Genomic DNA, 82,632 nt, shown 5'->3' on the forward strand with positions numbered 1-82,632 from the left:
ATAGCTGCCGCTCGCCCATCTCGGGCTTGCTGGGGTGATTGGGGGCCTTGAGGGTTTCCTCGTGACCTTCCGGCAGGTTTTCAATCACCAGCCGCACCGGGCGCAGCACCGCCATGGCGCGGGGAGCGTTGTCATTGAGATCGTCGCGAATACAGGCTTCCAGCATGCCCATTTCCACTGTGTTGTCCTGCTTGGTCACGCCGATGCGGCGGCAGAACTCGCGAATGGCCGCCGGCGTATAGCCACGGCGGCGCAGGCCGGAGATGGTCGGCATGCGCGGATCGTTCCAGCCTTCCACGTGGCCGTCGGTCACCAGCTGGTTGAGCTTGCGCTTGGACATGACGGTGTATTCCAGGTTGAGCCGGGAAAACTCGTACTGGCGCGGGTGACACTCAATGCTGATGTTGTCCAGCACCCAGTCGTAGAGGCGGCGGTTGTCCTGAAACTCCAGGGTACACAGGGAGTGGGTAATGCCTTCCAGCGCATCGGAAATGCAGTGGGTGAAGTCGTACATGGGGTAGATGCACCACTTGTCACCGGTCTGGTGATGGTGGGCAAAACGCACCCGGTAGATGACGGGATCACGCATCACCATAAAGGACGACGCCATGTCGATCTTGGCGCGCAGACAGGCGGTGCCTTCGGCAAACTCGCCGTTGCGCATGCGGGTGAACAACTCGAGATTTTCTTCCACCGGACGATCCCGGTAAGGGCTGTTGCGGCCGGGGCTGGTCAGGGTGCCGCGGTATTCGCGAATTTGCTCCGGGGTGAGCTCGTCCACATAGGCCAGGCCCTTTTCAATCAGCTCAACGGCGTAGCCATAGAGCTTTTCAAAATAGTCGGATGAATAATGAATGTCGCCGCTCCACTCAAAGCCCAGCCATTGTACGTCGCGCTTGATGGATTCAACGTATTCCACACTTTCCTTTTCGGGGTTGGTGTCGTCAAAACGCAGGTTGCATTTGCCCTGATAGTCTTCGGCAATGCCAAAGTTCAGGCAGATGGATTTGGCGTGGCCAATGTGCAGGTAGCCGTTCGGCTCCGGAGGAAAGCGGGTCTGCACCGACTGATGCTTGCCGCTGGCCAGATCTTCATCAATGATCTGACGAATGAAATTGCTGGGACTGTGGTCCGCCTGACTCATTCAATGCACCTCGAAACTGGAAAATGGTGTGATGGGATCAAACGACCATGATCCATGATTCCGGCGCGGGGCTCAATAGGCCCGCCATGATAAAGCCACCAAAAGCGGAAAAGCCGCCCAAAGGCGGCTTAATATTACTCTTCCACGGGCAGAGTCTGCTGCACATAGCGGCCCGGGGCCGGCATCAGGCCCGGACATTCCTCGTTGCCAATGGCGCGGGCGGCAACGGACTTGCCCAGGTGCGGTGTCACCCACTGCTGCCAGTGCGGCCACCAGGAGCCGGCTTCGCGCCTGGCCGAGGCCAGCCACTGCTCGGGCGACTCAAAGCCTTGTTCACTCAGCCAGTAACCGTACTTGTTTTTGCCCGGAGGGTTGACCACACCGGCCACATGACCTGACTCCCCCAGCACCAGGGTGGTATCACCGCCCAGCAGTTTTGAGCCGTTGAAGGTGGCGTCCCAGAGGGCGATATGATCGTCCTTGGTCGACAGAAAATAGCTCGGCGTCTGCACCTTGGACAGATCCACACCAAAGTTGCCCACCTTGACTTCGCCCTTGCTCAGCTTGTTGTCGAGATACAGATCCCGCAGCAGGAAGCTGGCACAGGTGGCGCTCAGGTTGGTGCTGTCGCTGTTCCAGTAGAGAATGTCGAAATCTGCCGGCTCTTCGCCCTTGAGGTAGTTGTTGATGTAATAGTTCCAGTACAGGCTGTTTTCCCGCAGCAGACTGAAGGTCACCGCCATCTGGCGGCCATCAAAATACCCCTGTTCGTCGTTCATTCGCTCCATGGCGCTGACCACGGGGTCATTGATAAAGACACCCACTTCTCCGGGCTGAGTAAAATCCAGCAGGGTAGTCAGGAAGGTGGCGCTTTTCACCCTTGGCTTCATACGGCGGGCCGCATACAGCGCCATGGTGCTGGCCAGCAGGGTACCGCCGATGCAGTAACCGATGGCGTTGACTTCCTTCTCGCTGGTGATGCGCTCTATCACCCGAATGGCTTCCATGGTGCCGGCGTTGATCAGATCCTGAAAACCGATGCTGGCCTGCTCCTTGCCCGGATTGCGCCAGGACATCAGGAACACGGTGTGGCCCTGATCCCTGAGCCAGCGCACCAGAGAGTTCTGCTCACGCAGATCCAGAATATAGAACTTGTTGATAAAGGGCGGAATCACCAGCAGCGGCGTCTGATGCACCTTGTCGGTGCTGGCGCCGTACTGGATCAGCTCGAAAATATCGTTGCGGAACACCACCTCACCCGGGGTGGTGGCCAGATCCTTGCCCAGCTCAAAGGCAGACTGGCGGGTCATGCGAATTTTCAGCAGGTTGGCGCTGTTGGCCAGATCTTCCTGAAACAGATTGATGCCCTTGACCAGGTTCGCCCCCTTTTCTTCCAGAGTACGGTGCAACAGCTCAGGGTTACTCCAGATAAAGTTGCTGGGCGACAGCGCATTGATGGTCTGACGGAAAAAGAAAATAAGCCGCTGACGCGCCGGCTCCGGCAGCCCTTCCACCACTTCCAGGGTCTGCATCAGGGAATTGGCAAAGTGCAGGTAAGACTGGCGCAGAAAGTCGAAATTAGGATCGTCCTTCCAGGCCTTGTACTGAAAACGCCGGTCGCCGGGCGGATCGGCGATCACGCTCTCGGCACTGGTGTCGAGCGCCCTGACCATGCTGTTCTGACAGATGGCCAGCTGCCCCTGCCACCATTGCATCTGCATTTCCAGCAAACGCACCGGATTGGCGGCCACGGCATCGTAAAAGGTTTTGAGATCTTCGGCATTCACCCGGGACAATGCCTCGGTGACCGGGTTGTCGCCCAGACGGCTTCGCTGAATGTCGGCCCAGACGTTTTCATTCCAATGAAAAAACTGACGAATGGGATCGCCGCCCTGAAAAGTATTCTGCTCCATTATGTCCCTCCCTGCATGAAAAGGTGACCCCCGGGCACAGGTACAGGTTGCCCGGCAAACAGAAAGGGGCCGACGGGCCCCTTTCCTTCATAGCTAACGACCGGAAAGGCAGCGCCGGCTTACTGTTTGGCCGCCTCGGCAGCCAGACCGTCGAGACCGGCCTTGAATTCCTGGGCCAGCTCCGCCAGCTTTTTGCCATCTTCAATCATCTGCTGGCTGATGCGGGTCATGGTTTCCAGCTGCTTGGCGCCGCTGGTGACCAGCCCTTGTACATCACGTACCTGGCTGTTGGCCTGCAGCTGAGCCAGACCGATGTCGGCATACTGACGGGCGGCCTCAAGCTGCAGGTTGGTCAGGGCGGTAAAGTTTTTTGCGACCAGCTGATTGTACTGATACAGGGGGCCAAAGGCTTTTTCGGTCTGATCGTTAAAGGTTTTGAAAATATCCGTGTACATGAGAAGATCCTTAAACTGAGATTCAGTAACAAGGCGGCGCCGGTGCGCCGCCATTCAGATTACACCCGCTTGAGAATAACAGCGGTGCCCATGCCGCCACCCACACACAGGGAGGCCAGACCCAGGCTGGTATTGCTGCGCTGCAGCTCATACAGCAGGGTAACCATAATACGGTTACCGGAGGCTCCCAGGGGGTGACCCAGGGCAATGGCGCCGCCGTTTTTGTTGGTCTTTTCCAGCACCGCCTGTTCGGCCACATCGTGCTCACGGGACAGCTGGCGCACTACGCCCAGAGCCTGACCGGCAAAGGCCTCGTTCAGCTCAAAACGCTCGATATCAGCCAGGTTCAGACCGGCCTTGTTCAGCGCCTGGCCAATGGCCGGCACCGGGCCCAGGCCCATGATTTCAGGGTCGATACCGCCCTGACCATAGCTCACCACCTCGGCCAGCGGAGTCAGGCCCAGGCGCTCAACGGCAGACTTGCTGGCCACGATGATGGCGCTGCCACCGTCGTTGATGCCAGAGGCGTTGCCCGCGGTCACAGAGCCGCCGTCACGCTTGAATGCCGGGCGCAGCTTGGCCAGACCGTCGGTGGTGGTGCCGGCCTTGGGGTACTCATCGGTATCGATGGTCAGCACTTCCTTGCGGGTTTTCACTTCCACCGGCACGATTTCGTCCTTGAAGAAGCCCGCTTCAATGGCGGCTACCGCCTTGGACTGACTGGCCACGGCCAGCGCATCCTGCTCTTCACGGCTGATGTTTTCCTGAGCCACCACGTTTTCGGCGGTCACGCCCATGTGGTACTGGTTGAACACGTCGGTCAGACCGTCGCTGATCAGCAGATCGGACAGGGTCATGTCGCCCATTTTCTGGCCATTGCGCAGATCGCCTTTCACCACATGAGGAATTTGCGACATGTTTTCGCAACCCGCGGCCACTACAACTTCGGCGTCACCGGCCTTGATATGGGCGCAGGCGTCCATCAGGGTTTTCATGCCGCTGCCACAAACCATGTTAAGGGTATAGGCGGGAATGCCGGCGGGAATACCGGCAGCCAGGGCGGCCTGGCGACCAATGCCCATGCCCTGGCCGGCGCTGACCACGTTACCCACGATCACTTCATTAATATCGTTGCCGGACAGCTTGGCCTGTTCCAGTGCGCCTTTAATGGCGGCGGCGGCCAGTTCGGCAGGAGAAACCGTTTTCAGCGAGCCCAGAAAGGCGCCGATGGGGGTGCGTTTAGCCGCAACAATGTATACAGGTTCAGACATAATTGTTTTTCACTCCGTAAAATAAAAGCCGCAAGACTTATTGCATGTAAAGGCCGCCGTTAACGGACAGGGTTTCACCGGTCACGTAACCACCGTGTTCGCCCGCCAGATAAAGTACCGCACCGGCGACTTCTTCGGTGCTCGCCAGACGCTTGAGCGGAATAGTTGACTTGATGGAATCAAGTACATCTTCACGAATGGCAGTCACCATGGGCGTGGCGGTATAGCCAGGGGCCACGGCATTGACAGTCACGCCGAAACGGGCGCCTTCAGCAGCCAGCGCCTTGGTAAAGCCAATCATGCCGGCCTTGGCGGCAGAATAGTTGGCCTGGCCAAACTGGCCCTTAAGACCATTTACGGAGGAGATATTGATAATACGGCCGCTGCCCAGCTCGCACATCTTGTTGAAAATAGGTTGTGTTACACTGAACAGACTGTTCAGGTTAGTGTCCATTACTTCTTTCCACTGATCCCAGGACATCTTTTTAAAGGTCGCGTCACGGGTAATGCCGGCGTTGTTAACCAGCACATCAATGCGGCCCAGCTCCCGCAGGGTATTGCCCAGAACCTCACCAATCGCTTCATGATCAGACACATCCAGAGCAAGCAGCTGTACATCCTTGCCGGCCAGGCCTTCTTCCTGCAGCCAGTTGGCAGCCTGCTGCTCTTTGCCGGGACGATGGGTAGCCAGTACCTTGTAGCCGTTGTTTACAAACAAACGGCAAACTTCTGTACCAATTCCACCTGCTGCACCGGTTACCAAAGCGATTTTTTTGTCGGTCATGAACACTTTACTCCATGTATATACAATATAAAGAAAGCCAAACTTATTTTTGTGCACACTGCCAACAGCCATTGTTGACAATGACAACAACACATTCGATTTCTATAGTACCGCACCTGAACGTACTCCCTGCTCAGGCCCGAATACTATAACGCCAAATTTATGACAATTGCATTAAAATAAATGCTTTGTCACAAAATAAATTTCAGTGACGATTGAAACTATTAAGATAAGAAGGGGGAGCAAGACGAGTAAAGATAAAATGACACCTAGAAGAAAAAATCAAAAAAAACATATCAAACAGAATTTTACGACACCTCTTCACCGCGAAGCAGGAAGCTCTTTCAATACTGGCGGATGATACTGGTTTTATTTTTCAGCACCTGACATGAAATGATTTTTAACTTATAAAAACAAAATCGAAAAATTAACAATAATTTCACAAAGTCAATATTCTTGCTCTACTGTCGGGATCAGGTTTATTTATGACCCGACAGTCAAAAAACACCTCCACCCTCTGTCTTTGCTGCCCCCTTTCCGGCAAGCAATCCGGCTTTAACCAGGGAGCGGATTCAGGCCCGTTTTTCCCGGCCAAAGGGGTAAGGGCTCATATGATTTCGAACCCCGTCCGGGCTCTACCACACCAAGCGGATGTGTCAGCGCTCGCCCGCTTCAGTCCTCTGCTCTGCTTCTAACTTTCACCCTGCATCTGCGCACCTGTTCATCTTTCCCCCATTCTGGTGAGGTTTTCGCCCCAACCGAACACTATTGCATCAAACAGTCTGATTTTACAGGGAAAGACATTTTCAGTGTTGACAGCTCCCGGGGCAGCCTTTAACATGCGCCACGCATTCAAGCGATGCCTCTTCCCCCTTAGTTCAGTCGGTAGAACGGCGGACTGTTAATCCGTATGTCGCTGGTTCAAGTCCAGCAGGGGGAGCCAAGTTTAAAAAAGTTGTTCCCCCTTAGTTCAGTCGGTAGAACGGCGGACTGTTAATCCGTATGTCGCTGGTTCAAGTCCAGCAGGGGGAGCCAAGTTTAAAAAGTTGTTCCCCCTTAGTTCAGTCGGTAGAACGGCGGACTGTTAATCCGTATGTCGCTGGTTCAAGTCCAGCAGGGGGAGCCAGTTTAAAAAGTTGTTCCCCCTTAGTTCAGTCGGTAGAACGGCGGACTGTTAATCCGTATGTCGCTGGTTCAAGTCCAGCAGGGGGAGCCACCTTTCTGAAAGCCGGCTTCATGCCGGCTTTTTTATTGCTTGACACCAGCCAGGTGTCGTGATCCAGCTCAAACGTTGCCGCAATACCCTTGTCATTCCTGCCTGCTTGGATCATGATGAGCATCAAGTGAGTAGCGTTTTTTGCCCTGCTTCTGTTTCCATGCGGCCTGTGTACTATGCACCCCCGGCAGACAGTGGCATTATTCTTCTGTCATTTATCCCGTCATTACAAGGATGCCAATTATGCGGGAATCCCGTTTTTTTAATCTGTCCCTGCTGCTGGCCGTTGTACTCGTCCTGTTGAGCCTGCTGTTACCCTGGTGGTCGGCCCAGCGAACTCTGAGCCACTGGCAGCAGCAAATCCATCAACAGCTTCCTTCCCTGCTCAGTCAGGCAACGGATCCTTTACCGTCCTTGCCCGGGCTGACCGTTTTGACACAAGGCCAGCCACCTGCAGATCAAAGCCATGCCTGGTGGTTTGGCAAACTGAGCGAAATACAACAGCTTAACCTGGAGCCCACTCCGGCCTTTTATGTACTGGATACCCAGGCAGCCACCGAACAGTGGCTGTCCGTTTCCTTGCCTTTGGGTATTGCCAGCCTGCTGTTGTGTGGAGGAATGTATTACCGCATCCGCACACAAACCCGGGCCAGACAGAAGTACCTCATCAACCTCCTGAACAATCCGGATAAGAACGGGGTCGCTCAGGGAGACACGCTGGCTCAGGCCATTATCGAGCAGCTTCAGCACCATCGCCAACGCCAGGACAACCTTCAGCGGGAGCTGGATGAAGCATTGCAGCAAAGTCAGCGAGACAACCTCACTACCCTTGGCAACCGCTATGCCTTTCGCCGGGATCTGACCCTGCTGCTGGCCAATGAGAACCGCCTGGCCACCGCCACCCTGATGCTGCTGCGTGCCAGCGCCTTGCAGGACATCAATAACCGCCATGGTTTTCAGGCCGGTGACCAGTATCTGCAGGACATCTCAAGGCTCATCCGCAAAGCCATTCAATCCAGAATGGGGGCTCATGCCTACCGCATTAACGGCAGCGATATTGCCGTGCTTATGCCTGGTCAGTGCGAACCCCATGCCAAGAGCCTGGGTGCCGAGCTGCAGCAGGAGCTTTATCACTATCAGGATGTACACGAGCTGGATTGCGCCGCCTATATCGGTTTTACCCAGTTGCTTCCGGGCCAGTCTCCGGAAAGTATTCTGATACGCGCCGATTCCGCCCTGGCCCAGGCTCAGAGCGGTGAGCCCAACGGCTGGCGCATGGTACTGAAAAACAGCGACGATGAAGATTTGGGCGAAAACCAGTGGCGTCAGCGGTTGCAGAGCATGCTCGACGACGACCGCATACGTCTGGTCGTTCAACCGGCCAGGCTGCTGAAACCTTCCCTGCCCGGTTATAACGAGATCTTTACTCATTTTCCCAATGACAACGGTGGCGTCTATCCCGCCTCTACCGTGTTTGCCATGCTGCAACGACTGGGTATGTCCATGCTGTTCGAGCAGAAAATCATTGAAATGATTTTACGCAAGATTGCCGTCAACGAGCTGCCGGCCCAGCGCTGGGCGATAAACCTGACCCCGGCCAGTCTGCAGCAAAGCTCCTTCCTGATCTGGCTGGAACGGGTGTTATTGCGCAACCCCAACGTCACCGCCAGCCTGGTCTTTGAACTTGACGAGCATGTTCTGGAGCATCAGCTTACCAATGGCAAGCGGCTGTTTGATATGATCCGGCGTACCGGCGCCCGCTCGGCCATCAGCAAGTTCGGCCATGGCTATGGATCCTTCCGTCTGCTCAAGGACATCAAACCCGACTACGTCAAGCTGGATCCGGAGCTGGTGCGTCACCTGCTGGACGACAGTGCCAATCAGCAGTTTGTGCGCATGATCATCGATCTGGCCCAGCGTCTGGGCTGCCATGTGGTGGCGGAAGGCGTGGAAACCGACGAGCAGAAGCGACTGCTGGAAACCATGTATATCGATGGCATACAGGGCTACCTGATCAGCAAACCGGTGCCCCTGGCCGACTTTAAAGGGCTGACGCTGACTTCAGCTTCAACAGGTAGTTGATAAGCTCCCCCAGGTGGCGGTAACGGGCAAGCTCCTCCGGACTGTAACGGGTCGACATGGTGGACGGATTTTTACGGTGTTTAAGGTAACGCATGATCTGCAGGCGGTTAAAACCGCCAACCTTGTACACCAGCTGCAGCAGGTTCTGCACCTGCTCTTCATCAAGCCCGCACAGTCCGGCATAGCCTTCATCAAGAGGGCTGTAAATGTCCACCGCCACTTCGGTCAGCCTGTGCTGCTCCTGCAGGTAATCCAGCCACTGCTCTACATCCATGGGCTTGGCTCCTGCAAGCAGTCCGAAGTGCCCCCGGCCGCTGCGGCACCCTGACAGCAGAGTGACCGCCAGGGCATCGCTGTTGGCGCTGAACTCAACCTCACCCTGCTCGCTCCAGTCCAGTGCCTGAATACGAATTTGTGCCTGACCACCCTCGCCGTCCCTGACTCTGAAAATAAACACGCCGTCTCCGCCGGTTGCCATAAAGCAATAATCTTGGCGTAATAGCCGGTGTGAGTCAAAGCCGGACTTCACAGCCTATCGCCTTGGGTGTAAGGTTCGCCGCTCAAACTTGTTTTTCAGCTGTAGCAGGAGTTGTCATGATGCCCAATAAGGAAGTCACCTATACCATATCCGAGTTGGCCGACGAGTTTGATATCACCCCCCGTACCCTGCGTCACTACGAAGAGCTGGGGCTTATCACTCCCAAGCGCAAGGGCAACAGCCGCATATACAGCCACAAGGACCGTATTCGCCTGACCCTGATCCTGCGGGGCAAGCGGCTCGGTTTCAGCCTGGCGGAAATGCGCGAGCTGTTTGAACTCTATGATGCCGAACACAGCACCCGCCCCCAGCTGCACTCCATGGTGGCCATGATCGCGGAAAAGCGCATCGTGCTGCAGCAACAGCTGGATGATATTGAAAAAGTACTGGCCGAGCTGGACGCCGCCGATATCAAGGCACGGGAAGCACTGGAGAGAATGAAACACCATTAAAAGACAGCTGTAAGCTTTAAGCTATAAGCCATCAGTGGTGTGGTTTGAAGAGTGAGCCGTATTTGCAGATAACACTTCGCGCATGCAGGCAACGCAGAACAACTTACCGCTGACAGCTTATGGCTTACAGCTCAAAAAAGCCCCGCTTTTGCGGGGCGTTTTGATCAGTGGCTGATGCTGGCCAGCTTGTCGAAGTAGTCCGGGAAGGTCTTGGAGGTGCAGCCCGGATCCAGGATCACCACCGGGGTATCGCTGAGCGCCACCAGAGAGAAGCACATGGCGATGCGGTGATCGTTGTAGGTGGCGATCTCCGCCTCCTGCAGCACGGTTGCCGGGGTCACCACCAGGTAGTCTTCCCCCTCTTCCACCTCGACCCCCAGCTTTTTCAGCTCGGTGGCCATGGCGTACAGCCGGTCGGTTTCCTTCACCCGCCAGTTGTAAATATTGCTGATGCGGGTGGTGCCCTCGGCAAACAGGGCCGTGGTGGCAATGGTCATGGCCGCATCGGGAATGTGGTTCATGTCCATGTCCACCGCCTTCAGCGGTCCCACGTGCTCAGCTTCGATAAAGTCGTCACCCCAGGTGATCCTGGCACCCATGGCCTCCAGCACATCGGCAAAGCGAATGTCACCCTGAATGCTGTCCCGGCCAATGCCGGTGACCCGCACCTTGCCCTTGATGGCGCCGGCGGCAAGGAAATAGGAGGCCGACGAGGCGTCCCCTTCCACCAGAAAGGCACCCGGTGACACGTAAGTCTGGTTGCCGGTAATATAAAAGGTCTGGTAATCGTCATGCTCAACCACCACCCCGAACTGCTTCATGATATGCAGGGTAATATCGATATAGGGCTTGGAGACCAGCTCACCCTTGATATGAATACGGGTGTCACCAGAGGCCATGGGCGCCGCCATCAGGAAAGCGGTAAGGAACTGGCTGGAAACGGAGCCATCAATGTGAACGTCGCCGCCCCACAGCCCTTTGCCATTGATAAACACCGGCGGATAGCCATCGGTCTTGAGGTAGCTGATATCGGCACCGGCTTCCCGCAGGGCATCCACCAGGTGACCGATAGGCCGCTCCCACATTCGCGGCTCACCGGTCAGGGTAAACTCGCCGGTACCCAGACACAGGGCTGCACACAGCGGGCGCATGGCGGTGCCGGCATTGCCCAGAAACAGCGACACCGGCTCGTTGACACTGAAGGCCCGTCCCAGACCGTGCACCACGCACTCGGTCTTGTCGTCCGACAGCTCATACTGCACTCCCAGCTGTTTGAGCGCATCCAGCATATGGCGAATGTCGTCGCTGTCGAGCAGGTTGGTCAGGCGAGTGGTGCCCTGGGCCAGAGCAGCCAGCAGCAGTGCCCGGTTGGACACCGACTTGGAGCCGGGCAGGTTGACCGTGCCCTCCACCCGGGCAATGGGAGATAGTTTGAGACTTTCCATAATCTTCCTGGAGATGGGGATAAATCGTTTGAAGCTACCCTGACGTTATCAGGGCAGCGGCATCAGAGCAAGCCACTTGCCCTGATGTCATGAAGAGTGAGCGACAAGGCAAGGGCTCAGCCGAGCACCTTTTTCAGCGCTTCAATACAGCGCCGGTTTTCGGCTTCAAGACCAATGCTGATACGCAGGCAGGTGGGCAGGCCGTAGCCGGCAATGGGTCTTACTATCACCCCTTCCCGCAGCAGCGCCTCGTATACCGGGCCGGCGTTCCGCTCCAGATCCAGGGTAATAAAGTTGCCCTTTGACGGTATGTACTTCAGCCCCTGCTCCTTGAAGAAGGTTTCATACATGGCCATGCCCTGATTGTTCAGCGCCACCGCTTCGGTCAGGTAGGCATCGTCGTTCAGCGCCGCTTCCGCCGCCGCCAGCGCCAGGCTGTTGCAGTTAAAGGGCTCACGCACCCGGTTCAGCACCGCCACCAGCTCGGGGTGGCACACCATGTAACCCACCCGCAGGCCGGCCAGACCGTAAGCCTTGGAGAAGGTACGGGACACAATCAGGTTGGGATATTCGTTCAGCCAGTCGATGGAGGGCAGGCGCTCGTCTTCACCCACGTACTCGGTATAGGCCTCATCCAGCACCACCAGCACGTTGGCCGGCACACGGTCCATAAAGGCCTTGACCTCGCCCTTGGTGAGGAAGGTACCGGTGGGGTTATTGGGGTTGGTGATGCACACCAGCCGGGTAGACGGAGTAATGGCCGCGGCCATGGCGTCGAGATCGTGGCCACAGTCCACCGCCGGCACTTCCACCGCTTGGGCGCCATGGGCCTGAGTGGCCAGGGCGTAAACGATAAAGGTGTACTGGGAATAGACCACTTCCTGCTGCGGGCCCACAAAGGTGTGGAACAGCAGATCGATCAGCTCGTTGGAGCCGTTGCCCAAGATCAGCTGATCGGTGTTCACCTTCAGCTTGCCGGCCAGGGCCGTTTTCAGGCCAAAGCCGTTGGCGTCCGGGTAGCGGGCCAGCTCCGGCAGCGCCTTCTGAATGGCGGCAATGGCCTTGGGGCCCGGGCCCAATGGGTTTTCGTTCGAGGCCAGCTTGACGCTGTGGCTGATGCCGAGCTCACGCTCCAGCTCTTCCACCGGCTTGCCCGGCTGATAAGGATGCAGACCCGGTACCCCCGGGTTGGCCAGGGCCAGAAAATCAATACTCACAATGGCTCCTTAATACTGTTTTGAGTAATGCCTAAAACACGAAGCCAGCCTGAAGCTGGTTGTTGTCAGTTACTCCGCAATGCGAAGCAGCAGCGCGGTTGCGCTCCGCCGACACGCTTCGGGCCCGTCCATGGGACGCTCGGCAAATGCCATCCCTGGCATTTGACGGTCGGCTACGGCAATCCCCGCTGCTGCTTCGTGATACGCCGATATTGCCTGCAAGTTGCTTCTGACAACCCGGTGATTACCGAGGAGGCCAAAGGGCGTCTGCTTCGCCGCGCCCTCTGCGCCATGGCCGAAAATTGCTCCTGCATTTTCGGCATTCCCGCCATCCCTGGCGGTCAGATGCGTAGCGGAGCCTACATGGGGCGAGCTTGCTCGCCATGACGAGATGTTTCAAGCCGACCGAACATTTAGTATGTTCGCAGCGGCTTGAAACATTGAGTGTCATTTCCCACGGCGTACCGGCGAAGCAGTGCGCTTTGGCAGACGACAGTGCACGGCCTGACAGGCAACAGGCTTTGGGGCTTACAAACAACTCATAAGATCATGGCTTCACACTTCAGCTCAGCTGTTACGCTTGGCGAAGTCGTCCATAAAGTCGACCAGGGCCTGTACGCCTTCAATGGGCATGGCGTTGTATACGCTGGCACGCATGCCGCCCACGATGCGGTGACCCTTGAGCGCCAGCAAGCCGGCTTCTTTTGACTCTTTCAGGAAGGCCTCGTTGAGAGACTCGTCCTTCAGCTGGAACGGAATGTTCATCCAGGAGCGGGCGCTGGGGTGAACCCGGTTCTCGTAAAAGTCGCTGGCATCCACATAGCTGTACAGCAGTTCGGCCTTGGCCTGATTCTGCTTGCCGATGGCTGCCACGCCGCCTTTTTCCTTCAGCCACTGGAACACCAGACCGGCCAGGTACCAGGCATAGGTAGGCGGGGTGTTGAGCATGGAGTCGGCCTTGGCCATGGCGGCATAGTCCATGATAGCCGGGGTATTCGGGCAGGCCTGGTCGAGCAGATCGTCACGCACGATCACCACCGCCAGACCGGAGGGGCCGATGTTCTTCTGGGCACCGGCATAGATGATGCCGAATTTGCTCACGTCCACCGGACGGGAAAGAATGGTGGACGACATGTCCGCCACCAGGGGCACATCGCCGGTGTCGGGAATAAAGTCGTACTCAATGCCTTCCACGGTTTCGTTCGGGCAGTAGTGCACATAGGCAGCGGTGGGGTCCAGATCCCAGCTTCTGGCCAGTTTGCGCGGCTCCTCGCCGGCTTCAAAGCCGTCCAGCACCCGCACCGTACCCACCTTCTCCGCCTCGGCCACTGCGGCGCGGGACCACTGACCGGTGACGATGTAATCGGCCTTGGCATTCTTGCCCATCAGGTTCAGCGCCACGGCGGCAAACTGGCCGCGACCGCCGCCCTGCAGGAACAGCACTCTGTAGTTGTCGGGGATGTGCATCAGCTCGCGCAGATCCCGCTCGGCCTGGGCCGCCACCGCCATATAATCGGCGCCACGATGGCTGAGCTCCATCACCGACACGCCCAGTCCGTTAAAATCGCGAAACTCGGCCTGCGCCCGCTGCATGACCTCAACCGGCAGCATGGCCGGACCTGCGCTGAAGTTGTAAACCATTTTCTCCATTTTCCCTGAGTTAACCTGCTAATGTTGAACGCCGCAACGCCGGCGCTTTCTCGTTTTACAGGGCGCTCACGCGCCAAGTCAAAGCAAAAAGAGGCCCGCAGGCCTCTTTTTTTATTACTCGTCGGTGGCCGGTGCAGACGTATCCTTCACGTCCCCGGACTCCTGACCTTCCTCGCCCTCGATGGGCTCGTCGTCTTCCGGCTCTTCGATGCGCTGCAAGCCCACCACCTGCTCGTCTTCTCCGGTACGGATCAAACGCACGCCGGCGGTGTTACGGCTGATCAGGCTCACTTCCGACACCCGGGTACGCACCAGGGTGCCGCCGTTGGTGATCAGCATGATCTCGTTGGTTTCGTCCACCTGAATGGCCCCCACCACGGCGCCGTTGCGATCGCTCACCTTGATGGACACCACGCCCAGGGTCGCCCGGCTCTTGGTCGGGTACTCCTCAAGGGCGGTGCGTTTGCCGTAGCCGTTGGCGGTGGCGGTGAGAATGGCACCCTCGCCTCTGGGCACGATCAGCGACACCACATTGTCGTTGTCGCCCAGGCGAATGCCGCGCACCCCGGTGGCGGTCCGGCCCATGGCGCGCACCTGATCCTCGTGGAAACGCACCACCTTGCCGGCATCGGAGAACAGCATGATCTCGTTGTCGCCGTCGGTAATGTCCACCCCGATCAGCTCGTCGCCTTCCACCAGGTTGATGGCGCGAATACCCGAGGCCAGCGGCCGGCTGAAGGCGGTCAGTTCGGTTTTCTTTACCGTGCCGTGACGGGTAGCGAAGAACACCGCCTTGTCGTCGGCGTATTCCTTCACCGGCAGAATGGCGGTAATACGCTCATGCTCGTCCAGCGGCAACAGGTTGACGATGGGACGGCCACGGGCGGTGCGGCTGGCTTCCGGCAGCTGATACACCTTGAGCCAGTACACCTTGCCGGCGGTAGAGAAGCACAGAATGGTGTCGTGGGTGTTGGCCACCAGCAGCCGCTCAACGAAGTCTTCTTCCTTCATGCGGGTGGCGGACTTGCCCCGGCCGCCGCGGCGCTGGGCCTCGTAGTCGGTGAGCGGCTGGTACTTGACGTAACCCTGGTGGGACAGGGTCACCACCACGTCTTCCTGGGTGATCAGATCTTCCAGATTGATCTCGGCGCTGGAGGTGGTGATCTCGGTGCGGCGCTGATCGCCAAACTGCTCCTTGAGCGCTTCCAGCTCTTCACGGATCACTTCCATCAGCCGGGCGCTGCTGTTGAGAATGTGCAGCAGCTCGGCAATCTGCTCCAGCAGACCCTTGTATTCTTCCAGGATCTTTTCGTGCTCAAGGCCGGTCAGCCGGTGCAGACGCAGCTCCAGAATGGCCTGGGCCTGTTGCTCGGTCAGATAATAGTGGCCGTCGCGAATGCCGTATTCCGGCTCCAGCCACTCCGGACGGGCGGCGTCGTCACCGGCCCGCTCCAGCATGCTGGCCACGTTGCCCAGCTCCCAGCCCTGCGCCAGCAGGCCGGCCTTGGCGTCTGCCGGGGTCGGCGAGCGACGGATCAGCTCAATCACCGGATCGATATTGGCCAGGGCAATGGCCAGGCCTTCCAGTATATGGGCCCGGTCCCGCGCCTTGCGCAGTTCAAACACGGTGCGGCGGGTCACCACTTCCCGGCGATGCTGAATAAAGCACTCCAGCATGTCCTTCAGGTTGAAGGTGCGCGGCTGGTTGTTGTCCAGCGCCACCATGTTGATGCCGAACACGGTCTGCATCTGGGTCTGGGCGTACAGGTTGTTGAGGATCACCTCCCCTACCTCGCCCCGGCGCACCTCGATCACAATGCGCATGCCGTCCTTGTCGGACTCGTCGCGCAGGGCGGAAATGCCCTCGATACGTTTTTCCTTGACCAGCTCGGCGATTTTTTCAATCAGCCGGGCCTTGTTTACCTGATAGGGCAGCTCGGAGACGATAATGGTCTCGCGGCCGGTTTTCTCGTCGGTTTCAATCTCCGCCAGGGCGCGCACGTAAATCTTGCCGCGACCGGTGCGGTAGGCGTCGAGAATGCCCGACTTGCCGTTGATGATGCCGCCGGTGGGAAAGTCCGGGCCGGGGATCAGCTCAATCAGCTGATCGATGCTGATATGCTCGTCGTCGATCAGCGCCAGGCAGCCGTCCACCACCTCGTTAAGGTTGTGGGGCGGAATATTGGTGGCCATGCCCACGGCAATACCGGAAGAGCCGTTCACCAACAGGTTGGGCACCCGGGTGGGCATCACTGCCGGGATCAGTTCGGTGCCATCGTAGTTGGGCACCCAGTCGACGGTTTCCTTGTCGAGGTCTGCCAGCAGCTCGTGGGCAATTTTATCCATACGCACTTCGGTATAACGCATGGCGGCGGCGGAGTCGCCGTCTACCGAGCCGAAGTTGCCCTGGCCGTCGACCAGGGTGTAGCGCATGGAAAAGTCCTGTGCCATGCGCACTATGGTGTCGTATACCGCGCTGTCGCCGTGGGGGTGATATTTACCTATTACGTCGCCCACCACACGGGCCGACTTTTTATAGGGTTTGTTCCAGTCGTTGCCGAGCTCGTTCATGGCGAACAGCACGCGGCGATGCACCGGCTTCAGGCCGTCTCTAACATCGGGCAGCGCGCGCCCCACGATCACGCTCATGGCGTAATCGAGGTAGGAGCGTTTCAGCTCTTCCTCAATGTTGATCGGCATGATTTCTCGGGCCAAATCGGTCATAGCAAGCCTTGTCCCCAGGTTATTGATTATATGGCTTTAAAAAGCGGGTCATTCTAGCACAGTTCCGGTCCGACGGGAGCAGTGAAGCTGGCAGGGTATTATGGCTTGGTTATAATGGTTGTCCCATTCTTCCAGGCACAAGACAGTTTCATGAACGTAGATCAACAGGAAATCGACAAATTCGAGGCCATGGCTTCACGCTGGTGGGATCTGGATGGCGACTTCAAGCCCCTGCACAATATCAACCCGCTGCGCCTTGGCTGGATTGCCGACAAGGCCGACGGCCTGTTTGGCAAACAGATCATCGACATCGGCTGCGGTGGCGGCATTCTCAGCGAAAGCCTGGCCCGGGAAGGGGCTGAAGTGACCGGCGTCGACATGGGCCAGGAACCCCTGGCGGTGGCCCGGCTGCACGCGCTGGAAAGCGGTGTCAGCGTTAACTACCGCCAGGCCACCGCCGAGCAGATGGCTGCAGAGCAACCCGGTCAGTTTGACGTGGTCACCTGCATGGAAATGCTGGAGCACGTGCCCGAGCCTGCTTCCGTGGTGGCGGCCTGTGCACAACTGGCCAAACCCGGTGCCACCCTGGTGTTTTCTACCATCAACCGCAATCCCAAGGCCTGGTTGCTGATGATCGGCGCCGCCGAACACCTGCTGAAAATGGTGCCCAAAGGCACCCACGATCACCGCAAGTTTATTCGTCCCGCCGAACTGTGCCGCTTTATCGAGGCTGCCGGTCTGGTGGTGAAAGACATTCAGGGCGTGGTCTACCGGCCACTGCACGGTGACTTCAAACTCAGCCCCGATGCCGATGTCAACTACATGGTTCACGCCATCAAACCGGAGTAAACAGCATGTTCAAGGCGGTATTGTTCGATCTCGACGGCACCCTGCTCGACACCGCAGGTGACATGGGCGCGGCGGCCAATCATGTGATCACCGGCCTGGGCCTCAAGGCCCTGTCCGACGAAGTGCTGGCCTGCACCACTTCCGACGGCTCCTATGCCCTGCTGAAAGCCGGCATTCCCCCTGAGGTGATTGAACAGCACGGCCTGGAAGCATTACGGGAACGCATGCTCGGCTTTTACCGCCAGAACCTGTGCCACCATACTCAGCCCTACGCGGGTGTACCCGAGCTGGTGGGCTGGCTTCACCAGCACAGCATTCCCTGGGGCGTGGTCACCAACAAACCCCAGGCGCTGACCGAGCCGCTGCTGGCCGGCTTGCCGCTGTTTGAACGCTGTGGCATTACCGTCAGTGCCGACACTCTGCCCTGGAAAAAACCGCACCCGGCCCCCCTGCTGCATGCGGCGGAGCGGCTGGGCGTGGCCGCCGGTCATTGCGTTTATGTGGGCGATCACCGCCGCGATATCGAAGCGGGGCTGGCCGCCGGCATGCATACCCTGGCGGCGGGCTGGGGCTACATCTCTGCCGGTGAGGATCCTCAGCACTGGCAGGCCGGCGGTGTCATGGACTCCGTTGAGGCATTAAACCACTGGTTACAAGGAGCATTTGACACCCCCTGCTGAAAGATCCTGCGGATCCGCAAGCAGACTGTTTTTGCAAGCCAAATATTTTAAAAAAGTTTTTCTGCCGGCCATAAAAAAACCAGTATTTTGCCAATGCCAGAGCGCCAACGGCACAGCAGTTAGTGAGCACAAACATAGGCCGGCTTCACACAGATTATCCACAAGCACAGTCACTTTTACACGGGTTGAGAAACGTGACCCAACCCACTATATTGTGCCCATTCCAATCAAGACAACTAGATGTTGTGTTTCTGCTACAAGGCAACCACACTATATGGTGTTGTTGTCCGTATTGCTTTGTGTGGTGGCACAACACGACGGGGAGAAGGTCCGCCTTATGAACAAACATTTGCTGGTTACCAAACGTTCCGGAGCCAAGGAACCCATTGATCTGGACAAGATCCACCGGGTGATCACCTGGGCCGCCGAGGGCCTGGACAATGTTTCTGTTTCCCAGGTGGAGCTGCGCTCCCACATTCAGTTCTATGACGGCATTCGTACCGAAGATATTCATGAGACCATCATCAAGGCCGCCGCCGATCTGATCTCCGAGCAAACCCCGGATTACCAGTATCTGGCCGCCCGCCTGGCCATGTTCCATCTGCGCAAAAAGGCCTATGGCGAATTTGAGCCGCCCCATTTCCATGATCACGTGGTGCGCCTGACCGAAATGGGCAAGTACGACCAGCATATTCTGGCCGACTATAGCCGCGAAGAATTCGAAACCATGAACGCGCGGCTGTGCCACGAGCGCGACATGGACTTTTCCTACGCCGCCATCAAGCAGCTTGAAGGCAAATACCTGGTGCAGAACCGGGTGACCGGCGACATTTACGAAAGCCCCCAGTTCCTCTATATGCTGGTGGCCGCCTGTCTGTTCTCCAAGTATCCGAAGGAAACCCGGCTGGACTATGTCACCCGTTTCTATGACGCCGTATCCACCTTCAAGATTTCCCTGCCCACGCCCATCATGTCCGGCGTGCGCACCCCCACCCGCCAGTTCAGCTCCTGCGTGCTGATCGAATGCGGCGACAGCCTGGACTCCATCAACGCCACTTCCGGTGCCATTGTGCGTTACGTGTCCCAGCGTGCCGGTATCGGCATCAACGCCGGCCGCATTCGCGCCCTGGGCAGCCCCATTCGTGGCGGTGAAGCCTTTCATACCGGCTGCATTCCCTTCTACAAGCACTTTCAGACCGCGGTCAAATGCTGCTCCCAGGGCGGTGTGCGCGGCGGTGCCGCCACCCTGTTCTACCCCATGTGGCACCTGGAAGTGGAGTCGCTGCTGGTACTGAAAAACAACCGGGGCGTGGAAGAAAACCGCGTGCGCCACATGGACTACGGCGTGCAGATCAACCGCCTGATGTACCAGCGCCTGATCAAGGGCGGCGACATCACCCTGTTCAGCCCGTCCGACGTGCCCGGTCTGTATGACGCCTTCTTTGAAGATCAGGCCAAATTTGAACAGCTCTACGTTCAGTACGAGGCCGACGACAGCATTCGCAAACGCACCGTCAAGGCGGTGGAGCTGTTTTCGCTGATGATGCAGGAGCGCGCCGGCACCGGCCGCATCTATGTGCAGAACGTGGATCACTGCAACACCCACAGCCCGTTCGATCCGAGCGTGGCACCGGTGCGCCAGAGCAACCTGTGTCTGGAAATCGCCCTGCCCACCAAGCCGCTGACCGACATCAACGATGAGAACGGCGAAATTGCCCTCTGTACCCTGTCCGCCTTTAACCTGGGTGCCATCGACAAGCTGGAAGATCTGGAAGGCCTGGCGGATCTGGCGGTACGCGCCCTCGACGCCCTGCTCGACTATCAGGACTACCCGCTGCTGGCGGCGCAGAAAGGCTCCATGAACCGCCGTACCCTGGGTATTGGCGTCATCAACTACGCCTACTATCTGGCCAAAAACGGCGTCAAGTATTCCGACGGCAGCGCCATCGGTCTGACCCACCAGACCTTTGAAGCCATTCAGTACTACCTGCTGAAGGCCTCTGTACAGCTGGCGAAGGAATTCGGCCCCTGCCCGGCCTTTAACGAGACCACCTACGCCCAGGGTATTCTGCCCATCGACACCTACAAGAAGGATCTCGATGCCATCTGCCAGGAGCCGCTGCACCTGGACTGGGAAGCCCTGCGGGAAGAAATCAAGACCACCGGTCTGCGCAACAGCACCCTGACCGCGCTGATGCCGTCCGAGACCTCCAGCCAGATCTCCAACGCTACCAACGGCATCGAGCCGCCCCGTGGTCTGGTGTCGGTCAAGGCGTCAAAAGACGGCATTCTCAAGCAGGTGGTGCCGGAGTACGAGCGCCTCAAGAGCCAGTACGAGCTGCTGTGGCAGATGCCGTCCAACGACGGTTACCTGCAGCTGGTGGGCGTGATGCAGAAGTTCGTGGATCAGGCCATCTCCGCCAACACCAACTACGATCCCGCCCGCTTTGACGGCGGCCGGGTGCCGATGAAGCAACTGCTGAAAGACCTGCTCACCGCCTACAAGTTCGGTCTCAAGACCCTGTATTACCACAACACCCGTGACGGTGCGGCAGACGCCCAGAACGACCTGCAGGAAGATGACGGCTGCGCCGGCGGCGCCTGCAAGATTTAAGGCGCCTTACTGAAATAACTCGCGGCGGGCCCACGCCCGCCGCCGTGCGCAGCGTCGCTGACACCACCCGGAGTGGTTAAGCGGCACTGCGCTCTTGTCTTTGCGGAATGAGAAAAATGTCTTACACCACTTTCAGTCAAGTTCAGAACGATCACATGAAAGAGCCCATGTTCCTCGGCAATCCGGTGAACGTGGCCCGTTATGATCAGCAGAAATATGAAATTTTTGAAAAGCTGATTGAAAAGCAGCTGTCCTTTTTCTGGCGTCCGGAAGAAGTGGACGTGTCCCAGGACCGCATCGATTACCAGGCGCTGCCGGATCACGAAAAGCACATTTTCATCAGCAATCTCAAATACCAGACCCTGCTCGACTCCATTCAGGGCCGCAGCCCCAACGTGGCGCTGCTGCCGCTGGTGTCCATTCCCGAGCTGGAAACCTGGATTGAAACCTGGGCGTTTTCCGAGACCATTCACTCCCGCTCCTACACCCACATTATTCGCAATATCGTCAATGATCCGGCCAAGGTGTTTGACGATATCGTGGCCAACGAGCACATTCAGAAGCGCGCCAGGGATATTGCCCACTACTATGACGAGCTGATTGAATACACCAACTTCTATCACCTCTACGGCGAAGGCGAGCACGAGATCAAGGGCCGCAAGGTGCTGATCAACCTGTATGAGCTGAAGAAAAAGCTGTATCTGTGCCTGATGTGCGTCAACGCCCTGGAAGCCATTCGCTTCTACGTAAGCTTTGCCTGCTCCTTTGCCTTTGCCGAGCGCGAGCTGATGGAAGGCAACGCCAAGATCATCAAGCTGATCGCCCGGGACGAAGCCCTGCACCTGACCGGCACCCAGCACATGCTCAATATTCTGCGCGCCGGCGACGACGACCCCGACATGGCGCAGATCGCCAAAGACTGTGAACAGCAGTGCTTTGAACTATTCCGCGCCGCCGCCATTCAGGAAAAGGAATGGGCCGAATACCTGTTCAAGGACGGCTCCATGATCGGCCTGAACAAGGACATTCTGTGCCAGTACGTGGAGTACATCACCAACCTGCGCATGCAGGCGGTGGGCCTGGAGCCGGCCTTTGCGGGCGCCAAGCAGAACCCCATACCCTGGATCAACGCCTGGCTGTCCTCCGACAACGTGCAGGTAGCGCCGCAGGAAGTGGAAGTGAGCTCCTATCTTGTGGGTCAGATTGACTCCAATGTAAGCCACGACGATCTGGGTGACTTCGAGCTGTGAGTAAAGTACACACGCGGGATCTGAGCTTTGAGCTGCGGGCGGGGGAAACCCTGCTCGACGGCCTTGAGCGCACCGGTCACGCGGTGGAATACCAGTGCCGCAGTGGTTACTGCGGCGCCTGCCGCACCCCCCTGGTGGACGGCAGAGTACGCTACCCGGAAACCCCGCTGGCCTTTGTGGCCAGCGGCGAAGTGCTGCCCTGCTGCTGCCGTCCCGACGGCGAGGTGCGGCTCGACGTGCCCCTGCTTATTCTGAAGCAACAGGCCTGAGCCTCAGCGCTTCTTGCCGGCCTCACCGGCATTGGGATCAAACGGCTGCCAGCTCAGCCGGCCATTTTGTTCAAACGACTTTTCCTGCGTACACACAAACCACTGCTGCCCCATCTGGATCACCGCTCCCCGGGAATAGCGCTTGTCGGCGTAATAACACACCGGCTCGATGCCGGTGGCAATGTTCAGCTCCACCGGGGCGGTGGCCATGGTCTCGGCCCCGGCCAGCAGCGGCAGCCCTCCCAGCAGTCCCCACAGCAGCCTTGTCATGATGTTGCCCTCCACATTGATTCAACTGGTTTTATGGTAGCACCGCCAGCGCCGGAGCTTGCTTTTCCGGTTGCCCTTGGCTAACTTGGTTGTAACTGTTTTTTTCTTCATTTTTAGTCACTTGCAACGCCATGGAGCGACATGGCGGCGCTTTGAGCCGGTTTGTTTTGTTGGTATTGCTTTCGGGCAGCTGATAAGGGAGACGTCGCCTTGAAGTAGTCGTTTTGCCGTGATCATGCAGTATCTCTGTCGTCATCACGACATTTTGCGCCCCCAAAAGGGAAAACGGCACCCTTTTGCGGGCGAGAAATCCACGGAGTAACATCATGAGCAAAGAAAAAGTGAAAAAGAAAGCCCAGAAAACCCTGAAGGAAAAACGCCAGGAGAAACGGGACAAACGCAGCAACGCCGAATAATCCCGCCAGCAATTACCACAAGGGCGCCGTCACGGCGCCCTTTTTGGTGTGTTCAGTCCAGATACCACTCCCAGCGCAGCTGCCGAATGCGCCCCTCCCGCCAGGAGATGGTTACCGCCTCCGTGGTTTCCGCCGAACTGTAACGCCAGTGATCGGCATGCCGCTCCGTGGGCCGGCCCAGCTGCCGCTCCAGCCCCTCACCGGTGCTGCCCGGCTGCAAAAATGCCGGCAAGCGGGGATGGGGACGCTCCAGATGCAGATAAAGTGGCATGCCTTCGGGCCTGGCCGCTTCACGGGAAAGGTAGCTTTGCGCTTCCAGGCCCGGACAGTGCAGCGTTTCTATTTCGTCAATCAACCCGGGAACATGGGAATTTTCCACCTGACGATAGCTGTAGTCGGGCTCGGCACAGGGCGCCTTCATCACCGCCTCGGCAATGCGCTCCAGGCGATGCAGGGCTTGCTCCTGCTGACTGGCGCAACCGGCCAGAGGCAAACATAACAACAGCCACCCGACTCTTCTGCTCACCATGCCGCTCTCCCTTGCTCTGTTATCTTCCCTGCACTGAATATAAATGGCTTTTCAGCGGTCTGTGTGCCCGCCATTTTGAATGAAAACAAGACGATGCCCGATCACAGAGCAATAACGTACCAGGGTGCCGGCTGGAAAGCCGTCTGCGGGCTGGCTTTAAAAAAATACATTACGGTAATTGCCCTTGAAAATTACCGCATATAAAGTAGGGGATTGAATTCGCCAACCAGCTAAACCTGATAACGTGACCGACATTCCGTCTCCCCCTGTTTTTATTGAACGCCTGATGCACACCGGCCTGCTAACCTGCGCTTCCGATACCCCGCTCAGGGAAGCGGTCGAACGCATGGCCCTGCGCCGTTTCAGCGCCATCGTGGTGGTGGAAAACGATGTGGCCGTCGGGATCTGGACCGAACGGGACAGCCTGCGGCTGGATCTGACCCGCGCCGACTGCCTGGACGTGCCCATTGGCCAGGTCATGAGCCGGCCGGTACGCAGCCTGCCTGTCCATGCTACCGTCAGCGAGGCCGAACAATGGTTTACCCGCCACCGCTGCCGTCACCTGCTGGTGGTGGATGGCCACGGCAGACCCGTTGGCATGGTATCGCAGACCGACATGGCGCAGAAGCAGGGGCTGGAGCCCTATCTCAGCCTGCACCCGGTGAGCAAGGCCATGGATATAGCCCCCCTTGAGCTGCCAGGGCACATGTCGCTGGCCCAGGCCGCCACCGAGCTGCTGCATCATAACCGGGACGCCGCCGTGGTCAGCTGTTCACCGGACCGGCTCGGCATTATCACCGAGCAGGATATCCTGAGCTCCATCACCCGCTGCCCGGGGGCCACCCCCATCGGCGGGCTGGCCAGCCAGCCACTGCTGTCGGTCGGTCCTGAAGACAGCCTGCTGCACGCCCGCAGCCGGCTGCTCGACCACCGTAGCCGCTATCTGACGGTCGTAGCAAACGGCCAATTGGCAGGACTTATTGGCTTTCGGGAGATCATCAACAGCGTAGAGCACCGCTATCTGGAGGAGCTGCAACAGGCGCTGAAACAGCGGGATCAGGCACTGCTGAGCTCCCGGCTCAACCTGCAACTGGCCGAGCGGGTGATCGAGGCCTCCCTGGAAGGCATTATCATCACGGATCCCGACAACCGCATCGTCTTCGTCAATCCGGCGTTCAGTCATACCACCGGTTACAGCATCGAGGAGGTGCTCGGGCGCACCCCGGCCATACTGTCTTCCGGCCGCCACGATGCCGCCTTTTACCACGATATGTGGCAAACCCTGAACGACAAGGGATACTGGCGCGGCGAGATCTGGAACCGGCGCAAAAGCGGCCAGCTTTACCTTGAACTGCTGACCATTACCGCCATTCGCGACGACGATGGCCAAATCACCCATTTTGCCGCCCTGTTTACCGACATTACCCATATTCGCGAAAACGAAGACCGCATTCGCAAGCTGGCCTATTATGATGCCCTCACCGGTCTGCCCAACCGGCGCCTGCTGGAAGACCGGCTGGAGCTGGCGGTACGCCACACCCATCGCAACAAGCAGCATCTGGCGCTGATCTTTCTCGATCTGGATCACTTCAAGCAGGTTAACGATACGCTTGGACACGCCGCCGGCGACGAACTGCTGCTGGACGTTTCCCGCCGCATACGCGGCCGGCTGCGGGAAGATGACACCCTGGCGCGGCTGGGCGGCGACGAATTTATCGTGCTGCTGCCCGAACTGAGCGACGCGGAAGAAACCAGCCGTATTGCCCGGCGTCTGATCGATGCCATTGCCGAGCCGTTTAAAATCGGTCCCCACGAATTCCGTATCGGCTGCAGCCTGGGGATAAGCCTGTATCCGGATGATGCCGACTCCGCCGAGCAGCTGCTGCATCATGCCGATGCCGCCATGTACCAGGCCAAGCAGGAAGGCCGTAATGACTATCGCCTGTACAGCCGCGACATGAACCATCAGCAGCACCAGACCCTGGCAATGGAAACCGCCCTGCGCAACGCGCTGGAAACCGGCGACGGGCTGAGCGTGCACTACCAGCCCCAGGTCGACCGCGCCAGTCGCGCCCTGGCCGGCGCCGAAGCCCTGGCCCGCTGGTACCATCCCGATTTTGGCCAGGTATCACCGGGCGAGTTTATTCCCCTGGCAGAGCGCGCCGGGCTCATGGTGCCACTGGGCCTGACCCTGCTGCGTCAGGTGGCCGATCAGCAGCGGCGCTGGCTGGACATGGGACTGGAACCGGTGCCGGTGTCGGTCAACCTGTCGGCCCAGCAGTTCTGGCAGCACAACCTGCTGGTGCAGTTTCGCCTGTTGCTGGCCGAGCACCGGCTGCCCGCCGGACTGATCGGCATAGAGCTCACCGAAAGCGTGCTGCTCGACAAGCAGCAGCAGGCCATTCCCCTGCTGAATGAGCTGCGGAAGCTGGGCTGCACCATCGCCATTGACGATTTTGGCACCGGCTATTCTTCCCTCAGCTATCTGCAGGATCTGCCGGTGGACATGCTGAAAATTGATCGCAGTTTTATTCAGCGCCTGGGCGAGTCCCGCAGCAGCGGCGCCATTCTCGCCGCCGTCACCGGTCTGGCGCGGGAGCTGGAGTTACAGGTGGTGGCGGAAGGCGTGGAAACCGAAGCCCAGATGACCGCCCTTGGCCGCTACCCGGTGGCTCTGGTGCAGGGCTTTCTTACCGGCCGGCCACTGCCGGCACAGGACTTTGCCGGCCAGTGGCTTGGCAAAGCGCGCTGCGGCTTGGCAACGTGAGCCATGAAAGGTAAAAACGCTGGTATGCCTGCTAGTGGAATACGCGATGTTCAAACTGTTTGAAAGCCTGACCAAACCTTTTCCCGAAGAGGATCCGGCCCAGCCACCCAGGGGCCTGTACGCTTTCTGCCGCCATTACACCCGCGGCTTTGAATGGCCCCTTGTCATCATGGCGCTGCTCAGCGCCACCGTGGCCATGGTCGAAGTCGCCCTGCTGGGCTTTATGGGCCGGCTGGTGGATTTGCTGGCCAGCCATACTCCGCAGTCCTTCTGGGCAGAAGAGCGAAATACCCTGATCTTCATGGGCGCTCTGGTGCTGGTGATCATTCCGGTGCTCTCTTTCAGCCACTCCATGCTGATGCACCAGTCGCTGCTGGGTAATTACCCCATGTCCATCCGCTGGCTGGCACACCGTTACCTGCTGCGTCAGAGCATGAGCTTCTATCAGGACGAATTCGCCGGCCGCATCGCCACCAAGGTGATGCAGACGGCGCTGGCGGTACGGGAAACCGTGATGAAGCTGCTGGACGTGCTGGTTTATGTGTCCGTCTACCTGCTCTCCCTGCTGGTGATGATGGGCCACTCGGATTTTGTTCTGATGCTGCCCGTTCTGCTCTGGCTGCTTACCTACATTGGCATTCAGTGCTACTTCGTACCCCGCATGAAACGGATCGCCACCGCCCAGGCCGATGCCCGCTCCATGATGACCGGCCGCATCGTCGACAGCTATGCCAATATCACCACGGTCAAGCTGTTCGCCCATACCGACGCCGAGACACATTACGCCAAACAGGGCATGCGGGCTTTCCTCGGCACCGTTTACGGCCAGATGCGGCTGGCCACCTGCTTTGTGCTGAGCGTGGATGCCATCAACTACCTGTTGCTGTTCACCATTACCGTCCTGTCGATCGGGCTGTGGATGAGCGCCACTGTCACCGTGGGCGTGATTGCCGTGGCCATCAGCATTGCCCTGCGGCTGCAGGGCATGTCCAAGTGGATCATGTGGGAGATTGGCACCCTGTTCGAAAACATCGGCACCGTCATCGACGGCATGAACACCCTGTCCAGATCCGTGACCATTGCAGACAAGGCCAATGCCACCGAGCTGACCGTCAACCGGGGCGCCATTCGCTTTGAGAACGTCACCTTTCAGTATGGCCGGGAAGAGCCGGTGATAGAGCGGTTTAATCTGGACATTCAGCCCGGCGAAAAAGTCGGCCTGGTGGGCCGCTCCGGGGCAGGCAAGTCCACCTTGGTCAACCTGCTGCTGCGCCTGCATGAGCTGGAAGAAGGCCGCATCACCATAGACGGTCAGGACATCACCGCCGTGACCCAGCATTCCCTGCGCAGGCAGATCGGCATGGTGACCCAGGACACCTCCCTGCTGCACCGCTCCATTCGGGAAAACATTCTCTACGGCAGACCGGCCGCCTCAGAGGAAGACATGGTAGCCGCCAGCAGACAGGCCCACGCCCATGCGTTTATTCAGAGCCTGGAAGACAAGGACGGCAACAAGGGCTACGACGCCCAGGTGGGCGAGCGCGGCATCAAGCTCTCGGGGGGGCAACGGCAACGCATCGGCATCGCCCGGGTGCTGCTCAAGGACGCGCCCATTCTGGTGCTGGATGAAGCCACCTCGGCGCTGGACTCCGAAGTGGAAGCCGCCATACAGGAAAGCCTGTACCGGTTGATGGAAGGCAAAACGGTGATCGCCATTGCCCACCGGCTGTCCACCATCGCCGCCATGGATCGCCTGGTGGTGATCGATAACGGCCACATCGTCGAGCAGGGCTCGCACCGGGAGTTGCTGGCCAAAGACGGCATCTACGCCCAGCTATGGCAGCACCAGACCGGCGGCTTTCTGGCCGACGGGTTGTAATACCAATGACATTAAGCAAGTAATCTTTTTCGACCCTATCGTAGCTGCCACTTTAGTTGGCAGAACGTGCGCAGCACGTTTAAAAACAGGCGTCGCCGGCAGCTTTGCGCCAGCTGAAGCGGCGCCTACAGCTCAGATATGCAATGAGTCATTATAAACTCGCTCCCATGCACTGCGTGGGAACGGAAATCCCGCGCTCCCCCTTGCTACCGGGTCAGGCTTTCCAGCAAACCGCTGCGCCGCTCCACCCGGCGCTGTATGGCTTGCTCAAACACGCCTTTTCTCGGCTCCAGCAGGGTGAACCAGTGCCGGGCCCGGGTAATGCCGGTATAGAGCAGCTCCTTGGTCAGCACCGGGTTCAGGGCCTCGGGCAGGATCAGCGCGGTGTGGGCAAATTCCGAGCCCTGAGACTTGTGCACCGTCATGGCAAATACCGTTTCCACCTCCCCCAGCCGGCTGGGCAGCACAAAGCGCAGTCCGCCACTGCCATCGTTGCGGGGAAAGGCCACCCGCAGCACATGGCGGCCGTCTTCCTCGGGCAGACGCAGAGCGATGCCGATATCGCCATTCATCAGTCCCAGACCGTAGTCGTTGCGGGTCACCAGCACCGGCCGGCCCTCATACCAGCCCTCCTCCGCCTCCAGCAAACCGCGCCGGTGCAGCAGGCCGGCAATGCGCGCATTTAATCCTTCCACACCCCAGGGGCCACGGCGCACCGCACACAGCAGCCGGAACCGGTCAAAGGCATTGAGCACGCCTTTGGCCCAGTCCTGCCAGGCTGAATCGTCAAAGGCCGTGCCGGCGGCGGGCCGCTTGTCCCGCAACAGCTCCAGATAATGACCGTAACCCAGAGCCTGGCCCCGGCCGTCGTGCAGCAGCCGGTTAAGGGCCCTGTCCTGCTCACCCCTGATCCGCACCGTGGCCACCTCCTCGCTGCCGCCAAGCTGCTCCCGGGCCAGCTCCGGCTGCTGGCGGTTCACCGCCTCTGCCAGCCGGCCAATGCCGGAGACACCGGCAAAGCGGCGGGAATAGCGCAGCATCAGAATGCGCTGGGCCAGGGCGTGCCGGCCGGGCTCGCCGGCCTTCAGGGACGGGTGCGCTACCTGCTCGCCACTGACCGCTTCAAGCCAGGCCAGTCGCTCAGGGGTATACAGTCCCTGCTCGGCATCTCGGCACAGATCGCCGAGCAGTGCACCCGCTTCCACCGACGCCAGCTGATCCTTGTCTCCCAGCAGCAGCAGCCGGGCATGGGCGGGCAGCGCCGCCAGCAGGCCGTGCATCATTTCCAGATCGATCATCGACGCCTCGTCCACCACCAGCACATCCAGGGGCAGCGGATTGCCGGCGTGATGACGAAAATGACGGCTGTCCGGCAGGCTGCCCAGCAGCCGGTGCAGGGTGCTCACTTCCGCCGGAATATGGGCACGCACGGCTTCGTTCACCGGCAACGAGGCCACCTGAGCGCCGATGGACTCGGTAAGCCGGGCCGCCGCCTTGCCGGTGGGAGCCGCCAGCCGAATACGCAGGGGCTGCCCGGCGGTGCCCTGCAGCAGCGCCAACAGCCGCACGACCGTGGTGGTCTTGCCGGTCCCGGGGCCGCCGGTGATCAGGGTAAAACCGCTGCTCGCCGCCAGCGCGCAGGCCAGTTTCTGCCAGTCGGTCTGGCGCTCGCCATTCAGCACCAGCGGCTCGGGAAACAGCCGGTCGAGCCAGTCGGGCAAGTCACCGGGCACGGCTCTGTCATCGGCAATGCGCGCCGCCAGTGCCCGTGCCACCCCCTGCTCATAGCTCCAGTAACGGCGCAGATAAAGCCGTTCGCCCTGCAGCACCAGCGGCCGCTCCGGCTCGTGACTGGTCGCCACCAGAGGGCTGCACGCCAGGGCCTGACGCCAGTCTTCCAGGGTCAGGGACGCCAGCCACTGCGAGGGCAACCAGACATCGGCCAGGCCTTCTTCTCCTTCCGGCGGCAACGACAGGGCAAAGTCCGGCTCGGCCAGGGTCGCCGCCAGATCCAGGCACACGTGACCATGGCCCAGCTGGTGGCTGGCCAGCGCCGCCGCCAGCAGCACTCTGGCATCGGTGTCGGGCTGCTGCTCGATAAAAAAAACCGCCAGCGCCCGGTCCAGCGGGCGCAGCCAGCCCAGCTCCACCCAGCGGTCGAGCAGCGCCAGCAGCTCGGCGGCGGTGGTATTGGTGGTGATCATGGCTGAACCTCTTCGGTGGGATCGCCGCAAAACAGCGCGTTCAGGGTTTCTATCAGCACCCGGGGCGGTCGGTCAAACCAGCCGGCACCGGGGCAACGAATAAAGGCGTAAAGCACACCGCCCATATGGGTGTCGTAGTCGTAACCGGGCAGGCGCAACAACAACTGACGGTGCAGCGCCAGTACATAGAGCACGTACTGCAGATCGTAGCGGTGCTGAATCACCTGATCCGCCATGGCCGCCTGGGTGTAATCCTGGTCTTCCGGGCCCAGCCAGTTCGACTTGTAGTCCACCACGTAGTAACGGCCGTCGTGTTCAAACACCAGATCGATAAAACCCTTGAGCATGCCGTTCAGCCGCCCCGGTGCCAGCGCCGGCCGCTCCCGACCGGGCAGAATATGGGTCCGCACCAGGGTATCCAGCACCGGGATCTGTACCCGGCTGACTTCCAGCCAGAACTCCATCTCCGGCTGAAAACAGGTCAGGGCCTCCAGTGCCGGGCCGTCCTTGAACAGGGGCGTGGCCAGCAGGCCCCGCAGCCAGTCGGTCAGCGGAGCGGTCCACTCCGCCAGGTCCCGCAGCTGACAGCGCCGGGCCAGCTGACTGGCCAGCTCATCGGGCTGTGCCGCCAGTCCCTCGGCCAGCGCCAGCTCCAGCAGGCCGTGCAGAAAGGTACCCGCCGCCGGCCCGCGGGAAAAACGGTGCAGGCTGGGGGTTTCACCGGGGCGCAGCGGCACAAAGGGCCGCTCCAGCTCGTCATCCCCGGCCTTGCCCGCATCGGGCCGCTCCGGCGAGGCATCATCAAAACGCCGGCCGGCATCATCCCGGGATAACAAGGCGCTGTATGAGGCTATCCACCAGTGCTCGGCGGCGGGCCGCGCCGGCGTGGCCCACACCGGCATTGACTGCTCGGTGAAGGACTCCAGCAGCCGCTCTTTGCTTGCATCGGGTGCCGGGCACAGCACGGTATGCTCACATTCCAGGGGCATCAGCCAGTCACTCAGGCTTCCGGCAAGCTCGGCGCCACCGCCCAGCAGCCGGCCCATGGCCGAGCGGTGCAGGTGAGATTGCTTGCTGGTACCCAGCTCGGCCAACCCCAGCCAGCAGGCATGGCGGGCCCGGGTCAGAGCCACATAGAGCAGTCGCAGATCTTCTCCCAGCCGCTCCCGGTCGGCCTGCGCTTTTTGTTCATCGCTGGGGTTGAGCACCAGCCGCTTGCGGCCGCCTTCATGCAACTGGACCGGCGCGCCCCGGGCACCGCTTTCCCTGAAGCTACAGATAAAGGGCAGAAACACCAGCGGATATTCCAGCCCCTTGGATTTGTGAATGGTCACCACCCGCACCAAGGCGTCATCGCTTTCCAGTCGCAGCACCTGCTCGTCGGCCGCCTGGCGCTCGCCGTCCATGCACTCGGCAAGATGGCGGATCAGCGCCTGCTCACCATCCAGGGTGGCGGCGGCCTGCTGCATCAGCTCGGCCAGGTGCAGCAGGTTGGTCAGGCTGCGTTCGCCCTCGGTGCCCTGCCGCAGCCGGGCCGGCAGATCAAAGTCGTGCAACAGCCGGTGCACCATGGGCAGCACGCCCTGACGCTGCCAGATGCGGCGGTAGTCCCGAAACTGCATCACGCGGCGCTCCCAGTGGCGCTCGTCCTGATTCAGCCGCTCCAGCTCGCCCAGGCTCAGCCCCAGGGTGGCGGTGGCCAGCGCCGCCCTGAGTTTGCCGTCCTGCTCCGGCTCGGCACAGGCGCGCAGCCAGTGCCGCAGGTCCACCGCCTCGGGGCTGGCAAACACCGAGTCCTTGTCGGACAGATACACACTGCGTACGCCCCGCGCCGCCAGCGCCCGGCGAATGGCCTGAGCCTCGCGAAAACTGCGCACCAGCACCGCCATGTCACTGGGCTTCACCGGGGTCAATCCATTCTGGCCGGCAAAGCCGGCGCGCCCTTCCCCGCCCAGATTCAGCAACCGGGTCATATGGCTGGCGCAACGTGCCGCCATTGCCTCAACGTAGTGACCAGCCGCAAAGCGCTTGCCATCGTCACTTTCCAGCTGCCACAGCACCAGCGCCGGCCAGGGGTTGTCGTCGCATTGCCATTGTTCACTTCGGCCCCGGGCCCTGACCGAGACAAAGGGCAGCGGGTTGTGTTCACCCCGGCGAAACAGAAAGGCCCCGTCATCATGGTGCTCGGCCCGTTTAAACAGCTGATTTACCGCCGAGACCATGGCAGTGGACGAGCGAAAGTTGGTATCCAGGGTATAGTGCCGGCCTTCGGTGGCGGTCCGCGCCTGCAGATAGGTGTAAATATCGGCGCCACGAAAGGCGTAAATGGCCTGCTTGGGATCGCCGATCATAAACAGGCCGCTGTCGGGGCGGTTCTCGGCCACCCGGTAAATGGTGTCGAAAATGCGGTACTGCAGCGGATCCGTATCCTGAAATTCGTCGATCAGCGCTACCGGGAACTGCTGGCGGATCACCTCCGCCAGGCGCGGGCCATTCTCCCCGGCCAGGGCCTCGTCGAGGCGGGTGAGCATGTCGTCAAAGCCCATTTCGGCCCGGCGGCGTTTTTCCTGCTCAAAACGCCGGCGCACCCAGGCAGCGGCATGGCGCAGGGCCGGCTCGGCTGGCCCGGGCAGTGATGCCAGTTGCTCGGGGAGCGTTTCCATGGCGACAAAGGCGGGATGAGACGGCGCTTGTGCCGTGTCTTTCCAGGCTTCCGTGATCCCTTCCCGGGTCAGGCGATACACTGCGGCGTCGCTCAGCGACAACTCAGCGGCATTGCTGCCCAGCCAGGCACGAATGACGGCAAGCCAGCCGTCCGTCCGTTTGGCCTGCAACCATTTTCCATGCACTTTTTTGGCTGCGATGGCCGGTTGCAGTATCTGCTCTATTTCATCCACCCAGGCGGCCCAGGGTGCCTTGAGTGCGGCAAGCGCCCGCTCGCGCTCCTGCAGACGAGTCTCCAGCAGCCCGCCCAGTTCGCCCTCGGCTTCGCCGGGCTCGGCCAGCAACGGCCGCAGCTTTTTCAGCAAGTCGTCCGGCGTTCGCCAGTGTTCGATCACCCAGTCGAGGGCGGTGCCTTCCAGCGGGTAGCACTGACCGCGCCAGTAGTCGCGCACCACCTCCGCCAGCAGGTCGCTGTGATCGGTCTGCAGGGTCTGGGTGAACAGGCTGCCGCTGTCAAAGGCGTGCTCGCGCAGCATGCGCTGGCACCAGCCATGAATGGTGGATACCGCCGCCTCGTCCATCCACTGGGCGGCAATGTCGAGGCGGTGGGCGCAGCCGGGCCAGTGTTCGGGGGCGAAATCGTTCCGCAGGGTGGTGAGCAGTTCATCGCCGTCCGCCTCACCGCGAAACACCGCCGCCGCCTGCACCAGCCGGGCGCGAATGCGATCGCGCAGCTCCTGAGTGGCGGCATCGGTAAAGGTCACCACCAGAATTTCCGGCGGCAGCAGCTCCCGGACAAAGCCCTGCTCGCCACCGTGCCCCAGCACCAGCCGCAGATACAGCGCCGAAATGGTAAAGGTCTTGCCGGTGCCGGCGCTGGCCTCGATCAGCCGGCTGCCATGCAGGGGAAAGGTCAGCGCCAGCGGACGCGGTGCAGTCATGATGATGTCTCCTGTGACAGGGGCTGCGGGCCGTGGTCCAGCAACGGCCGGTAAAGCCGCTCACTCCAGGCGGCAAAGGTGCCATCGGCATTCAGGGCGTTAAAATCGGGAAACTGCCGGGCCAGGGCGCCGCTCTCGCTCCGCTCCCCCTGGCTGTGGTAATCGTCCCCGTCATAGATTTTGCAGGCGGCCGCCTCGTCTTTCTTGTCCAGCCAGGCCATGGCGGTTTTGATGGCCACCGGCAACGGCGCCGTCATGCCCGCCTGCAGGGCATCCAGCCAGCCCTGCACAATGTGCTGTGCATCCGGCTGCGCCAGTGGCTCGCCGTGCAGTATGATGTCTTCGCCCACCACATAGAGGCTGAGCTCAATGCCGCAGGCGCAGGCCACCACCTGGGCCACAAAAGGCCGCAGCAGCCGGTGCCAGCGCAGGCTTTTTTTACTGGCCAGATCCCCCGGCTGCAGCTCAATCAGGGCAAGATGCTTACCACTCCGGCGCAGGCCACCCAGCCAGCCTTCCAGCTGCAGGCCGCCATGAACCAGCGACAGCGGCAAGGGCGACGTCAGACGCTCGGGCCAGGCCTGGCACAGGGCATGATAGCCACTCAGCTGCTCCGGCAGCGCCCCCTGCACCTCGGCCCGCAGGCGCTCGCCAAAGCCCGCCAGCGGCAGCCGGCCCTGTCCCTGCAGCCGGGTGGCGGCCCGGAGCACGGCTTCATTCACATCCTCGGCCCCGGCGGCGGCATCCAGCAGCTCGCGCTTGATCACGTAACGCTCCAGACCGTTCAGGGCAAAGGGCTCCTCGTCCTGCTCGGTGGCGACGCTTTCATCCAGCACCACCTTGAGCCGGCGGGCGAAAAAGGTGGCCACGGGCTGGCGCAAAAACTGCTGCAACTGCTCCAAAGTCACGGGCCCGTCGGGCTGCCAGGGCACCAGTGGCGTATCGGCGCTCATAGGCTCCTGCTCGGCCTGAACCCATTCCCGGGCATAGCTGGCAAGCCCACTTTCCCCGGTAAAATAACGCCGGCTGAAGGGCTGCAGCGGGTGCTCTGTGGTGATGGCCGCCAGCAGTTCGCCGCCGTCTTCCAGCTGCCAGCCGCTCAGGTGATCCCGCAGCTGGCCCACCAGCACGGACGGCGGTCGCTCGCTGTTATCGCGAATGCTGCGCCCGGCCCAGCTGATGTACAGCCCTTCCCGGGCCGACAGCAGGGCCTCCAGCATCAGATAGCGATCGTCTTCCCGCCGGGAACGATCCCCCGGACGGTAGTCGCCGGCCATCAGATCGAAGTCGAGAGGGGTAACGCTGCGGGGGTAATCACCGTCGTTCATGCCCAGCAGGCAGACCCGGCGAAAGGGAATGGCACGCATCGGCATCAGGGTACAGAAGTTCACCGCGCCGGCCAGAAAACGCTGGCTGAGCCGACCCTGATCCACCGCCCCCAGCCAGGCTTCTCGCACCACGGTGAGTGGCAGCGGCTCGCCGAGATCCACCCCGGCGCACAACGCCTGCCATTGCTCCAGAGCGTCGGTAAGGCCGGCCATCAGCGCCTGCTCACGCTCGGTGTCGGGCGTAAAGAAGTCCATCAGCAGCCCATGCAGCCGCACCGTCCAGTCTGCAGCCGGCACGGCCTCGGTCAGGGCATCGTGCAGTGCGTCAATGGCGTCGAGCAGACTCACCAGCGGACCTATGATGGCCGCATCCAGACCGCCGATTTCATCATAGGGCTCAATGCCGGCCCAGGCATCGCCGGCGCCCACGGCGTAGCCCAGCAACATGCGCCGCAGGCCAAAGCGCCAGGTGTTCTGCTCAAGGGCTTCGGGCAGACCCAAGCCGGCACGACGGCGGGCATCCAGCCCCCAGCGCACCCCGGCGCCTTCAATCCAGCGGCGCAACACCGGCAGATCCGTCTCCTTGATGCCAAAGCGCCGGCGCAGGGCGGCCACATCCAGCAGATCCAGCACCTCACTCACCGGCAGCCGGCTCTCGGGCAGGCGCAGCAGATGCTCAAGGGCAATCAGCAGCGGCTCACTGCCCCGGCTGCCCTGATCTGCCAGGGTAAAAGGAATAAAACGGTCGTCGTCCCGCTCATACTGGCCGAATACCGCCTGAATATGGGGCGCATAGACATTGATGTCGGGCACCATGACGATGATGTCCCGCGGGCGCAGGGTGTCGTCCCCGGAAAAGCGGGCCAGCAACTGATCGTGCAGTATTTCCACTTCCCGCTGGGCGCTGTGGCCGATATGAAACTCGATGCTGAGCTGCTCTCGGGCCAGCGGCGGCCAGTGTTCCCGGCTTTCCGCCGGCGGCCGCAGGTTGAGAATGTCGTCCTGCAGCTGACCCAGCAGATGCTGAGTATCGCCGTCGTCAAACAAATCGATGCGGCTGCCGATGGCGTCAAAACGCTGCCGGTAGCTGTCGGGATCGTCCAGGCTGTCGAGCAGGTTGATGTAGTCCCGGCCCTGTTTGCCCCAGGCCGCCAGCAGCGGGTGGGCATGCTGGTGCAGTTCGGTATCGCTCAGGCCCGGGGCCTGGCCGGCCTTGCGGGCATGACGGCGGTACTGGTGCCGCAGCAGATCCTGATCCGGCACTATGTCGCCCCAGTGGTGCTGGCAGGGGTTGTGTACGCACAGCAGTACCTGGCTGAAGCGGGCCATGGCCGACAGTGCCTCCAGGGTCTGCGCCGGCAGCGAGGAAATGCCGAATACCACCACCCGGCGCGGCAGTCCGGCGGGGCGGCCGTCACAGGTACGTAAATGTTCCACAAAGCGCGGATGCACGCCGGCCCGGCTGCCGGCCAGCTCCTGCTCGCCCACATCATGCAGCAGGGCCCGCCACAGCGCCGGCTGCCAGCGCGCAACGTCTTCCAGTGGCTGCTCGCCCCGGCGACCATGAATAATGACATCCCGGCCAGCAGCCCAGGCCGCCAGCCAGTCGGCCCGGTATACCTGATACTGATCAAACAGATCCGCCAGCCGCTCGGCCAGCTGATAGCGCTTGCGGCCGTCACCGTCGTTCTGCAAAAAACGTTCAAGGGGGGCAAATACCGGATCGCTGACCAGCTCAGGCAACAAGCGCATCAGCCGCCAGGTGAGTGGCGCCTTGTCCAGCGGCGACAGCCGCGGAATGCTATGGCTGCCCAGCACTGCCCGGTAGCTTTGCCATAAAAACCGCGCCGGCAGCTCCACCTGCACGGCGGCGGCAATACCGCCGCTGCGGTGCTCGGCCAGGGCCAGCTTGAGCCACTGGGCGATGCCGTTGCTCTGCACCAGTATCACTTCGTTCTCGAGCGGCGCCAGCGGGTGGCTTCGCATCCAGGTTACCGCCAGCTCCCGCAGCGCTTCCAGGTGGTTGCCGTGCACCACCATCAGGCCCGGTGTAAGCGCCTCGTTGTTCTGCATATTTTATCCTTGTGTCCCTGCTCCGGCTCCATGATAGTGCCGATTGAGCGCGACATTAAGCATCGCCTGCCTTGCTATTTGAAAAACGTCCACGGCGTCATCATTGCCAACACACCAAAAATGATTACAATCCTAACGTTTTCCGCCTGACGGAATGCTCGTGGCCAGTGGCTTTCGAGTCCATGGATAACAATAACAAGGAATCATTGCATGACAGCAAAACAGCAACAAAGCATCCATCTCGGCAGTTTTGATACGGATCTTCATCAACATCCGCTCAAACCCGACCATGCACCCGATACCCGTATTGATCGCTTCACTTTCTTTTCGGTTCTATTTATTCTTGCCGCCGTCACCCTGCCGCTGGTGATGTTTCCCGAGCAGGGTGCCGACTGGGTGGCCAGGGCCAAAACCTGGATCACCGACACCTTTGGCGTGTTTTACCTGGCGCTGGGCGTCACCGCCGTGCTGTTTGTGATTTACATTTCGTTTTCGGACATTGGCAACATCAAGCTGGGCAAGCCCGAAGACGAAATGGAATTCAAAAACGGCTCCTGGGCGGCCATGATGTTCTGCGGCGGCATTGGCGCCAGCATTCTGTACTGGGGCATTATTGAGTGGGCCTACTACTATCAGGCCCCCCCTTTTGGCCTCACCGCCGGCAGCCCCGAAGCCATTCGCTGGTCCGCCACCTACGGCATTTTTCACTGGGGCCCGGTGGCCTGGTCCATTTACCTGATCCCGGCCATTCCCATCGCCTATTTCGCCCATGTGCGCAACTCGCCCCGGCTCAAGGTCAGCCAGAGTCTGGCCCCCCTGTTTGGCGAGAGCTTCGCCACCAGCAACTGGGGCAAGGTGGTGGATGTGTTTTTCGTGTTCGGCATGATCGGCGGTGGCGCCACCACCCTGGGCCTGGCCTCGCCCATGGTCACCGAGGGCCTGCACGAGCTGTTTGGCCTGCCGGTGAACACCTGGACCCGCATACTGGTGCTGCTGGGTACCACGGCTCTGTTTGCCTACAGTGCATACCGCGGCCTGAAAAGCGGCATTCAGTTTTTCTCCAACATCAATTTCTATCTGGCGCTGGCGTTTCTGGCGGTGGTGCTGTTTGCCGGCCCCACCGGCTTTATTCTCAATACCGGGCTGGAAAGCATTGGCCGCTCGCTGACCCAGATGGTGACCATGATGACCTGGACCGAGTCGTTCGGTCCCTTTGCCGGGCACGGTTTTCATGAAACCCGCTTTCCCAAGGACTGGACCATTTTCTACTGGGCCTGGTGGCTGGTGTTCGCGCCCACGGTGGGCCTGTTTATCGCCAAGATCTCGAAAGGACGCACCATTCGCCAGATGGTGGTGGGCTCGATTTTCTTCGGCTCCCTGGGCTGCGCCGTGTTCTTTGTGGTGCTGGGCAACTATGGCCTGTATCTGCAGCTGTCGGGCGGGCTCGACATTGTGGCCATTCTCAACCAGCAAAGCCCCACGGCGGCGATCTTTGCGGTGCTGAACACCCTGCCCATGAGCTGGCTGATGATCGCCGTGTTCACCCTGCTGGCCATCATCTTTACCGCCACCACCTTTGACTCCATCTCCTATATTCTGGCGTCGGTGGTGCAGCGGGAAGTGGACGGCGAGCCGCACCGCTGGAACCGGCTGTTCTGGGCCTTTACCCTGTGCTTTATGCCGGCGGTGCTGATGTTCCTGGGGGGCCTGTCTACCCTGCAGACCGCCTCCATCTTTGCCGGGGCGCCGCTGATCGTGATCATGGCCATGATGATGGTGTCGATTATCAAGGCCGCCAAGTACGATCTGCACTACCAGCCCGACTACTCACTGAAGACCATTCATATCGAGGAGCTGCCCGAGTCGGCCCCCTGGGAGCAGGGCAAAACCTCGGAAGCGCCGGAAGGCTCCGTGCTGGCCCAGCAGGCGGAATATGAGGAAATTCGTCAGCAGCAGGAAGAGGAAAGCAATACGGTGACGCCGCTGAAGGTGTGATATCTCTCAGATCGCCCCTGCGCAGGCAGGGGCACTGGAACACGGTGAGAAATAACGGGATACCAAGGATCCTGGTACCACCAAACAGGCAGAGTACCTGCCCAGGAAACGTCAGCTACGAGGAATATCGGTGGGATCCACAAAGACCCCCGGAGTCCCCTTACTGCTGGCACTGAGTACCAGTTCCTGCTGCAGCGCCTGTTGAGCATCAAGGGCGGCAGACGGCGTGGTATCGGCATGAATGGCCGGAACCACGTAGTCATTCACCACATCGCGGAACACCCGGACATTTTTGCTATGACGCAATCCGCCATCAATGGGCAACATGCTGGTCATCACCACCACAGTGTTACTGTCCGGCAAAATGGTGGCAAACTGGCCTTTGAAACCCATCATGTCCATATCCTTTTCCGTATCCACAATATGCTGCAGCCACAGATAATAACCAAAGTCCCGGGCTGCGACCGGTGTCGACATCTGCTTGATCCAGCTTTCGGAGACAATCTGCCGGCCTTGCCATTGACCTTTATCCATAATCAACTGACCAACTTTAGCCAGATCGATCGCCCTTAGTCGCAACCCCCAACCAGCAGAAACCAGCCCCTGCTCATCAGCCCTGTCCCATTGGTAGTTAGCCATACCCAATGGCTTGAACAACTTTTCAGCGGCATAGTCAGCCACCGGCATACCAGCAGCGGCACTGACCATGGCAGCCACAAAAACGGGATTAACGTCCGTGTATTCAAATTCACTACCTGGTGCCACCTTGGGTGTGGTACCGGCAACCAGTTTCAGCCGATCCGGTGAACCGTAATAGATGGGATCGTTTTCAGGATTGAAGTCATAGTGCAGACCGGAGGACATGGACAGCAGGTGACGCAGGGTGATGTCCTTTTTGTCTGCCAGCTGCGCCTGCAGATCCGGGCGGTATTTGCCCAATGTGTCATAAATATTGTCGTCCAGACTGAGCCGGCCCTCGTCAATCAGCATCCCAGCCAGTAGCGACGTGACGGTTTTGGTAATGGAATAAAGCTCATAATTGTGATCTCGATCCAGATCACTGGTGTAACGCTCAAAGATGAGTTTGCCGTCTTTAACAATCAAGAGGCTGCGGATATCCAGCTGTTGCTCACGTAACCAACTAGAAAGTTGGGTCAACATCCGTGAGTCGACCCCCACCTGTTCAGGCAATGCAGTAACCAGTCCATCGGACATTACCGTGACCTGCGAGCCCTGGCCCGAGATATCGGCATAACTGACCAGCGGCAAGGTCGCGCATGTTCCGGCCAGCAGTAAGGGGGCCAGGTATTTCCAGTTTTTGGCTGTGTATCGGGATGTTTTCAAATTTGTATCCTCGTCCTTAGATACTGATATTTCACGGCTTGTGATGCTGCTGGTGTGCACAGACGAGTTTGTTCGCCACTCACCGACACCAGCAAGAACATTATTGCAACAAAGAATTAACAATATCAATAATTCATAATTATTAATTTCAAACTGAACGCTGCTTGCCAAATACCAGGATCCATTCCTCGTTCACAACCTTACCCCGCATTACTGTCGCGGCTGCTTGCCATGGCTTCCACCTGAGCAAACTGCACCGGCATGCTCTGCAATGCGGCCTTGCCCCGGGCGGTAAGATCGGTGACAAACTGAAACTGCTGACGCGGGTCCATCGGATAGGCCTTGATCCGGTAGCGGCTGCCCCAAGGGTGATCTTCCATCACCACTACCACCGGCCGGCTGAGCTTGATAAAAGGGCTGGACAGGGCCACGTCATGCAATACCCGGCGCACCCCATGGGCATCGTGCTCCGGCGCCAGGTAAAAACTGGCCACACACAACAGGCTGGCCCCGCCATTATTGGCGTTGCGGATAAGTTCTGTCCACAACTTGAGATGCGGCACCAGCACTACCGTGTCGTCGGGGGTGACCATGGTCAGCGCCCGCAGGCCAATGCGGCGCACTTCACCATAGCAACCGTCCACTTCTATCCAGTCGCCGGGCCGGTAGGGTCGCTCATAGGCCGCCACCACGCCGGCAAACAGACTGCTGACATAATCCTTGAGAGCAAAGCCCAGCGCCAGCCCCACCGCCCCCAGAATGGCCACCATGTTGCGCAGTGACGGCTCGATAAGCAGGGTAACAATCCAGCCAATGGCAACCGCCACCACCAGAATTCGCAAGGTGGGTATCAGCGCCAGCACCCAGTGGCGACGCCGGCCATGCAGCCGGCCCGCCAGCCAGGGCAGCAGAGTTTGTATCAGCCAGGCCAGCAACACCGCCACTGCCAGCACGACTGCCACTTCGGCCAGCATGGCCGGGGTCATTCGGCGAAACAGGCCGGTGAGTTGCTCCGTATCCATATCAGCCTCCTGCACTAAAAATCGTCCAGGCAGTGATCCCGCCCGGCCAGAAATTCCCGCACCTCGCCATAGGCCACCGGACTGATCCGCCAACATGTACCATCCCGCTGCACCAGCCCCACACAGGCCAGACGCAGCAAACAGGCCGCCAGCTGATCCGGTGCCAGCATGGGCAGCACCTGCTGCAGCCCCTGCTCGCCAAGCCCTCGGTGCAGCAACAGGGCATAGAGTACAAACGCCGTGGTGTCGTCGGCGCCGGCGGGCATACGGGGCAGCGCCTGATCATGGCCATATTCTGCCGACCACAGCGCCAGCGCCACTCCCGAATTGCCCCGGGACCGGGCGGCCAGCCGGGCCAGTTGCCGGTCATCTCCCTGAATACCCAGTTCTCGTAGCAGGGCCGGCGTGGCCGGTGCAAAGCAGTGCATATTCGGCAGGCTCAGTTCAAAGGCCTGCACAATAAAGCGGTAGGTCCAGCTGTTGCACACCACCAAACCGGAGCCAAAACCGCCCTGCACCAGCTGTACCAGCAGAATGCGTAAAAACGCCATGCCCCGGGCGGTGCGCAGAAAATAGCGGGCGAGATCATCAATCAGCCAGGGCCCCCTCACCCCCTGCCCGGCCCACCAGGCATCCACCTGGGCACCATTCAGCTGCTCCTGAGTGGGCGGCGTCAGCCTCGGCCATTGCCGCCATTCGGCCCAGTCCCGGGCAATCTCGGCGGTGGCGCTGAACGGCGGATCCAGCAGGAAGCGCACTTCACGCTGCGTGCCCGGCCAGCCTTTCAGGTATCTGTCCAGCGCCGTCACCGCCGGCATTCGGTTGAACTCGCTGTAATCGGGCAGCGCGGCCGCGCTTTCCATATCCGGTGTTTCGGTCATTCCCAACAGACGCTGCAGCCGGTGCCAGACTCGCTGCAACCGGGTGCTGGCCGGCGGGTCCGGACAGCGATATTCGCTCAGCTGAATTACTTGCCAGTGCGTGTTGCCGGCCATGCCTTTCTCCCCTGGTAGTCTGGTTTTTCCTCTGACGGAATAACACCAGTATAGGGATTACGTCAGGCGGCGAAGAGTCTTGCACGATCAGGGCCGGTCCGGTGGCTCGCGGCGATCACACTTTTTGCAGTTGAGCATCATGCCCAGCCTTGCCGCCCGCCCCGCCGCCGTGATCACCCAGGGCCGGTTGATAAAGGGGGGCTGATGACGCACATGCTGGTTATGACCACAGGCAAGCTCCGCCACCCAGTGGCCTTCTTCGTCCTGATGGTAACCGGTGATGGGCCGTTGCATTAAAACCGCTCAAGCATGGATTCATCATAACGGTCTGCATCCAGGGTAACCCCGTGCTCTTCGGCCAGGTTGTTGAGCTCGGTCTGCTTGACCGCCAGCTCGTCCATCACCAGGGTGTTGTCATCCAGCAGCCACAGCTGGCGCGAGCCGGCATAACTGAACTGCAGCACCTGCATGGCCGTTTCATCCCCTTTTTGTGCAGCCGCTTCCACCTGCCGGCGCTTGCGGCTGATCTTGTTGAGCCGCTGTTTCAGATCCCAGACATACACCACTTCGGTCATAAAGGGGTGCTGGCGCAGCCGGCTGAGTCCGGCGCCCACCAGCAAAGCGCCAACGATCACACCCAGCAGGTTCCAGTGAAAATGGCTGCCGCCGGGATCGGGAAAGAGGGCGATCAGCAGCTGGGAAATGCCCAGGCTGAACGCCGCCAGGGCCAGGGCCGAGCCGATGAAGACCCGGTTGAGATGACGGCGATAGCGGCTTTTGTCTATTTCTTTGAGTTTCATAAACACCTGAAAAAAGATAAAAAAACGGCCGCATTATAATCACGGCCGCCGCTTGTTCCCATACCCGTGCGCTTACCGCCGGCCCTGCACCCGATCCAGGCTCCAGCTGCCACCCCCGGCAAACACCAGATAGAAAAACACAAAACAGAACATGATGGCCAGCTCGCCGCCGTTATTGAGCGGCCAGAACCCCTGCGGGTGGTGGGCAATAAAGTAGGCAAAGGCCATCTGCCCCGAAAGCACAAAGGCCACCGGCCGGGTGTAGAGCCCGGCAAGCAGCAGGGCGCCGCCAAAGAGCTCCAGTACCCCGGCCGCACCAATCAGCGAAAACAGCTCAAACTCGCCCCGGGCCGGCGCCGGAAAGCCCAGTATCTTCTGCCCGCCATGCTGCATAAACAAAAAGGCCGACACCATGCGCACCAGGCTCAGCACCCGTGGCCGCCAGGCATTCAAAAAGGTATCCATGCGTTGCTCCCTGTTGTGATTCTCACCTTCAATAAAAGTGCCATTAGCGCCCGGGCGCAAGGCCGGACATATACAGTGTGTTCACCCCTCGCGATGACGCAGGGTGCGCAGCCGCAAACGCAGCTGTTTCTCGGTTTCAATAAACACAAACAGGATCACGCCCACTCCTATGATGATAAGACCATCGGCAAGGGGCACGGGAGCGGTCACAAACAGTGTCTGCAGCGGCGACAAATAGGTAATGGCAAACTGGGCCAGGGTCACGCACAGCACGGTGGCCCACACCACCGGTGTGCCCTTGATAGCCTGCCAGGTCAGCGAGCCGCCATGCAAATTTCTGATAAAAAACAAATGAAAAATCTCCATCACCACCAGGGTGTTCAGCGCCATGGTACGCGCCAGCTCCACTGAGTAACCCCGGGCCATGGCGTAACTGAAAATACCGAACACACCGGCCAGAAACAGCAGGGAGACCAGCACTATGTGCCAGGCCAGCTCACCGCCCAGCAGCGGCTCGTCTCGGGCCCGTGGCGGGCGGCGCATGGTATTGGCCTCGGTCGGTTCAAAAGCCAGGGCCAGCCCCAGGGTGACGGCGGTGATCAGGTTAACCCAGAGGATCTGTATCGGGGTGATCGGCAGCGTCATGCCAAACAGCAACGCCACCATAATGGTCATGGCCTCGCCGGCATTGGTCGGCAGGGTCCAGCTGATCACTTTTTTGATGTTGTCGTATACGGTGCGCCCTTCCCGCACCGCCGCCACGATAGAAGCAAAATTGTCATCGGCCAGCACAAACTCGGCCGCCTCCTTGGCCGCCTCGCTGCCTTTTTGCCCCATGGCGATGCCGGTATCGGCGCGTTTAAGAGCCGGTGCATCATTCACACCATCACCGGTCATGGCCACACTCATGCCGTGAGACTGCAGCGCCATCACCAGGCGCAGCTTGTGCTCCGGACTGGTGCGGGCAAAAATATCGGTATGCAGCACCGCCGTTGCCAGGCTGGCGTCGCTCATTTCGTCAAGCTCGGCGCCGGTCAGCACCGCTGCCGGATTGCGCAGGCCGATTTGCCGGCCAATGGCCGCCGCCGTGTCCTTGTGATCACCGGTGATCATCTTGACGGCGATGCCCGCCTCATCACATTCCCGAATGGCACTGACCGCTTCCGGCCGCGGCGGATCCATCAGCCCCACCAGTCCCACCAGAGTCAGTTCCTGCTCCACATCGGAAAACGCCAGCACGGTATGCCGGGGCGGCACCGGCTTCACCGCCAGGGCCAGCACTCGCTGGCCCTGGCCGGCAATGGCTCCGGCCTGCCGCTGCCAGTACGCCATATTCAGCGGCTCGCAGCCCTGATCCCGGGCAAGCTGCCGGCTGCACATGGCAAGAACCCGCTCCGGCGCCCCCTTGACCAGGATGCGGGCATGGTGGGCGTGATCATGATGGAGGGTCGCCATAAACCGGTGCCGGGCATCAAAGGGGATCACATCGGTACGGGGCCAGGCTTCCTGCTCCCTGTGCACATCAATGCTCAGCTTGCCGGCCAGCGCCAGCAGGGCCCCCTCCATGGGATCGCCTTCTACCGTCCAGACGCCGTCGCGCCGGTGCAGGGCTGCGTCGTTGCACAGCGCCGCCACGTGCCCCAGCTCCTGCAACACCCCATGCTCACCGGCCTTTACCCCTTGCTCAGCGCAACGAACATTGCCTTCGGGCGCATAGCCCATTCCATCCAGAGTAAATTCGGCCTGCCCGGTCACCAGGGTGGCCACCATCATTTCATTACGGGTGAGCGTGCCGGTTTTGTCGGTGCAGATCACCGACACCGAGCCTAAGGTTTCTATGGCGGGCAGACGCCGGACAATGGCATTGCGCCGGGCCATGGCCTGCACCCCCACCGCCAGGGTAATGGTCAGTACCGCCGGCAGCCCTTCGGGAATGGCCGCCACCGACAGCCCGACCACGGCCATAAACAGCTCGGCAAAAGCCAGTCGCTCAACAAAATAGCCAAACACCAGCAAGGTACCCGTCACCAGCAAAATCAGCAGCGTCAGCCAGCGGGCAAACAGGTTCATTTGCTGCAAAAGTGGTGTCGCCAGCGTCTGCACTGAAGACAGCATGCCGCTGATACGGCCAATTTCCGTGTTCGTGCCGGTCGCCACCACCAAACCCCGCCCCTGCCCGCTGGTGACCAGAGTACCGCTGTAAGCCATGCAGCTCCGGTCGCCCAGCACCGCCCCGGCGGTCACGGAGAGCGTGTGTTTGTCGACGGGCAGCGACTCGCCGGTGAGTATGGACTCCTGCAGCTGCAGGCCCCTGGCGGCCAGCAAACGCACATCAGCCGGCACCCTGTCGCCGGCTTCCAGCAGCACAATATCGCCTGGCACCAGGGTATCGCTGGCCACCGAGGTCCGCACTCCGTTACGCAGCACAGAGGCGCGCAGAGTCAGCATGCCGCGTATCGCCTCCATGGCCCGCTCGGCCCTGCCTTCCTGTATAAATCCGATGGCGGCATTAACCAGGACCACCGCCAGGATCACCAGGGTATCGGCCAGATGCCCCAGCGCCGCCGTAATGGTGGCCGAGCCCAGCAGTACGTAAATAAGAATATGGTGAAAGTGCCGCAGAAAACGGCGCAGCGGCCCTTGCCGGGCCGCCGCCGGCAGCCGGTTGGGGCCATGCCGTGCCAGCCGGACGGCGGCTTCCTCAGCGGTTAACCCGCCTTCACTGGCATGCCATTCATGCAGCACCTGCCCGCACTCCATGCTGTGCCAGGCCTTGTTCTGGTGTCCGGCCATGCTGTTTGCCTCTTGTCTGCCACTGTATCAAGCATAAACCGGCGAACGGCATACGCCGTGGCTGCGCCCAGGTATCAGCCTGATAGGCCGGCATTCCACCCTCCCCTTGCCTGATGCCGGGTATGCCTGTAACATTCGCGGCCTTTTTTGCTTTGAGGCCCCGCGATGATCGGATTTGACTACGGCACTTCAAACTGCGCCGTTGGCGTAATGGACGCAAACACTCCCCGCATTCTGCCGCTGGGCGATCATGGCCGCTATATTCCCTCCAATCTCTATGCTCCCAGCCGGGACGTGATCGTCAACTGGCTGTACGGCCAGCTGCCCGCCGCCGAGCAGGACAATTTCAAGCGGCAACGCCAGTTGCAGCTGCAGCGGGGCCAGGCCGAGCTCAGGGAGCTGGCGCTGGACGGCATTGCCGGTGATTTATTCTTTGGCCGTGAGGCCCTCACTCACTACCTGCAGGAGCCCGACGAGGGTTACTACATCAAGTCGCCCAAGTCCTTTCTGGGCGCCAGCGGCCTGCTGCCGCCGCAGGTTGAGCTGTTTGAAGACATAGTCGCGGCCATGATGAGCAATGTAAAAACCCTGACCGAAGCCGCACTGGGCAAAGCCGTGACCCAGACGGTGATTGGACGGCCGGTCAACTTTCAGGGATTGCGGGGGGAAGAAAGCAACCGCCAGGCGCTGGCCATTCTGACACGGGCCGCCAGGCGGGTGGGCTTCAAGGACGTGGAGTTTCAGTTTGAGCCGGTGGCGGCAGGCTTTGAATATGAGGCGGGCCTGACTCAGGAAACCCGGGTACTGGTGGTGGACATTGGCGGGGGCACCACGGATTGCTCCATGCTGCTGATGGGACCGGAACAGGCGGCCTCCCAGGATCGCAGCCGGGATCTGCTCAGCCACAGTGGTGAGCGGGTGGGCGGCAACGACTTTGACATTGCCTTTGCCCTGAGGGGCATAATGCCAGCCTTTGGCCTGAACAGCCTGCTGGCCAGCGGCAAGGCCATTCCGGTGAACAGCTACTGGCAGGCGGTGGCCATTAACGACATCAACCTGCAAACCGAGTTTTACAGCGCCGCCAACGGCCGTTTTTTGCAACAACTGGTGCGGGATGCGGCCGAGCCCGGGCTGGTAAACCGCCTGCTCAGGGTGCATAAACACAAGCTCAGCTACCGGGTGGTGAACGCCGCCGAGCAAAGCAAAATCGCCCTTACCGAGCACACCGGCCAGCATATTGATCTGTCCGATATCGATGACGATCTCGGCGTGCACCTGGACAGGGACGGCTTTGCCGAAGCCTGTAAGCGGGAGCTGGCCGCCATTACCGCGCTGATGAAGGACGCCATCGCCCAGGCCGGCACCGAGCCCGAGGTGGTGTTTGTCACCGGCGGCACCGCCAAATCGCCGGTGCTGAACCGGTTTTTACGGGAGCAGTTTCAGCACACCCCCATTGTGATTGGGGATCACTTTGGCAGCGTGACCGCAGGACTGACCCGCTGGGCCGGGAAGATTTATTCGTGAGTCCATTTTATCTGAAACTCAATTTCTTCTTCTGAGTCTTCCCGTTCGTGCTCAATGCTGTATTTGGCACGAACGGGAACATAGACTCGTTCGCCGGCTATCTGTATTTCAAACTTTTCGCCTTTCTCCAGTGCGTCAGCGAGGCGCCTGAGTTTTGCCACAAATTCCGGTGTGGAATAGGTCTTTTCAATATCCCTTTCTGGTTTTGCACTCATGGTGGCTTTTCCTTCACTCTTTTGCGTTCGACTCTGTTCAGCCTATGGGAAAAGCTGAAGCCGTGCCAGCTTCTCCATCAGCCTCGCATAGTGGGCGCCGCGCCAATAGATCTGGCCACATGCCCGGCATTGATAGAACAGCTCGTAACTGCGGCGGGTGCCGTCTGGAAGGCGGCTTTCAACCCGCGACTTGGCGACCCGCTCCACCTCACCATTGCATTTGATGCAACGGCTCAGGGGCCGGCAGCGCTCCTTCAACTCGAAGGCCTGCAACACTTCCCCAATCTGGCGGTTGGGAGCCGTGGCGCGGACGAAATAGCCGTATTGCACCCGCGCCTGCTTGAGGATCCCCAGATCCCGGGTCAGGATAATGCGTCGCTCAGCCAGGGAGCGGTCGATGATATGGCGGTCTTCAAAGTCATTGCCATAAGCGGTATCGAACCCCAGCAGCCGCAGCTGGCGGCAGAGCTTGCCCAAATGCACATCGAGGATAAACCGGTGGACTGCCAGCGGCTTTGGTCCCAGCCTGCCGGCCTGCAGCTCAAACGCCTTGAAGCGCGGATAAACGCTGACCTGCTCGCCCCCCTGAAGATTAAAATCGAAGCACCGGGCGACCCCATCCACCAGCACCAGATCCACCTCGGTATGGGGGACACCCTGGGCCTGAATGGCATCACGCAGACCCGGTGAGCCGGAATAGCGGTAGCAGACGGTCCGCTGGCGCAGCTCGGATGGCAAAAAGTCGTTGAGCTGGCCGTAGAAACGAAACTGACTGCTGCGCATTTTTTTACTGCCTGCCACGCCAATAAGTGACAAGTCTGGAAGGACATCCGGAAAGGTTCAATTACAAGCGTAACAATGCACCAGGCAGAATGCCTTGTGCTGGCCGAACTCCACAAAAGCTGCAGGCACAAAAAAACCGCCTTGCGGCGGTTTTTTCTGAAGCTCGTTTCGCTTAGGCGCGAACGAAGTCCAGGTGAGCCAGCTTGGGCTTGTAGGGGTGACGCTGAACGTCCTGAACCTTAACCTTCACTTCCTGACCGTCGATAACCAGAGTCAGTACTTCGCTGTAGAAGGCGTCGTCGGCCTGAGCGATGATGGCTTTTTTGTGATCCAGAGCAATGGCTACCGGCTCCTGGTTGCCGCCGTAGATGATGGCAGGCACTTTATCGGCGTGACGCAGGCGGCGGCTCGCACCTTTCCCCAGGTCAGAACGCACTTCGGCTTCAAATACAAATGACATAATCTTCTCTCTTTGAGGTTAATGACAAAGGCTGCGACCGGCCTTTGCCTTGATAAAAGCGCGCGGATGGTAACACGCAGCCCCTGACGGGGCAAGCTGTGAAGCGGGAAGCCTGGCGTTTTATCGTTTGCAGAGCAGTGCACTACCGTCGGTCAAAGCACACTACTTCTCCGGCACGCCGTAAACCCATCCATGGGGGCTCCATTGCGCCATCCTTGGCGCAAAGGGCACGGCGAAGCAGACACGCTTTGCCCTCCTCCGCACGCTTGGCACTGACTGGCTGCACGCAGTCAACACCGAGGTTGCTCGAAGCAGCAGTGGGGATTGCCGGAGCCGACCATAAAATGCCATGGATGGCATTTTCGAGCGTCCCAAGGAGGGGCCTGAAGCGTGTCGGCGGAGCGCAACCGCACTGATGCTTCGCATTGCGCCCTCTTTGGCGATTTGTTTGACCAAAAGGCCAGCTAACGACTTCCAGCTTTAAAGAGCTTCTATCTGCTGCAGTATGCGCTTGTCCGATATCGGATAGGGCGTCCCAAGAGTCTGGGCAAAGTACGACACCCGCAGCTCTTCTATCATCCAGCGCACGGCTTTTACCTCTGAATCCAGCGGCTTGCCTTTGGGCTGCTTTTTCAGCAGGGCCTGATAGGCGGTCTGCACATTCTGAATCTTCAGCAGGTGCGCTCTGTCCCGGTGCGGATCTATGCCCAGCTTGTCGAGCCGGCGGCTCAGGGCCTCGAGGTAGCGGCATACGTCTTTCAGCCGCTCGGCGCCGGTGTCGGTCACAAAGCCGCGGTAAATCAGGCCGTCGAGCTGGGCCTGAATATCCGACATGGCCATGGCCATGGACAGGTCAATCTTGCCCTTGAGCCGCTTCTTGATGGCCTGGGCCCGGCTCAGCACCTCTTCCACCTGCAGGGCAATGGCCGCCACGGTCGGGTTGAGCTCGCCGGCGACCTTGTCTTTTAAGGTTTCAAACTCGCCCGGGGTCCAGGCCGGAGCGCCGTGCTCGCGCATCAGCTGATGAATACCGGCGCGAATGCAGTCGTCCACCAGATCCAGCACCTTGCCGTAGGGGTTGAAATAGAGTCCCAGCTTGGCCTTGTTGGGCAGCTTGTCCTGCAGATACTTGATGGGTGACGGCAGTTGCAGCTGCAGCAGCTTGCACTGGCCGTCCCACATGGTCTGAGCCTGGCTGGTTTCGTCTTCGCACAGCTGCAGCGCCACGCTGTCGCCCTGATCCGCCAGCGCCGGATAGGCCTTCACCTCAAAGCCGGCCCGTTTGGCGGCAAAGGTCTGCGGAATAGCCCTGGCGGGGAACGTCAGCAGGCCTTCCTGCTCAAAGCGATCGTCGTCCACCGCCTCGGTGAGCGCGGTCTGCACCTGCCCCTGCAGACTGAGCTTGATGCTTTCCAGATCCCGCCCCGTGGCCAATTCCTTGCCGTCGGCATCCACCACCGCAAAGCGCATAATGAGGTGCGCCGGCAGCGCCGACCAGTCCCAGTCTTCGCGGGGCACTGTCACGCCGGTCATGCGCCGCAGGTGTTTTTCCATCTGGTCAAGCAGCGGCCCTTCAAAGGGGGTCATGGCCGCCAGCAGCGCCTCGGCAAAATTGGGCGCCGGCACAAAATGCTTGCGCATGGGCTTGGGCAGGGATTTTATCAGCGCCACCAGCAGCTCCCGGCGCAGGCCCGGCACCTGCCACTCAAAGGGCTCGGCGGCCACCTGATTGAGCAGCGGCAGCGGAATGCGCACGGTCACGCCGTCTTCTTCCTTGCCCGGCTCAAACTGATAATCCAGGGGCAGGTTCAGACCGTCGTGCTGCCAGGCATCCGGGTAGTCGCGGGTGGTCACGGCGCCGGCGCGCTCGTTGAGCAGCATCTCTTCGGTAAAGTGCAGCAGTTCAGGCTCGGCCTTGCGTGCCCCCTTCCACCACTTGTCGAAGTGGCGAAGGGAAACGATATCGGCAGGCAGGCGCTCATCATAAAAACGGAACAGGGTCTCGTCGTCGATCACCAGATCCCGGCGGCGGGACTTGTGCTCCAGGGTTTCGGCCTGCTCCAGCAACGCCCGGTTGTGATGAAAGAACTCGTGGCGGGTATGCAGCTCCCCTTCCACCAGGGCCTGGCGAATAAACAGCTCCCGGCACAGTTTGGGATCAACGGCCGAGTAGTTCACCCGGCGGCGCACCACCACCGGCAGGCCAAACAGGTTCTGGCTCACATAGCCCATGACCGCGCCCTGCTTTTTCGACCAGTGCGGCTCGCTGTAGCTGGACTTGAGCAAATGGGCCCCCGCCTCTTCCAGCCATTGCTGGTCAATGCGGGCGGCGGTGCGGCCATACAAACGATGGGTTTCGGTGAGTTCGGCCACCATCAGCCAGCGGGGCGGCTTTTTGGCCAGTTGCGAGCCCGGCACCAGCACAAAGCGGGCGTTGCGCGCCCCCATGATTTCCTTTTTGTCGCCGTCGCGCAGGCCCACCTGGCTGAGCATGCCGGTGAGCAGGGCCCGGTGCAGGCTGTCGTAGCCGGCAGGGGTGCTGTTGAGGGCAAAGCCCAGCTCCCGCACCACCAGCCGCAGCTGGCTGTAAATGTCCTGCCATTCCCGCACTCTCAGGTAGTTGAGAAACTCACTCATGCACTGCTTGCGGAACTGATTGCCGCTCAGCAATTTTTGCTGCTCTTTCAGGTAGTTCCACAGATTTATATAGGCGACAAAGTCCGAGTCCTTGTCGGCAAAGCGGCGGTGCATTTCGGCGGCGGCCTGCTGTTTCTCCAGCGGTCGCTCGCGCGGGTCCTGAATGCTCAGCGCGGCGGTGATCACCATCACTTCGGTGACGCAGCCATAGTCCCGCGCGGCCAGCACCATACGCCCCAGACGGGGGTCCACCGGCAGGCGGGACAAATCCCGCCCCAGCGGGGTAAGCGTGAGTTCGTTTTTCTCGTTTTGTACCGCACCCAGCTCTTCCAGCAGGCGTATGCCGTCTGAGATGTTCTTGTTTTCCGGCGCTTCCACAAAGGGAAAGGCGGAAATGTCCCCCAGCCCCAGGGAGAGCATCTGCAATATGACCGAGGCCAGGTTGGTGCGCAGAATTTCCGGATCGGTAAACTCCGGCCGGTTGAGAAAGTCTTCTTCGCTGTACAGGCGAATACAGATGCCCGCCTCTACCCGGCCGCAGCGGCCCATACGCTGGTTGGCGCTGGCCTGGGACACCGGCTCAATGGGCAGGCGCTGCACCTTGGTGCGGTAGGAATAGCGGCTGATGCGGGCGGTGCCGGGATCGATCACATAGCGAATGCCGGGCACGGTGAGGGAGGTTTCCGCCACGTTGGTGGCGAGCACAATGCGCCGGCCGCTGTGGGATTCAAAAATGCGGTTCTGCTCGGCGTTCGACAGTCGTGAGAACAGGGGCACAATTTCGGTGTGGCGCAGCTCCAGCTTGCGCAGAGCGTCGGCAGTGTCGCGAATTTCCCGCTCGCCATTCATAAAGATCAGAATATCGCCCGGGCCTTCGTTGCTGAGCTCGGTCACCGCATCAAAAATGCCCTGCAGCTGATCCCGCTCCCGGTTGTCATCCACCAGCGGGCGATAGCGCAGCTCCACCGGATAGGTACGGCCCGACACCGAGATAATGGGCGCGTCGTTAAAGTGGCTGGAGAAACGCTCCGGATCTATGGTGGCCGAGGTAATGATCACCTTGAGATCGGGACGTCTGGGCAGCAGCTGGCGCAGGTAGCCCAGAATAAAGTCAATGTTGAGGCTGCGCTCGTGGGCTTCGTCGATGATGATGGTGTCGTACTGGCGCAGCAGCCGGTCCTGCTGAATTTCCGCCAGCAGAATGCCGTCGGTCATCAGCTTGACCTGGGTCTCTGTGCTTGCCTGATCGCTGAAGCGCACCTTGAAGCCGACCCGCTCGCCCAGCTCGCAACCCAGCTCCTGGGCCAGACGGGTGGCCACGCTGCGGGCCGCCAGCCGCCGGGGCTGAGTGTGGCCTATGGTGCCGTCCACACCCAACCCCAGCTCCAGGCACATTTTGGGGATCTGGGTGGTTTTGCCCGAGCCGGTTTCACCGGCGATGATCACCACCTGATGGTCCTGAATGGCCTTTTTGATGATGTCGCGCTTGTCGCTCACCGGCAACTGGGGCGGATAGGCAATGGGGCTTTTCAGCAGTTCCAGCCGGCGGCTGCGCTCGGCCATGGAAGTGGCCATTTCCAGGGCGATTTTCTCCAGCACCTGTTGCCGTTTGGCCTCATTAAGCTTTGCCACGCCCTGCAGCCGGCGGCGAAACCGCCCGCGCTCCGCGCTTCTGCATTCCTTCAGTCTTGCCTGCAACTGTTCAACCGACTGCGCCAAACCAGAACCCCTGTGAAAACGTTCATGTCAAAAATCTGGCGCGCAGTCTAGCAGAAACCGACGTTTGAATGGAGTCTTGAGCCGGGCACGCCCCCGGCCGGGGCCAGCCGGAAAAAGGCGGCTTTCTGCCTTTTCCGTCAGGTTTGGTGGCGACAATATCATCAGCCCACCACCCCGGAGCCGCCCTTTTCCCTTGCTGCGACTGTTTACGGCATTAATCTTTCCCTGAAAGGTCAAACTGGCGCTGGAGTCTGAACCAGCCACTCCCACTACAAACTGAAACCATAAGTTATTGATTAATATCACTTTAAAAATAAAAAAACGAAAGCAAGGCTCGTGTAAAGCGGCGGCAATGTCGGTTCGATGCTAAAGACATTGTCAAAAACAGACGTTACATCCCACAAAAGGCGAAAATAACAAATAAAGTGCAATCTTGTGATTGAAAAGCCAACACCATACCGGTATAGTGATTTCACAGCCCACTGTTGAGGAAGGTAAACAATGAAAGAGTTAGTCATAACCGTCATTTTTACAGTCTGCGCAACCACGCTTGCCATTTCTGCACCTTCCTTGGCACAATTCTAACTGAGCCCGGGAAGACAGGACTGTAAAACACTAAGAAATAAAAAATATTTCCTGTGAAACAAAAAAGGCGCCTTGCGGCGCCTTTTTTGTTTTCATCGGTTTTCTCAGTAGGGCGCCACGCTCATGCTGCTGCCGGAGCCGATCATGCGCACCCGCTGACCCGGCTGCCAGCTGCGATCCGCCTTTTGCACCACCACCAGGTTTTCACCGCTGTCGGTGCGGATCTCCAGTTCAACGGCATTCACCTGATTGATCTTCTCTTCGGCCTTGGAGCCGACCATGGCGCCGGCAATGGCGCCAGCGGCGGTGGCCAGGGAACGTCCGGTACCGCCCCCTATACTGCTGCCGGCAATACCGCCGATGACACCACCACCCACGGTGCCGATCACATTGGGATTTTGATCCCCGGCCTGAATTTTCACCGGCCGCACCGACACCAGGGTGCCATAGGTCACGTTCTGCGCCCGGCCGGCGGCGCTGCTGCCGTACACATCACCGGAATACACATCGGTGTTGGCGCACCCGCCCAGACCCAGGGCCGCCAGCACGGCCACCATGGATAACTGTTTGATGTTCATGAGAACCCCCTGTAATGAGAAGACGGATTGTTATTATGCTGACATTACACCCTTAAGACCGGATCGTCATCAATGTGGTTTCAGGTGAAGGAGTTAATGCCCGCCTTCCTCCTTGTCGTAGGGATATCTGGCGTGGCCAAAGCGAATGACCAGTATGGCCAGCGCCAGCACCAGGGCGGCCCCGGCCACGGTGATCAGCCGCCAGTTGTCCATGCCCTTCATGTCGAGGATGAGGTAACGGGCCAAGGCCACAATGGCGATATAAAGCGGAATACGAATGGGCAGCTTGCCCGAGCGCAGGTAGATGGCCACCATGGCCAGCACTTCCAGGTAAATGAACATCAGCAGCAGATCCGCCAGTGTCACACTGCGCGCCTGCCACATGGTGTTCACTTCCAGTGCCACCGCCACCACGGTGGCCAGGGCCACAATAATCAGACCCACATGCTGCATCACGTCCAGCGCCCGGCTGCCCAGCATTCTGTTATCGCTCATTCATCTTCTCCCCATTGGTTGTCATTGTGTTCGGCCTTGTTCAGCCCCTGACGGGCCCCTATAATACCCGGTCTCAAAATCGCAGCACTTATAAAAAATGAAGGTTTGATGATTTTTTCGAATAATATCAAGACCTCACTGCAGTCTGCATGGACGGTGATGCCTCACGGGCATGGCCATCCGCACATCACAAAACGTTCGGCTGCGCTGAACGGTCCAAGACCCACAACTCGGAAACCGTAATGATCTCCAACCTCAAACAAACCTGGTTCTTTAACGTCAAGGGCGACGTGCTGGCCGGTCTGGTGGTGGCGCTGGCGCTGATCCCGGAAGCCATCGCCTTTTCCATTATCGCCGGCGTCGATCCCAAGATCGGCCTGTATGCCTCCTTCAGCATGGCGGTGGTCATCGCCTTTGCCGGCGGTCGTCCGGGCATGATCTCCGCCGCCACCGGCGCCATGGCGCTGCTGATGGTGACCCTGGTAAAAGAGCACGGCCTGCAATATCTGCTGGCCGCCACTCTGCTCTGTGGCGTGTTTCAGATCATCATTGGCTATCTCAAGCTGGGCCAGCTGATGCGCTTTGTGTCCCGCTCCGTGGTCACCGGCTTCGTCAACGCCCTGGCCATACTGATCTTTATGGCCCAGCTGCCGGAGCTGACCAACGTCACCTGGCATGTTTACGCCATGACCGCCGCCGGCCTGGGCATTATCTATCTGCTGCCGCTGGTGCCGCGCATTGGCAAGCTGCTGCCCTCGCCGCTGGTGTGCATTGTGGGCCTCACCATAGTGGCCATGCTGTTTAATATCGATGTGCGCACCGTGGGCGACATGGGCGAGCTGCCCGATACCCTGCCGGTGTTCCTGTGGCCCGACGTGCCTCTGAACCTGGAAACCCTGGCCATTATCTTCCCCTACTCCCTGTCACTGGCGGTGGTGGGCCTGCTGGAGTCGATGATGACCGCCACCATAGTGGACGATCTCACCGACACCAAGAGCGACAAAAACCGCGAGTGCAAGGGTCAGGGCCTGGCCAACATTGCCACCGGCCTGCTCGGCGGCATGGCCGGCTGCGCCATGATCGGCCAGTCGGTGATCAACGTAAAATCCGGCGGCCGTGGCCGGCTGTCCACCCTGGTGGCGGGCGTGGTGCTGCTGATCCTGGTGGTGTTCCTCGGTCCCTGGGTATCCCAAATTCCCATGGCCGCCCTGGTGGCGGTGATGATTATGGTGTCCATCGGTACCTTCAGCTGGGCCTCCATTCGTGATTTGCGTACCCTGCCCAAAAGCAGCAGCCTGGTGATGATCGCCACCGTGGCGGTGGTGGTTTACAGCCACAACCTGGCCTGGGGCGTGCTGGTGGGTGTGCTGCTCAGCGCCCTGTTCTTTGCCAACAAGGTGGGCCAGATCCTGTACATTGGCTCGGAAAAAACCAGTGACGGCACCCGGGAATACCGAGTGGTGGGCCAGGTGTTCTTTACCTCCGCCGAACAGTTTGTGGCCGCCTTTGATTTCAAGGAAGTGGTCGAGCGGGTACGCATCGATCTGAGCCGCGCCCACTTCTGGGACATTACCGCCATCAGCGCCCTCGACAAGGTGGTGATCACCTTCAAGCGGGAAGGTACAGAGGTGGATATTGTTGGTCTGAATGAGGCCAGCGCCACCCTGGTGGACCGTTTTGCCGTTCATAACGATCCCCAGGCGGTAGAAAAGCTGATGGGCCACTGATGCCATCGACAAAGGAGAAATGGCAATGACCGAACAAGTACTGGCATGTATCGACGGCTCCGGCCACGCGGCGGCGGTATGCGACTGGGCCGGCTGGGCCAGTCAGCGCCTCGACGCGCCCCTTACCTTTGTGCATGTGCTCGATAAAGAGCCCGGCCCGGTGCAGGGCGATTTAAGCGGCAGCATTGGCCTTGGCAGCCAGGAACACTTGCTGGCAGAGCTGGCAGAGCTGGACGCAAAGCGCGGCAAGCTGGCCCGGGAGCAGGGCCGGCTGATGCTGGAGGCGGCGCAGCAGCGTGCACTGGAGAGCGGTATTGAACAGGCCGAGACCCTGCAGCGCCATGGTGCCCTGGTGGATACCCTGGTGGATCTGGAATCCAGCACCCGGCTGCTGGTGCTGGGCCGCCATGGCGAGGCGTCTGCCTCGGCCCATGCTCATCTGGGCAGCCATGTGGAGCAGGTGATACGCGCTCTGCACCGTCCCATACTGGTCACCCTGGGTGAGTTTCGTGCGCCGCAAAAGGTAATGCTGGCCTTTGATGGCAGTGCCACCACCCGCAAGGGCGTGGAAATGCTGGCCGGAAGCCCCCTGTTCAGGGGGCTGGAGCTGCATCTGGTGCTGGCCGGCGCCGACACCGACGACAACCGGGCCCAGCTGGAGTGGGCTCAACAGTTGCTGGAGCAGGCCGGCATCACCGCCGTCACCGCCATTGTGCCCGGCGAGGCCGACAAGGCGCTGACCGCCTACCAGCAGGAGCAGGGCATGGATCTGATGATCATGGGCGCCTACGGCCACTCCCGCATTCGCCAGTGGCTGGTGGGCAGCACTACCACTACCATGATCCGGGATGCTCAGGTGCCGCTGCTGATTTTGCGGTAACGCGTTACTCCCCTTCCGCCGCCATCCGCCTCAGCCAGTTACACAGACCCAGCGGGCTGATGGCGGTGGCATCCAGAATAAGCCGCCGGCCCAGCCACAGCGCCCGGCGCTGACAGTTTTCCCGGCAGGCGTCATCGGTAATGTCATCCAGATCCGCCACATGGGCAATGCCAATGGTGCGGCGAATCATCTCGGTGCCGGCAAAGCCCAGGCTGTCCCGCCATACTCGCTGCAGATAGTCTGCCACCACCGCCGGCTCCCGCAGCAGGGATGAAGGCGATGTCGCCGACAGCGTTCTGAACTCCTGACCGAACACCTTCCACAGCTCGCGAATATCCTCCACCCGGGCAAAGCGCGCCGCCTGAGCCTCCCTGGCATTGCCCCAGCCCGGCAACCCGCAAAAGTTCAGCATCAGGTTGGCCATCACCAGCCCGATATCAAAGCCCATGGGGCCATAAAAGCCGAACTCGGCGTCAAATACCCGACATTCACCTTCTCTCACAAACACCGAGCCGGTATGCAGATCTCCGTGCAACAACGCCTGAGTGTCACACTGAAAGCGCAGCCTCAACTGCGCCACCCTGTGCTTCAGCGCCCGGTCGGCCCACAACTCGGCGGCATCGCTTTCAAGCCCGGGCGGCACCCGGTTGCGCTCATGATCCTGGTAAGGATCGTTAAAAAACACCGTGTCGGTGGTCTCGCACAATTCCGGGTTGGTGAGCCGCGCCACCTCCGCCCGTTTTTCGGCGGAGGCCAAGGCAAAATCGGAAGTGCCGTACAACACCCGTGCCAGATGCCGCCCCAGCGCCGCAGCCACCCCGGAAGTGTTGCTGCCGGTGAGCAGGGCCTGGCGCCAGACCGTCCAGCCGGTCAGATCTTCCAGCAACAGGGCCGACAGGGTGTCATCAACGTGCAGCAGGGCCAGTGTCCCCCCGGAGCTGAGCCTGCCGTGACGCTGTAATACCCGGGCTTCCCGCGCCGCCCGGTGCCGGGTCAGGGGCCAGTCTTTGCCAATGCAGCGAATATAGGGCAATGCCTGTTTGACGATCACTCCGTGCCCATGGGTGTCGGTGATCCTGAATACCCGGTTAAGGTTGCCGTCTCCCACCTCTTCAGCGGTGAGGGCGGCGCTGGCATCAAAGCCGGTGTAATGCCGCCGGGCAAACTCGCAGGCGTCGTTCAGGGAAAATTCGTAATAGGCCGTCATGGTGCTCCTCCCTGGCAAAAATGATTCAGCCGAATGCCTCCACTATAGATGCCGGCTTCATAAAAAATATGATTCATATGAGCCTTTTTTAATCCTGCTGCTACCTTTTTGTAAGAAATGGCCCTGGCCGCACCACTATATAAACAGGCTGTGTTTAAACGGAGTTACCCATGCGAGACACCCTGCCACTGCTGGATTTAACCGAGTTTCCACCCCTGCGCCGGGATCGCCTCGACACCCTGCAGGTGAATCTGGGCTACAAGTGCAACATGAAATGCGTGCACTGCCATGTGGCCGCCGGCCCCCACCGCACCGAGATGATGGACCGGCAGACCCTGGCGCTGATCCCCAGGGTATTGCAGGCCCGCGGCATCGGTACCCTGGATCTCACCGGTGGCGCCCCGGAAATGCACAGCGGCTTTCGCGCCCTGGTGCGGGAAGCACGCAAGCTGGGCGTAAAGGTGATCGACCGCTGCAACCTCACCATACTGCTGGAGCCGGGCCATGAGGATCTGGCGGCGTTTCTGGCGGAAAACCGGGTGGAAATAGTCGCTTCCCTGCCCTGCTACGCCATGGAAAATGTCGATAAACAGCGGGGCAAGGGCAGCTTTGACAAGAGCATTGTGGCCCTGCAGCAACTGAACGCCCTGGGCTACGGCAAACCCGGCTCGGGGCTGATGCTGAACCTGGTGTACAACCCCCAGGGGCCCAGCCTGCCGCCGCCCCAGGATGAGCTGGAAGCCGCCTACCGCCGCGAGCTGCACGGTCATTTCGGCATTGAGTTCAACCGGCTGTTTGCGCTGGCCAACATGCCCATCAAGCGCTTTGGCGACTACCTGATCAGCAAACGGCAGTTTCACGACTATATGAAACTGCTGAAAAACAATTTCAGCGCCGACAACCTGGCCAGTGTGATGTGCAAAAACCTGATAAGCGTGGACTGGCAGGGTTATCTCTATGACTGCGACTTCAACCAGCAGCTGGGTCTGCCCCTGGCCGGCGAGGGCCGCCCGCACCTGGAAAGCCTGTTACGGGAAGATTATGTGGGCTGCCCCATTCGGGTGGCTGGCCACTGCCACGGCTGCACCGCCGGCCAGGGCAGCAGCTGCGGCGGCGCCCTGGATCACAAAGAATCATCATGACCCTGAGCATTATTATTCCCGCCCTCAACGAAGCCTCCGCCCTGCCCGCCACCCTGGCGGCGCTGCCTGACCACTGCGAGGTCATTCTGGTGGACGGCGGCAGCACCGACGGCACGGGGCAGCTGGCCGAGCGGCTGGGGGCCTGCGTGATCACATCGCCCCCGGGACGGGCCCGGCAGATGAACGCCGGCGCAGCCATCGCGCAAGGAGAACACCTGTTGTTTCTTCATGCGGACACGCTGTTGCCGGATCAGGCCCCCTTGCTGATCGCCAATGCCCTGCAGCACCGTTGCTGGGGGCGGTTTGACGTGCGGCTAATTGGCCAGCACCCCATGCTGGCGGTGATTGCCCGGCTGATGAACCTGCGCTCGCGGCTGAGCGGCATTGCCACCGGCGATCAGGCCATGTTTATGCGTAAAAACACCTTTATGGCGGTGGGCGGCTTTCCCGAACAACCACTGATGGAAGACATAGCGCTCAGCAAACGGCTGGGGCAACTGGGACCACCGGCCTGTTTGCGCCAGCGGGTATGTACCTCGGGGCGGCGCTGGGAGCAACACGGCGTCTGGCGCACCATCTGGCTGATGTGGCGGCTGCGCTTTGCCTACTGGCGCGGTGCCGATCCGGCACGGCTGGCGGAGCAGTACCGTTGAAGGTGCGCATTCTGGTGTTTGCCAAGGCGCCCCTGCCCGGCCGGGCCAAGACCCGGCTGACCCCGGCACTGGGCGCCGAGGGCGCCGCCCGCCTTGCCCGGCGAATGCTGGAGACCACCCTGGCGCAGTGCCTGGCCGCGAATATCGGCCCGGTGGAACTGTGCATGAGCCCGGCCCCGGCCCACCCCGACTGGCAGAGCGTTTCCCTACCCTCGAGGCTTGAGCTGAGCGCCCAGGGCGACGGCGATCTGGGCGCCCGCATGGCCCGGGCCGCCCGGCACAGTCTGGCCTGCAACAAGGCGGTGATCCTGGTGGGCACCGACTGCCCGCAACTTTCCCCTGAACTGCTGCAGCGGGCAGCCGACCGGCTGGTACATAGCGAGGCGCTGCTGCACCCCACCGCAGACGGCGGCTATGCCCTGCTGGGCCTGCGCCGGTTTTCCGGCAGCCTGTTTGCACACATGCCCTGGAGCACGCCACAGGTGGCGTCCCTCACCCGCCGGCGGCTTGACGCCCTGAACTGGCGCTGGATGGAGGGCGAGTGCCTCACAGATATTGACGAGCCGGGAGATCTGTTTCAGCTGCCCGGGCGGTGGCGGGAGCCATGATGCTGAACGAGTTTGAACCCTGGCTGCGGCTGGGCAGCTTTGCCGGTTTACTGCTGTTGTTCCTGCTGTGGGAGCAGGCAGCCCCCCGCCGCCCGCGGGAGCAGACCCGGTGGCCCCGCTGGCTTCGGCACCTGCTGCTGACCAGCCTCAATACCCTGCTGGTGCGCGCTCTGTTTCCCCTGGCCGCGGTGGGAGCGGCGCTGCTGGCGGATGAGCAGGGCTGGGGCCTGCTGCCCCGGCTCAATCTGCCCGGCTGGCTGTCGCTGCTGCTGGCGGTACTGGCGCTGGATTGTCTCATTTACTGGCAACACCGGCTGTTTCACCGCGTGCCGCTGCTGTGGCGGCTGCACCGCATGCACCACACCGACACCGAGCTGGATGCGACCACGGGAGTGCGTTTTCATCCGCTGGAAATATTGCTGTCGATGGGCATCAAGCTGATCGCCGTGCTGGTGTTGGGGGCATCCCCGCTGGCGGTGCTGATATTTGAGGTGCTGCTCAGCTCCACCTCCCTGTTCAATCACGCCAATATTTATCTGCCCACCCGGCTGGATGAAATGTTACGGCGTCTGCTGGTCACCCCCGATATGCACAGAGTGCATCATTCGGTATATCCAAAGGAAACCGACAGCAATTTTGGCTTTAACCTGAGCTGGTGGGATCACCTGTTTGGCAGCTACCGGGCCCAGCCACAGGATGGCCACCTGCACATGAAACTGGGCTTGCGGGAGTTTCGCGATCCCGTTGAACAACGACTGTTGCAGCTGCTTGCGCAACCGTTCAGAATCTCAACGCCGGCCACTAAAAAGGAGCCTTGAGGCTCCTTGATATTACGCGCGTATAACCAGGAACGGGCCTGGATCAGGGCCGGCAAAAACCGGGCGCTTTTTTACCCTGTTTTTTCATGATCTGACACTTGCGGTTGTCTACTCCGTCGCCCCTTGAAGCCATACTGTCGGCAAAGGGCTGGCTGGCCATGGTGGCGCTGGTATGAAGCGGCACTATGCTCAGCGCAAAAACGGCTGCAAGCATAACGGACGTGAACGTCTTCATGGTACATCTCCTGTGTTCGGTATCGGGACCTGGATCTCCCTGAACTGGCTGGCCCGATTTTCCCGGGAAAGCCCTCCACCGGCTTAAGCCGGCAGTTAACCATTAGACGTGGCAAAGGCCCATTTTATTCCATTTAATTTAATAGGATTTAAGCATTTACCATTGACATTTTCATAACCTGTTGTTCTAAATCAATGAAGCCTGCATCTCCCACACCATCATCTGTTCTCTCTGGCAAACTGTGATACAGTGCCTGCCAAGCCCCCACAAGCCTTTGATGTCAATCACCTATTTCAGGGAAAATAACAATGAGCACCAATGTACTGGCCGGCATCGACGGTTCCAAACATACTGCCTGCGTTTGCGACTATGCGGCCTGGGCTGCCCAGCAACTCTCTGCCTCTCTGGTGCTGCTGAACGTACTGCACAAGCCAGAGCCCACGCTGCTTTACAATGTTGGGGCGACCGCCAGCCTGAGCGCCCAGGACAAGGTCCAGGCCGAGCTGGCTGACCTCGACAAAAAACGGGCCGAGCTGGCCAAAGAGCAGAGCCGGCTGATCCTGAATCAGGCCAGCCAGCATCTGCAGCAGGCCGGTTACCCGGAGCCTCGCACCATCTCCCGCGAAGGACGCCTGGTGCATGTGCTGGAGCAGTATGACGATTACGCCGATCTGGTGGTACTGGGCCGGCGCGGCACCAATGAAGATGACAGCCCGGAACGCTTGGGTGGCCATGTGGAGCAGGTGATCCGCACCACCGACAAACCGCTGCTGCTGACCGATGGTGAGTTTACCCCGCCCCAGCGCATCATGATCGCCTTTGACGGCAGCGCCACCACCCGCAAGGGCGTGGAATACATTGCCCGCTCCCCCCTGTTCAAGGGGCTGGAGTGCCATGTGGTCATGGTGGCCGGCCCCAGTGAAGAGAAACAGACCCAGCTTGAGGCCGCCCGCCAGCTGCTGGAAGACGCCGGTCACCAGGCCACCGCGGCCCTGCTGCAGGGGGAAGTAAAGAAAAACCTGCTGGCCTACCAGGAAAAACAGAATATCGATCTGATGGTGATGGGCGCCTACGGCCATTCCCGCATTCGGCTGTGGCTGCTGGGCAGCATTACCAACCTGATGCTGCAGGAATCCCACAAGCCCATGCTGATTTTGCGCTAAATTCTGTGCACCCATAACAACAACGCCGGGCAAATGCCCGGCGTTTTTTTGTTGTCTGCGCCATGGGCCCCCGCCTTCGCGGGGGCGACGAGAGGGATCAGAACACGCCCTGCTCGCGCAGGTATTCGTCATAGGTGCCTCTGAAGTCGCGAATGCCGTTTTCGCTCAGCTCCAGAATGCGGGTGGCCAGGGACGACACAAATTCCCGATCGTGAGACACGAAGATAAGCGTACCCTGATACATTTCCAGCGCCATGTTCAGCGACTCGATGGATTCCATGTCCAGGTGGTTGGTGGGCTCGTCCATCACCAGAATATTGGGCTTGTGCATCATCAGCTTGCCAAACAGCATGCGCCCCTGTTCACCACCGGACAGTACACCCACCTTTTTCCTGATGTCGTCCTGGCTGAACAACAGCCGGCCCAGCACCGAGCGCACGGTCTGCTCGTCGTCCCCTTCCTGCTGCCACTGGCTCATCCAGTCAAACACGGTGAGATCCACGTCGAAGTCTACGGCATGATCCTGAGCGTAATAGCCGATGCTGGCGTTTTCCGACCACTTGATGGTGCCGCTGTCGGGGGCCAGCTCGCCCACCAGGGTTTTCACCAGGGTGGATTTACCGATGCCGTTGGTACCCAGAATGGCAATGCGCTCGCCCACTTCCACCATCATGCTGAGGTTTTTGAACAGGGGAGCCTCGCCGTAGCCCTTGGCCAGACCTTCCACTTCCAGAATATTGCGATAGAGCTTTTTGTCCTGCTCAAAGCGAATAAAAGGGTTCTGGCGGCTGGAGGCCTTGACCTCTTCCAGCTTGATCTTGTCAATCTGCTTGGCACGAGAGGTGGCCTGGCGCGCCTTGGACGCATTGGCGCTGAAACGGGATACAAACGACTGCAGCTCGGCGATCTGGGCCTTTTTCTTGGCGTTGTCGGCCAGCAGCCGCTCCCGGGCCTGGGTGGCGGCCAGCATATAGTCGTCGTAGTTGCCCGGATAGACCCGCAGCTCACCGTAGTCCAGATCCGCCATGTGGGTGCAGACACTGTTCAGAAAGTGACGGTCGTGGGAAATGATGATCATGGTGCTGTTGCGCTCGTTCAGGGCGCCTTCCAGCCAGCGAATGGTATCGATGTCCAGGTTGTTGGTGGGCTCGTCGAGCAGCAGCACGTCCGGGTCGGAAAACAGCGCCTGAGCCAGCAGCACCCGCAGTTTCCAGCCCGGCGCCACTTCGCTCATGGGACCATTGTGCTGCTCCAGAGGAATGCCCACCCCCAGCAGCAATTCGCCGGCCCGGGCCTCGGCGGTATAACCGTCGTACTCCGCCACCAGGCCTTCCAGCTCGGCGGCACGCATATAGTCTTCGTCGCTGGCTTCCAGATTGGCATAAATGCTGTCGCGCTCATGCATGGCCGCCCACAGCTCCACATGCCCCATCATCACCACATCCAGCACCCGCTCGTTCTCGTAGGCGAACTGATCCTGACGCAGCTTGCCGATGCGCTCGTTCACGTCCAGGCTCACGTTGCCGGCGCTGGGATCCAGATCGCCGCCCAGAATCTTCATGAAGGTGGACTTGCCGCAGCCGTTGGCGCCGATCAGACCGTAGCGGTTGCCGTCACCGAACTTGACGGAAATATTTTCAAACAACGGCTTGGCGCCGAACTGCATGGTGATGTTGTTGGTGGAAATCAAGAAACAAACTCGCTGTAGTAAAAGAAGGGAAGGCAAAACGCCAAAGGCCGCCAAGGATACCGGCGGCGGCCATAAAGTTCAAAGACTGTTTATGAATTAACCACCCGGCTAGCGTGCCACCAGGACATCGCAGGGGGGCGCACTAAGCAGGCTCATGGCCAGATTGCCCATCAACAGGCGGCTGATGCCCTGGCGGCCGTGATAGCCCAGCACCAGCAGCTGGGCCGCCTCATCACTCACCACTGAGGTGATCGCTTTTTTCACCTCCCCTGACAGAATCCGGGTATTAATGCGCTCCTGATCGTCGGCAGGAATAAAATGGGACATTTCTTCTTTGATTTCCTGCTCGATGCGGGTGCGCTGATGCGCCATCAGGCTTTCGGTGTGCATGGGCTCATGCCGCAGAAAGCCCAGCAACATGGGGGGCTCAAACACATGCACCAGACTGACGCTGGCATCGGGCGCCAGGGCCAGCGCCGCCTGCAACGCGTGATGGGAGCTGCGGGAGAAATCTGTGGCAGCCACCACCTTTCGATAAGGCTCATGAGCGCCCTGGCTGACCACCAGCACCGGCATAAGACAGTGGCGTAGCAACCGTTCCACGGTCGTACCGAGAAACAGCTCCTGCATGGGCTCCAGATGATGGCGGCCGGCCAGCAGCAAATCCGCCTGCAGCTCGGTGGCCTTGCGGGCCAGAGTCTGGGAGGGCTTGCCCAGCAGCACATGGCACTCAATGCCGGAACGCTGGGCAACGGGAAGCGCATTCACCAGCTGCTGCAGAGCCTGGGTGGCCCCCTGTTGCAGCCGGCGGCGTACCGAGATTTCCACCATGGGTTCATACAGCACCATGGCTTCGTCAATCACGTGCACCAGATGCAACCGGGCCTGCAAATGACTGGCCAACGCCGCCGCCCGCGCCACCACCTTTTGCGAGCCCGCTTCCAAATCTACTGCCGCGAGTAATATCTTCATTTTGTTGCCCTTTTTCTGTTGCACGGCCTCACTCAGGCCCCTTGTTGCAGCTTTCCCCTTTTTTGCATAAAAAGCAACCGGACTGCCCGGTTTTGCCGCACACCGGCTTTGGTTTACAATGCAGCCCCTTCTGGCTTTATTTTATCGGGATATCACGTGTTAACAGCAGAAATTGCCATGCGCTGGCTGGTTGCCGGCCACATTGACCATTATATTTGCGAAAACTGTCATGGCATTCACCTTGCCGAACTGCAGGGGCTGGACGGCGTGCTGGAAAGCCGGCTGTTCGTGGAGCATGAAGGCGCCATTCTCACCACCGAAGTGGAAATTCGTCCGACGGCTCTGCTGACCCTGATGGCCGAACTGGGCCGGCTGAACATGAACTATCCCAGTCTCAAAATCTTCGTCGATATTGTAGACGACAATCTGCCCCGGCTGATTGTGGCCGACTATCTGCACACTCAGGCCGGCATGGAACAGCACCAGTTCCAGTGGATTGTGCAGCAGACCATGATGGCGACCCATCAGCTGGTACAGGAGCTGGATGAACTTGGCTACCTGATGCAGGATGAACCACAGAAAATGCCGGCGGCTGTGCATTAAGCCGGCAGAATGTGCAGGAAAAAGCCAGTTGAAACACAAATGGTGAAAAATGCTTGAACCCGCTTCGGCAAGCCAGTACATTACGCCCCGTCCCCAAGGGAACACCACGGAGTGAAGCGAACACTCCCAAATAAAATGCAGAACAAAATGTGGTGAGGTGTCCGAGTGGCTGCCCGAGGCGAAGCCGAGAGGTAACTAGCACGCAGCGTGCTGCGTCAGCCCGAGGACCTGAAACTGCATACCTTATGGAGTGATGTCCACACTCCAAAATCAAAGACAACGAAAAAATGTGGTGAGGTGTCCGAGTGGCTGAAGGAGCACGCCTGGAAAGTGTGTATACGGCAACGTATCGAGGGTTCGAATCCCTCCTTCACCGCCAGCATTTTGAAAGCCCGCGCAGTAATGCGCGGGCTTTTTTCGTATTTCCGGAATTTGGCACTATCCTTTAATTCACTCTTTCTGACGGGAAAAATTTCTCGCTGTTCCCCGCGTTGTTGAAGGTGTACATAAGCGCTCCACAGGAGGGTTTTGCCATTGAACACTGCGCCGCTTGCCACTTGCGTTTTTGACGACATCATCACCGCCATTGCCGGTCCCGGCGTGGGTATTTTTCCCGGCTTTCTCGACGCCGCCCAGACCGCCGCCCTGCGCCGGGATTTTGCCTCCCTGCCCGACTGGCAACTCACTCCCGCCGGCATTGGCCGGGAGCACAGCCACCATAACAACGAACGCATTCGTACCGACAAGACCCGCTGGCTGGATGGTGCTACCGCCCCCCAACAGGGTTTTATGACGCTGATGGCCGAGCTGCAACAGCAATTCAACCGTCATCTGTTTATGGGGCTGAAAGATTACGAGTGCCACTACGCCCGCTATGACCAGGGCGACTTCTACAAAAAGCACCTGGATGCCTTTCGCGGCCGCAGCAACCGCCGGCTGACCACCGTGCTCTATCTGAACGAGAGCTGGCAGCCGGATCACGGTGGCGAACTGCTGATCTATGCTGAAAAGGGCCGGCAGCCGCTGTACCGGGTGCAGCCCGAGGGTGGCACCCTGGTATGCTTTCTGTCGGAACGTTTTCCACACGAGGTGTTGCCGGCGCACCGGCCTCGGCTGAGCATCGCCGGCTGGTTCAGGGTGGACGATCCGGTGGCGGCCGCCCTGCGGCTGTAGCCCCTTCCTTTAACGAAAATTTATTTTAATGGCCTTATTTATGACTCTTTTCCATAAAAGGCCCTTTATATTCACGAAATAAAACCAAGGAGGGTTTTATAGTGAGATTTCGTTATTTTCCCTTTTCACCGGCGTCATCCTCTGTCAACCTGAAGACATTCCACCCGTTATGTTAAGGAAAACACCATGTGCTCCATCTTCGGTATTCTGGAACTCAAGTCCGATCCCGCCGCCCTGCGCTCCCGGGCGCTGGAGCTGTCGCGGCTGCTGCGCCACCGGGGCCCCGACTGGTCGGGCATTTACAGCAACGACAAGGCCATTCTGGTGCATGAGCGCCTGGCCATTGTGGGCCTCGACAGCGGAGCCCAGCCCTTGCTCAACCCTGCCGGTACCCACGCCCTGGCAGTCAACGGCGAAATCTACAACCACAAGGAGCTGGAAGCCGGCCTCACCTGCGGCTTTGAGTTTCAGACTCATTCCGACTGTGAGGTGATCCTCGGCCTTTACCAGGAAAAGGGCCCGGCGTTTCTGGACGATCTCAACGGCATCTTTGCCTTTGTGCTTTACGATGAAGAGAACGATGCCTACCTGATTGGCCGGGACCACATGGGCATTATTCCCCTTTACACCGGCCACGATGAAGAAGGCAACTTCTATGTCGCCTCCGAAATGAAGGCGCTGACCCCGGTGTGTAAAACCATCAGCGAGTTTCCACCCGGTCACCTGCTTTACAGCAAGGAAGGTCAGCCCCGCCGCTACTACCAGCGCGACTGGGAAAACTATGACGCGGTGAAGGACAACACCTCCAGCGTGAGCGAGCTGCGTGAGGCGCTGATGGCGGCGGTGAAACGCCAGCTGATGTGTGACGTACCCTATGGCGTGCTGCTCTCGGGCGGGCTCGACTCTTCCATTGTCTCTGCCGTGGCCAAACTTTATGCCGACAAGCGCATTGAAGACGACGGCAACAGCGAGGCCTGGTGGCCCCGGCTGCACTCCTTTGCCATTGGCCTGGAAGGGGCACCGGATCTGATTGCCGCCCGCAAGGTAGCGGATCAGCTGGGTACCGTGCATCACGAGCTGCATTACACGGTGCAGGAAGGCCTGGATGCCCTGCGTGAGGTGATCTACCACCTGGAAACCTACGACGTAACCACGGTGCGCGCCTCCACCCCCATGTATCTGATGTCCCGCCGTATCAAGGCCATGGGCATAAAAATGGTACTCTCCGGCGAGGGCTCCGACGAACTGTTTGGCGGTTACCTGTATTTTCACAAGGCGCCGAGTGCCCGGGCCTTTCACGAAGAGACGGTGCGCAAACTCCAGGCCCTGCACCAGTTTGACTGCCTGCGTGCCAACAAGTCGATGGCCGCCTGGGGCGTGGAAGCCCGTGTGCCCTTCCTCGACAAGGAGTTCATGGACGTGGCCATGCGCCTCAACCCCGCCGACAAGATGTGTGTGAACGGCAAGATGGAAAAGCACATTTTGCGGGAAGCCTTTGAAGATCTGCTGCCCGCCGAAGTGGCCTGGCGCCAGAAGGAGCAGTTCTCCGACGGCGTGGGCTACTCCTGGATCGACAGCCTGAAGGCGCTGGTGGAAGAGCAGGTGACGGATCAGATGATGGCCACGGCGGCGTTCCGCTTTCCGCTCAACACCCCCACCAGCAAGGAAGCCTACTACTACCGCGCCATCTTTGAAGGCCACTTTCCCCAGGACTCCGCCGCCAAGTGCGTGCCCTGCGGCCCCTCGGTGGCCTGCTCCACCCCCACCGCCCTGGAGTGGGATGAGCAATGGAAGAACATGGCCGATCCGTCAGGCCGGGCAGTAAAAGGCGTGCACAGCCAGTCTTACTGAGCGCTTTTATCGTATGCCCGGCTGACGCCGGGCATATAACGTCATTTTCCAGCCATTCTCGTATCTCCACCGACATTTCTGCCACCTCCTCCGCCCTTTTCCGTCATCTGCGCCTCCTTCACGTCATCTCCGCGAAGGCGGAGATCCGGAAACAGGACGTAGGTTGGAATGAGCATCGCGAATTCCAACAGGGCGCAGCCGGCTTCATGTTGCGATTCGCTACGCTCATCGGCAACCTACTGCCAGACTTATCGCCTCCCCATAACAAAAAGCCCCTGCATTGCAGGGGCTTTTGTCATTCAGCTAAACCGGTTTATTCCCACTCAATGGTGGCGGGCGGCTTGCCGGAGATATCGTATACCACGCGGCTGATGCCGTCGATTTCATTGATGATACGGTTGGACACATGGCCCAGGAAATCGTACGGCAGGTGGGCCCAGTGGGCGGTCATGAAGTCGATGGTTTCCACGGCGCGCAGGGACACAACCCAGTCGTACTTGCGGCCATCGCCCATAACGCCAACGGAGCGTACCGGCAGGAACACGGTGAAGGCCTGGCTGACCTTGTTGTACAGATCGTGCTTGCGCAGCTCTTCAATGAAGATGGCGTCGGCCCGGCGCAGCAGGTCGCAGTATTCCTTCTTCACTTCGCCCAGCACGCGCACACCCAGACCCGGACCCGGGAAGGGATGACGGTAGAGCATGTCGTAAGGCAGACCCAGCTCCAGACCCACCTTGCGTACTTCGTCTTTAAACAGTTCGCGCAGCGGCTCAACCAGACCCATCTTCATGTCGTCGGGCAGACCGCCCACATTGTGGTGAGACTTGATCACGTGCGCCTTGCCGGTGGCAGAGGCGGCAGATTCAATCACATCCGGGTAGATGGTGCCCTGGGCCAGCCACTTGGCGTTCTTGAGCTTCTTCGACTCTTCGTCGAACACTTCCACAAACACCCGGCCAATGGCCTTGCGCTTGGCTTCCGGCTCGTCGATGCCGGCCAGTGCGGTGAGGAAGCGGTCTTCGGCGTCGGCCTTGATGATGTTCAGGCCGAAGTGATCGCCGAACATTTCCATCACCTGCTCGCCTTCATTCAGGCGCAGCAGACCGTTGTCCACGAACACACAGGTCAGCTTGTCGCCAATGGCGCGGTGTACCAGCATGGCCACCACAGAGGAGTCCACACCGCCGGACAGACCAAGGATCACTTCGTCGTCGCCGACCTGCGCCTTGATGCGGGCCACGGCGTCTTCAATGATGGAGGCCGGGGTCCACAGGGCTTCACACTGGCAGATGTCACGCACAAAGTGCTCCAGCATGCGCGCGCCCTGACGGGTGTGAGTCACTTCCGGGTGGAACTGCACGCCGTAGTAACGACGGGTTTCATCGGCCATGGCGGCAAACGGGCAGCTGCCGGTCTGGGCCACTTTCTCAAAACCTTCGGGCAGGGCCACTACCTTGTCGCCGTGGCTCATCCACACGTCGAGCAGGGCGTTGCCGTTGTCGTCGATGGCGTCTTCAATGTTGGCGAACAGGGCGCAGTCGGCCACGCGCTGCACCTGGGCGTAACCAAACTCACGCTCGCTGGAGCCGGCTACGGCGCCGCCCAGCTGCTCGGCCATGGTCTGCATGCCATAGCAAATGCCAAACACCGGCACGCCGGCGTTAAACACATATTCCGGCGCCCGCGGGCTGTTTTCCTCGGTGACCGACTCCGGCCCCCCGGACAGAATGATACCGTTCGGATTGAAGTCGCGGATCTGCTCCTCGGTGACGTCCCAGGCCCACAGCTCGCAATACACGCCCAGTTCACGCACGCGGCGCGCGATCAGCTGAGTGTATTGTGATCCGAAGTCCAGGATCAGGATCCGGTTGTCGTGAATATTCTTGCTCATCGTTTTCCTACTCGTTACAAACACCGCCTGTGGGGGGAGCAGACGGCAATAGAAAAACGGGGGGACCAGCCCCCCGTTCGTCGCGTTCCGGGATCAACCCAACCGGTAGTTGGGCGCTTCCTTGGTAATGGTCACATCGTGCACGTGTGACTCCTGAATGCCCGCGCCGGATATCTTAACAAATTCTGCCTTGGTGCGCAGGTCATCTATGGTGGCGCTGCCGGTCAGGCCCATGGCGCTGCGCAGACCGCCCATCTGCTGATGAATGATCTCCTTCAGCTTGCCCTTGTAGGGTACCCGGCCTTCAATGCCTTCCGGCACCATTTTATCGGCGGCGTTGTCACTCTGGAAGTAACGATCGCTGGAGCCCTTGCTCATGGCGCCCAGTGAGCCCATGCCACGGTAGGACTTGAACGCCCGGCCCTGATACAGCTCGATTTCACCGGGCGACTCTTCGGTGCCGGCAAACATGGAGCCCATCATCACGCAGTTGGCGCCGGCCGCCAGGGCCTTGGCGATGTCGCCGGAGAAGCGAATTCCGCCGTCGGCGATCACCGGAATGCCCAGATCCTTGAGGGCTTCCACGGCGTTGGCCACGGCGGTGATCTGGGGCACACCGCAACCGGTCACGATACGGGTGGTACAGATGGAGCCGGGACCGATACCCACCTTCACTGCACTCACGCCGGCCTCGGCCAGGGCCAGGGCGCCGGCGGCGGTGGCCACGTTGCCACCGATGATGGCCAGATCCGGGTAGGCGGCGCGGGTTTCGCGAATGCGCTGCAGCACGCCTTCGGAGTGACCGTGAGAAGAGTCGATCAGCAGCACGTCGAGGCCGGCGGCCACCAGGGCGGCAATGCGCTCTTCGTTGCCGGGCGCGGCACCTACAGCGGCACCCACGCGCAGGCGACCCTGGGCGTCCTTACAGGCATTGGGCTTGCTTTCGGCTTTCTGGAAGTCCTTGGCGCTGATCATGCCGGCCAGGCGACCGTTGGCTTCGACTACCAGCACCTTTTCAATACGGTGCTGTTGCATCAGGGCCTCGACCTGATCGCGGGCGGCGCCTACCGGCACGGTCACCAGGCGGCTCTTGTCAGTCATCACCTCGTGTACGGCCTTGCTCATGTCCTGCACAAAGCGCACGTCACGGCCGGTAATGATGCCCACCAGCTCGCCGTCGGCGGCGATCACCGGATAGCCGGCAAAACCGTTCTGCTGAGTCAGTTCGCGCACATCGGCAATGGTCATGTCGGGAGAAACAGTCACCGGATCGGAGACCATGCCGCTCTCGAATTTCTTGACCTTGCGTACCTGGGCGGCCTGGGCCTCAACAGACATATTCTTGTGAATAAATCCGATACCGCCTTCCTGGGCCAGGGCAATGGCCAGATCGGCTTCGGTCACGGTGTCCATGGCGGCGGAGACGATGGGGATGTTAAGATTGATTTCCCGGGTCAGACGGGTGCGGAGATCCGCCGTGTTGGGCAATACGGTGGAATGGGCTGGGACCAGCAGTACATCATCAAAGGTCAGGGCGTCTTGGGCAATCCTAAGCATCGCAATATTCACCATAGTTTGGGGGGTAAAAATATTGCCAAAGAATTTTAGGCATTCACCCCTCCCGGGTAAAGCGATTTTTTATAATTTTGGCTTATTAGACGAAAAAACCTCCCCAACAGGGTTTGCTTTCAAATAAAAATACTCAAACGAGGTGATTTTGCAGCAGGAAAAGTTAACCAACATTTACACCGTCAGTCGCCTCAACCGCCATGCCCGGCTGCTGCTGGAAGGCGACCTGGGCGCGGTCTGGCTCACCGGTGAAATCTCCAACCTGGCCATGCCGGCCTCGGGCCACTGGTACTTCTCGCTGAAGGACAACCAGTCCCAGCTGCGTTGCGCCATGTTCCGCGGCAACAACCGCAGCGTGGGATTCCGGCCGAAAAACGGCGATCAGGTGCTTATCTTCGGCAAAGTCACGCTCTACGAACCCAGGGGCGACTTTCAGCTGGTAGCCCAGACCCTGGCCCCTGCCGGTGAAGGGCTGCTCAAGCAGCAGTTTGAGGCGCTGAAAAACGCCCTCGCCGCCGAAGGGTTGTTTGCCACCGAGCGCAAACGGCCGCTGCCGGCCCACCCGGCGCGCATCGGCATTATCAGCTCCCCCACAGGTGCTGCGGTGCACGACATTCTCACCGTGCTGGCCCGCCGGGCGCCTCAGCTGGAGGTGATCCTCTACCCCAGCCAGGTGCAGGGCGAAAGCGCCGTACCTCAGCTTATTTATGCCCTGAATGAAGCCAACCGGCGCAACGAGACCGATCTGCTGCTGCTGGCCCGGGGCGGCGGCTCGCTGGAGGACTTGTGGTGCTTTAACGACGAGCGCCTGGTGCGCGCCATTGCCGCTTCACGCCTGCCGGTGGTGAGCGCCGTGGGCCACGAGGTGGACGTCAGCCTGAGCGATCTGGTGGCGGATCTGCGCGCCCCTACCCCTTCTGCCGCCGCCGAGCTCATCAGTGCAGACAGCAGCGTGCAGCGCCGTCAGTGGCAACAGGCCGGCCAGCGCCTGGAACAGGCCATGCTGCGTGTGCTTGCCGACCGGCACAACCGGCTGGGCCAGTGGCAGCAGCGGCTGGAGCGCCAGCATCCGCGCCAGCGGCTGCAGCAGCAAAGTCAGCAGCTCGACCAGCTGCAACTGCGCCTGGAGCGGGCCATGGGCCGGCGGCTGGAGCAGGCCCAGCAGCGGTCCAGCCAGGCCGCACTGCGACTGGCCCACCAGCACCCGGGTCAGCGCCTGGTTCACGGTACAGAGCGGTTGGCCACCCTGGAGCAACGACTGCATGGCGCGCTGCAGGCCAGACTGAACCGCCTCGAGCATCGGCTGGCGCTGGCCGGCTCACGGCTGCATGCCATGAGTCCGCTGGCCACCCTGTCCCGGGGTTACAGCATTACCCTGCATAACCGTACGGTGCTGACCGACGCCGGCCAGTTGAAGGAAAATGACGTGATCACCACCCGGCTGGCGAAAGGGGAAGTGGTCAGCCGGGTAGAAACCATCAAGCCGGCATAATACCAATTACATTAAGCAAATGATCTGTTTTCAGCCCTGTTGTAGCTGCCACTTTAGTCGGCAGAGCCTGTGCAACAGGCTTTGAAGACACCCTGGTCTTCAGGTTTGCGCCAGCTAAAGCGGCGCCTACAGCTCAGATACATAACGAATAAATGTTTAAGTCCAGTTGGTATCACTCAGTCCGGTTTCTGTTCCGGCAGGCTGGCCAGTTGCGCCAGGGTCAGGGGCGCGGCGGGCCAGCGCGGGGTAAACACACCCAGCTCGTTCACCGCCCTGCCCTGCACCGCTGCCAGCACCATGGCCGCCTGCGGGCCGCACTGGCGGCCCTGACAGGGCCCCATGCCACAGCGGCTGAAGGCCTTGAGGCCGTTCAGATCCAGCCGGTGTTCACCGGCCAGCGCCCGCACCCGCCCCAGGGTAACGTTCTCGCAGCGGCACAATAACGTGTCATCGCTTTCACCGGCCAGGGCCCGTTCATCGGGCCGGTACAGGGCTTCAAGAAAGGGCCGAATGGCTGCATCCCGCGCTGCCTGAGCCTGTAATTGCGCCGCTTCTTCGTTATTCAGCACCGGCTTCAGTTTCAGCTCCAGCGCCAGCTCCCGGGCCAGAAGGCGGCCGTGCCAGGCGGCCTGGCGCGCCCCCAGAATGGCGGCGCCGTCGCCGGCCACATAGAGGCCGGGTACCGGAGTGCGGCCCGCCTGCTGGCGGGGCTCCCAGCACAGCCGTTGCGGACTCCAGTCGAGGGGGCAGCCGGCCCCGGCAAGCAGGGCGGTATGGGGAATAACGCCAAAGTGCGTGAGCAGGGTATCGGTCTCAATGTGGTGTTGCCGCCCTCTGTGCCCAAAGCGCACCGACTGAACCCAGTCGTCACCTTCCGCCGCCAGCCCGTGAGCCCCCTGATACAGGGGCACGCCGGCCCGTTTCAGCGCCCACTGATAACGCAGCCCCTGCCACAGGTAGTGACCGGCCCGCAGCGCCTTGGGCAGCGCGCCAAGGGCACGGCGATAGTGGCGCAACGGGGTCAGATCCACCACTGCCTTTGGCGCCCGGCCATGCCGCAAATATTGCCAGGCCAGCAGATACAACAACGGGCCACAGCCCGCCAGCACCGCGCCCTCGGCGACCAGCCCCTGCTCCTTCAGCAAAATCTGGCCGCCGCCGGCGTTCACCACCCCGGGCAGGGTCCAGCCGGAAAAGGGCCAGGCCCGCTCCATGGCGCCGGCACACACCGCCACCCGGTCAGCCTGCACCCGGCTGGCCTCACCCTCGCGCAGCAGCGCCACCTCAAAGCCGGGCTCAATGGCCCAGACCCGGGTGCCCGGCCAGTAGTGCAGCCCCTGCCGGCGAAAGGCATGCACCAGCTCGCCGCCCCGGCGGTAGTCCGGGCCCAGCAGGGTCAGGGCGTCGTCGCCCTGCTGCTCCCAGCGCCGGTAAATCTGACCGCCGGGAGCCGGTTGTTCGTCTACCACCAGCACGCTCAGGTCCAGCCGGGCGGCATCGGTGGCCAGGGCCATGCCCGCCGGGCCGGCGCCCACCACCAACAGATCAACCTGCATGCTCACCTCCGGTCTCAATCTCCATGCCCTCGGCCACCGGCACCTGACAGCCCTGCTGCTGCTCGCCGTCTATCCAGACCAGACACTCGTAGCACACCCCCATCAGGCACAGGGGCGTGCGCGCCCGGCCTTCACGCCAGATGACTTTACGCTGCTGCAACAACACCGAGGCCACCGAGCTGCCCGCCGGCACCCGGCAGGGGGCACCGTCAATGTGAACCGATACGGTGGCGCCGGTTCGGGTTGGTTTCCACATCAAATCTCTCCGTAGTCATGGATATCAGGGGAGCCCCGCTTTGTTGCTCCAGCAGCCCGGTCAGCTCAAGGGCATGCCAGGCGGCCAGGGTAATGCCGCTGTGGCAGGCCACCGCGTGCACGTTGGGATAAAGGGTCGAAGGCTGATACAGGGGCGCACCGTCCGGGGTGATCACCCGGGTGGCGGCCCAGGCCCGCAACATGCGCGCCCGGCCCAGGGCCGGCAGCAGCTGGGTGGCGGTGCGGGCGATGGAGCTCAGCACCGACACCCGGGTCTGGTTGCCGGTGTCGCCTTCTTCCCAGGAGTCGCCACACAGCACGGTGCCGTCGGCGGTCTGACGCAGATGAACGGTGGCAAAGGGCAGCAGCGGCGGCTGGCGGGCGGTCACCAGAATTTGCCCCTTCACGCCCCGCACCGGCAGGCTGGCGCCCAGTTCGTTGCGCAGCTGCTCGCCCCCCAGGCCGGTGCACAGCAACAACCGCCGGCCCTGAACTTCCGTGCCGTCGACCAGTTGCAGGCGAATGCCGTCGCTGCCCGCCTCTGCCGTCTGCACCGCAGAGCCCCGCCGCACCCGGCCTCCCTGCCGCTCAATGCCCTGAGCCAGCGCCAGCAGCAGCATCAGCGGGTTAACGTGAGCGTCGGCGTCGCACCAGGAGGCCCCCGGCACCTCCCCCACCCCGGGCAGCCGGCGCGCTACTTCCGCCCTGGTCAGCATCTGCGTGTGCAGGCCGGTGGCGGCATGCAGTGCGGCCAGTTCGGCCTCGCGCTCGGCCAGCTCCTGCGCACTCAGGCAAAAATCCAGGCCGCCGCTGGGGCGGTATTCCAGATCCACCCCGGTCAGCTGCTGCAGCTCCTGAGCAAAGCCCGGCCACAGCCGGGCCGAGGCCTGGGTAATGCGGGCATAGTCGGTAAAGCCCACGCCCTTGCCCTGCACCCAGATCAGCCCGAAGTTACCCCGGGACGGCCGGGCCAGGGCGTCCTTGTCGTCCAGCACCAGCACCCGCTGGCCGTGCCGGCTGGCGCCATAGCCCAGGGCCAGGCCACAGACGCCACCGCCCACGATGAGCCAATCCCACATTCTGAACCTTCCTCTTCTGCATGGTGATGGCGCTGGCAATCCATAACATTCAGCGCATAATGCCGTTAACACCATCAGGGAACCTTATGCATGTTAACCTTTCAGCAGCTCAACGCCTTTCGCGCCATCATGCTGAGCGGCACCGTGACCGAGGCCGCCCGCCAGCTTCATATCAGCCAGCCGGCGGTGAGCCGGCTGCTGGCCCAGCTGGAAGCCAGTCTGGGCTTCAGTCTGTTTGAACGGCACAAGAGCCGCCTGCTCGCCACCCGTGAAGCCAGGGCCTTTATGGCGGAAGTGGACAAGGCCTTTATCGGCCTCGACCGGCTGGAGCAGGCCGCCGCCGGCATTCGTGAGCACAGGGGCGAGCAGCTGGTGATCTCGGCGCTGCCGGCATTTTCGCTGTCGCTGCTGCCACAGGTGATCGCCCGCTTCTGCCGGCGCTTTGAGGAGGTCAACGTCAGCCTGGTGACCCACCGCTCCGCCGATGTGCAGGCCCGGACCCGGGCCACTCAGAGCGACATCGGTTTTGCCGACTCCATGGGCCCCGGGCAGGGGCTGGACCACATTCCCTGGGTGTTTGACTGTGTCTGTCTGCTGCCCCGGGAGCACCCGCTGACCAGGCACAACACCCTTGCCCCACAGCACCTGCACGGCCAGCCGCTGATCCAGCTGGAGCCACACCTTGATCCCAGCGGCCGGGTGCAGCAACTGCTGGCCGAGGCCGGCGCCCGGCCGCTCACCCGCATTCATACTTCTCTGGTGGCCAGCCAGGCGGCGCTGGTGGCGGCCGGTGCCGGCATCGCCCTGGTGGACCCCTTTACCGCCGAGGCGGCCCGGCCACTGGGGCTGGTCAGCCGGCCCTTTGCGCCCGCCGTACCCTTTCGGGTAGACGTGCTGTTTCCGGCCTATCAGCCCCGCAGCCGGCTGGCCAGTGCCTTTCTCGATGAGACCCTGGCCTGGATCCGCGAGCGGGGCATTGTGATGGCCGATCAGGGCAGCTCGGGACCAAAGATATCGACCGGGAAGTAACTGTCGTTGATTTCCTGATAGCGGCCGTTGGCACGAATGGCCTTGATGGCTTCATTCAGTTTCTGCCTCAGTGCCTTGTCCTGCTTGCGCACGGCAATGCCGACCCCTTCTCCATACCAGCGCGGATCCGTCACCGGCTCACCCACTTGGGTGAAGTCCTTGCCCGCGTCCAGGTCGAGAAAGCCCTGGCGCACCGCCAGCTCGTTGACCAGCAGCAGATCGAGCCGGCCGGCAGACAGGTCAAGATAGGCTTCGTCCTGAGAGCCGTAGCGCTTGATGTCGACATTATCGCCGAAGTTGTCGCTGATGTACTTGTCGTGAGTGGTGGCCCGCTGCACACCCACGGTTTTGCCGTCCAGGCCTTCCGGGCTCAGGGTAAAGTCCGTGCCTTTGGCACCCACGAAAATGGCCGGGATCTGGTAATACTTGCTGGTAAAGTCCACCTTGCGCTTGCGCTCTTCGGTGATCGACATGGAGGCGATAATGGCGTCGAACTTGCGCGCCAGCAGCCCCGGGATCATGCCGTCCCAGTCCTGGCTGACCAGCTCGCATTTGGCCTGCATCTGCTCACACAGGGCGTTGGCGATATCAATGTCAAAACCGGTAACTTCACCGCTTTCGGTGGTGGAAGAAAACGGCGGATAAGCCCCTTCCACGGCCACGCGGATCTGGCTCCAGTCCCTGGCGCTGGCGGACGACATGGCCAGCAGCGACAGGCCGGCGGCAAACAATACGGCGGATTTTTTCATCATGCTTCCTTTCCCTCATGGTTGAGACCGCTTCAGTATTTACAGACTGGTAACAAGTGTCCAATGCCGGTTTAACGCCAGGTCATAACCTGATGTTATGGACTACCCCGGGTCGCACCGGGATACATTTGTCTCTACAATAACTTTTTCGAATCCGGGTGAGCCGTTTGCGCCGGGAAGATCTTGTCACGCCAACAGGGAGCAGGCCGTTATCGAGGCCGAATAGCTTATGTTCAGAAACCTTTTCCTTTACGTGTTACTTCTTGCCCTTGGAGCCAGCACTCAGGCACAAGCCCGGCAGGCCCCGCTCAGGGTGGGCATTACGCAGGTGCCGCCCTTTGTAATGGAAACCGGCGACGGCCGCTGGGAAGGCATCAGTATTGATCTGTGGAAAGACATCGCCGCCGGCATGGAGCGGGAATATGAATGGGTGCCCATGAGTTTCAGCGAGCTGCTGAAGGCCGTTGAAAGCGGTGACATCGACGTGGCCGTGGGCGCCCTGACCATGACCGCCGATCGTGAAAGCCGGTTTGACTTCTCTCATCCCTTCTACCAGACCGGCCTGTCCATTGCGGTACCGCCGGTGCCGGAGCAAAGCCTGCTGTCGAGCCTGAAGGCCCTGCTGAGCTGGCAGTTTCTGAGCGTGGTGCTGGCCCTGGGTGGCCTGCTGCTGGCGGTGGGCTTTTTGCTCTGGCTGGTGGAGCGACGCCGCAACGCCGAGCAGTTTGGCGGCTCGGCGGCTGAAGGCATTGGCGCCAGCTTCTGGTGGGCGGCGGTGACCATGACCACAGTCGGTTACGGCGACAAGGCCCCGGTCACCTTTGCCGGCCGCTTGATTGGTCTGGTGTGGATGTTTGCCGGCATCATTATGGTGGCCAGCTTTACCGCCGCCATTACTTCGTCGCTTACCGTGAACAACCTGCGCACCGGCATTCAGGGCGTGAATGATCTGCCCGGCAGCGTGGTGGCCACCATCGCCGATACCGCCAGCCAGCGTTATCTGGAAGACGAGCGCATTCGTTACCAGACCTACCCGGATCTGACCTCGGCCATGATGTCGGTGGTAACGGGTGAAACCGATGCCATCGTCTATGACCGCGCCCTGATGCAGTACCGCAACCTGCAGTTGGGCCAGCAAAAACTGACCGTGCTGCCCGGTGTGTTTGCCGAGCAGCTGTATGCCCTGGCCCTGCCCGAGCGCAGCCCGCTCAGGGAGCAAATCTCCGAGCAGGTGCTGCGGGTGACCGAAGCCGACGGCTGGCGTGATGTACGTGCCGCCTATCTGGGCAAGGATTGATAATCATGGCACACGGGCGGTTCGTGGCGAACGGCCCGTTTACCGCCTGGCGCACCGCGCCTGTCCGTCAGCGCTCCTGACGCCCCCATGTGTGCAGACTATACTTATAGGGCTGTTACAGAAAGCAGGTTGTTTTGCGCCTGTTTTCGGGAGGTAAACATGGGTATGTCACTCAGACTGAAAGAGTTCCTTGATAAGCGCCACATTGCCTACGACATGGTACACCACCCTTACGCCGAAGGGGCCGCCCAGAGTGCCATTGCCAGTCATGTGCCGCTGGCACAGATGGCGAAGGCAGTGATGCTGGAAGACAATAACGGCCGCACCATGATGGCAGTACTGCCTGCCGCCGATCACATTGACATGCGCCGGCTCAGCTACCTGACGCATGACGAAATGCAGCTCGCCCCCGAGCATCACCTGAAGATCTGGTTTGACGATTGCGATCCCGGCGCCATTCCCGCCATGGGAGAAGCCTACTCCGTAGACACCCTGGTAGACGACGAGCTGTTGGGCATGGCCGATATCTACCTGGAAAGCGGTGACCACCGGGATCTGGTGCATATCAGCGGTGAGGATTTTCGCCGGCTGGCTGGCAGCTGGAAACACGGCCAGTTCAGCCGCAAACCGGATCCCTGGAGCCGAGTTGAACGAATGTAGCTCGAAACGTGAGGGGCGAGGCGTAAGGGGTAGCTGCCACTTTAGTCGGCAGGGCCTGCTACGCAGGCCTGCAACCACAACACTGCGACTGCGCCAGCTGAAACGGCGCCTGCGGAATGTTGGGATTCGCTTCGCTCATCACCAACCTACGGTTTCGGGTTGAAGCCATCATATCGAGTAGGGTGAGGCGTTACCGCCTCATCCCTCTCACAGAACCGTACGTACGGACCTCGTATACGGCTCATGCCTACTTTTATTCAGCCTGTGGGCTGAACACATACCCTGTCCTGACCTCTTCA

63 protein-coding genes and 5 tRNA genes (1 of these 68 cut by a window edge) are annotated in these 82,632 nt (G+C 60.4%); 30 read left to right on the forward strand and 38 right to left on the reverse strand.

Annotation, left to right across the window (positions count from 1 at the left end; translation table 11 throughout):
• From glnS to phbB, 5 genes are all read right to left on the reverse strand, one after another.
• Positions 1-1,144, reverse strand: partial view of a glutamine--tRNA ligase gene (glnS, locus tag DA373_RS07620; RefSeq protein WP_107851716.1) — the 5' portion only. Its footprint begins 518 nt before the window's first position; only the first 1,144 of its 1,662 coding nucleotides appear in the window; it begins with the start codon at positions 1,142-1,144; its stop codon lies off the left edge, out of view.
• A gap of 134 nt (positions 1,145-1,278) precedes the next feature.
• Entirely contained in the window at positions 1,279-3,057 is a 1,779-nt protein-coding gene (phaC, locus tag DA373_RS07625) for a class I poly(R)-hydroxyalkanoic acid synthase (protein WP_107851717.1), read from the reverse strand.
• A 119-nt stretch (positions 3,058-3,176) separates the two neighbouring features.
• A complete protein-coding gene (locus DA373_RS07630; protein ID WP_107851718.1) occupies positions 3,177-3,512 on the reverse strand; it encodes a phasin family protein in 336 nt (111 codons plus the stop codon).
• Between the two features lie 59 nt (positions 3,513-3,571).
• Positions 3,572-4,783 carry an acetyl-CoA C-acetyltransferase gene (locus DA373_RS07635; RefSeq protein WP_107851719.1) on the reverse strand — a complete coding sequence of 404 codons (1,212 nt, stop codon included), beginning with the start codon at positions 4,781-4,783 and terminating at the stop codon, positions 3,572-3,574.
• A 37-nt stretch (positions 4,784-4,820) separates the two neighbouring features.
• Positions 4,821-5,567: an acetoacetyl-CoA reductase gene (gene phbB, locus DA373_RS07640; RefSeq protein ID WP_107851720.1), complete on the reverse strand. Its 747-nt coding sequence runs from the start codon at positions 5,565-5,567 to the stop codon at positions 4,821-4,823.
• A gap of 867 nt (positions 5,568-6,434) precedes the next feature.
• Between phbB and DA373_RS07645 the strand changes: the two genes are divergently transcribed.
• The 5 genes from DA373_RS07645 to DA373_RS07665 all read left to right on the forward strand — a co-directional run bounded on the left by DA373_RS07645 (position 6,435) and on the right by DA373_RS07665 (position 8,865).
• Positions 6,435-6,510: transfer RNA gene (locus DA373_RS07645), tRNA-Asn, on the forward strand.
• 16 nt (positions 6,511-6,526) lie between these two features.
• Positions 6,527-6,602 (forward strand) — tRNA-Asn (locus DA373_RS07650).
• 15 nt (positions 6,603-6,617) lie between these two features.
• A tRNA-Asn gene (locus DA373_RS07655) sits at positions 6,618-6,693 on the forward strand.
• A 14-nt stretch (positions 6,694-6,707) separates the two neighbouring features.
• Positions 6,708-6,783: transfer RNA gene (locus DA373_RS07660), tRNA-Asn, on the forward strand.
• 243 nt (positions 6,784-7,026) lie between these two features.
• Positions 7,027-8,865, forward strand: a complete 1,839-nt coding sequence (locus DA373_RS07665) for an EAL domain-containing protein (RefSeq protein WP_107851721.1) — start codon at positions 7,027-7,029, stop codon at positions 8,863-8,865.
• Here DA373_RS07665 and DA373_RS07670 read toward each other — a convergent pair.
• Entirely contained in the window at positions 8,825-9,322 is a 498-nt protein-coding gene (locus tag DA373_RS07670) for a hypothetical protein (protein ID WP_107851778.1), read from the reverse strand. The two genes, DA373_RS07665 and DA373_RS07670, sit on opposite strands and share 41 nt — an antisense overlap.
• Positions 9,323-9,459: 137 nt before the next feature.
• Between DA373_RS07670 and DA373_RS07675 the strand changes: the two genes are divergently transcribed.
• On the forward strand, positions 9,460-9,855 hold the full coding sequence (locus tag DA373_RS07675; protein ID WP_107851722.1) for a MerR family transcriptional regulator: 396 nt from the start codon (positions 9,460-9,462) through the stop codon (positions 9,853-9,855).
• Positions 9,856-10,019: 164 nt separating this feature from the next.
• Here the strand turns inward: DA373_RS07675 and aroA are convergent, their stop codons facing one another.
• The 4 genes from aroA to gyrA all read right to left on the reverse strand — a co-directional run bounded on the left by aroA (position 10,020) and on the right by gyrA (position 16,891).
• Positions 10,020-11,300, reverse strand: a complete 1,281-nt coding sequence (gene aroA, locus DA373_RS07680) for a 3-phosphoshikimate 1-carboxyvinyltransferase (RefSeq protein ID WP_107851723.1) — start codon at positions 11,298-11,300, stop codon at positions 10,020-10,022.
• Positions 11,301-11,416: 116 nt separating this feature from the next.
• The gene (hisC, locus tag DA373_RS07685) at positions 11,417-12,517 is read right to left on the reverse strand and encodes a histidinol-phosphate transaminase (protein WP_198650268.1); all 1,101 of its coding nucleotides are present in this window, start codon (positions 12,515-12,517) and stop codon (positions 11,417-11,419) included.
• A gap of 567 nt (positions 12,518-13,084) precedes the next feature.
• Positions 13,085-14,167 carry a 3-phosphoserine/phosphohydroxythreonine transaminase gene (gene serC / locus DA373_RS07690; RefSeq protein WP_107851724.1) on the reverse strand — a complete coding sequence of 361 codons (1,083 nt, stop codon included), beginning with the start codon at positions 14,165-14,167 and terminating at the stop codon, positions 13,085-13,087.
• Between the two features lie 114 nt (positions 14,168-14,281).
• Positions 14,282-16,891 (reverse strand): DNA topoisomerase (ATP-hydrolyzing) subunit A, encoded by a 2,610-nt coding sequence (gyrA, locus tag DA373_RS07695; RefSeq protein ID WP_107851725.1) that lies wholly within the window; start codon positions 16,889-16,891, stop codon positions 14,282-14,284.
• A gap of 150 nt (positions 16,892-17,041) precedes the next feature.
• Here gyrA and ubiG point away from each other — a divergent pair, with 150 nt between their 5' ends.
• The 5 genes from ubiG to yfaE all read left to right on the forward strand — a co-directional run bounded on the left by ubiG (position 17,042) and on the right by yfaE (position 22,553).
• Positions 17,042-17,740, forward strand: coding sequence for a bifunctional 2-polyprenyl-6-hydroxyphenol methylase/3-demethylubiquinol 3-O-methyltransferase UbiG (gene ubiG, locus DA373_RS07700; protein ID WP_107851726.1), 699 nt, complete (start codon positions 17,042-17,044; stop codon positions 17,738-17,740).
• A 5-nt stretch (positions 17,741-17,745) separates the two neighbouring features.
• Entirely contained in the window at positions 17,746-18,420 is a 675-nt protein-coding gene (locus DA373_RS07705) for an HAD family hydrolase (RefSeq protein ID WP_107851727.1), read from the forward strand.
• Positions 18,421-18,757: 337 nt separating this feature from the next.
• Positions 18,758-21,034, forward strand: a complete 2,277-nt coding sequence (gene nrdA, locus DA373_RS07710; protein WP_107851728.1) for a class 1a ribonucleoside-diphosphate reductase subunit alpha — start codon at positions 18,758-18,760, stop codon at positions 21,032-21,034.
• Between the two features lie 116 nt (positions 21,035-21,150).
• Positions 21,151-22,284, forward strand: a complete 1,134-nt coding sequence (nrdB, locus tag DA373_RS07715; protein WP_107851729.1) for a class Ia ribonucleoside-diphosphate reductase subunit beta — start codon at positions 21,151-21,153, stop codon at positions 22,282-22,284.
• Positions 22,281-22,553: a class I ribonucleotide reductase maintenance protein YfaE gene (yfaE, locus tag DA373_RS07720; RefSeq protein WP_107851730.1), complete on the forward strand. Its 273-nt coding sequence runs from the start codon at positions 22,281-22,283 to the stop codon at positions 22,551-22,553. The genes nrdB and yfaE overlap by 4 nt, the downstream gene beginning before the upstream one ends.
• 3 nt (positions 22,554-22,556) lie before the next feature.
• Here the strand turns inward: yfaE and DA373_RS07725 are convergent, their stop codons facing one another.
• Together DA373_RS07725 and DA373_RS07730 are read right to left on the reverse strand one after the other, a co-directional pair.
• On the reverse strand, positions 22,557-22,823 hold the full coding sequence (locus DA373_RS07725; RefSeq protein ID WP_107851780.1) for a DUF1496 domain-containing protein: 267 nt from the start codon (positions 22,821-22,823) through the stop codon (positions 22,557-22,559).
• 468 nt (positions 22,824-23,291) lie between these two features.
• On the reverse strand, positions 23,292-23,768 hold the full coding sequence (locus DA373_RS07730) for a hypothetical protein (protein ID WP_107851731.1): 477 nt from the start codon (positions 23,766-23,768) through the stop codon (positions 23,292-23,294).
• Between the two features lie 244 nt (positions 23,769-24,012).
• On the opposite strand from DA373_RS07730, the gene DA373_RS07735 reads away from it, so the two are divergent.
• Positions 24,013-26,535 (forward strand): EAL domain-containing protein, encoded by a 2,523-nt coding sequence (locus DA373_RS07735; protein ID WP_232821223.1) that lies wholly within the window; start codon positions 24,013-24,015, stop codon positions 26,533-26,535.
• A gap of 46 nt (positions 26,536-26,581) precedes the next feature.
• Complete coding sequence (locus DA373_RS07740) at positions 26,582-28,414, forward strand: ABC transporter ATP-binding protein (RefSeq protein WP_107851733.1); 1,833 nt, start codon at positions 26,582-26,584, stop codon at positions 28,412-28,414.
• 206 nt (positions 28,415-28,620) lie between these two features.
• On the opposite strand, the gene recD is transcribed toward DA373_RS07740, so the two are convergent.
• Genes recD through recC form a run of 3 tightly spaced genes read right to left on the reverse strand, consistent with a single transcriptional unit; the run spans position 28,621 to position 37,624 of the window.
• Positions 28,621-30,618, reverse strand: coding sequence for an exodeoxyribonuclease V subunit alpha (recD, locus tag DA373_RS07745; RefSeq protein WP_107851734.1), 1,998 nt, complete (start codon positions 30,616-30,618; stop codon positions 28,621-28,623).
• Positions 30,615-34,223 carry an exodeoxyribonuclease V subunit beta gene (recB, locus tag DA373_RS07750; RefSeq protein WP_107851735.1) on the reverse strand — a complete coding sequence of 1,203 codons (3,609 nt, stop codon included), beginning with the start codon at positions 34,221-34,223 and terminating at the stop codon, positions 30,615-30,617. The genes recD and recB overlap by 4 nt, the downstream gene beginning before the upstream one ends.
• Positions 34,220-37,624 carry an exodeoxyribonuclease V subunit gamma gene (recC, locus tag DA373_RS07755; RefSeq protein WP_107851736.1) on the reverse strand — a complete coding sequence of 1,135 codons (3,405 nt, stop codon included), beginning with the start codon at positions 37,622-37,624 and terminating at the stop codon, positions 34,220-34,222. Before recC ends, recB begins: the two co-directional genes overlap by 4 nt.
• 210 nt (positions 37,625-37,834) lie before the next feature.
• Between recC and DA373_RS07760 the strand changes: the two genes are divergently transcribed.
• Positions 37,835-39,619, forward strand: coding sequence for a BCCT family transporter (locus DA373_RS07760; RefSeq protein WP_107851737.1), 1,785 nt, complete (start codon positions 37,835-37,837; stop codon positions 39,617-39,619).
• A 111-nt stretch (positions 39,620-39,730) separates the two neighbouring features.
• Here DA373_RS07760 and DA373_RS07765 read toward each other — a convergent pair whose 3' ends face one another.
• The 7 genes from DA373_RS07765 to DA373_RS07795 form a co-directional block, all read right to left on the reverse strand.
• Entirely contained in the window at positions 39,731-41,134 is a 1,404-nt protein-coding gene (locus DA373_RS07765; RefSeq protein WP_198650269.1) for a serine hydrolase domain-containing protein, read from the reverse strand.
• A 29-nt stretch (positions 41,135-41,163) separates the two neighbouring features.
• Positions 41,164-41,985, reverse strand: a complete 822-nt coding sequence (locus DA373_RS07770; protein WP_107851738.1) for a mechanosensitive ion channel family protein — start codon at positions 41,983-41,985, stop codon at positions 41,164-41,166.
• A gap of 14 nt (positions 41,986-41,999) precedes the next feature.
• Positions 42,000-42,980, reverse strand: coding sequence for a hypothetical protein (locus tag DA373_RS07775; protein ID WP_107851739.1), 981 nt, complete (start codon positions 42,978-42,980; stop codon positions 42,000-42,002).
• Between the two features lie 87 nt (positions 42,981-43,067).
• Positions 43,068-43,274, reverse strand: coding sequence for a DUF3565 domain-containing protein (locus DA373_RS07780; protein WP_107851740.1), 207 nt, complete (start codon positions 43,272-43,274; stop codon positions 43,068-43,070).
• Positions 43,274-43,780 (reverse strand): DUF3087 domain-containing protein, encoded by a 507-nt coding sequence (locus DA373_RS07785; RefSeq protein ID WP_107851741.1) that lies wholly within the window; start codon positions 43,778-43,780, stop codon positions 43,274-43,276. Before DA373_RS07785 ends, DA373_RS07780 begins: the two co-directional genes overlap by 1 nt.
• A gap of 72 nt (positions 43,781-43,852) precedes the next feature.
• Positions 43,853-44,245 (reverse strand): DoxX family protein, encoded by a 393-nt coding sequence (locus DA373_RS07790; RefSeq protein WP_107851742.1) that lies wholly within the window; start codon positions 44,243-44,245, stop codon positions 43,853-43,855.
• An 81-nt stretch (positions 44,246-44,326) separates the two neighbouring features.
• The gene (locus DA373_RS07795) at positions 44,327-47,038 is read right to left on the reverse strand and encodes a cation-transporting P-type ATPase (RefSeq protein WP_232821224.1); all 2,712 of its coding nucleotides are present in this window, start codon (positions 47,036-47,038) and stop codon (positions 44,327-44,329) included.
• Between the two features lie 165 nt (positions 47,039-47,203).
• On the opposite strand from DA373_RS07795, the gene yegD reads away from it, so the two are divergent.
• Positions 47,204-48,562: a molecular chaperone gene (gene yegD, locus DA373_RS07800; protein ID WP_107851743.1), complete on the forward strand. Its 1,359-nt coding sequence runs from the start codon at positions 47,204-47,206 to the stop codon at positions 48,560-48,562.
• Here the strand turns inward: yegD and DA373_RS07805 are convergent.
• From DA373_RS07805 to DA373_RS07835, 6 genes are all read right to left on the reverse strand, one after another.
• Positions 48,553-48,777, reverse strand: coding sequence for an amphi-Trp domain-containing protein (locus DA373_RS07805; protein ID WP_107851744.1), 225 nt, complete (start codon positions 48,775-48,777; stop codon positions 48,553-48,555). The two genes, yegD and DA373_RS07805, sit on opposite strands and share 10 nt — an antisense overlap.
• A gap of 42 nt (positions 48,778-48,819) precedes the next feature.
• Positions 48,820-49,560: a Mut7-C RNAse domain-containing protein gene (locus tag DA373_RS07810; RefSeq protein ID WP_107851745.1), complete on the reverse strand. Its 741-nt coding sequence runs from the start codon at positions 49,558-49,560 to the stop codon at positions 48,820-48,822.
• A gap of 172 nt (positions 49,561-49,732) precedes the next feature.
• On the reverse strand, positions 49,733-50,020 hold the full coding sequence (gene rplY, locus DA373_RS07815) for a 50S ribosomal protein L25 (protein WP_107851746.1): 288 nt from the start codon (positions 50,018-50,020) through the stop codon (positions 49,733-49,735).
• A gap of 480 nt (positions 50,021-50,500) precedes the next feature.
• On the reverse strand, positions 50,501-54,376 hold the full coding sequence (hrpA, locus tag DA373_RS07820) for an ATP-dependent RNA helicase HrpA (RefSeq protein ID WP_107851747.1): 3,876 nt from the start codon (positions 54,374-54,376) through the stop codon (positions 50,501-50,503).
• 689 nt (positions 54,377-55,065) lie between these two features.
• Positions 55,066-55,539, reverse strand: coding sequence for an outer membrane lipoprotein (locus DA373_RS07830; RefSeq protein ID WP_198650270.1), 474 nt, complete (start codon positions 55,537-55,539; stop codon positions 55,066-55,068).
• Positions 55,540-55,632: 93 nt separating this feature from the next.
• Positions 55,633-56,034: a phosphate-starvation-inducible protein PsiE gene (locus DA373_RS07835; RefSeq protein ID WP_107851749.1), complete on the reverse strand. Its 402-nt coding sequence runs from the start codon at positions 56,032-56,034 to the stop codon at positions 55,633-55,635.
• A 242-nt stretch (positions 56,035-56,276) separates the two neighbouring features.
• Here DA373_RS07835 and DA373_RS07840 point away from each other — a divergent pair, with 242 nt between their 5' ends.
• Both DA373_RS07840 and DA373_RS07845 read left to right on the forward strand, forming a co-directional pair.
• Positions 56,277-57,761, forward strand: coding sequence for a SulP family inorganic anion transporter (locus tag DA373_RS07840; protein WP_107851750.1), 1,485 nt, complete (start codon positions 56,277-56,279; stop codon positions 57,759-57,761).
• A 25-nt stretch (positions 57,762-57,786) separates the two neighbouring features.
• Positions 57,787-58,641, forward strand: a complete 855-nt coding sequence (locus DA373_RS07845; protein ID WP_107851751.1) for a universal stress protein — start codon at positions 57,787-57,789, stop codon at positions 58,639-58,641.
• 4 nt (positions 58,642-58,645) lie between these two features.
• Here the strand turns inward: DA373_RS07845 and mtnK are convergent, their stop codons facing one another.
• The gene (gene mtnK, locus DA373_RS07850) at positions 58,646-59,848 is read right to left on the reverse strand and encodes an S-methyl-5-thioribose kinase (RefSeq protein ID WP_107851752.1); all 1,203 of its coding nucleotides are present in this window, start codon (positions 59,846-59,848) and stop codon (positions 58,646-58,648) included.
• A 170-nt stretch (positions 59,849-60,018) separates the two neighbouring features.
• On the opposite strand from mtnK, the gene arsS reads away from it, so the two are divergent.
• The 4 genes from arsS to DA373_RS07870 are packed head-to-tail and all read left to right on the forward strand — an operon-like array spanning position 60,019 to position 63,069.
• Positions 60,019-60,990 (forward strand): arsenosugar biosynthesis radical SAM (seleno)protein ArsS, encoded by a 972-nt coding sequence (gene arsS, locus DA373_RS07855; RefSeq protein WP_107851753.1) that lies wholly within the window; start codon positions 60,019-60,021, stop codon positions 60,988-60,990.
• A complete protein-coding gene (locus DA373_RS07860) occupies positions 60,987-61,643 on the forward strand; it encodes a TIGR04283 family arsenosugar biosynthesis glycosyltransferase (protein WP_107851754.1) in 657 nt (218 codons plus the stop codon). The genes arsS and DA373_RS07860 overlap by 4 nt, the downstream gene beginning before the upstream one ends.
• Before the next feature lie 2 nt (positions 61,644-61,645).
• Positions 61,646-62,251: a TIGR04282 family arsenosugar biosynthesis glycosyltransferase gene (locus DA373_RS07865; protein ID WP_232821227.1), complete on the forward strand. Its 606-nt coding sequence runs from the start codon at positions 61,646-61,648 to the stop codon at positions 62,249-62,251.
• The gene (locus DA373_RS07870) at positions 62,248-63,069 is read left to right on the forward strand and encodes a sterol desaturase family protein (protein ID WP_232821225.1); all 822 of its coding nucleotides are present in this window, start codon (positions 62,248-62,250) and stop codon (positions 63,067-63,069) included. Before DA373_RS07865 ends, DA373_RS07870 begins: the two co-directional genes overlap by 4 nt.
• A gap of 43 nt (positions 63,070-63,112) precedes the next feature.
• Here the strand turns inward: DA373_RS07870 and DA373_RS07875 are convergent, their stop codons facing one another.
• On the reverse strand, positions 63,113-63,304 hold the full coding sequence (locus DA373_RS07875) for a hypothetical protein (RefSeq protein WP_107851757.1): 192 nt from the start codon (positions 63,302-63,304) through the stop codon (positions 63,113-63,115).
• A gap of 308 nt (positions 63,305-63,612) precedes the next feature.
• Here DA373_RS07875 and DA373_RS07880 point away from each other — a divergent pair, with 308 nt between their 5' ends.
• Positions 63,613-64,467: a universal stress protein gene (locus tag DA373_RS07880; protein WP_107851758.1), complete on the forward strand. Its 855-nt coding sequence runs from the start codon at positions 63,613-63,615 to the stop codon at positions 64,465-64,467.
• A 97-nt stretch (positions 64,468-64,564) separates the two neighbouring features.
• On the opposite strand, the gene DA373_RS07885 is transcribed toward DA373_RS07880, so the two are convergent.
• Both DA373_RS07885 and DA373_RS07890 read right to left on the reverse strand, forming a co-directional pair.
• Positions 64,565-66,157 (reverse strand): ABC-F family ATPase, encoded by a 1,593-nt coding sequence (locus tag DA373_RS07885; RefSeq protein ID WP_107851759.1) that lies wholly within the window; start codon positions 66,155-66,157, stop codon positions 64,565-64,567.
• A gap of 108 nt (positions 66,158-66,265) precedes the next feature.
• The gene (locus DA373_RS07890) at positions 66,266-67,129 is read right to left on the reverse strand and encodes a universal stress protein (protein ID WP_107851784.1); all 864 of its coding nucleotides are present in this window, start codon (positions 67,127-67,129) and stop codon (positions 66,266-66,268) included.
• Positions 67,130-67,306: 177 nt separating this feature from the next.
• Between DA373_RS07890 and DA373_RS07895 the strand changes: the two genes are divergently transcribed.
• The 4 genes from DA373_RS07895 (at position 67,307) to asnB (ending at position 70,756) form a co-directional block, all read left to right on the forward strand.
• Positions 67,307-67,732, forward strand: a complete 426-nt coding sequence (locus DA373_RS07895; protein ID WP_107851760.1) for a YbjN domain-containing protein — start codon at positions 67,307-67,309, stop codon at positions 67,730-67,732.
• Positions 67,733-68,023: 291 nt separating this feature from the next.
• Positions 68,024-68,111: transfer RNA gene (locus DA373_RS07900), tRNA-Ser, on the forward strand.
• 155 nt (positions 68,112-68,266) lie between these two features.
• The gene (locus tag DA373_RS07905; RefSeq protein WP_107851761.1) at positions 68,267-68,905 is read left to right on the forward strand and encodes a 2OG-Fe(II) oxygenase; all 639 of its coding nucleotides are present in this window, start codon (positions 68,267-68,269) and stop codon (positions 68,903-68,905) included.
• A gap of 186 nt (positions 68,906-69,091) precedes the next feature.
• Positions 69,092-70,756 carry an asparagine synthase B gene (asnB, locus tag DA373_RS07910; protein WP_107851762.1) on the forward strand — a complete coding sequence of 555 codons (1,665 nt, stop codon included), beginning with the start codon at positions 69,092-69,094 and terminating at the stop codon, positions 70,754-70,756.
• Positions 70,757-71,069: 313 nt separating this feature from the next.
• Here asnB and guaA read toward each other — a convergent pair whose 3' ends face one another.
• Together guaA and guaB are read right to left on the reverse strand one after the other, a co-directional pair.
• Positions 71,070-72,647, reverse strand: coding sequence for a glutamine-hydrolyzing GMP synthase (gene guaA / locus DA373_RS07915; protein WP_107851763.1), 1,578 nt, complete (start codon positions 72,645-72,647; stop codon positions 71,070-71,072).
• A gap of 93 nt (positions 72,648-72,740) precedes the next feature.
• Positions 72,741-74,204 (reverse strand): IMP dehydrogenase, encoded by a 1,464-nt coding sequence (gene guaB, locus DA373_RS07920; protein ID WP_107851764.1) that lies wholly within the window; start codon positions 74,202-74,204, stop codon positions 72,741-72,743.
• Between the two features lie 160 nt (positions 74,205-74,364).
• Between guaB and xseA the strand changes: the two genes are divergently transcribed.
• Positions 74,365-75,708: an exodeoxyribonuclease VII large subunit gene (xseA, locus tag DA373_RS07925; protein ID WP_107851765.1), complete on the forward strand. Its 1,344-nt coding sequence runs from the start codon at positions 74,365-74,367 to the stop codon at positions 75,706-75,708.
• Positions 75,709-75,884: 176 nt separating this feature from the next.
• Here the strand turns inward: xseA and DA373_RS07930 are convergent, their stop codons facing one another.
• From DA373_RS07930 to DA373_RS07940, 3 genes are read right to left on the reverse strand one after another with little or no spacing between them, the layout of a single operon-like run.
• Positions 75,885-77,264 (reverse strand): NAD(P)/FAD-dependent oxidoreductase, encoded by a 1,380-nt coding sequence (locus DA373_RS07930; protein ID WP_107851766.1) that lies wholly within the window; start codon positions 77,262-77,264, stop codon positions 75,885-75,887.
• Positions 77,254-77,520 (reverse strand): (2Fe-2S)-binding protein, encoded by a 267-nt coding sequence (locus DA373_RS07935; protein WP_107851767.1) that lies wholly within the window; start codon positions 77,518-77,520, stop codon positions 77,254-77,256. The genes DA373_RS07930 and DA373_RS07935 overlap by 11 nt, the downstream gene beginning before the upstream one ends.
• Complete coding sequence (locus DA373_RS07940) at positions 77,474-78,598, reverse strand: NAD(P)/FAD-dependent oxidoreductase (RefSeq protein WP_157953696.1); 1,125 nt, start codon at positions 78,596-78,598, stop codon at positions 77,474-77,476. The genes DA373_RS07935 and DA373_RS07940 overlap by 47 nt, the downstream gene beginning before the upstream one ends.
• A gap of 90 nt (positions 78,599-78,688) precedes the next feature.
• Here DA373_RS07940 and DA373_RS07945 point away from each other — a divergent pair, with 90 nt between their 5' ends.
• A complete protein-coding gene (locus tag DA373_RS07945) occupies positions 78,689-79,627 on the forward strand; it encodes a LysR substrate-binding domain-containing protein (RefSeq protein WP_107851769.1) in 939 nt (312 codons plus the stop codon).
• Here DA373_RS07945 and DA373_RS07950 read toward each other — a convergent pair.
• Positions 79,588-80,379 (reverse strand): ABC transporter substrate-binding protein, encoded by a 792-nt coding sequence (locus tag DA373_RS07950; RefSeq protein ID WP_198650271.1) that lies wholly within the window; start codon positions 80,377-80,379, stop codon positions 79,588-79,590. The two genes, DA373_RS07945 and DA373_RS07950, sit on opposite strands and share 40 nt — an antisense overlap.
• Before the next feature lie 226 nt (positions 80,380-80,605).
• Between DA373_RS07950 and DA373_RS07955 the strand changes: the two genes are divergently transcribed.
• Positions 80,606-81,673 carry a transporter substrate-binding domain-containing protein gene (locus DA373_RS07955; RefSeq protein ID WP_107851771.1) on the forward strand — a complete coding sequence of 356 codons (1,068 nt, stop codon included), beginning with the start codon at positions 80,606-80,608 and terminating at the stop codon, positions 81,671-81,673.
• 159 nt (positions 81,674-81,832) lie between these two features.
• On the forward strand, positions 81,833-82,333 hold the full coding sequence (locus DA373_RS07960) for an aminoacyl-tRNA deacylase (RefSeq protein WP_107851772.1): 501 nt from the start codon (positions 81,833-81,835) through the stop codon (positions 82,331-82,333).
• Positions 82,334-82,632: the final 299 nt, after the last annotated feature.

The organism is Oceanimonas marisflavi (assembly GCF_003049725.1).
In the GTDB taxonomy this organism is placed as follows: Bacteria; Pseudomonadota; Gammaproteobacteria; order Enterobacterales; family Aeromonadaceae; genus Oceanimonas; species Oceanimonas marisflavi.

Bases quoted from the DNA above. Each gene is read 5' to 3' on its own strand.
- DA373_RS07630 (WP_107851718.1), bottom strand. From the start codon at position 3,512: ATGTACACGGATATTTTCAAAACCTTTAACGATCAGACCGAAAAAGCC.
- yegD (WP_107851743.1), top strand. From the start codon at position 47,204: ATGATCGGATTTGACTACGGCACTTCAAACTGCGCCGTTGGCGTAATG.
- ubiG (WP_107851726.1), top strand. From the start codon at position 17,042: ATGAACGTAGATCAACAGGAAATCGACAAATTCGAGGCCATGGCTTCA.
- rplY (WP_107851746.1), bottom strand. From the start codon at position 50,020: ATGTCATTTGTATTTGAAGCCGAAGTGCGTTCTGACCTGGGGAAAGGT.
- DA373_RS07730 (WP_107851731.1), bottom strand. From the start codon at position 23,768: ATGGTGAGCAGAAGAGTCGGGTGGCTGTTGTTATGTTTGCCTCTGGCC.
- DA373_RS07830 (WP_198650270.1), bottom strand. From the start codon at position 55,539: ATGAACATCAAACAGTTATCCATGGTGGCCGTGCTGGCGGCCCTGGGT.
- DA373_RS07810 (WP_107851745.1), bottom strand. From the start codon at position 49,560: ATGCGCAGCAGTCAGTTTCGTTTCTACGGCCAGCTCAACGACTTTTTG.
- DA373_RS07895 (WP_107851760.1), top strand. From the start codon at position 67,307: ATGCGCTGGCTGGTTGCCGGCCACATTGACCATTATATTTGCGAAAAC.
- DA373_RS07955 (WP_107851771.1), top strand. From the start codon at position 80,606: ATGTTCAGAAACCTTTTCCTTTACGTGTTACTTCTTGCCCTTGGAGCC.
- DA373_RS07835 (WP_107851749.1), bottom strand. From the start codon at position 56,034: ATGAGCGATAACAGAATGCTGGGCAGCCGGGCGCTGGACGTGATGCAG.
- mtnK (WP_107851752.1), bottom strand. From the start codon at position 59,848: ATGACGGCCTATTACGAATTTTCCCTGAACGACGCCTGCGAGTTTGCC.
- DA373_RS07960 (WP_107851772.1), top strand. From the start codon at position 81,833: ATGGGTATGTCACTCAGACTGAAAGAGTTCCTTGATAAGCGCCACATT.
- DA373_RS07635 (WP_107851719.1), bottom strand. From the start codon at position 4,783: ATGTCTGAACCTGTATACATTGTTGCGGCTAAACGCACCCCCATCGGC.
- DA373_RS07845 (WP_107851751.1), top strand. From the start codon at position 57,787: ATGACCGAACAAGTACTGGCATGTATCGACGGCTCCGGCCACGCGGCG.
- asnB (WP_107851762.1), top strand. From the start codon at position 69,092: ATGTGCTCCATCTTCGGTATTCTGGAACTCAAGTCCGATCCCGCCGCC.
- DA373_RS07760 (WP_107851737.1), top strand. From the start codon at position 37,835: ATGACAGCAAAACAGCAACAAAGCATCCATCTCGGCAGTTTTGATACG.
- DA373_RS07890 (WP_107851784.1), bottom strand. From the start codon at position 67,129: ATGAAGATATTACTCGCGGCAGTAGATTTGGAAGCGGGCTCGCAAAAG.
- DA373_RS07940 (WP_157953696.1), bottom strand. From the start codon at position 78,598: ATGTGGGATTGGCTCATCGTGGGCGGTGGCGTCTGTGGCCTGGCCCTG.
- phbB (WP_107851720.1), bottom strand. From the start codon at position 5,567: ATGACCGACAAAAAAATCGCTTTGGTAACCGGTGCAGCAGGTGGAATT.
- DA373_RS07705 (WP_107851727.1), top strand. From the start codon at position 17,746: ATGTTCAAGGCGGTATTGTTCGATCTCGACGGCACCCTGCTCGACACC.
- DA373_RS07875 (WP_107851757.1), bottom strand. From the start codon at position 63,304: ATGAAGACGTTCACGTCCGTTATGCTTGCAGCCGTTTTTGCGCTGAGC.
- DA373_RS07725 (WP_107851780.1), bottom strand. From the start codon at position 22,823: ATGACAAGGCTGCTGTGGGGACTGCTGGGAGGGCTGCCGCTGCTGGCC.
- DA373_RS07675 (WP_107851722.1), top strand. From the start codon at position 9,460: ATGATGCCCAATAAGGAAGTCACCTATACCATATCCGAGTTGGCCGAC.
- aroA (WP_107851723.1), bottom strand. From the start codon at position 11,300: ATGGAAAGTCTCAAACTATCTCCCATTGCCCGGGTGGAGGGCACGGTC.
- DA373_RS07860 (WP_107851754.1), top strand. From the start codon at position 60,987: ATGACCCTGAGCATTATTATTCCCGCCCTCAACGAAGCCTCCGCCCTG.
- DA373_RS07785 (WP_107851741.1), bottom strand. From the start codon at position 43,780: ATGAAACTCAAAGAAATAGACAAAAGCCGCTATCGCCGTCATCTCAAC.
- DA373_RS07780 (WP_107851740.1), bottom strand. From the start codon at position 43,274: ATGCAACGGCCCATCACCGGTTACCATCAGGACGAAGAAGGCCACTGG.
- DA373_RS07870 (WP_232821225.1), top strand. From the start codon at position 62,248: ATGATGCTGAACGAGTTTGAACCCTGGCTGCGGCTGGGCAGCTTTGCC.
- DA373_RS07950 (WP_198650271.1), bottom strand. From the start codon at position 80,379: ATGATGAAAAAATCCGCCGTATTGTTTGCCGCCGGCCTGTCGCTGCTG.
- nrdB (WP_107851729.1), top strand. From the start codon at position 21,151: ATGTCTTACACCACTTTCAGTCAAGTTCAGAACGATCACATGAAAGAG.
- serC (WP_107851724.1), bottom strand. From the start codon at position 14,167: ATGGAGAAAATGGTTTACAACTTCAGCGCAGGTCCGGCCATGCTGCCG.
- DA373_RS07790 (WP_107851742.1), bottom strand. From the start codon at position 44,245: ATGGATACCTTTTTGAATGCCTGGCGGCCACGGGTGCTGAGCCTGGTG.
- recC (WP_107851736.1), bottom strand. From the start codon at position 37,624: ATGCAGAACAACGAGGCGCTTACACCGGGCCTGATGGTGGTGCACGGC.
- DA373_RS07880 (WP_107851758.1), top strand. From the start codon at position 63,613: ATGAGCACCAATGTACTGGCCGGCATCGACGGTTCCAAACATACTGCC.
- recD (WP_107851734.1), bottom strand. From the start codon at position 30,618: ATGATCACCACCAATACCACCGCCGCCGAGCTGCTGGCGCTGCTCGAC.
- nrdA (WP_107851728.1), top strand. From the start codon at position 18,758: ATGAACAAACATTTGCTGGTTACCAAACGTTCCGGAGCCAAGGAACCC.
- DA373_RS07930 (WP_107851766.1), bottom strand. From the start codon at position 77,264: ATGCAGGTTGATCTGTTGGTGGTGGGCGCCGGCCCGGCGGGCATGGCC.
- arsS (WP_107851753.1), top strand. From the start codon at position 60,019: ATGCGAGACACCCTGCCACTGCTGGATTTAACCGAGTTTCCACCCCTG.
- DA373_RS07840 (WP_107851750.1), top strand. From the start codon at position 56,277: ATGATCTCCAACCTCAAACAAACCTGGTTCTTTAACGTCAAGGGCGAC.
- DA373_RS07740 (WP_107851733.1), top strand. From the start codon at position 26,582: ATGTTCAAACTGTTTGAAAGCCTGACCAAACCTTTTCCCGAAGAGGAT.
- DA373_RS07665 (WP_107851721.1), top strand. From the start codon at position 7,027: ATGCGGGAATCCCGTTTTTTTAATCTGTCCCTGCTGCTGGCCGTTGTA.
- DA373_RS07945 (WP_107851769.1), top strand. From the start codon at position 78,689: ATGTTAACCTTTCAGCAGCTCAACGCCTTTCGCGCCATCATGCTGAGC.
- guaA (WP_107851763.1), bottom strand. From the start codon at position 72,647: ATGAGCAAGAATATTCACGACAACCGGATCCTGATCCTGGACTTCGGA.
- DA373_RS07805 (WP_107851744.1), bottom strand. From the start codon at position 48,777: ATGAGTGCAAAACCAGAAAGGGATATTGAAAAGACCTATTCCACACCG.
- gyrA (WP_107851725.1), bottom strand. From the start codon at position 16,891: ATGACCGATTTGGCCCGAGAAATCATGCCGATCAACATTGAGGAAGAG.
- DA373_RS07795 (WP_232821224.1), bottom strand. From the start codon at position 47,038: ATGGCCGGACACCAGAACAAGGCCTGGCACAGCATGGAGTGCGGGCAG.
- recB (WP_107851735.1), bottom strand. From the start codon at position 34,223: ATGACTGCACCGCGTCCGCTGGCGCTGACCTTTCCCCTGCATGGCAGC.
- phaC (WP_107851717.1), bottom strand. From the start codon at position 3,057: ATGGAGCAGAATACTTTTCAGGGCGGCGATCCCATTCGTCAGTTTTTT.
- DA373_RS07935 (WP_107851767.1), bottom strand. From the start codon at position 77,520: ATGTGGAAACCAACCCGAACCGGCGCCACCGTATCGGTTCACATTGAC.
- guaB (WP_107851764.1), bottom strand. From the start codon at position 74,204: ATGCTTAGGATTGCCCAAGACGCCCTGACCTTTGATGATGTACTGCTG.
- DA373_RS07770 (WP_107851738.1), bottom strand. From the start codon at position 41,985: ATGGATACGGAGCAACTCACCGGCCTGTTTCGCCGAATGACCCCGGCC.
- DA373_RS07775 (WP_107851739.1), bottom strand. From the start codon at position 42,980: ATGGCCGGCAACACGCACTGGCAAGTAATTCAGCTGAGCGAATATCGC.